Source organism: Serratia sp. JSRIV006, from assembly GCF_019968685.1.
In the GTDB taxonomy this organism is placed as follows: Bacteria; Pseudomonadota; Gammaproteobacteria; order Enterobacterales; family Enterobacteriaceae; genus Chania; species Chania fonticola_B.
This window is the reverse complement of sequence record NZ_CP074137.1, coordinates 5,631,711-5,740,499: the sequence shown is the minus strand read 5'-3', so window position 1 is coordinate 5,740,499 and position 108,789 is coordinate 5,631,711. Positions and strand designations below refer to the sequence as shown.

Below are 108,789 nucleotides of genomic sequence, written 5' to 3'. Positions count from 1 at the left end.
GGCGGACTCCACTCGAACAAGATCAATAAAAAGAAAAGAATCAGGCTACTTTTTTATAACTCATGATTTTTGACACACGCCCGGTATTGGCTGAAAAACCTGTAGGGTATGCGAACCGCCTTTCACGGTTTATGCCCTTAACGATCCTGTTTTGGGATCGCGATCGGAATGACGGATCATAGCGCAATCTGCGCAAGAGATCCTCCCCTTCATCACAGATTAGATCCATTTTATCCACAGCCCTTGAAGAGTGGCCAGTTTTTAATCAACGCAGGATCGACACCGATGAGATCTGAACCTGTGGGGCCGGGTTTTAGCACCTTTCACAGGTTATACCTGGTTATCCACGCGGATCCTTGCAGAAAACACGCAGGATCGTACGGAGATCCTTGTGATTTACCCCCGAGTCCGTATAATCTTCGCCCACGTGTGATACCTGGTTCCTTAATGGTGAGTCATTTAGCCAAGACAGGATTCTGCGGTGACCACGGGCCAACACCGGATTTTACTCCGAATTGGCAGACAACCAGGTAGGCTAGCGCGATGTGAATTGACTCAGGACTGTACAATTATTACAATCCCGCCTCTTTATGTATTGCGATTGAGGCGTCGGTCATCTTCACGCCGAGTAGCCAAACGCATTTGACTTATCAGTATTTCATTTAAGTTTAGGTAGAAATCGCTATGAAACGCACTTTCCAACCGTCCGTACTGAAGCGTAACCGTAGCCACGGTTTCCGTGCTCGTATGGCAACCAAGAATGGTCGTCAAGTTCTGGCCCGCCGTCGTGCGAAAGGCCGTACTCGTCTGACTGTTTCTAAGTAATAAAAGCTAACCCGCTGAGTGGTTAAGCTCGCTTTTCCTAGGGAGTTACGTTTGTTAACTCCCACTCATTTCACTTTCGTCTTCCAGCAGCCACAACGGGCTGGCACGCCGCAAATCACCATCCTCGGCCGCCTGAACCAGCTGGGGCATCCCCGCATCGGTCTTACCGTCGCCAAAAAACACGTCAAACGCGCGCATGAACGCAACCGGATCAAACGCCTAACCCGCGAAAGCTTCCGTTTACGTCAGCACGAGCTACCGGCGATGGATTTTGTGGTGGTGGCCAAAAAAGGGATAGCGGATTTGGATAATCGTGCACTGACGGAAGCTTTGGAAAAATTATGGCGTCGCCACTGTCGCCAGGCTCCCGCATCCTGATCGGGCTGGTTCGGGCGTATCAGCTCGTGCTCAGCCCGCTGCTTGGGCCACGTTGTCGCTTCCAGCCGACATGTTCTCATTACGCAATTGAGGCATTACGCAGGTTTGGCATGTTAAAAGGCAGTTGGTTGACATTGAAACGCGTATTAAAATGCCACCCTTTGAACCCAGGTGGCGATGATCCCGTGCCGCCGAAAACCGACGATAACAGAGAACACTAACGATGGATTCGCAACGCAATCTTCTCCTCATCGCTCTGCTGTTCGTGTCTTTCATGATCTGGCAGGCCTGGCAAGTGGACAACGCTCCGCAACCAGTAGCCACCCAGACCACGCAACAGACTGCGAACCCAGCAACCGGTGATGCCGCAAGTTCAGCTGTACCAGGCAGTGGCCAGGGTAAACTGATCACCGTTAACACTGACGTGCTGTCGCTGACCATCAATACCCGTGGTGGCGATATCGAGCAGGCTAAACTGTTGGCCTACCCGGAAACCCTGGGTTCATCGACTCCATTTACGCTGCTGGAATCCACCCCGTCATTCGTCTACCAGGCACAAAGCGGCCTGACGGGCCGAGACGGCCCGGATAACCCGGCAAACGGCGAGCGTCCTCTGTTTGAGGCGGCGCAGGATACCTTCACGCTGGCTGATGGCCAGGATGAACTGCGTATTCCGCTGACCTTTACCGGCAAAGACGGTTCGGTCTTCACCAAGACCTTTGTGCTCAAGCGTAACCATTATGCCGTTGGCGTGGACTACTCCATCGTCAACAAAAGCGCGACTCCGCTGGAACTGACCCTGTTTGGCCAGTTGAAGCAGACCACCGACTTGCCTAAGCATCGTGACACCGGCAGCAACAACTTTGCACTGCACACCTTCCGTGGTGCGGCTTACTCATCCAGCGAAGACAAATACCAAAAGTATGCGTTCGACAAGGATGAGAATCTGAACGTCACCACCCAGGGCGGCTGGATTGCGATGTTGCAACAGTACTTCGCCACCGCGTGGGTGCCGCAGACTCAGGGCGTCAACACGTTCTATACCTCTAAGCCAGGTACCAACCTGTCTGCCATCGGCTTTAAAGCTGAGCCAGTGATTGTGCAACCAGGCGCTGAGAAACAGCTGAATGCTACCCTGTGGGTTGGCCCAGAGCTGCAAGATCAGATGGCCCAACTGGCACCGCATCTGGATCTGACCGTCGATTACGGCTGGCTGTGGTTCATCTCCCAACCGCTGTTCAAACTGCTGAAGTTCATTCACAGTTTCATCGGCAACTGGGGCTTCTCGATCATCATCATCACCTTCATCGTGCGCGGCATCATGTACCCGCTGACCAAAGCGCAGTACACCTCGATGGCCAAAATGCGCATGCTGCAGCCAAAACTGCAGGCGATGCGTGAACGTATCGGTGATGACAAGCAGCGTATGAGCCAGGAAATGATGGCGCTGTACAAAGCTGAGAAGGTGAACCCGTTAGGGGGTTGCTTGCCACTGGTTATCCAGATGCCAATCTTCCTGGCCTTGTACTACATGCTGATGGGCTCGGTTGAGCTGCGTCATGCGCCGTTCATCTGGTGGATCCATGACCTGTCGGCGCAAGACCCGTACTACATCCTGCCAGTGCTGATGGGTGTGACCATGTACTTCATCCAGAAGATGTCACCCACCACCGTGACTGACCCGATGCAGCAGAAAATCATGACCTTTATGCCGGTGATCTTCACAGTGTTCTTCCTGTGGTTCCCGTCTGGTCTGGTGCTGTACTATATCGTCAGTAACCTGGTGACCATCGTCCAGCAGCAGCTGATTTACCGCGGGCTGGAAAAACGTGGTCTGCACAGCCGCGACAAGAAGAAAGTCTAGTATTGAGTTAGGCAACACCCGTAGGGGCTTATGCCCCTACGACACCAGTCACGTTGCCAGTAGAGGCGGTCATTAGACCGCCTTTTTGCATATTGTCAGAGAGATAAACCGCTATGAACACCACCGATACCATCGCTGCTCTTGCTACCCCGCCCGGACGCGGCGGTGTCGGCATCCTGCGCATTTCTGGCCGCGGAGCCAAGGACGTTGCCCTGGCGGTACTCGGTAAACTGCCTAAGCCGCGTTATGCCGATTATCTGCCGTTCCGTGACGCTGAAGGCAGTACGCTGGATCAGGGGATCGCACTGTGGTTCCCCGGCCCCAATTCCTTTACCGGTGAGGACGTGCTGGAACTGCAGGGCCACGGTGGGCCGGTGATCCTCGATCTGTTGCTCAAACGCGTGTTGGCGCTACCAGGCGTGCGGATTGCCCGCCCAGGTGAGTTCTCGGAGCGCGCTTTCCTCAATGACAAGCTGGATCTGGCCCAGGCCGAAGCCATTGCCGATCTGATCGATGCCAGTTCTGAACAGGCAGCCCGTTCAGCCATGAACTCGCTGCAAGGTGCTTTTTCCCTCCGTATCCATCAGCTTGTGGAAGCGCTCACTCACCTGCGCATCTACGTAGAAGCGGCCATCGACTTCCCGGATGAGGAAATCGACTTCCTTTCGGATGGCAAAATTGAAGCCCAATTGAACGGTGTGATGGCCGATCTGGATGGCGTGCGGGCCGAGGCGCGACAAGGCAGCCTGCTGCGTGAAGGGATGAAGGTGGTGATCGCCGGGCGGCCCAACGCCGGAAAATCCAGCCTGCTCAATGAGCTTGCAGGGCGTGAAGCAGCCATCGTCACCGACATTGCAGGCACCACGCGCGATGTGTTGCGCGAACATATTCATATCGATGGCATGCCACTGCACATTATCGATACCGCCGGGCTGCGGGAAGCCAGCGACGAAGTTGAGCGTATCGGCATCGAACGTGCCTGGAACGAGATCGAACAGGCGGATCGCGTGCTGTTTATGGTGGATGGCACCACCACCTCCGCCACCGAGCCCGCCGAGATTTGGCCAGAGTTTATGGCACGTCTGCCCAGCACCTTGCCGATCACCGTCGTGCGCAACAAGGCCGACATTACCGGCGAGGCATTGGGCCTAAGCGAAGTAAATGGTCACTCACTAATTCGCCTGTCGGCACGTACCGGTGAGGGGATCGACCTACTGCGTGACCATCTGAAACAGAGCATGGGCTTCACCAGCAATATGGAAGGCGGCTTCTTGGCCCGCCGCCGTCACTTGCAGGCTCTGGAGCAAGCGGCACAGCATCTGGTGCAGGGTAAAGAAAAGTTAGTGAGCGCTTACGCAGGGGAACTGCTGGCTGAGGAACTACGGTTGGCACAGCAGGCGTTGAGCGAAATCACCGGGGAGTTTACTTCTGATGATCTGCTCGGGCGCATCTTCTCCAGCTTCTGTATTGGTAAATAACCGGCGTCCACCTTGCTCCATCGAAGCACTCTGATAGCCACCTGGTTTATGTCCAAGTAGCGATTTTAGCCCGAACCTTCCTCTACTTGGACATCCAGATGGCACTCACTGAGCCCGAAAAGCTCACTAAGTGCACTTACTACAGTCTGTGCCTCAAGAATCTCTCGACAGCAAAGGCCTCCATACCTTTCATGCAAGTCTTAGAAGTGATGGCCTGCAATATCGCCGGTCCAAACACCGGAGCAAACTTGAACCCATGTCCAGATAAGCCTGCGGCAACAAACAACCCTTCCACTCTCGGATCGGCACCAATGATTGGGTTGCCATCGGGCGTATCATCGAAGAACGAGACACGGCTACCCACAGGGCTCACCGATCCGAATCTGCCAAATCGGGTTTCGGCGCGCGTAACGAACTGTCGTATCGCAGATTCACTCATCTGTCGGTCAAGCCGATCCGGGTCTGCCAGCTCCCTATCGTGCTGCGCCAGCGAACCGATCATATACTGATTAACTGCCGAAGGGCGAAGATAGAACCCGCGTTGACGGTCACTGTAGCCTGGCAACCTCTTCCCATTTTCATCGTTCTGGAGCTGTATGATGGCCACACACTGGCGTGATGCTGATATGGGCAGCGGGGCTTGGCAACTTTCTGATAAGGCTGCGGCCCAAGGGCCGGCCGCGTTGACAATCAAAGGGCTTCGAACCAAGCCTGTATCTGTCTCTACCCCCTCAACTAGCCTCTTTCGAGACAAAATTCGGCGGACTGTACGATGCTCTTCGATAATGGCCCCATGGCATTTTGCAGCTTGCTTGCCCTATAAGGCTTGCGGGCAGGCATGGTCGCAGTGATTCAATCGACAGGGGGAGGAACCATGGGCTGCCCATGTCCTGAAACTCAGGTTGCGACCTGGCCAGTAGCTGATCGCGTTGAGGATCACCTTCACAACCCAACCTCGACCAGAGTGCCTTGCCCAACCCTGGCATGATGGGAAACGCCAGATAGGCGAGGAAAGATAGTTTACTGGTAGGATCCACCAAGCTAACCAGGTCCTTCATGAACGAAATCTGCAGCGTTAAATTCGGCAGCATCAAGCCAGGATGCCATTGGAACTCGCTTCGTTGCTCGAAGAAGGCACTGGTAATGTGTGGGTGTGGGTGCAATAGAGCGGCAAGACTCAGATTCCGGCAAGCGCTACAAGTTCGTGCTCTGAACAGGTGTGCATCTGCTACTCCCTTCGTTTCTGCGGATGCAGTTTCTTGTGCAGCAAGCAGAGAACGACGTCTCCGATTCCAGCACTTCCTTTAAACCCCTTACTCTTTCCATAGAGTTGGCAACTATGACCCCGTGGATACTTGTCCCCGTGCATGCCATGCGAGCGCCGCTATCCAGCACAGGGCTGCAAGCAGTGAAAGTCCGATAGCAATGCTGATGGCCAAGCTTATGCCTTCCTTTGCTGCCCCGACTCCCGCCAGCAGGGCGCCAAAAATTGCTACGCCAAATGCAGAGCCGGCCTGGCGGCTGGCATTCAAAACACCTGCGGCTATGCCAGCTCGTGACCGATCGATAATATTCATCAATGAAGCTGTAGCCGCAGGAGTAATAACCCCCGCGCCAAATCCCATGGCGGGAAAACATAATGCAATGCGCCAGTACGGACCGTTATCCGTCACGGCATACAGGCCGAGAAAGCCGATCGCGTACAGCAGAAACCCGCCAGCAACGAGGCGCAAGGATCCATACCGCTTGCCGAGCGCACCAGAGAGGAAACTGCCAATAGTCACAAAGACGGTCAATGGCAGGAAGGCCAAACCTGTCTGTAGGGCCCCCCAGCCGCGAATGGTCTGAAAGTACAGGCTCAGGAGGAAGAACAACCCGTAGAAGACCAAGGCCGAAATCATCGACACCAATGCCGCAGTTGAAAACACAGCGCTCTTGAAAAATCTCAAGGGCAACATCGGTTCTCTTGACTTTGCTTCCGTAACCACGAAAAGTGCCCAAGCCACCGTTGAACCCAGTACACCTGCCGCTATCCATCGGCTACTCCAGCCTAGCTCCGCGCTTTCAATAAGCACAGCCACTGACGATGCCAACGCAACGATGGCGAGCATCTGCCCTGCACCATCAAGGTGGCGCGTCGAATGAATGGCAACCTCTTCGCTTCGGATGCGCGTCGTCAACCATGCCCCCAGTAGCGCCAAAGGGACATTGACCAGGAAGATGCTGCGCCAACCCAGAAGGTGTATCAGCACGCCGCCAACAAGGGGACCCGCAGCCATTGCGATGCCTCCGAAGCCAGCCCACTTGCCGATCGCACTCGCGCGCTCATCCGTATTTGTGTATGCGCCATTGATGAGGGTCAGCGAGCAGGGAACGAGCATCGCAGCTCCGATCCCTTGAAGTACCCGTGCAATGACGAGAACCATCAATGTCGGCGCAAGACCGCATAGTGCGGAGGCCGCTGAGAAAACCAGCAGGCCGGCAAGATAGATCCTCTTCGCCCCCATGCGATCTCCAAGCGTCCCCCCCGTGAGCAGCAGGCAAGCAAATGTAAGTGTGTAAGCGTTGACCACCCACTGAAGACCGGACACGCCCGTCTGGAAACTGGCGGAGATCGGCTCTAGAGCAACGTTGACTATGGAGGTATCAAGGATGACGATGACGTAGCTGAGACTCGTCGCCAATAGCACTCGAGCTTGCTGGTCTTTCCTATCACTCATGGAAGCATCGCCTTAGTAAACTGATTAATAATTGACTATATCGGGCTTTGCTTTGAAAATTATTCGACGCGTATCGAACTATACCCGTAGCCATTACGTGGCGCTTTGACGGAAATCCTATACATGTCCACTTACAACATATCGACGATTGCTCACTTGATTGCCGAGCCAGTTCGCGCAGTCATTCTGATTACGCTGTCGGATGGCAGCGCACTATCGGCTGGCGCGCTTGCCGAGGCCGCAGGCGTCACCGCACAAACCACGAGTTCCCATCTCTCCAAGCTTCTCTATGGCGGACTGATTACGATGCAGCGTGCAGGGCGTCATCGCTACTACCGCCTCGCCGGTCCACAAGTGGTTGCCGCATTGGAGAGTTTGGCATGTGTTAGCCCTCCTGAAACCGTCTGGCGAACCACGCCGAATCGTTCTGCACGAAACCTCCAGTTCGCCCGTTGCTGCTATGATCATCTGGCGGGAGAGGTTGGTGTGGCGATCACTCAGGCCATGCTGGAGCGCCATTTGATAGCGGAGAGTGATGGTCGTACATATGTGCTTACCGAAGAGGGATATGAATGGCTTGAGCGCATCGGCCTTGACATCGGTGACCCTGCTCTTATGCAAGGTCACCACGCTCGACAATGTCTCGATTGGACGGAGAGACAGCATCATGTGGCCGGTCCGCTGGGTGCGCACCTGATGAAGGCATACATCGCCTGGAAATGGATGAAGAAGAACCCTGGGACCCGTTCGATTTCAATCACGAAGCTAGGATGGGTAGCCCTGCGAGAGCACTTCGGCATCGAGCAAGGTACGGGGGCCAACGAGCTTTCCGTAACCAGTGTCAGCAACCGAGCCACGTAGCCTCATTACCGCTGGCTAGTCCTCCCCACTTGGTACTGATTTCGCGCGCTTGCCGAACATGGCTTCGATCTCGATGATTCGATGCTCAAGTTGTAACCCGGTCTCCCGCCACGCAGGAATGGCTTTGCCGAGGCGCCGGTGCCACGCCACCAGATTGTCGAACTCGCTATATGGCGCGACCGTACCGGCTAAATCGCGCTTCTTCACTGTGCTATGCCAAGCTTCGTAGATGCGGGTAATACTCGGGTCAACGTGCTGGTTCATGTAGTTCCTCCGATGTGGATACGCGTACAGCCATGCTCAATTTACTCATTGAACGAACTATATCCACGGCCGCGAGAGTAATGTTTCGGGCCGTATCGAAGTTTTTCTTTCGGCGGTATTCAGCCCGGTGCAATAAAATTAACTTGTTGTTTTTATTGATAATATTTTCGTTGAAAGACACCACCCTCTCGAGCTCTGCAAGCCCAGCAACCACTTTAAGTATGTAGCCCTGATCCGGCACTGACGAGGTAGCCAGATGGGCCGTATGTCAGCCAAAGTCTTCCTCCGCGTCCGCAGCCCAGAATTAACCATCTGTTAATAATGTATTTATTTTCCGCCAGCTAAAAGCGCCACTACCTTGCCGCCATACCACCCCGCTGCTTTTTCATTCAACAGAAGAATAATTAAGAAAAAGATCATGCGAATTCTTAATGAAAAATCTTAACGTAATGCTTACTCTAGCACTCCAGTTTTTTTATGAGCCTCGGTCATGGAGTGAACAATGGCTTGTCATTTTATCCGATGGGATGCGGTTGCAGAGCGTTTAGATACTCATCGGCTCCCTGAAGACCTGATCGAAAGAACTGCTCGCTTTTCCGTCAAGCGCCGCCGGCGTTTTTTGCAAGGCCGGATCCTGTTGGCCGAAATGATATTTTATTTGTATGGTATCCCGGTACTTCCCCCCATTGCTACGGCACCGACCGGGCGCCCGTGCTTTGCCGATCATCATCTACCTGACTTCAGCCTCGCCTATGCTGGCAATACCGTAGGCGTGCTACTGAGCCTAGAAGGCAAGGTGGGGTTGGATATTGAGGTGATGCGCGCACGGAGCCACAACCTGCTGCATCAATACTCCAGCACCACGGAGAACGCATGGATCGCGGCGCAGAACGACCGCTTGGAAGCCGAAACCCAGCTGTGGAGCATCCGCCAATGCGTGCTGAAACTGGCCGGCCTGGGTAACAGTGGCCAGAGTTTGCTGAATTTGCACCCTTTTTCCGGCCAATTACGCTGCAACACCCTGCCTAACGTGCACGTCATGAGTGATGCAGGGGAGTATCTCAGCTGGGCCTGCGCCCATCAGCCTGGCTTGGATCGGCTGATTTGCTGGCAATATGACGATAGCCAGGGCTTACAGAAATGTGGCGAAATTTCATCGCGCAACCCGCCCCTCTCCACACACTTTTTGAAACTGACCAGCCTCGCCTCTGTTACACGTTGAAAGCACCGATTTAACGTCTGCCTTCGGGGGAATAATCAAAATAAAACTTTTCTTAACGCATGATTTACTGCTTTGAATTGTAAAAACAGATAAAGACTTAGCCTCTACCTAGGATACATCCCTTATTTGCCCTATTATCTGCTGGTTGTTCTAAGCTGAGTCTGTTCATCAGAAAAGGGAGAATCAAAATGTCAGAGCAAGCACTAAAGATCGTCACGCTACTGGGGAGCCTTCGTAAAGGCTCTTATAACGCCATCGTCGCACGCGCTTTACCTCAGTTAGCTCCTCAGGGTGTTACTATCGAAGCCCTTCCCTCCATCCGCGATATCCCACTGTACGATGCAGACCTCCAGCAAGAAGAGGGTTTCCCGGCCGCGGTAGAAGCCATTGCCGAACAAATCCGTCAGGCTGACGGCGTGATCATCGTAACGCCAGAATATAACTACTCTGTGCCAGGTGGCCTGAAAAACGCCATAGACTGGCTGTCCCGTTTGCCTAACCAACCGCTGGCTGGCAAACCGGTAGCAATCCAGACCAGCTCTATGGGGCCGATTGGCGGAGCACGTTGCCAATATCACCTACGCCAGATCCTGGTGTTTCTGGATGCCATGGTGATCAACAAACCTGAGTTTATGGGGGGAGTGATACAGAATAAGGTTGATGAGCAGGCGGGTGAACTGGTGGACCAAGGCACGCGGGATTTCCTGACCGGCCAGTTGTCCGCATTCAGCGACTATATCCGCCGTGTAAAATAAGCTGCCAGGCGGCGCACAGAGATAACACTATCGAAGGCGCCGTTTTTCATCGTTTTCTCATTAATATTATTGAAAAACAAAGTTATAAAATCATGCCTTTTTTTATTTTAGCCATCTTTTTGGCTTTTGCCACCAGTCCATTGTTTGCTGCACCCATGCTCTATCCTGAGGGAGAAGAGCCGCTAGAACTGCCTATCCATAGCCCGCTGAGTAAGCCATTACCTCGCTCAGCGTACAATCATGAGGATAAAAAAGCCGGCGCCACATCGCTATATCTGACGTTGATGCGTGAAGATGGCCGTAATATCTGGGCCCCCTTTCAACTGGCTGCCTCCTCGGCCGAACAGGGTCAGACCGAGTTAGCCGAACGTTATCTGCAACTTAGCGCCAAGCGAGGATTGTGGTATTACTACAATCTGCTGGAGGACGACTCGTTCAGCAGCATTCAGCAAAGTGACACCTACCGTTCAATTCTGGCCACCACCAAAGCGCGCTATCAGCAACACGCCGCAAAGTTTGAAGGTAAACCTCACTATGCCGTGCCGAGTGGCGAGCCCCCGGCCGGAGGCTGGCCAACCATCGTCTACCTCCATCCCTACGGGAAAGCCGCCACCATCATTCCAGAGGATAGGTTGCTGTTTGCCGAAGCCGGGGTGGCCTACATTGAGATAAACGGCACCCAGATGCTGGCGGAGGGGAGCTTTCGCTGGTCTAACTACAGCTCTACCAGCACCCAGAACGCCATTCAACGCACCCTGGAAAGCCTTGGCCCCAAGCTGAAGCTTAATCTCCAACAGGTTTACCTGACCGCCCGTGGTCAGGGGGCGCTACACGCGGCTAACCTGATGGCCAATTACCCGCAGTTTTATTCCGGAGCGCTGCTGATTGCCCCGAAGGGCCGCCTCCTCCCAGCGAAGCATTCACTGGCAGAAAACAAACGCATCATGATTGCCTATTACGATCGACAGAATTTCAACGATCGGGCGCTGGCTCTTGATTTTGCTGACTTGTTCAGAGACAAAAATCAGGTCGAGATCGCCAATTTTGCCGAGGGGGAAGATAATATCGGTGGCTGGCAGACGCGGTATAACCGGCCTTTACGCTGGGTAATGGGTAGAGAGCAGGATGCCTCACCCGGCGCTTGAGAGTAACAGGAGCTTACAACGGGGCGCAGCATGCTGCGCCCCACGTAGCGGGCATTAATGCCCGTCAACGAACGCAATTTTCAGCACGAACAGCAGCGCCACCACGATCACGCAGGGGCTGATTTCACGCCAGCGGCCGGTGCCCAGCTTCATGATGCAGTAAGAGATAAAGCCAAGGGCAATCCCTTCGGTGATCGAGAAGCTGAAAGGCATCATAGCGGCGGTCACAAAGGCCGGAACCGCTTCGGTCATATCTTCCCACTTCACCCGCGCCAGGCTGGAAGTCATCAGCACCCCCACATAAATCAGCGCGCCCGCAGCAGCATAAGTTGGCACCATTCCCGCCAGCGGTGACAGGAAAATCACCAGCAGGAAGAGAATGCCTACCACCACGGCGGTCAGGCCCGTGCGCCCACCAACGGCCACCCCAGAGGAGCTTTCAATATAGGCGGTGACCGAAGAGGTACCCGCAAAAGCACCGGCGACCGAGGTGATGCTGTCCACGTAAAGCGCCTGCTTCATACGCGGGAACTTGCCGTTTTCATCCGTCAGGCCAGCCTTGTCGGTCACTCCGATCAGCGTACCCGAGGAGTCAAACAGGTTGACCAGCATAAAGGAGAAAATCACACCTGCCAGGCCGATATTCAACGCCCCGGCGATATCCACCTGGCCGACCACGGAGGTGACGTCAGGCGGTAGGGAGAATACGCCGCCATATTTCACGTCACCCAGAGCCCAGCCGATCAGCGTAGTCACCACGATTGAGACCAGTACCGCAGCATGAATATTACGCGAAGCCAGCACCGCGATAATAAAGAAGCCCAAGGCTCCCAGCAGCACACTGTGAGAGGTCAGATTGCCTACCGCTACCAGCGTATCCGGGTTGGCGACCACGATACCGGCGTTTTTCAGCCCCATCATGGCGATAAACAGGCCGATACCGCTGGTGATGCCCACGCGCAGGCTCAGCGGGATATTGGCAATCATCCAGTAGCGGATACGGAAAATGGTCAGCAACAGGAAACCGATTGCGCCCCAGAAAATAGCGCCCATGCCGACCTGCCATGAAATACCCATCGCGCCGACCACCACAAACGCGAAGAACGCGTTGAGGCCCATCGCCGGAGCCAGCGCCACCGGCAGGTTAGCCAGCAAGCCCATCAGGATACTGCCCAACGCAGCAACCAGGCAGGTGGTGACAAACACCGCCTGAGTATCCATGCCCGCCGCGCCCAGGATCTGCGGGTTAACGAACACGATATACACCATGGTTAAAAAGGTGGTGATGCCGGCAATCGTTTCCGTACGTACCGTGGTGCCGTGCTGCTTGAGTTTAAACACGCGCTCAAGCAAGCCCTGATTGGCATCAAGGCTGAGGTCTTGTTTGCTCATTATAGAATTCCGAAGAGGGATTAGGACTGTCGCTGGCTATCCTATAACAAAAAGTCCGGGTTTTGACCTCGCTCACAGGTTTTTTTCGCCATCTTTACGGCTAAAACGGCCAACAAGTTGTATTTATTGAGATTGATTGCCAAAGAGGGACAACCCGCTGCGATCCGGTTAAAGTAACAGCAGTTATGACTTAACCGAGGGCGCTTACCCCAATGAATCAGGTTGAATGTGTTTTATTTGATTGCGATGGCACGCTGGTAGACAGCGAAGTGCTGTGCAGCAAGGCCTATGTGCATATGTTTGCCCACTATGGTATCGAGCTGGCGCTGGAAGAGGTATTTAAAAAGTACAAAGGGATCAAGCTCTACGAGATCATTGAGCGGGTTAACACCGAGCAGGGTGTCAATTTACCCGCCAGCGATCTGGAGCCGATTTTTCGCCAGGAAGTGGCCCGTCTGTTTGATGCCGAGCTCCAGCCGATTGCCGGTGCACGGGAGTTGCTGGCACAAATGACTGCCCCGATGTGCACCGTTTCTAACGGCCCGGTGAGCAAAATGCAGCATTCGCTGGGGTTAACCGACATGCTGTCCTATTTTGATGACCGGTTGTTCAGCGGCTACGATATTCAACGCTGGAAACCCGATCCGGCCATCGTATTCCATGCCGCCCAACAGATGCAGGTGCCCGTAGAGCGCTGTATTCTGGTGGATGATTCCGTTGCCGGTGCCCAGGCAGGGATCGCGGCTGGCATCCCGGTGTTCTACTTCTGCGCCGATCCTCATAATCAACCGATCGATCACCCGCTGGTGACGACGTTTGAGGATCTGGCACAACTGCCTGCGCTATGGCAACAGCGGGGTTGGCAACTTACCCGTTAAACCGCGTTGATATTCAGCGGGGAAAATACCCCGCTGAACTTTATCGATTAACGATAGGATCCCAGCGGAACTTCGGCGTCAGGCTCATGGGTAATTCTGTTACGTAAGTCCCGGCGTACTATCTCAATCACCCAAAACCAAAATATATGCCCCAATATTTCAGAAAGATACTCATCAAATGGCAGCATTGAAAGTGGGGGAGTCAAACCAAGCAGAGGGAAACTAATGCCATGCACGGCAACGGTGGCAATGATACCCGCCAACACCCCCTGCCAGAGTTTGATCTTTGGAAAAACTTCGGCAACCAAGCAGTAACCGATAGCAAAGACCAACGAAAATATGACGTGCGTAACCATAACCGGATTAATAATATGCTCAGAAAAGGTATATACCGTACCGGTTGGATCTATCCCAAGATAATCTCTTAAAAAAAGGTAGGGCGGGTTAAATTCAGCCCGGCCATCACTCAGGGTTCTTGGCGGTAGCGGAACCTCAGCCCCCCATTTGACAAAAGCAGAGAGGATCCCGCCAATAATGCCAACAAACAAGGCAACGCCATACCGCCGCCGACTTGGATCCGTTGTTATAAATAACGCACTAATTTTCATAATGATTACCATCCAATGGAAATATATAAATCAATCTTACTTATACTCTAAATAACTCAAGCTGCATTAAAAAAGTGCAATACGTTGATCTCAATCATAAATTTAACGTAATACGATAATAAATTGTAATACGTCAAGCCCCTCAATCATGACAACTAATTAGCCATGGTATAGATAGGGGCAGCCATTCCTATTGTGTCTGATTAACTAGCCGGTAGCGGCGGGCGATTACGCCACCAGCGCCAGCTGCGTTTTAGCGCTTTGGTCTGCGGGCTAAGGCGTTTATTCAGCCCGTTCGCCAGCACGTCCAGCGTCAGGCAGAAGATAAAATAGACCAGCGCCACAAACAAGAACACCTCCATCGGGTAAACCATGCTGCGGTTATTGACCTGCGTAGCCAGAAAGGTCAACTCCCCCACGCCGACGATGTACGCCAGCGAAGTGTCTTTAATCAATGAGATCCACTGGTTGATAAACGAAGGCACCATCATACGCAGCGCCTGCGGCAAGACGATCATCCGCAGTACCTGCCAGCGGTTTAAACCAAGCGATAGCCCCGCCTGCCACTGTCCGGCACCAATAGCCACGATGCCCGCTTTTACCGCATGGGCCAGATAGGCCGAGGCGATCAACGCCAGCGCGCACACCACCGTGGTAATTTCAGGGATATCGACACCAAACACGATTGGCAGCAGGAAGTAAGTCCAGAAAATCAGCATGATCACCGGGATGGCGCGGAAGAACCCGAGCACCATAGCCAATAACCCAGCCAGCACCCCACGCGACATCGCCAGCGCGACGCCCAGCAGCGTGCCCAGAATTGCCGAAGCCAGCCCGGCCATCAGGCTGATCGCCAACGTCAACGCAGCACCGCCCAAAGGCCCATCCGGGAAGGTGCCCCACAGCAGGTAGCCCAGGTTTTCCTGGATAACGGTAAAGTCCATCTTAGTGTCCCCGCAGCGGTTCGCGCTGTTGACGCCACATGCCCCAACCTTCCAACAGGGCAATAATGGCGATATACAGTACCGTTGCCACGCCAAACGCCTGGAAGGTCCGCAGGGTTTCGGTTTCCACCTGGCGCGATGCGTAAGACAGCTCAGCCAGGCCGATCGCCATGGTTAACGATGAGTTCTTAATCACGTTCATGTACTGCCCCAGCAGCGGCGGGAAAGCGATTTTCAGCGCCTGCGGCAGCACCACATAGCGCATCGATTGCCAACCGGTCAGCCCTAGCGCGTAGGCCGCATGCTTTTGCCCACTGGCGACGCCACGGATGCCAGAACGGATCTCTTCGGCAATAAACGCGGTGGAATAAAGCGTCAGACCGAAAAAGCCCGCCAGGAATTCAAACGAGGGCCAGTCGAGAAAACCTAACTGGTGGGGGGTATTCAGCCATTGCATGGCGAAGGAGGGCAAGATTTGCCCGGCGGCGAAATACCAGAAGAACAGTTGCACCAGCAGAGGAGTATTGCGAAATAGCGCGCTATAGGCCACCGCCAGCCAGCTTAAGGGGCGCAGGCTGCTGTCCCGCATCGCCGCCAGACCAAAACCCAGCAGCGTTGCCGCAAGCCCGGCACAGGCCGACAGCCATAAGGTCATCAAGAAGCCATTCCATAGCCAGCTCAGATACTGCGGCGCCAACAGCCAGTCTGAGAGTTGTTGCAGATTCATACGAGGTACTTCCCCTCACCCCAACCCTCTCCGCCACGGTACAAAATCAGGGGGAGAGGGAAAAGGGAGATTAGGCTTTAGGTTGCTGATCCAATGGGCCGATCTTGAAATCGCCACGCGGTTGGGCGGTTTTGGTTTCCGGGCCGAACCAGCGATCGTAAATCTTCACCGCATCGCCGTCTTTTTCCAGTTTGATCAAGGTATCGTTAACGGTAGCCGTGAGGCGATCTTCGCCTTTCGGGATACCAACGCCCTGATATTCTTTGGTGATGCTGAACGGAGAGATTTCAAAGTCGGCTTTTTGCGCGGCAGGCAGGTTGCCTAGCAGGCCAACCAGTTTGGCATCGTCCTGGGTGATGGCCTGCACGTTGCCGTTACGTAGGGCAACAAACGCCAGTGGGGTATCGTCGTAAGAGATCACCTTGGCCGTTGGGTAGTGCTCACGCAGGGTAATTTCCTGCACGGTGCCTTTATCCGCGCCGATGCGCAGCTTCTTGATATCTTCAGGGGTTTTCAGCACGCCCTTATGGGCAATGAATTTCTGGCCGGTAGCAAAATACGGCACGCTGAAATTCACCTCTTTGGCACGCTCGTCGGTGATAGTGAAGTTGGCCGCGATCAGATCAACCTTTTTGGACACCAGCAAAGGAATGCGGTTAGCCGGGTTGGTGGCGCGCAGTTCAACCTTGACGCCCAGCGCCTTACCGATGGCTTCGGCCACGTCCACGTCATAACCCACCAGCTTTTTGCTCTGCGGATCGACATAACCAAACGGTGGGTTGCTATCGAATACCGCAATACGCACCACGCCAGCTTTTTGAATATCATCGAGTTTATCGGCATGTGCCACACCGGTGGCAAGGCTGGTCAGGCTGGCTAACAGAGATAAGGCTAAGACGCGCTGTTTCATGAAAGGCTCCCAAGTGATTGATGTCCCGCTGGCTGATAAGCTAGCAAGCCTCACTTAGGTCAGGAAATAATATTAAACGCTATAGTTATAACCTTTTTAACTTTGCGGTTTTTAAATGGCATAAAGGCGCCATCTTCAGCGCCTTCTGGAGTAAATCACTGGTTGAATTACGCTTTTTTCTCGTCTTTACCGTCTGACAACAGTTTGTCCAGCGCATCGCCACCGATATGGCGGAAATCCTGGCCTTTGACGAAGTAGAAGATGAATTCGCAAATATTCTGGCAGCGATCGCCGATACGCTCGATAGAGCGGGCACAGAACAGCGCCGTCAGCACGCTCGGAATGGTGCGCGTATCTTCCATCATGTAGGTCATCAGCTGACGCACGATGCCTTCATATTCCTGATCGACCTTCTTGTCTTCGCGGTAAATCCGGATCGCTTCATCCAGATCCATACGCGCAAAGGCATCCAGCACGTCGTGCAGCATTTGCACGGTATGGCGGCCCAGTGACTCTAGGCTGACCAGCAACGGCTGATGCTGGTGCGAGAATTTCTCCAGGGCGGTGCGACAGATCTTGTCCGCTACGTCGCCGATGCGTTCCAGCTCGGAAATGGTCTTGATGATCGCCATTACCAGGCGCAGGTCGCTGGCGGTCGGCTGGCGTTTGGCGATGATGCGCACGCAGGCTTCATCGATCGCCACTTCCATCATATTGACCTTGGCATCGCCCTCAATCACCCGCTTGGCCAGTTCACCGTCCTGGTTATGCATCGCGGTAATGGCATCGGTCAGCTGTTGCTCCACCAGCCCGCCCATGGTCAGTACCTGGGTGCGGATGTGCTCGAGTTCAGCGTTGAACTGGCCGGAAATGTGTTTGTTTAAATTCAGGTTATCCATGATGCATCCTAATCAACCATAGCGGCCAGTAATGTAGTCTTCGGTCTGCTTTTTCTGTGGCGCGGTAAACAGAGTGTCAGTATCGCTGAACTCGATCAACTCACCCAGATACATAAATGCGGTGGAGTCGGAACAACGCGCCGCCTGCTGCATATTGTGGGTCACGATCACCACGGTGTAGTCAGACTTCAGCTCGCTGATCAGCTCTTCAATCTTGCCGGTGGAAATCGGATCCAGCGCTGAGCAAGGCTCATCCAACAACAGCACTTCCGGGCGAATGGCAATGCCGCGCGCAATGCACAGGCGTTGCTGCTGGCCACCGGACAGGCTGTAACCGCTTTGGTGCAGCTTGTCCTTGGTCTCGTTCCACAGTGCTGCCTTGGTCAGCGCCCATTGGACACGCTCGTCCATATCCGCACGGGACAGCTTCTCGAACAGGCGCACGCCAAAGGCGATATTGTCGTAAATCGACATGGGGAACGGCGTTGGCTTTTGGAACACCATGCCCACCTTGGCACGCAGCAGCGCGATGTCCTGGTTATCGGTCAGGATGTTTTGCCCGTCCAGCAGGATATCGCCTTCAGCACGTTGCTCGGGGTAAAGCTGGTACATCTTGTTGAAAGTCCGCAGCAGCGTCGATTTGCCGCAGCCGGAAGGGCCGATAAACGCGGTCACCTTGTTCTTGGCGATATCCAGCGTGATGTTTTTCAGCGCATGGAATTTGCCGTAGTAAAAGTTCAGATCGCGTACCTGAATTTTGCTGCTGGAAGTGGAGTCAACCATACTCATCAAGACTTCTCTCTTTTCACGGTGTCGCCTGAGCGGCACCTAAATTTTTATGAATGCTTTTTCTTGGCGAAAATCACACGCGCCAGGATATTCAGTAACAGTACGCACAGGGTGATCAACAGTACCCCGGCCCAGGCCAGCTGTTGCCATTCGGCAAACGGGCTCATGGCAAACTTGAAAATGGTGACCGGCAGGTTGGCGATCGGCTGCATCAGGTCGGTGCTCCAGAACTGATTCGACAGCGAGGTAAACAGCAACGGAGCGGTTTCCCCTGCTATACGCGCAATCGCCAGCAGCACGCCGGTGATAATGCCGGAAACAGATGCCTTCAGCGTAATGGCGGAAATCATGCGCCATTTCGGTGTGCCCAACGCATAGGCCGCTTCACGCAGCGTGTCTGGTACCAGCTTGAGCATGTTCTCGGTGGTGCGGATCACGATCGGGATCTGTAACAGAGCCAGCGCAATAATCCCGGCCCAACCGGAGAAGTGTTCCATCTTCGCCACCACCACGGTGTAAACGAACAGGCCCACGACGATCGACGGTGCGGATAACAGAATATCGTTGATAAAGCGGATCACTTCCGCCAGCCAGGATTTACGGCCGTATTCCGCCAGATAGATCCCCGCCATGATGCCCAGCGGAGTACCGAAAATGGTGGCCCACAGGATCAGCAAGCCACTACCGGCGATAGCGTTAGCCAGACCACCACCCGCCGTATTCGGCGGCGGCGTCATTTCGGTAAACAGCGCCAGCGACATGCCATCGATGCCCTTGGTAATGGTCGAAAACAGGATCCACACCAGCCAGAACAGGCCAAAAGCCATAGTCGCCATCGACAGGAACAGCGCCAGACGGTTTTTCTGCCGACGCCAGGCCTGCATTTTACGGCGGCTTTCCGCCAGTGCTACCGGGTTTTGCATATCCATCGTTGCCATGTTAGCGACCCTCACGCTTGGCCAGGCGCATCACCATCAACTTCGACAGCGCCAGGACGATAAAGGTGATCACAAACAGGATCAGCCCGAGCTGCATCAATGCAGAGGTATGTAGCCCGGATTCCGCTTCGGCGAATTCGTTGGCCAGCGCCGAGGTGATGCTGTTGCCCGGCATATACAGCGAGAAACTGTCGAGCTGGTAGGTGTTACCGATAATAAAGGTCACCGCCATGGTTTCCCCCAGGGCGCGCCCCAGGCCAAGCATCACGCCACCGATCACGCCGTTTTTGGTGAACGGCAGCACAATGCGCCAGATCACTTCCCAAGTGGTGCAGCCGATGCCATAGGCCGACTCTTTCATCATCACCGGGGTCTGTTCGAACACATCGCGCATCACCGCCGCAATGTAAGGAATAATCATAATGGCCAGGATCACCCCGGCAGCCAGAATACCGATACCAAATGCCGGGCCGGAGAACAGCTCGCCAACGATCGGGATACCGGACAGCACTTCCCCCACCGGGGTTTGGAAATATTTGGCGAACAGTGGAGCAAACACGAACAGGCCCCACATGCCGTAAACGATACTCGGGATCGCCGCTAACAGTTCTATCGCGATCCCCAATGGGCGCTTGAGCCAGTTAGGGGCCAACTCGGTCAGGAACAGGGCAATACCAAAACTGACCGGCACGGCGATAATCAGCGCAATCACCGAGGTGACGACCGTGCCGTAGATCGGCACCAGCGCACCAAACTGCTCGGCTGGCGCATCCCACTCTTTGGTCCACAGGAAGGCAAAACCGAACTTCTGCATGCTTGGCCAGGAGGCGATAATCAGCGAAACGATGATGCCGCCCAGCAACAATAGGGTAATCAGCGCCGCCAGTCTGACCAGCGCGCTGAAGATGATGTCACCGTTTTTGCCCGGTGCTTTAATGGTCGGCTTGTACTCAGCCATAGATTACTCTTCTGTTTAAAGCTTGGAGGGCCCGGCACGCCAGGCCCCGACAGTCAGGTTGAGGCGCGGTCTTCCGCACCCCCTGCGTTGTTAGAACAAGGCCTTACCGGAGCTGTCTTTGATGTTGGTCTTCCAGGCAGCACGGATTTGCTCGACCACTTCGGCAGGCAAGGCGGCGTAATCCAGTTCGCTAGCCTGTTTGGCACCGGTCTTGTAAGCCCAGTCAAAGAACTTCAGCACTTCAGCGCCCTGCTCAGGCTTCTTCTGCTCTTTGTGCACCAGGATGAAGGTGGTGGAGGTGATTGGCCAGACGTTGTCGCCTTTCTGGTTGGTCAGGTCCTGCGCGAAGGTTTTGCTCCAATCCGCGCCTTTGGCTGCGGCGCTGAAGCTCTCTTCGGTTGGGCTGACCGCTTTGCCATCGGCAGACACTAATTTAGTGTAGGCCAGGTTGTTCTGCTTGGCGTAAGCGTATTCAACGTAGCCGATAGAGCCAGGCAGACGCTGAACGAACGCGGCGATGCCGTCATTGCCCTTGCCACCCAGGCCGGTTGGCCAGTTTACGGTTGAGCCTGCACCAATTTTCTCTTTCCACTGCGCGTTAGCCTTGGCCAGATAGCTGGTGAAGACGAAAGAAGTCCCGGAACCATCAGCACGACGCACCACGGCGATAGCCTGATCCGGCAGCTTGACGCCCGGGTTCAGCTTAACGATCGCCGGGTCATTCCATTTTTTGATGTTGCCCAGGTAGATATCACCCAGGGTTTGACCATCCAAAGTCAGCTCACCGGATTTGATGCCCGGAATATTCACCGCCAGTACCACACCACCGATCACGGTAGGGAACTGGAACAGGCCGTCCGCAGCCAGTTTTTCATCGGACAGCGGGGCATCAGAAGCACCAAAGTCAACGGTGTTGGCGATGATTTGCTTCACACCACCAGAGGAACCGATCCCCTGATAGTTAACCTTGTTGCCGGTTTCTTTCTGATAAGAATCTGCCCACTTGGCATACACCGGAGCGGGGAATGTCGCACCTGCACCGGTCAGGCTAGCAGCAGCGAAGGCGGACACAGAGGCCAAAGAGAAAGTCGCTGCCACAATACTGGCGACGGTGGTACGCATCAGTTTCATAATCCCTCCTAATGGGATATTTCAAAAATCGACGTTGAGTCGTTTTCATCAGAGTAAGTATTGCTGCAGGAGGGAAAATAGGACAGTTTGGTGACAGTAAAATGTACGAAATATGACAGTTATATTACAGCGGAGGGTGGTTGATATTTATTTGATTAAAATCAGTGAGATGACGTCATTTTTAGGCAAAAAACAATCTGCAAAAATCTGCCTGTTGCTGCACTATCTCTCTGAATATGAGCGGTTTTCGCTCTTTTTTACACGCTTGTCATATTGCCAAAAGCGGCAAAAAAACCAGCATATCATCCTTTGATGTATACCCAACTTGGGGGTAGAATATCCCCAAGTAGCAGGGAGATATCTGGTTATGGATGCTATATTTGTTGAGTTAAGTATTTTTGAAGCGAAGCGTGCTGATTATCTTTCCGATGATGAATTCAAGACATTCCAGCAGATGCTGCTGATTAATCCATTCTGCGGTGATGTTATCCAGCACACTGGCGGGTTAAGGAAGGTCAGATTTGCGGATCACCGTCGTGGAAAAGGTAAACGAGGTGGCTTGCGGGTGATCTATTATTGGTGGCTTGAAAAGTCTCACTTTTTGCTTTTTGTCATTTACGACAAAGACAAAAAAGATGACCTTAGCCGCAACGAGCGCGAGATGCTGCGTAGGATGTTGGAAATTTTGAAACAAGGGGGCACCTTATGAGCGAACTCAGCCTTTTTGAAGAACTATCCCAGGGAATGAAAGACTGGAGTGATTACAATGAGGGTAAAATCACGCTTAAAACCCACGCCGTATCACTGAAAAAAAACATATCTATGTCACCAGACGAGTTAAAAGCAATACGTGAAAAACTGCGTCTTTCACAAGCCGTTTTTGCGGATTACTTGCATACCGGTGTCACTACTTATCAAAACTGGGAACAGGGCAGAGCCAAACCCAACAAACAGGCACTTCTTTTGATCCGTATGGTTGAAAAAGACCCCATGACGCTGGATACGTTAGCTGCCTTGTAATCAACATCAAGCAGAGGTTAATCATTACTCCGGTCCAGTCATAGTAAATCCGGTGTGCTTTTTGAACGGCACCCGGATTTTCCAAGCTTCATGCCCCTCATAACTGATAATGCCTCAGCAACGGCTGATAGACCTTGCGGGAAAGCCAGGAAATCATCGCCCAAACGCTACGCTGATAAACGTTCAGGTGCCGGACGTAAACCATGCTGTATTCAATCTCCGGTTGGCAACCGCGAACCCGCTTAAAATCTGGCGCACCAGAACTCAAATTGAGAAACAGCTTACGATCCATGGCGTAGCGTAACGCAAAGGCGATCAGCCGACGATATAGCGCCAATGATGCGGGTAATTCCGTCCGATAGCCGACGATCGGCACCGTTACCGTCTGTTCCAACTGAACCATTCCCAACACCCCCACCATCTGCTGCTGGTGGAACAAACCGTACAGTTGCAACATACCCAGTTGCGAGGCCTGAGATAAATAACCAGCGGTAAACTGCACATTCTGGCGGCTGTATTTATCCAGGTAGAGCTGGTTATAAAGGCGTTCGGCACACTGCATCAGCTCGGGAGCATCGGCAGACAGCCGTTTGAACTCCCATCCCATCTGATGCAGCAGTTTGTCATCCCGGCGCGCATTGATTTTTCCCCACCAGCGTAAAGGATCGTCCAGGCAATAAACCTGACGGCTGACGATAGGCAGCCAACCTTGCCGGGAGAGCCGCGCCAACAACTCGGGAGTCTGCTGCCCATTAAGCGAACGGATCATCAACGTATGCTGGGGATAGCGCTGCAATGCCTGTTGCCGCAACGCGTCGGTATCCAGGGATTGCCAGTGGCTGCTGGTTATATTGGTCGAAAGGCACTGATTATTCAGCACCTGGAGCCGATCGACGTGTGCCAGCAATAAGGGCCACTTAAGCAGCAGCGTCAGCCCGTTGCACAGCGCCCGCAACGCGCCGTTATCGATTTTGATAATTTCATCCCGCGCGTAATCGACGATCAGCGCCAGCGGGGAAACCACATAGCAATTACCGGGTACGTAATCATTAACCGTCGCCGGTATCCAGAAACCATCCTGTTGATACTCGGTCATCGACGTCTGGAGATTGGCGATCATGCCTGGTTGTTGTAGCAGAGCCACTTGCAGGCGCTGCCAATCATTAACCTGCTCCATGCTAACCGTCCCACTCGATATCGAAAGTGCTGGCATCGGTGAGGGGCCGCCGATAGCGTAAGCTGCGGTATCCCATCTCTAACAACGCACACCACTGCGCTCCGGCACTTATCGGCCAACGGCGATCGTTGAGCAGATTAGGCGCTTGGCGAAAGTCCCGCCATAGCGTCACCAACTGCTTATCGCGCCAAGCCTGCCAGGCAAAGAATAACAGTATGATCACGCCCACATGTCCTGCCTTGGGCTGCGCTGGCTGGTATTGCAATTGCCCATCGGCGGCGATGGACATCTGAGACCCCAACAAATGCAGGCCGCTGGTGGCCCTGGGGTTACACTCAATAACAAAAATCACCCCGTCCTGTTCGATAAAATCGAACGCCACCTGGCCATGAAAGCCGGTTTTTTCCCCAAACTGACAGACAAAATCGTCCAGCCGCCGATCCTGATAGGGGATAAAGTAGCTGCCTGCGGCCTGATTGAAACAATATTTGGGTTGATATGCCTGATGAGCGATCAGCCTGCCATGTTCGAACACGGCATAGTTGCACAAGGCCACGCCGTTTAATTTCTGCTGCTGCACCCAGGGGATATGCTCGTTGAGCTGCCGATCGTTCAATACACCCGGTTTTGGCGTACGGATCACTTGGCGACCAAAGCGTGAATAAACCGGTTTCAAAATGGTCTGGGGATCGTCTGCAATTTGCGAGCAAGAGGTCAGTAATCGGGTCGCGGGAGTCCGCACCTCGCCCAATGCCGTTAACAGGCTCAGGCTTTGATATTTATGATGCAGTTCAAATAGCAACTGCCGCTCTGGCATTAGCCACTCGGTAGGCCCGATATACGCAGCAAACGCCTGGGAGAGGTAGAAGATCTCCTCACAAGTAGGGATCAGCAACCCAATAGCATGTTGGTCGAGATAGCCTTGCAGCTGCTGTTGATAACCGGCAAGGTCCTGGCGCGGTGAGGGAAGTCGTAGATAACCTTCAATCCCTTGTAAAAAGCGGCCCAGCGGCCATTTAAGGCTGTCCGCCAACCAGACGCGGTGCCCGCTGCGCAACGCAATACGTGCCCACTCTATTGCGACCGGAGCCCGTGCTCCAGTAATCAAAATATTCATTATCTACGTATACCCTTCCCTGTAGCATCACCCGCCAATCATAGCGTTAATGGTAAAACTGGGGCGAAAAAAATACCGTGTTGAGTCACCCAACACGGTATTCATAGCAGGAAGGTTAACGATTATTCCACGGTAACCGACTTCGCCAGGTTACGTGGCTGATCCACATCGGTACCTTTGATCAGGGCGACGTAATAGGACAAAAGCTGCAATGGCACGGTGTAGAAGATCGGTGCGACGATTTCTTCCACGTGCGGCAGTGGGATGATGGTCATCCCTTCGCTGCTGACGAAGCCAGCATCCTGGTCGGCAAACACATATAGCTGGCCACCACGGGCACGCACCTCTTCGATATTGGATTTAAGCTTCTCCAACAGCTCGTTGTTAGGCGCAACCACGATCACTGGCATGTCGGCATCGATCAACGCCAGCGGGCCGTGCTTAAGCTCACCGGCGGCGTACGCCTCGGCGTGGATATAGGAGATCTCTTTAAGCTTCAGCGCCCCTTCCATCGCGATCGGGTATTGATCGCCGCGGCCAAGGAACAAGGCATGATGCTTGTCAGAGAAACCTTCCGCCAGCGCTTCGATGCTCTTGTCCAATGACAGCATCTGCTCGATACGCGCAGGCAACGCTTGCAGACCGTGCACAATGTCATGCTCTACGCTTTCCGCCATGCCTTTCAGGCGGCCCAAACGCGCCACCAGCATCAGCAATACAGCAAGCTGGGTGGTAAAGGCTTTGGTGGAAGCAACGCCGATTTCGGTACCGGCCTTGGTCATCAGCGCCAGATCGGATTCACGCACCAGCGAAGAACCCGCCACGTTGCACACCGCCAGAGAACCCAAATAGCCCAGCTCTTTGGACAGGCGCAGCGCTGCCAGCGTATCAGCCGTCTCACCGGATTGAGACAGGGTGATGATCAGGCTGCCTGGGCGTACCGCTGACTTGCGATAACGGAATTCAGAGGCGATCTCGACGTCACAAGGCACACCGGCCAGCGCCTCGAACCAGTAACGAGCCACCATCCCCGAGTGGTAAGAAGTCCCACAGGCGATGATCTGCACGTGCTGCACTTTTGACAGCAGTTCGTCAGCGTGCGAGCCAAGCTCACTCAGGTCGATCTTGCCATGGCTGAAACGCCCCTCAAGGGTGTTTTTCAGCGCCATTGGCTGCTCAAAAATCTCTTTTTGCATGTAATGACGGTACGCGCCTTTGTCACCGGCGTCGTATTGCACCTGAGATTCGATCTCCGGGCGCTCAATCGCATTACCCTGCTTGTCAAAAATGCTGACGGTGCGGCGGGTCACTTCTACCACGTCGCCTTCTTCCAGGAAGATAAAGCGGCGGGTTACCGGCAGCAGGGCAAGTTGGTCGGAGGCAATGAAGTTTTCGCCTACGCCACGGCCAATCACCAGCGGGCTACCTGAACGGGCAGCCACCAATACGCTCGGATCACGGCTATCCATCACCACGGTGCCATAAGCGCCACGCAACTGCGGGATCACACGCTGAACCACTTCCAGCAGCGTACCGCCCTGCTTCTGTTCCCAATGCACCAGGTGAGCAATCACCTCGGTATCAGTTTCAGAACTGAAGTGATAGCCACGCTCAATCAGTTGTTCGCGCAGCGGTTCGTAGTTTTCGATGATGCCGTTATGCACCACCGCGATGTAATCTGAAACATGAGGATGCGCGTTCGCTTCTGAAGGTTCACCATGCGTCGCCCAACGGGTATGGGCAATCCCGGTACCACCATGCAGATCCTGTTGCTCTGCCGCTTCAGCCAGTTTTTGTACTTTACCGACACGACGTAGACGGCTGACGTTCCCCTCGCTATCCACCACGGCCAGACCCGCTGAGTCATAGCCCCGATATTCCAGGCGGCGTAAACCTTCCAGCAGGATCTCAGCGATATCACGTTGCGCTACTGCACCTACAATTCCACACATCTGTTGTATTCCTAATTAAACGCCTTGCGGGCGCTTTCGATGTCTCGACCTGATTTTTGCCGGTTTTACCGTGCTTCCCCGAGCCTGTAGAGAATGGGGATTATTATGTTTTGCTCTGTACTCTTTAGCGAAAGTACAGAGCAAAACCCTATCACCACCCCTCTCCCAAAGGAGAGGGAGGTAAAAATATTACTTTTTCTTGGTTGGACGCTGCCAGCCTTGAATGTGCACCTGCTTGACCCGGCTCAACACCAGCTCATTATCCGCAATATCACGGGTCACCGTGGTACCTGCAGCGATCGTCACCCCTTTACCTACGGTGACCGGAGCCACCAGCTGAGTGTCCGAACCGACAAACACGCCATCGCCAATAATGGTTTTGTGCTTGTTGGCACCGTCGTAGTTGCAGGTAATGGTACCAGCACCGATATTCACATCGTCGCCAATTTCGGCGTCGCCCAGATAGCTCAGGTGGCCAGCCTTGGAGCCTTTGCCCAGGCGAGCCTTTTTGATTTCCACGAAGTTGCCAACGTGGGCACCTTCTGCCAGTTCGGCACCAGGGCGCAGACGGGCAAATGGGCCAACGGTACAGGCCGCTTCCAGCTGCGCATTTTCCAGCACGCTGTAAGGGCTGATCTCGCAGTCGTCGCCAATCACGCAGTCTCTCAGTACGCAGCCAGCACCGATCTTCACGCGGTTACCCAACTTGACCATGCCTTCGATAATCACGTTAGCATCGATGGAGATATCACGGCCATGTTCCAGTACGCCACGCAGATCGAAGCGTGCCGGATCCAACAGCATCACGCCAGCCAGCAGCAACTTCTCTGCCTGCTCAGCCTGATACACGCGTTCAAGCTGGGACAGTTGCAGGCGGTTATTCACGCCTTCAACTTCGCTCAGGCGCGCCGGGTGTACCGCCTCAATCTTGTTACCCTCGGCATGCGCCAAGGCAATGATGTCGGTAATATAGAATTCACCCTGCGCGTTATTATTATTCAACTTGCCCAGCCAGCGCTTCAGATCGCGGCCATTGGCCACCAGAATGCCGGTGTTGATCTCATTAATCTGGCGCTGCTCATCGTTGGCATCTTTATGTTCGACAATACCCACCACGGTGCCGTTTTCGCGTACGATGCGGCCATAACCGCTCGGGTCTTGCAGCTTCACTGTCAGCAGGCCGATCCCCCCCTGAGGTTTGGCTGCCAGCAGACGCGTCAGCGTTTCGACGGCGATCAGTGGCACATCGCCATACAGCATCAGCACGTCTTCATCATCGGCAAAATGCGGTGCCGCCTGCTGCATAGCATGGCCAGTTCCCAACTGCTCAGCCTGCAACACCCAGTTTAGTGCATCATTGCGCAGGGTGCTTTTCAGCAGCTCGCCGCCGTGGCCGTAAACCAGATGGACGTTTTTGGCGCCCAGCTTCATGGCGGCATCAATGACGTGCTGCACCATTGGCTTACCCGCCAGCGGATGTAACACCTTGGGAAGGTCGGAATACATGCGTGTTCCCTTGCCCGCGGCGAGGATAACCACGCTCATTGCGCTGTTAGACATAAGCAACCTGATAACTCCATTTTGATGGACGAAAGTAAAACCGTTTGATGGCGGAATTACTACATATTTCTCTACACGAATCCGGCGCAGGCCGCATGGCTCCTAGCCTGCCGCCAATGGCTGTAATCCAACCGTACGGTGAAAAAACTGTCGGCGATCGGCGACGCTTAATTCAACTGAAAGCGCTAATACAGCACAATGCCTAGCCGGATGAAACGCTTATTTTAAAACAAAAAAAAAGCGACCCACAGGGGCCGCTTTCTTATTTCCACACGCTGCAGGCAACGCGGGAATTTACATCGCTTTTCTGGTGAGCTCGATAACGCGCAGTTTCGCGATCGCTTTCGCCAGTTCAGCAGATGCCTGAGCATAGTCGACATCGCCATGAGAGCTACGGATGTGCTCTTCAGCTTTACGCTTAGCTTCCAGCGCTCTCGCTTCGTCGAGGTCCGTTCCACGGATGGCAGTGTCCGCCAGCACGGTTACCACGCTCGGTTGTACCTCAAGGATACCGCCGGACAGGTAGATGAACTCTTCTTCACCGTGCTGTTTAACAATACGCACCATGCCAGGCTTGATGGCAGTCAGCAGCGGCGCATGGCCAGGGAAGATCCCCAGTTCGCCTTCGCTGCCTGTCACCTGGATCTTCTGCACCAGGCCGGAAAACATCTGTTTTTCCGCGCTGACGACATCCAGATGGTAAGTCATAGCCATATCACCCTCCTCTCAAGGCGTTACAGTTTCTTGGCTTTTTCCACTGCTTCTTCAATGGTGCCAACCATGTAGAACGCCTGCTCCGGCAGGTGGTCATAGTCGCCGTCCATAATGCCTTTGAAACCACGGATGGTGTCTTTCAGCGATACGAACTTGCCCGGAGAACCGGTAAAGACTTCTGCCACGAAGAACGGCTGAGACAGGAAACGTTGGATTTTACGCGCACGGGATACAACCAGCTTGTCGTCTTCTGACAGCTCGTCCATACCCAGGATGGCGATGATATCTTTCAGTTCCTGGTAGCGTTGCAGAATAGACTGCACGCCACGCGCTACGTCGTAGTGCTCCTGGCCAACTACCAGCGGATCCAGCTGACGGCTGGTGGAATCCAGCGGGTCAACGGCCGGGTAGATACCCAGAGAAGCGATGTTACGGCTCAGTACCACGGTTGCATCCAAGTGAGCAAAGGTGGTGGCTGGTGATGGGTCAGTCAAGTCATCCGCAGGAACGTAAACGGCCTGCACAGAGGTGATTGAACCGGTCTTGGTAGAGGTGATACGTTCTTGCAGAACACCCATCTCTTCCGCCAGCGTTGGCTGATAACCTACCGCCGATGGCATACGGCCCAGAAGTGCGGACACTTCGGTACCGGCCAGGGTATAACGGTAGATGTTATCGACGAACAGCAGTACGTCACGACCTTCGTCACGGAACTTCTCAGCCATGGTCAAACCGGTCAGCGCAACGCGCAGACGGTTACCTGGTGGCTCGTTCATCTGGCCGTAAACCAGGGAAACTTTGTCCAGTACGTTGGAGTCGGTCATTTCGTGGTAGAAGTCGTTACCCTCACGAGTACGTTCACCCACGCCCGCAAACACAGAATAACCGGAGTGCTCGATCGCGATGTTACGGATCAGCTCCATCATGTTTACGGTTTTACCTACACCAGCACCACCGAACAGGCCGACTTTACCACCCTTGGCGAACGGGCAGATCAGGTCCATTACCTTGATACCGGTTTCCAGCAGATCCTGGGAGTTGGACAGCTCTTCGTAGCTTGGCGCCGGGCGGTGAATAGCCCAACGTTCTTCTTCGCCGATGTCGCCCTTCATGTCGATTGGTTGACCCAATACGTTCATGATACGGCCCAGGGTAGCTTTACCTACCGGTACTTCAATTGGGTGCTGCAGGTCGGTTACGGCCAGACCACGACGCAGACCGTCTGAGGTCCCCATTGCGATACAGCGAACCACGCCGCCACCCAGCTGTTGCTGAACTTCCAGCACCAATTTCTCGGAGCCGTTTGCGACCTCAAGAGCGTCGTACACTTTTGGTACGGCATCCTGAGGGAACTCGACGTCCACCACGGCGCCGATTACCTGGATAATCTTTCCAGTAGCCATCTTGAATCCTCTACGTAATTCGTAAACCTAGCTTAAACCGCGGAGGCTCCCGAAACGATCTCGGTGAGTTCCTGAGTGATGCTGGCCTGACGCGCCTTGTTGTATACCAACTGCAGCTCTTTGATCAGGCTACCGCCGTTATCGGTTGCGGCTTTCATCGCGACCATTCGTGCGGCCTGCTCGCTGGCCAGGTTTTCCACGACGCCCTGATAAACTTGCGATTCCACATAACGGCGCAGCAAGGTATCAAGCAGCACTTTTGGATCGGGTTCATACAGGTAATCCCAGGATTTTTTCTTCAGTTCACTGTCATCAGAAGGTGGCAATGGCAGAAGTTGCAGTAACTGCGGTTCCTGGGACATCGTATTAACAAATTTGTTGCTGACAACGTACAGCTTGTCTAAACGACCTTCGTCGTAGGCTTGCAGCATCACTTTCACTGGACCGATCAGATCCGACAGGGAAGGGTTATCCCCCATGCCGGTCACCTGGGCAACCACGTTGCCGCCCACGGAACCAAAGAAAGAGGCCGCTTTTGAGCCAATCAGCGCTAAATCAGCTTCAACGCCTTTTTCAGACCAGCGTTTCATCTCTGCCAACAGCTTCTTGAACAGGTTGATGTTCAAGCCGCCACAGAGACCACGGTCAGTAGACACTACCAGATACCCGACGCGCTTAACGTCACGCTCATCCAGGTACGGGTGCTTATATTCCAGATTCCCTAAAGCCAGGTGACCAATCACCTCGCGCATGGTCTCTGCATAAGGACGGCTGGCCGCCATGCGTTCCTGCGATTTACGCATTTTGGAGGCGGCGACCATTTCCATCGCTTTAGTGATCTTCTGCGTGTTTTGCACGCTGGCGATCTTACTACGTATCTCTTTTGCGCCGGCCATCTCTGCTTCTCCTCATTGCCAGCGGCCTGCCGTCTTGCAACGTCAGGCCGCTATGCGTTACCAGGACTGGGTTGCCTTGAAGGTATCGAGGATGCCTTTCAGCTTGCCTTCGATCTCATCGTTATAAGCACCAGTTTGGTTGATGTGGTTCAGCAGTTCGGCATGCTCGCGGTCCGCAAAAGCAACCAGAGCGGCTTCGAAGCTGACAACTTTCGCCACTTCTACGTCGTTCAGGTAGCCACGCTCGGCGGCAAACAACACCAGAGACTGTTGTGCGACGGACATCGGCGCATACTGTTTCTGTTTCAGCAGCTCGGTCACTTTCTGACCGTGGCTCAGCTGTTTACGCGTTGCATCGTCCAGATCGGAAGCGAACTGAGAGAACGCAGCCAGTTCACGATACTGTGCCAGAGCGGTACGAATACCACCGGACAGTTTTTTCATGATCTTGGTCTGTGCTGCACCACCCACACGGGATACGGAAATACCCGGGTTAACCGCCGGACGAATACCGGAGTTAAACAGGTTGGATTCCAGGAAGATCTGACCATCGGTAATCGAGATTACGTTGGTCGGAACGAACGCGGAAACGTCACCCGCCTGGGTTTCAATGATCGGCAGAGCGGTCAGTGAACCGGTTTGGCCTTTGACTTCACCTTTGGTGAAGGCTTCAACGTAGTCGGCGTTAACACGCGCAGCACGCTCCAGCAAACGGGAGTGGAGGTAGAATACGTCGCCTGGGTAAGCTTCACGACCTGGTGGACGGCGAAGCAGCAGGGAGATCTGACGGTAAGCAACGGCCTGTTTGGACAGGTCATCGTATACGATCAGCGCATCTTCACCACGGTCACGGAAGTATTCACCCATTGCACAACCGGCATATGGTGCCAGGTATTGCAGTGCAGCGGATTCTGACGCGGTAGCCACAACCACGATGGTGTTGGCAAGCGCGCCGTGCTCTTCCAGCTTGCGCACCACGTTAGCGATGGTGGACGCTTTCTGGCCGATAGCCACGTAAACGCATTTGATACCGGAATCGCGCTGGTTGATGATCGCATCGATCGCCAGGGCGGTTTTACCGGTTTGACGGTCGCCGATCACCAGCTCACGCTGGCCACGACCGATTGGGATCATGGCGTCGACCGATTTGTAGCCGGTCTGTACAGGCTGATCAACAGACTGACGTTCGATAACGCCAGGTGCGATAGTTTCAACCGGAGAGAAACCGTCGTTGTCAACCGGGCCTTTACCGTCGATAGGTGCGCCCAGGGTGTTGACTACGCGGCCCAGCAGGCCGCGGCCAACCGGAACTTCCAGAATACGGCCGGTACATTTTACCTTCATGCCTTCGGCCAGATCCGAATACGGACCCATTACCACGGCACCTACAGAGTCACGCTCCAGGTTCAATGCAATTGCGTAACGGTTGCCTGGCAGTGCGATCATTTCGCCCTGCATAACCTCGGCCAAACCGTGTACGCGGATGATCCCGTCGCTGACGGAAACGATGGTACCTTCATTGTGAGCTTCGCTCACTACATTGAACTGAGCAATGCGCTGCTTGATCAGTTCGCTGATTTCGGTGGAATTCAGTTGCATGCTCCAGTCCCCTTAAGACTGCAAGACGTCTGCCAGGCGCTCGAGACGGCCACGTACGCTGCCATCGATCACCAGATCACCAGCACGGATAATGACACCGGCCAGTACAGACTTGTCAATTTTGCAATTCAGCTTAACTTTGCGTGACAGACGTTTTTCCATCGCAGCGATAATCTTGGCTTGCTGTGTGTCGTTCAGTGCGCTCGATGAGAGCACCTCGACTTCGACGGTGGATTCCAACGCGGCGCGCAGTTCGATGAACTGTTGCAGCACCGCAGGAAGGACCAGTAAACGCCCATTTTCGGCCATTACACGGATAAAGTTCTGGCCATGTTCGTCGAGCTCATCGCCACAAACCGCAATAAACGTGTTGGACAAGGTTTCTGGTGCTACCGCACCGGAAAGCAGTTCCGCCATCTGTTCATTACGCGTGACAACAGCAGTAAACGCCAGCATTTGCTGCCAGCGTTCTACGCTTTGGTTCTCAACGGCAAAGTCAAAAGCTGCTTTGGCGTAGGGGCGAGCTACGGTGATAAATTCAGACATCAGCCCCTCCCTCCTTACAGTTCAGCGACCAGTTTATCAACGATGTCGCTGTTAGCAGCTTCATCCACGGAACGTTCGATGATCTTCTCGGCACCGGCAATTGCCAGCATCGCGACTTGCTTACGCAACTCTTCACGAGCGCGCTTACGTTCGGCTTCGATCTCAGCCTGAGCCTGCGCCACGATTTTGTTACGTTCCTGCTCGGCTTCTGCTTTCGCTTCGTCCACGATCTGAGCTTTGCGTTTGTTTGCTTGCTCAATAATCGCCTGGGCTTCCGCTTTGGCAGTTTTCAGCTGGTCGGTCGCATGGGCTTGCGCTAAGTCCAAATCTTTTTTGCCACGTTCTGCGGAAGCGAGGCCATCAGCAATTTCTTTCTGACGCTTCTCGATGGCAGCCATAATTGGCGGCCATACATACTTCATGCAGAACCAGACAAACAGGATGAACGCGATAGCCTGGCCGAGGATTGTTGCGTTAAGATTCACAGCACAATGCCTCTTTAAAAGTTAATAATGTGGTTTCTTTGTAGAGTGTGAACCCTACTTACGCGACAGCAAACATCACGTACAAACCCAGACCAACAGCGATCATCGGGATGGCGTCAACCAGGCCCATAACGATAAAGAACTGTGTACGCAACAGCGGGATCAGATCAGGTTGACGTGCAGCGCCTTCCAAGAATTTACCACCCAGGATGCCGATACCGATCGCAGCACCGATTGCCGCTAACCCCATCATAATAGCGGCAGCCATGTACAGCAGATCCATATTCAGGTTTTCCATGACAGTCTCCAGTTTGTTTCAGTTTAATAGTGCAAGTGTTTTAAGAAAATCAGTGCTCTTCAGACGCCATCGACAGATAGACAATCGTCAGAACCATGAAAATAAAGGCTTGAAGCGTAATGATCAGGATGTGGAAGATTGCCCAAGGCAAACTCAGCATCCACTGTGACCACCACGGCAACAGACCAGCAATCAGGATGAAGATCAACTCACCCGCATACATGTTGCCGAACAGTCGCAGACCCAGTGAAACAGGTTTGGACAGCAGGCTGACACCTTCAAGGATCAGGTTAATGGGAATAAATACCGGGTGGTTGAACGGCTGCATGGTTAACTCTTTGACGAACCCACCAATGCCTTTCATTTTAATGCTATAGAACAGGATCAGGACAAATACGGCCAACGCCATCGACAGCGTGATGTTCACGTCGGCGGTAGGGACGACACGCAGTGCCGGCAGACCAAGCTGGGTTCCGATATAAGGCAGGAAGTCAACCGGGATGAGGTCCATCAGGTTCATCAGGAACACCCAGACGAACACCGTCAGCGCCAACGGAGCAATCACCTTGCTCTTGCCGTGATACATATCCTTGACGCTGTTATCGACAAAGCCAACGATCAGCTCAACGGCGGTTTGCAGCTTGCCGGGAACGCCACTGGTGGCGTTTTTGGCTACCTTGCGGAAAATAGCCAGAAAAACCACCCCGAGGACGACGGAGAAAAACATCGAGTCGAGGTTAATCGACCAAAAACCAGTCCCGACCTGAAGCTGCGTCAGGTGGTGACCGATATACTCCTGTGGACTGTTGAATCCCTCTGCAGACATGATGCCTCTACCCTTATTTAGTTAATTTCGGTAACTGTTAATCACGGCGGGTGCCACTATCTGCACCACTAACACCGCTAAATAGGTCAGGCCAAGCGGTACAAACGCCACTTTGAACACCCCAAGCGCCACGATCAGCAAAACGATGGTGATCACGACCTTTAGCCCTTCACCAATGGCGAACGACCAGGCAACCCGTCCGGGTGCCGGCGTCTGTGCCTGGTGACGCAAGGCAAACAGCATAAACATGGCATTGGGTAACCAGGCAGCCAGGCCACCTGCCAGTGCCGAACCGCTCCACTCCAGACTTTTCAGGCCGAAGGCAGCGCTGATCAAAACAAAAGTCATTAACTGCAGCAACAGCAACTTACGTGCAACTTTTCCGCTGTACAGGGACACAGACATGACGTTTGTTCTCTCCGTACCCCTGAGGGGGTATGCCGACGTATAAAACTGCCTTTGCGGTTCTGAGTCAAGCAGCAAAAAACGTGCAAATTATACGGGCCACTCCAACGAATTCAATCGATAAGTAGCGAAAAGGTGAACAATTATTTAAATTTCCCCTTTTCGGGCTCTTTTCACAAGAAAATGGCCGGAATAATCGCTCGCATTTATTTGTCTGACTATTCCACGGTTGCGGTAAGAAACGTGCAACCGATCACAATACTGACTATTAATGAGTTATAGCCCAGGTTCACGACCGAGGTCTTTAGCTTTTTGGGCGATCAAAAAATATTATAAATCAAATCATTACAACGTAACCGTTCAAAAACAATCCTTATACCCCGTAAAAACCTTTTATTGACATTCACAGGAATAATAAAGCAACACTCAATTAACACTGACAGCAAATCGGAATCTTTCACACATTGTTGCTAACGTGACTATCACCCACTGGAATGATGCATTTTTGACACAACAATGTTAATCAAAGGTAAATAAGCTAAGGGGAGAACCTATATGATTAGCCTGCTTGCTATTTATCTTCTATACCCTACACCAATCGCTGATTATTTGATGCTAAACAATTCTGATTTGGCTTTAGTGAGCTTTCAGGACGATCAAATGGCGCTCGCCCTCCAGCTCCGGCACCTGCAAACGCACCACCGACTCCAAAGCAATCCCTTCTGGCAACTGAGCCAACTCGTCTTGCGGGCAAACCCCTTTCAGCGCATAAAAACGCCCCTGCCCTTTGGCTGGCAGATGGTGACACCATGCCAACATGTCTTGCAGTGAAGCAAAAGCACGGCTGATCACGCCATCAAACGGCGGTTCTGCCACAAACTCTTCTACACGGCTCTGTACCGGCTCGATATTGTTCAACCCCAGCTCATGCTGAACCTGCCGCAGGAAGCGTACGCGCTTGCCCAAACTGTCTAACAGGGTGAAATGCGCATCGGGCCGCACTATTGCCAACGGAATGCCAGGCAAACCAGGACCGGTGCCAACGTCGATAAAGCGTGAACCTGTCAGATGGGCATTCACCACGATGCTGTCCATGATATGACGCACCAGCATTTGCTGCGGATCGCGAACGGAAGTGAGGTTGTAAGCCTTGTTCCACTTGTCGAGCATAGCGACATAGCCCAACAATTGCTGTTTTTGTTGATCGGGAAGCGAAATTCCAGCCGCCGAAAGCAACGAATCCAATTTTTTTTGCACAACAGAGTCCTCTGACAGGCGTGGAACAGCAGGCCAATCTGCAACTGCTCTCTTAGGCAGTCTATGATAATTCAGGCTTGAGGTGATGTCAGCGGCCGTTTGCTCAGCAGATAGGCAAACGGCCACTCGGTGAGCGTATTTATGCGCTGCGGCGCAGTAAGCCCTGCTTTTTCAGCCAGATCAGCAAAATGGAGATCGCTGCTGGGGTGATACCGGAAATGCGCGAAGCCTGGCCGATCGAGTTAGGTTTGTGATCGTTCAATTTGGCGATCACCTCATTGGACAATCCGGAGACCTGACGATAATCGAGATCAAGCGGCAGCACGGTGTTCTCGTTGCGCTGCTGCTTGTCGATCTCATCTTGCTGGCGAGCGATGTAGCCTTCGTATTTCACCTGAATTTCCACTTGCTCAGCGGCTTCGGTGTCTGCCAGTGCAGGAGCAAAAGCAGCTACTGCGGTCAGTTGGCCATAATCCATTTCCGGGCGGCGCAGCAATTCTTCGCCGTTGGCTTCGCGTGACAAAGGCGCTTTCAGCAGGACGTTAACCTGTTCGACGTTCTCTGAATGCGGGTGCACCCAGATATCACGCAGACGCTGGCGTTCCTGTTCGATGTGCTCAAGCTTTTCGCAGTAGCGCTGCCAGCGTTCATCGTCAACCAGCCCCAGCTCTCGGCCTTTTTCCGTCAGGCGCAGATCGGCGTTGTCTTCACGCAACATCAGACGGTATTCGGCACGTGAGGTAAACATGCGGTACGGCTCTTTGGTGCCCAGAGTACTGAGATCGTCTACCAGTACCCCCAGGTAAGCCTGATCGCGGCGTGGTGACCAGCCTTCGTCTTCAACGGCATAACGCCCGGCGTTCAACCCGGCCAACAGGCCTTGTGCAGCAGCTTCTTCGTAACCGGTGGTGCCGTTGATCTGGCCTGCGAAGAACAGCCCTTGAATAAATTTGCTTTCCAACGTCGGCTTCAGATCGCGTGGATCGAAGAAATCGTACTCGATGGCATAACCAGGGCGAACGATGCGGGCATTTTGCATCCCTTCCATCGAACGTACGATTTGCATCTGAACGTCAAACGGCAAACTGGTGGAAATCCCATTCGGGTAGATCTCGTTGCTGGTTAACCCTTCAGGTTCCAGGAAGATCTGGTGCGCATTACGATCGGCAAAGCGCATCACTTTGTCTTCGATCGATGGGCAGTAGCGTGGGCCGATCCCTTCGATGATCCCGGCATACATCGGGCTACGATCGAGGTTATTGCGGATCACGTCATGCGTTTTTTCATTGGTGTGCGTGATGTAGCACGGCACCTGTTGCGGATGCTGGCTGGCGTTGCCCAGGAAAGAAAACACTGGGATTGGCGTATCGCCATGCTGCTCAGCCAGAACGCTGAAGTCTATGGTGCGTGCATCGATACGGGGAGGTGTACCCGTTTTCAGGCGATTGACACGCAGAGGCAGTTCACGCAGACGCTGTGACAAAGAGATCGACGGAGGATCCCCGGCACGGCCACCGCTGTAGTTTTCCAGGCCGATGTGGATCTTGCCATCCAGGAAGGTGCCCACGGTCAGTACTACCGCTTTGGCACGGAATTTCAGCCCCATCTGGGTCACCGCACCCACCACGCGATCGTTCTCGACGATCAGATCCTCAACCGGTTGTTGGAAGATCATCAGGTTTGGCTGGTTCTCCAATGCGGTACGAACGGCTTGGCGATACAGGACGCGATCTGCCTGAGCTCGAGTGGCTCGCACTGCCGGGCCTTTGCTGGCGTTTAGTATCCTAAACTGAATGCCTGCATGGTCGATCGCCTTGGCCATCAGCCCGCCGAGTGCGTCGATTTCCTTGACCAGATGCCCTTTCCCGATACCACCGATCGCCGGATTACAGGACATTTGTCCCAGCGTGTCGATATTGTGGGTCAGTAATAAAGTCTGACGTCCCATACGTGCCGCAGCCATGGCGGCTTCGGTTCCGGCATGGCCACCACCGATGATAATGACGTCAAATTGCTCTGGATAAAACATGGAACAGCACCTCGGAGTACTTGCGAACGATCGTTGTTTGCCCTGGGGGGAGGATTCTACTCAAGTTTAGTCGATCGACCAAGCGGTCAGGATCTTAGGTAATTAAAAGAAGATCTTTTTTATTTAAAGATCTCTTTATTAGATCTCTTATTAGGATCGCGATCCTCTGTGGATAAGTGATTATTCCACATAAAGATCAGCCGATTAAGCAGGATCGTTTGCTGTGAATGATCGGTGATCCTGGCCAGTATAAGCTGGGATCTAAATGGCATGTTATCCACAGGACAGAAAGCGTACGACGGTTGTTATTGGGATAACTACCGGTTATACCCTGCTTTCAAGCCTAGTTATACACAATCGTTCGCGCGATCTTTAACCGAATTAGAGTAAAATAATCCAATTCTTCAGCCATTCTTCGGCAGGATCCTCGGGAATTTCATGTTGGGTCACGTCGATCTCGAGACGATCGCCGATCCTTTTCGCTCCACGAGCCTGGAAAAGATCGTCGATCTGTTTGATCGCACCACAGAAGGTATCGTACTCAGAACTGCCCAAACCGACGGCACCAAACTGCACCTGAGATAAATCAGGCTGCTGCTCTGCCAGTTGTTCCAGCAGCGGCTGCAAGTTATCTGGTAAATCACCGGCACCGTGAGTGGAGGAAACCACCAGCCAGCGGCCTGACAGCGTCAATTCATCCAATTCAGGGCCATGCAGCATTTCTGTTGAGAAACCTGCTTCTTCGAGTTTCTCGGCCAAATGTTCAGCCACGTATTCTGCGCTGCCAAGCGTGCTGCCACTGATCAGAGTGATGTCTGCCATGAATGAATGATCCCAACCTTAAACTCAAGAGGCCGTATTGTACTCTGTGAATCAGCTGGGATCTACCTGTGGATAATATGGGTATAACGATCGAGGGAATCTGGATCCACCCACAACATCTACGGTTCATCAGACACAATTATGGTGCTATTTTTTCATAATTGATTGATTTAACTAGCTAGAAATTCTGTTGGCGGGGGCTGAAGCCATCTTGCCAACCTTGCCGTGGTGGTTGCTATGTGAGGATAAGTTTTATTTTTCAGCTGGTGGATAAGACAGAGGGGGGCGCGAAAGCCCTGTGCATGAGCGCAGAAGCAGGCTGGCAGTATGATGACATGATCAGCCGCGGCTATGGTTAACCCTGTCACCCATTCCTTCATCAAACCCTAAGGTCTTCAAATCGCAGCTTTGCTCCCCTAGCTTCTCCCGGGCTAGGGGGCAAAAGATCGGTTATAGCGTGATGCGCCCCATCATTAGCAACCAGATGACGATGGCATCAAGCAGCAACAGGATAGCCAGATAAAAAATTTCTTTATTCTGGAACAGCGGCTGATTGTCACCCTTCTCTTTACGAGACCATATGAACACCGGTAGCCCGCAGGTAAGCAGAATGGGGACCAGTGCTACATATTGGATTTGGCTGGCATAAAGGATAAACAGGCAGAATATGACGCCAAGAATGCCGCTGACAAGGGCAAATTTACGCCCCTTTTTGGCATACTGATCATACTCTCGATTGAGGCAAATTTTCGCCATATACAAGGTCGTAGTGATATATGCAGGTACCACCATCAATGCACTAATGTTGTACATCGTGTTCCAGGCGTCATTAGAAAAATAGACTAATAACATCGCGGCCTGCATCACAAAACTGCTGACCCAAAGGGAAACATTGGCGGCCTGTTTGCTATTGGTGCGCGCAAAAGCCCGTGGGAAAGCGCCTTTTTGCCCGGCAACCATGGGAATTTCGGCGCAGAGCATCGTCCAGGCTAGCCAGCCTGCCAGTACGGAAATAATCAATCCTACGTTCATTAGCCAACCACCCCAGTGACCGACTACTTTCGCCAGGACGCCTGCGGTTGATGGATTACTGACTTGAGAAAGTTCAGCCTGGGGCATAACGCCAAACGGCAATATTGACATCAGTATGTAGATGATAAGCGCCAACAAAAAACCCAGTAGCGTGGCCTTACCGACATCTTTCTTGTTTTTGGCGCGTCCTGAAAGAACGACGGCGCCCTCTACGCCAATAAATGCCCATAGTGTTACCGTCATTGGGGCCAGAATTTGCGACATCAGTGATACGGGTTTAGCGTGGTTGCCGACCCCTTCAACGATTTGTGGTGCAGTTCCCCAAAAGTTGCTAAACAGCTGAGAATAGTTGATTAAGAAGCCCAGTATGACAACAAACAGCACCAGTGGTACAAGTTTGGCGATAGTACCGAGAGTGTTCACAAAACCTGCAACTTTTGTCCCGGACAAGACCAGGAAGTTGTAACCCCAAATCAAAACCGAACCGCAGATAATTGAATTGAGGTTATTCCCATCGGTGAATACACCGGGGAAAAACTGGTTTAACGCATCCATCAAGATTACGGCGAAGGCGACGTTGCCAAAGGCAGTCATCAGCCAGTATCCCCAGGCGACGTTGAAAGCAATAAATGAGCCGAAGCCCTCCTGGGCGTACATATAGACACCCGCCTGTAGGTCTGGGCGCAGGTCGGACAACAGGCGAAACGAGTTAGCGATAAAGTAGATACCAATACCTGCGATAAGCCACGCGATAATGATCGGCCCTACTGCCGAGGTAGCTGCTGTGTTTTGGGGAAGGCTAAATACCCCACCGCCCAACATAGAGCCTACAACAATGGCGATTAATGCAATTAGCCCGAGCTTGTGCTCGCTGTCCGTCTTTGCTGCGTCAGTAGCACTTGTTGCTGATGTTGAAGATTGATTTGACATAAATAAAACCCTTGCATCGGAATAGACATCACCCCGGCCCTGGCGGGTCGGAGTGATGAGATAACCAGCTGATTATTGACGACCTTTTTTAATTGTTGGAGACACCCGGCGTTTGAAACGGAGCTGTTCCGGCCGCTTTACGGCTTCGCGTTCATCTTCAATGATGGCTCTTACCCAAAAATCACCATTTTCATCAACGTTGATACCCTGGATCTCATGTTCAAAACCTGGGAAGTGCTTATCAAACTCCTGTAAAGCACGCAGATAGCCCATAATGCCTTTGTCGCCCACTGGCAGACGTTCACCTGGCATTAATACTGGAATACCTGGCGGATAAGGGACCAACATGCTGGCGGCAATACGGCCAGAAAAGTCATCCAGGCGGATGTGTTCCGCCTTATAGCGCAACACTTTCTGATAGGCCGCAGACGGAGTCATCACCGGTTCAGGGTCTGTATTAACCGCCTCATTAATGTGGTTCATCAGATCCAGCTCGCGCATTTTTTCATGCATCTGCTGGCAGAGTTGTTTCAGGGTCAAGTTATCGTAATGCGGTGATAGACCTTTCAAAGATGTAATAGCATCAACGGCAAGCGCATCGGAGTCATAGAGTTTTTTAAAGGTCAGCAGGCTTTCAATTAACGTGCCCCATTTTCCTTTGGTGATACCTACAGAAAACAGAATGAGGATCGTGTAATCGCCGGTGCGGGCAATTTCAATCCTTTTGTCATCGAGGAATTTGGTAATCAAATAGCCAGGGATCCCCTGTTCTTGATAACTACCGTCCAGATTAATGCCTGGGCAGGTAATGGTGACTTTTACCGGATCAAGCATGCTATTGGTATCAACCAGATCTTCATCGTGAAAGCCGTGCCAGCTATCGCCCGCACACAATTCCCAACATTCAGGGCCCTGGTTGAGTAGCTCAAGCGGAGCCTCTTCAAAGCTGTACTGTTTACCCGTTGCCTTATCATGAACCTCCGTCGGTTGTAGAACGTCAAAAAACCAGGCTGATTCGCCCTCTTGCTCACGAATCTGGCGTTTAACGGAAACGACGGCTTTACGGAACGCGATGGCTTCATCGATCGACTCCTGTACCAAGGAACGACCGGAGTCTCCCTGCATCATACTTACCGCTACATCAATTGAAGCAATGATCGGATAAAAGGGAGATGTGGTGCCGTGCATCATGAAGGAATCGTTAAAATCATCAAAATCCAGCGGCGCGCGGTGGCTTTTTTTCACATGGATCATTGAGGCCATTGATAGAGAAGGCAGCATTTTATGGGTCGACTGCACGGCAAAAATGGTCGGACGATCGGGAGTGTCTTCAACGTCCATGGCGAAACGGTTCTTATACATCGGATGGAAACGGGCATATGCATACCAGGCTTCGTCAAAATGAATACGTGGTACGCTGGCTCCCAGATATTTCACCACGTCATTAACGTTGTAACAGAAACCATCATAGGTACAGTTAGTGACAACCGCATAAGTAGGCGAGGTGTCTACCGCATCTGAAGTCAGCGGGCTTTTGGCGATCAACTCATCAATACTTTCTTTTTTCAGGCGTTGAGTCGGTATTGGGCCAATCAGCCCATAGGCATTACGCGTGGGCTTAAGATAAACTGGACGTGCCTGGGAAAGGGTAAGACCATGATTTAGCGATTTATGGCAGTTACGGTCGACAATGGCAATTTCATCCGCTGCGACCGCACCTTGAGCCACGATACGATTGGAGCCGGATGAGCCGGAAACGCCATAGAACGTCCAATCAGCGCCAAAAAGCTCTGCGGCGATGTCTTCTGATTTTTTGGACGGCCCAGCATGAATGAGGTAATCCCCCATTTCAGCTGTAGCGACTCCGATATCGGCCCGCATCATGTTTTCGCCGAAGAAGTTGATAAATTCAGTACCGACAGGATGCTTTAAATAGGCCATGCCGCCCATGTGTCCTGGACAGTCCCAGTAATAGTCGCCGTCTTCGGTAAAGTTTTTTAGCGTTTTAAAGTAAGGCGGCAGCAGGTTTTCAGCATATCGGTGAATAAGCGTATAAATACGGTTGGCAGTGAAGGTCGGGGTTTCAGAAAATAAATAAATATACTCATTTACTTCTTTGAGTATAGCAAGGGGTACCCTGTCAGTGACATTGTATTCAGATAATAAGAAAAGAGGCGCAGTGGCATTTCGCTTACGGAAAACATCAATGAACTCCTGACATTCAATACCTGTTTCAGGATTGCTTGAGTCCCAGCAGATCCCTACCGCACTGTATTTTTGGCTTTCATTAACAACCTTCACTGCATCGCTAATTTGATCCACAATGAAGGTGGTAAACCCTCTGGCTTTAACCGCCGCGTTGAGCTCTTCGAGAGCTTGTATCGCGGGATTATTTTGTTTTAATCCTCGAGAGGATACAAACAAAATATTGTGATTAAACTTCATGATTAATTACCTTTTTTGAATGAATAAATGAGTGGCCACCGATTAATAGGCGACAAAACATGACGTCTGAACAACAAAAATTGGGTTATAGCTTTATCGTACCATTCATAAAGAGAAATCCTGTAAATGCATCAAGAGCGATTAATGATAAGAAAATTTTCATTTCATTACCCTTAAATATTTTTTTTATTCCTCCATCATGGATACGTGCCCAAAAGAATAACGGTAATCCCAGAGTTAAAAGCATTGGCACCATGGCAAGATATTTCGGCTCGCTGGCGTAAAACATAAACAAGCAAAATAACAGCCCTATGACACCACTGATTAGTGCACTGATACGGCCATTACGAACATAATTATTATATTCACCATTGATACATAATTTGCATAAGTAAGCGGTGGACAGCAGATAGACGGGTAAAACTGTCAAGGCTGAAATCGAGAGCATGGCTATCCAGGCGTTACTTGAAAAGTAAACCATCAAAACCACAAGCTGCATTAAAGCGCTGCTGACCCATAGTGAAACCGATGCCGCTCCTTGATGGTTTCGTCTGGCAAATTTTTCTGGGAAAGCTGCATTTTGGGCCGCAACCATAGGGATTTCTGCACAAATCATTGTCCAGGCTAACCAACTGGTTAACACCGAGATCAGCACACCAATATTAATCAGTCTTTCGCCCCACTCGCCGACAACAATCTTCAGGATCCCTGCCGTTGATGGCGTGGCGATCACGCTCAGTTGTTTTTGAGTCAAGACCCCGAAAGGCAGGATAGAAATCAAGATACATATGATAAGTGAAATGATAAAACCAATTAAGGTTGCCCTGCCGACATCTTTTTTGTTTTTTACTCTTCCAGACAACGCAACGGCACCTTCAACACCAATAAAACACCATAGAGCAACATCAAGTGGCGACTTTATCTGGGAGAATACCGAGCCTAGATACTCCTTAGGAAATAAAGGATTGTTTGCCCAGATGTTACTGGTGAGTTCGTTAACGTTAAGGAAATAAACCAGAACGAATACAAATATCACTAGAGGTATTAATTTCGCTAACGTCCCTATAATATTTACCGCACCAGCCAGTCTTGTGCCAGACAACACTAAAAAATTGAATCCCCAGATGAGAATTGATATGCCAATAATTGAAGGAATATTATTCCCGCCGCTAAAACCTCCCGGGATAAAATAATTCAGCGTATCCATCACCATGATACCAAAGGCGACGTTGCTGAAAATAGTCATCAGCCAATAGCCCCATACGACAATAAATGCACAGAAGGTACCAAAGCCTTCCTGAGCATACATGTAGATGCCAGCCTGTAGGTCTGGCCGAATATCCGAAAGAATAATAAATGTACGAGAAATGAAAAACATTCCGAAACCGCAGATTAGCCAGGCTATAGTCACAGAACCTACTGCTGAACTGGCGGACATATTCTGTGGTAGCCCATCAACGCCGCTGCCAATCATCGAACTGACGACGATAGCAACTAATGCCAAAAGACCTAATTTTTGATTGCTATCTTTTCCTGCTATGCCTGTAGGCATAATTTATCTTCCTCTTATAAAAAATAACGGTGTAGATTGTTATTTTTTTTAGCGTAAATCCTTTTTCCTTTTAAGGTAGAATTCCCGAAATTAATGCTGAGAGTACTAACTAATTTTGAAGGGTATTAGTGTGGAGTTAATTTTTTATACAGATAAAGTCAGTTATCGTAGATAGCTGACTTTATCTGATAGACATTATTTAATGTCGTTAATCCACTGCTTAAATTCTTCCAGCTTGCTTTCAGGTTTTTGCTTGCAGGCTTTGATGACCAGTGGAACGTAGGTGGTTTCTACTTCATTCCAGTCAACATAATCACCTTGCTGAAAAACATTATCTTTATTGACCACCCAGAATGCTACGGGGGTCATTGCCTTAGGATTCAGATCGATAAATTCTTTGCAAGTCATATCCTGCGGGGTTGTTTTAACCGTGGTTTCTGCGTTGGCAACATTAATGCCAGCTACAACCAAAGCGGAAGCGATAAGGATATTTTTGGTAAGTTTAGTCATGATAATTATCTCCTGTTAATAATGAAAATATTGAAAAATGTGTCGAAATTATGCGCCGGAGTAACTGTCCTTATGATGGTTTAAACCATAGTTAAGCATGAAGAAAAACCATGAAGTTAACACCATTTCAAGACCGATTAACATTACGGTTAATAGATATGATGTGTTTTCACCAGCACTCAGCCACAGGAATGCAATAGCAAAATCCAGGATCCCGATAAAAATACACCAGTAACGCCCAATCATTTCACTATTGTTAAATGCTGTGGTCAGACGACTCAATCCCCCTAACAAAAATAGAATGCAAATGAGCATTGAAAGAATATTCATTCCTATCATGGGGCTTGATAAAAAACTCACTCCCAGAAAAGCATAGATAATACCGAACAGAAGCAATGAAAAAAAACTCGAAGTGTTTTTTATGAAAGCGAATGCGCTGACGAAGGAGTATACCCCTGAAATAACAAATAAGCTTCCTATAAGGTAGCTCAAAGCAATGCCAGAATAGACAGGGATCAGTAAACATAAAGTGCCGCACAGTAAAAACAATACGGCTAAAAACAAAACTGTTTTTTTATATTTGCTCAATATCCGGAGACTGAGTTTGTTAATGGTATCACTGTCAATATAAACCATGATCTCTCCCTTGCTTGCCACGCCTGTTATCAGCGCATGATCAAAGTGTAGTTCTATAAAGTGAGAGAATAATATTTTAAACGACTCATTAGGTATATAAGAGCATATAACGACAGATGTCGTATGATTCCTACATATGTAAGACTTACATTTATAATTATTAATAGATTACTGATATTTACGTGCATAACCAAATTAATCAACAATTGATCAACATGCTTCAGAAACACCCTATTGATGCAAACGTGCCCTCCGTAAACTCGATTTTCAATCTTTTTTTGATTTTACTCAAATCATGTTTGGGCTGTTTTACACAGCACCACGGGCCTATCATAGAGGCTTGTGGGCTGTGAAAAATCGCTTATTAAGGCGTAATGGTACGCATGATAGGATTCTGCAGGGAGATCAGCGTCTCCGTTGACTGAATCTCATCGATGGTCTGGATCTTGTTGATCAGAACCTGTTGCAACGCATCGATCGAACGGCACATCACCTTGATAAACACGCTGTAGTGGCCGGTGGTGTAATAGGCTTCCACTACTTCCTCCAGGCTTTCGAGCTTTTTCAGCGCCGAAGGGTAGTCCTTGGCACTCTTCAATATGATGCCGATAAAACAGCAGACGTCGTAACCCAGCTGCTTTGGGTTCACATCAACCCGCGTTCCGGTGATGATCCCGGCCTGTTTCATCTTCTCCACGCGCACATGAATGGTGCCGGGGCTGACGGCAAAATTCTTCGCCAGTTCGGCGTAAGGCATGCGGGCATTCTCCATTAACGCGTTGAGGATGCCGCGATCGAGATTATCGATCTGATAAATTTCTGCCATTAAATGCCCCTTTAATTGCCGTTTGTTGAATTATCACCGCTTAAAAATGACTGATTAAAAGCGAAAAGGCAATATTGATTGATGGATATTGAATTTAGATGCCATTCTGTTGCTTAATCATTGGCAACTAGACAGGTTATTCAAGAGATACGGCAATGAAAAAGCAGTTTATCCAAAAACAACAACAAATCAGCTTCGTGAAATCCTTCTTCTCCCGCCAGTTGGAACAGCAGCTTGGCCTGATTGAAGTGCAGGCTCCGATCCTCAGCCGACTGGGTGACGGTACTCAAGATAACCTTTCGGGCAGTGAAAAAGCCGTTCAGGTGAAGGTCAAAAGCCTACCGGACTCGACGTTTGAAGTGGTGCACTCGCTGGCTAAATGGAAGCGTAAAACCCTGGGCGAGCACGATTTCAGCGCGGGTGAAGGTGTGTATACCCATATGAAAGCGCTGCGCCCGGATGAAGATCGCCTGACGCCGATCCACTCGGTGTATGTCGATCAGTGGGATTGGGAACGTGTAATGGGAGATGGCGAACGTAGCCCGGCTTACCTGCAAGATACCGTTAAGCGTATCTATGCCTCTATAAAAGAAACGGAAGCCGCGGTGAGCCGTGAATTTGGTCTGGCACCGTTCCTGCCAGAACAGATCCACTTTGTTCACAGCGAAACGCTGCTGCAACGTTACCCTGAGCTGGATGCCAAAGGCCGTGAACGTGCGATCGCCAAAGAATTGGGAGCAGTATTCCTGATTGGTATTGGTGGCAAACTCTCACATGGCAAATCCCATGACGTACGTGCACCGGATTATGATGACTGGACCACGCCAGGTATCGAAGGGCTGAAAGGGTTGAACGGTGACATCGTGGTGTGGAACCCGGTGCTGCAGGATGCGTTTGAACTCTCTTCAATGGGCATCCGCGTTGATGCGGCGGCGCTGCAACATCAGCTGACGTTAACCGACGATCTGGATCGCCTGAAGCTGGAATGGCACCAGTCCCTGCTGCGTGGTGAAATGCCTCAGACGATTGGTGGCGGTATTGGCCAATCACGCCTGGTGATGCTGCTGCTGCAACTGTCGCATATTGGGCAGGTTCAGTGTGGCGTGTGGGGACCAGAAGTACGCGAGAGCGTTGCTGGGCTGCTGTAACAGCTAGCGACTCCAACGCCGCAGTAAACGGCTTTTTAACCCGGTATCAAAGCGCCAGATATGATCGAAGATGCGCATGATGCCGGGTTTGCCATAGGCTGACATAGCCACCGCATGAAAGCGTTGCTGGTGGCTGTGCTGCTGTGACTTCACCTTCTTGATCACCTCTTCCGGCAACCGCTGGGCAATAAAATCGGAAATAATCACCGCATCGGCGTCAAACCAGTCGCTTTCCGCCATTTTGCCGACAGTGGCGTTCAGGCAGGCGGCCAAATCCGTCCCGCCACGAAAATGCTGGCCCAGGAACCGCACTGCCTGTTCGATACCGCTGGCGGCCGTCAGTTCATAGTGCACAATCTGGCTGGCAAACAGCATGATGTAGCAGCGGCGGTTATCTGCCAGAGCAATGCGCAGCAGTGCCAGGCAAAAGGCCTTGGCGCATTGTTCATTAAAGCCGCCCATTGAGCCGGAAGTATCTACGCAGACAATAAATGGCCCGCGTGGCTGCCGGTCCTGCTGCTGATGAGTGACCTGGCGCATCATGATCTGTTCCTGCCAGGCATCCCCTTGCAGGCGATAGGTCAGCAACCGTTTTTCCAGCAGCCGCCGGTAAAACTCAAACTCCAACTCTTCAATGCCCAGCGCCGCCAGTTCGGGTGGCAGTAGCCGCAGGATGTCGTCACTTTGGTGTATACCGCTGACCTCTTCCGGCTGAATGGCGGGTACCTGCACCATTACCCGGTACGGTTCAGGTTGCGCATCTTGTTGCTGCACAGCTTTGGCTTCATAGCTGCGGCCCAGTTGCTGTGCCAGCTTTTGTAGCTCTGGCTGCTGTTGCAGGAAGTCACCGTACTCCACCAGCCGTTGGTAGTCACCGCGTTGTAACTGGCCTTTGCTCATATCCCACAATCTGCCTGCGGCCGTGTCGTTCTCTGCCAGCACAGGTTCCAGTGCGCCGCTCAGTGCCAGCCGCTCTTGCAGCTCGGCCATCAGTTGTTCACGCTCCTGCTCCAGTAACTTATGGTGCAGCATCGTGGCCTGCAGCGTCAGGCTAATGCGCCAGCGTTGCAGAAACAGGGTCTGGAAGCTGCCATCGAGCGGATGAGCGGGGAGGTCGGCGGCGTCCACCATGCTCCGTGCCTGGGCGTAAAACGGCGATGCGCATTGGCGTAGCAGATCGAGCGTGTCGTTAAGGTTTTGCGAGAACTGGCCGTGGCTTTCCAACTGGCACTGCTGATAGCGGTAAAACTCTTGCGCCAGCACCGGCGGCACCACGGCTTGCTGAATGCGATCCTTCAGTTGCAGCTTCCATTGAGGCAGATCGCGGTTGATCGCCCGACGTATTGCCGGGAATTTATTGAAAAACACCGCCAATTGCGGCGTTGCCAACATGCCAATGATCAGTTCTTCGATCAGCTCGCCTTCGGAGATCGACAACAGCATATCGAGCGTTTCGAGGCTCAGCATGGTTACTGTCCGCGCATTTGCTGGGACAGCTGTTTGATCTGCTCGGCCACCTGCAACAGGCTGGCTTCAATTTTCGCCAACCCGGCGGCAGGGGTGAACAGGCAAGGCTGATGCTGGCTGAATAACCGCCGCTGCTCTGCCTGGCGCTGGCTTAGCGTTTCTATTTCGTCCAGGAATTCTGGCGGGGTTCCCCCGGTCGGTTTACCCGGCAGGGCCAGCAGGGAGGGCTGGCGGCTGACGTCCAGCACGGTCAGATGCAGTTGCTCATCGACTTCCAGATCGATCTGCTGGGCAAAACCAATGCCGTTAAGCTTGGCGCGTACCTCGCCCCCTTTTTGCAGCCAGTTTTCCAGCATACTGCTTTCGATACTCAGGTGGTTAACCTGGATGTCGTGCAGTTGTAACGGTTTTTGCAGCAGCAGCGTCAAAGTGGTGCCAGTGAGCGGATGCTCCAGCACGTATTGTGGCTTGCGGCTGAACATGCCGCCTTTTTTCACCAGTTGGATTGCCTGACGATGGCTCTGCTGCTGTTGATGCTGCATCCAGCGGGTGTGGATCTGCTGTAGCTGGATCAACAAGGTTTGCTGCTGATAGGCCTGTTCGGTCAGCAACTGATCGATTTGTTGCTGTAACAACTTTAATGATGTCCGATCGTGCCACAGGCAATCCTTCAACAGCATTAAATCCAACGGTACAATGGTGTCGCGGCCGCTGAAAAAGGCGCAGGCTTGCAGTAAGCGCAGGGATTTCTTCCAACGCCGGTCGGAAACATAAGGCGCCTGTTCCAAGGCGTCTAACCGTTGGCGCAGCAGAAAGATCAGTTCAAAGCAGTTTTCCGGCAGTTTGACCTTATCGATCAGCGGTTGCCATTGGTGGAACTCTTCATCGCTGATGCTTAGTGCCTCGGGCACCGGGTTGTCGTTTTCATTCTGCCGGGCTACCAACAGCGAGCGAAAATTCTGCTTATCCTGCACCTTATCGAGCCACAGCCGGATCAGCATACGGTCATACAACGCTTCAAGGCTGCTATCGGCCTCGGGTAATTCATTGGAGGCGGTGACCAGCAGGCGCAGGGGAATGGGCTCTTCACTATTACCGTTACGGAAGCGGCGCTCGTTGATCGCGGTCAGCAGGGTATTGAGGATAGCCGGGCCAGCCTTCCAGATTTCATCAAGAAAGACAATCTCGGCTTCGGGCAGATAACCCGCAGTCAGACGCTGATAGCGGCCTTCATCTTTCAGAGCCTGGATCGACAGCGGGCCAAACACCTCTTCCGGCGTGGAAAAGCGCGTCATCAGGTATTCAAAGGAGCGAGCGCTGCGGAAGGCAAATTTCAGCCGGCGGGCGATCAGGCTCTTGGCGATCCCCGGCGGGCCCAGCAGGAACACGCTTTCGCCGCACAAGGCTGCCAGCAAGCAAAGCCTGATAGCCTCTTGCCGTTCATAAAGGCCGCTCTCCAGCGCACTGCTGAGGCGGGCGATCCGTTCTGCCAGAAGTGTTGATGACGCCATAAAATAGCTCGCGTTGTCCGGAGGTTAGAGCCTGCCACCCAGGCCGACAGCCAATCTTGCTAGAGAATCCGATGATAAACCATCATTATTTTTAGCCCTATAGCTGGTTGATTAGTAAAATTTTTCTATGCTCAACAAGGGGGGTGATTCACATTTTGTTTATTTTTGGGGTCAGATAGTAGAGTAGGCAAGTGCTATAAATGATGCATACTGTGCGCCTTTTACCGGGTGTGACGGATCTTGGAGCCCGTATCTTTAACCTGATGCTGATGCATCGGTTGACGGATGATCTAGCAAAAGAAGCAAACTATGAGCACAGAACATAAACAGTCTTTATCGGCGGTTACCCTGGCGGCTATTGGGGTCGTTTACGGTGATATCGGCACCAGCCCGCTCTATACCTTGCGAGAATGTTTTTCCGGTCATTACGGTTTTGATGTCCGTCCCGACGTGGTGTTTGGTTTTCTTTCCTTAATCTTCTGGATGTTGATCGTCATCGTTTCCTTGAAGTATCTCACCTACGTCATGCGTGCGGATAACGCCGGTGAAGGCGGGATACTGACGTTGATGTCTTTGGCTGGGCGCCATACCTCGGCACGTACGACCTCTTTGCTGGTGATCCTGGGCCTGATTGGTGGCAGCTTCTTCTATGGCGAGGTAGTGATCACCCCGGCGATCTCGGTGATGTCGGCGATCGAAGGGTTGGAGATTGCAGCCCCGTCGCTTGATCCCTACATCGTCCCGCTGTCTATTCTGGTACTGACCTTACTGTTCGCCATCCAAAAACATGGCACCGGTAGCGTGGGCAAACTGTTTGCCCCGGTGATGCTGCTGTGGTTTATCGTATTGGCGGTCCTGGGGGCGCGCAGCATTATCGCCAACCCGGAAGTGTTGCAGGCGCTGAACCCTAAATGGGCCCTCAACTTCTTTGTTGAATATAAGAAGGTGTCGTTCTTCGCGCTCGGTGCGGTGGTACTGTCGATTACCGGTGTGGAAGCGCTGTATGCCGATATGGGCCACTTTGGCAAATTCCCGATCCGCCTGGCCTGGTTCACCGTGGTGCTGCCTTCGCTGGTGCTTAACTACTTCGGCCAAGGCGCATTGCTGCTGAAAAATCCGGAAGCGATCAAGAACCCGTTCTTCCTGTTGGCCCCCGATTGGGCGCTGATCCCGCTGTTGATATTGGCTACGCTGGCCACGGTTATTGCCTCGCAGGCGGTCATTTCCGGCGTTTTCTCGTTGACCCGCCAGGCCGTTCGTCTGGGCTATCTGTCACCGATGCGCATCATTCATACCTCGGAAATGGAGTCCGGCCAGATCTATATCCCGGTGATCAACTGGACCCTGTATATCGCCGTGGTGTTGGTGATTGTGGGCTTCGAACACTCCAGTAACCTGGCCGCGGCCTATGGTATTGCGGTGACCGGCACCATGGTATTGACCAGCATCCTGATCACTTCCGTCGCCATCAAGAATTGGCATTGGAATCGCTTCCTGGTGGGAGGCATTCTGGTGATGCTGCTGATTATCGATGTGCCGATGTTCTCGGCGAACGCCTTGAAACTGTTCTCTGGCGGTTGGTTGCCACTGATGTTGGCCCTGGTGATGTTCCTGATCATGATCACCTGGAAGAGTGAACGTTTCCGCCTGCTGCGCCGGATGCATGAGCACGGTAACTCCCTTGAAGCACTGATTGCCTCACTGGAAAAATCGCCACCGGTTCGCGTGCCGGGCACTGCGGTGTTTATGTCGCGGGCGATTAACGTGATCCCGTTTGCCCTGTTGCATAACCTCAAGCACAACAAAGTGCTGCATGAGCGGGTAGTGCTGCTGACCTTGCGTACCGAAGATGCCCCTTATGTGCATAACGTCCGGCGTGTGACGATTGAGCAATTGTCACCGACCTTCTGGCGAGTGGTAGCCAGCTATGGCTGGCGTGAAACGCCGAACGTTGAGGAAGTCTTCCACCGCTGTGGGTTGGAAGGGCTGCCATGCCGGATGATGGAGACGTCGTTCTTTATGTCCCATGAATCGCTGATCCTCACCAAACGGCCGTGGTATCTGTTCCTGCGCGGCAAGCTGTTTATCGCCCTGAGCCGCAACGCATTGCGGGCTGCCGACCAGTTTGAGATCCCGCCCAACCGGGTCATCGAACTGGGAACCCAGGTCGAAATCTAAAAGAGAGGGCTCAGCATTTGCTGGGCCCTTCTTTTTTAGCTACGCTTTATCAAACGTGAGCGAAACGTTTCGATGGCGATCACATTTCCGCTATGACAGGGTTGTCTTCCTCTGCTGATTTTCTACACTGACTCAATAGCGAAACGTTTCGCTGCTGGAGTTTACTCATGAAAAAAGGCGTACTACTGAATTCTGACGTTTCTGCGGTGGTCTCTCGTCTCGGCCACACCGATCAGATCGCGATTTGCGATGCAGGCTTGCCGATCCCGGCCGTGACGCCGCGTATCGATCTGGCGCTGACCCAAGGGGTGCCGACATTCTTGCAGGTTGTAGGCGTGGTGACGCAGGAAATGCAGGTAGAGAGCGCCATCCTGGCGGAAGAGATCGTCAAGCATAACCCGTCGCTCCACGAGGCATTACTGGCTCAACTGACTCAGCTTGGCCAACACCAGGGCAATACCATCAGCATCAGCTATATCAGCCACAGCGCGTTTAAAGCGCAAACCGAACATAGCCGGGCCGTGATCCGCAGCGGAGAATGTTCGCCCTACGCGAACGTGATCCTGTGCTCCGGCGTAACTTTCTGAGGCGCCTATGCAACCTTTACTGCAACTGAAGGGGATCGATAAGGCCTTTCCCGGCGTGAAGGCGCTTTCTGGGGCCGCCCTGAGCGTTTATCCCGGCAGGGTGATGGCGCTGGTGGGGGAAAACGGTGCTGGCAAGTCCACCATGATGAAAGTGCTGACCGGTATCTATAACAAAGATGCGGGCAGCCAATATTTCCTCGGCAAGGAAGTGGCCTTCAACGGGCCGAAGGATTCGCAGGACGCGGGTATCGGCATCATCCACCAAGAACTGAACCTGATCCCGCAGCTGACCATTGCCGAGAACATCTTTCTTGGCCGCGAGTTCGTTAACCGTTTTGGCCGCATCGACTGGAAACGCATGTATGCCGAAGCGGACAAACTGCTGGCGCGTTTGAACCTGCGCTACAGCAGCCATCGGCTGGTGGGGGAATTGTCGATTGGCGATCAGCAAATGGTGGAAATCGCCAAGGTGCTGAGCTTTGAATCCAAAGTGATCATCATGGATGAGCCGACCGATGCCCTGACCGATACCGAAACCGCCTCGCTGTTTAAAGTGATCAACGAGCTGAAAGCCGAAGGCCGCGGTATTGTTTATATCTCCCACCGCCTGAAAGAGATCTTCGAAATCTGCGACGATGTGACCGTATTCCGTGACGGGCAATTTATTGCCGAGCGGCCGGTTGCCGAACTGAATGAAGATTCGCTGATTGAAATGATGGTGGGTCGCAAGCTGGAAGAGCAGTATCCACGCCTGAACCTGCCGCGCGGTGAAAAACGCCTGCAGGTGAGCCACGTTTCCGGCCCTGGCGTGCATGACGTCAGCTTTACTTTATACCGTGGTGAGATTTTGGGTGTGGCTGGCCTGATGGGGGCTGGGCGTACCGAGCTGATGAAGATCCTGTACGGAGCGGCGCCACGTAAAAGCGGCACCGTGAACCTGGACGGCCATGAGGTGGTGACTCGTACTCCTCAGGACGGACTGGCCAACGGCATTGTCTATATCTCCGAAGACCGTAAGCGCGATGGCCTGGTGTTGGGGATGTCGGTGAAGGAAAACATGTCGCTGACCGCGCTGCGCTATTTCAGCCGTGCCGGTGGTGGCCTGAAACATGCCGACGAGCAGATCGCCGTCAGCGATTTTATCCGCCTGTTCAATATCAAAACGCCGTCGATGGAGCAGCCGATTGGCCTGCTTTCCGGCGGCAATCAGCAAAAAGTGGCGATTGCCCGTGGCTTGATGACCCGGCCAAAGGTGCTGATCCTCGATGAACCGACACGCGGCGTCGACGTCGGGGCCAAAAAAGAGATCTACCAGTTAATCAACCAGTTCAAGCAGGAAGGGCTGAGCATCATATTGGTGTCTTCGGAAATGCCGGAGGTGCTGGGCATGAGCGACCGCATCCTGGTGATGCATGAAGGCCACCTCAGCGGCGAATTCCCGATTGAACAGGCCACCCAGGAAGTGCTGATGGCAGCAGCCGTTGGCAAGCAATACGGCGTAAAGCAGGAGTAATCAGATATGAGTTCACAAAGTGTTGCAGCTAAGCGCTGGTTCAGTAAAGAGTGGCTGTTGGAGCAGAAATCGCTGATTGCCCTGCTGGTGCTGATTGCTGTGGTGTCTTCGATGAGCCCGAATTTCTTCACCGTTAATAACCTGTTCAATATTCTGCAGCAAACCTCGGTGAATGCCATTATGGCGGTCGGCATGACGTTGGTGATCCTGACTTCCGGCATCGATCTGTCGGTCGGATCTCTGTTGGCGCTGACCGGGGCGGTAGCCGCTTCGATTGTCGGATTTGAAGTCAATGCGGTGGTGGCTGTGGCAGCTGCGCTGGCATTGGGGGCAGCGGTAGGGGCCTGTACCGGGATTATCGTGGCCAAAGGCAAGGTTCAGGCGTTTATCGCCACCCTGGTGATGATGCTGTTACTGCGCGGCGTGACCATGGTGTACACCAACGGTAGCCCGATCAATACCGGCTTTACCGACGTTGCCGACGCCTTCGGCTGGTTCGGGATTGGCCGCCCGTTAGGCGTTCCTACCCCGATCTGGATCATGGCCATCGTGTTTGTCGCCGCCTGGTATATGCTGCATCATACCCGTCTTGGCCGCTATATCTATGCGCTGGGCGGCAACGAAGCGGCTACCCGCCTTTCCGGTATCAGCGTTGATAGGGTTAAAATCATCGTTTATTCCCTGTGCGGCCTGCTGGCGGCACTGGCTGGGGTCATTGAAGTGGCGCGCCTGTCCTCTGCGCAACCTACTGCGGGTACCGGCTATGAGCTGGATGCCATCGCTGCGGTGGTACTGGGTGGTACCAGCCTGGCTGGGGGTAAAGGGCGCATCGTCGGTACCCTGATCGGGGCGCTGATCCTTGGCTTCCTGAACAACGGTTTGAATTTACTGGGTGTTTCTTCCTACTACCAAATGATCGTGAAAGCAGCCGTTATTCTGCTGGCGGTTCTGGTAGACAACAAAAGTAACAAGTAACCTCTCCCCTACAGGAATCACGACCATGAAAATGAAAAAACTGGCAACCTTAGTTTCGGCCATCGCGTTAACCGCCACCCTGAGTGCTAACGCCCTGGCAAAAGACACCATCGCGCTGGTGGTTTCTACGCTCAACAACCCGTTCTTTGTTTCGATGAAAGAAGGGGCGCAGTTGGAAGCCAACAAACTGGGTTACAACCTGGTGGTGCTGGATTCCCAGAACAATCCGGCGAAAGAGTTGGCCAACGTGCAGGATCTGATGGTGCAGAACCCGAAACTGCTGCTGATTAACCCAACCGATTCTGACGCGGTAGGTAACGCCATCAAGATGGCCAACCAGGCCAAGATCCCGGTCATTACGCTCGACCGTATGGCAGCGAAAGGCGAAGTAGTCAGCCATATCGCTTCCGACAACCGCGTGGGCGGTAAAATGGCCGGTGACTTTATCGCCAACAAAGTAGGGGCCGATGCCAAGGTGATCCAGCTGGAAGGCATTGCCGGGACATCTGCTGCCCGTGAACGTGGCGAAGGCTTCCAACAGTCACTGGAGCAGAACAAATTTAAACTGCTGGCCAGCCAGCCGGCGGACTTCGATCGTACCAAGGGCCTGAACGTGATGCAGAACCTGCTGACCGCGCATCCAGACGTGCAGGCGGTGTTTGCACAGAACGATGAAATGGCACTGGGCGCGCTGCGTGCGTTGCAAACCGCTGGTAAAACGGATGTCATCGTCGTTGGTTTTGACGGCACCGCAGACGGCGTGAAAGCGGTTGAAGGCGGTAAACTGGCTGCCACCGTGGCACAGCGTCCGGATCAAATCGGCGTGATTGGCGTAGAAACGGCAGATAAGATCTTGAAAGGCGAGAAAGTACCGGCGACTATCCCGGTTGATTTGAAACTGGTTACCAAGTAAGTCATCTCCAGCGCCATCGGAACGGGGCGTGACGATGGCGCGCAATTTTAGGGAACCCTGTGATGGAAACAGCAAAGCTGGTGGTTTTGGGCAGCATCAATGCCGACCATATCCTCAATATCAACCAGTTTCCCCAGCCGGGCGAAACGGTGATCGGCCAGCAGTATAAGGTCGCCTTTGGTGGCAAAGGGGCTAACCAGGCGGTGGCTGCCGGGCGCAGCGGTGCGGACATTGCTTTTATTGCCTGCGTAGGTGCAGACGATATTGGTGAACGTATTCGCCAACAGCTGGCAACCGATCGCATTGATACCCAACCGATTGAAGCTATTGCCGACAGTACTACCGGCGTAGCGCTGATTTTCGTCAATGCCGAAGGCGAAAACGTGATTGGTATCGATGCCGGTGCCAACGCGGCGGTCACTCCCGAATATCTCAACCGCTATCGGCAACGGGTTATCGATGCCGATGCGCTATTGATGCAGCTTGAGTCACCGCTGGAGACGGTGATTGCCGCCGCCAAACTGGCCAAGCAGCACCAAACCCAGGTGATCCTCAACCCGGCTCCGGCCTGTGAGCTGCCTGACGAATTGTTAGCCATGGTTGACATGATCACCCCGAACGAAACCGAAGCCCAGCGGCTGACCGGTATCGCGGTGAATAATGACGCTGACGCCGAACGTGCCGCCAGCATCCTGCATGATAAAGGTATTGGCTGCGTGATTATCACCCTCGGTAGTCGTGGCGTATGGTTGAGCGAAAACGGTAAAGGCAAACTGGTTCCGGGCTTTAAGGTCAAAGCGGTGGATACCATCGCGGCCGGTGATACGTTCAACGGTGCTCTGGTTACTGCTTTGCTCGAAGGTAAAGTGATGAGCGATGCAGTGCGTTTCGCCCATGCGGCGGCGGCCATTGCCGTTACCCGGCCGGGTGCACAGCCTTCCGTGCCATGGCGTGAAGAGATTGACGCCTTCTTGCAGCAACAGGGATAACGCTTTGGCTACCATGAAAGATGTTGCCCGCCTGGCGGGTGTTTCAACCTCGACGGTCTCGCACGTGATCAATAACAATCGCTTTGTCAGCGACAGCGTGCGTGACAAAGTCATGGTGGCCGTGGAACAGCTAAACTATGCCCCTTCCGCACTGGCGCGTAGCCTGAAACTCAATACGACGCGCACCATTGGTATGCTGGTGACCTCCAGTAATAACCCGTTTTATGCCGAAGTGGTGCGCGGCGTGGAACGCAGCTGCTACGAGCGTGGCTACAGCCTGATCCTGTGCAACACAGAGGAGGATGTGGCGCGTATGAACAGCAGCATGGAAACGCTGTTGCAAAAGCGGGTGGATGGCCTGCTGGTGATGTGTACCGAAAACCACCGCCCCTCGCAGGATGCACTGAGCCGCTACCCCTCTTTGCCGATCGTGATGATGGACTGGTCGCCGTTCGAAGGGGCCAACGATATCATTCAGGATAACTCGTTGCTGGGGGGCGAAATGGCTACCGATCATCTGATCGCTCGCGGCTATCGCCAAATCGCCTGTATCGCCGGGCCGCTGGATAAAACGACCGCGCGCCATCGCTTGGAAGGCTATCGCCGCGCCATGAAGCGTGCCGGCCTTGAAATCCTGCCGGGCTATGAGGTGTATTGCGACTTTGAGTTTGAAGGGGGCGTGCATGCCATGAAGCAGTTGCTGGCGTTAGCCGAACCTCCTCATGCGGTGTTTGCTGGCAACGATGCCGTCGCCGTCGGCGTTTATCAGGCGTTGTATCAGGCCGGGCTGGTGGTACCACAGGATATGGCCGTGATGGGTTACGACGATATCGAACTGGCCAAATATCTGGCTCCACCGCTCAGCACCATTCATCAGCCCAAAGATTCGCTAGGGGAACTGGCGATCGATGCGCTCATCAATCGCCTGCAAAACCCTGAGCGGGATGCCCAGATCCTGGTGCTGACGCCAGAGCTGGTGGAGAGAGACTCCGTCGGTTACCGTTAACTGGTAGCCTTCGCTTCTTTGCGTGATTTCTCTTTGCCGGTGATCAGGTTATTGCCGTCTTTTCTTCTTAACAGCATAAAGACGAAGGCCGAAGCAACGGTCACTATCCCCATGGTAATAAAGGTGTAGTGGAACTGATCGATCATGGTGCCGATCCCCATTGAACCATAGAAGCGCAACACGGCGGCGCTGATCGCCACGCCAAAGCTGATAGACAGCTGTTGCGTCACTGCCAATACGCTATTGCCGGAACTGGCGTTGCCATCGTTCAGGTCTGCCAGGCTGATGGTATTCATGGCGGTAAACTGCGTCGACATCGCCATCCCTAGAACAAACAGCGGCAAAATCATCAGCCACAGCGGCATACCTGGGCTTTGCAGAGAGAACTGCGCAATCAATACGCCGATAATGATAGTGATACCTACCAACGTCTTACGATAGCCGAACCAGCGCAACACCTGGGTAACGGTAGACTTGGCCATCAGAGAACCCACCGCCGTCGGGGCCATCATGCAACCGGCGACAATCGCCGAATAGCCAAAGGCCACCTGCAGCATCAACGGCATCAGGAAGGGAACGCAGCCAGTCCCTAGCCGCGAGGCCACGTTACCGGCAATGCCGACGGAAAAGGTACGGGTCTTGAACAGATCCAGCCCAATCAGTGGCTGAGCGTGGCGGCGGGCGTGAATGATATAGCCAAACAGCATCACAAAGCCGCTCAGGAACACTCCCAGAGAAATGTAATTGGCCAGTACCTGCTCGCCGAACAGCTCCAGGCCGGTGGAGATAAGTACCAGGCTAAGGCCAAACAGCATAAAACCAATGAAATCAAACGGCCGTTTCGGCGTGGTGAAGTCCGGCATGTATTTGCGGGCGTAGACGATGCCGAGTAAGCCTATCGGGATGTTAATCAGGAAGATCCAATGCCAGGTAGCGTAGGTCACCAGCCAGCCGCCAAGCAGCGGGCCTATTATTGGCCCAACCAGGCCAGGCATGGTGACAAAGTTCAGTACCGGCAACAGCTCACTACGCGGATAGGCCCGCAACAGGGCAAGGCGTGCCACCGGCATCATCATCGCGCCGCCAATCCCCTGTAAAATACGTGAGGCGACCAGGAAACTCAGCGTCGGGGACAAGGCACACAACAGCGAGCCAAAGGTAAACAGTGATACGGCGATAATAAACACTCGCCGGGTGCCGAAGCGATCGGCCAGCCAGCCGCTCACCGGGATTAGCATCGCAACCGTCAGGGTGTAACTGATCACCGCCGACTGCATTGCCAAGGGGGAACGGTCGAGGCTGTGGGCTATCGCCGGTAAGGCGGTATTGAGAATAGTGGCATCCAACGCCTGCATAAAGAACGCCATCGCGGCGATCCAAGGCAACCCTGCCATGCTGCGTGCAGATTTTGTCATCGTGATCCCATTTTCCTTCTATATATAGCTGCGGAGTTTACGCATTGCCCTGCAACAATGTTTGGCATGCAGTGAGGGCTGCGGTGCTGTCACTGGCGACTATGGCATCCACAATGGCCTGATGGTGTTGCAGTTTGATCACTTCATTACCTGTGATCGCCCGGAAATAGCTTTGATACACCGAGCTGAACAGGTTGGCGAACGAGGTGAGAAACGGATTGGCGCTGGCTTCATAGATTAGCTGGTGGTACTGGGTATCGACCTCAATCCAGCGTTCGCGGTCAAAATCCACGTGTAGCGCCTGCATTTCTGTCATCAGCGTGACCAATCGCGTTTTTTGCTCCTGGGTGGCGTTGATGGCTGCCAATGAACAGGCCTGAGGTTCCAGCGACGTGCGTAGAATAAGGAAGTGCTGCATGACCTGGTCGAAGTTCTCTCTGGTCATCCACCAGGTCAGCAGATCCTGATCGAGGAAGTTCCATTGGCTTTGCGGCATGACCCTGGTGCCGATGCGGGGGCGCGGCAACAGCATGCCTTTGGCCGCCAGCATTTTTACTGCTTCACGTACTGCAGTGCGACTGACGCCAAAGTGTTCTGCCAAATCCATCTCGCCTGGCAGGATGCTGCCGGCTTGATATTCACCGGCCAGGATCTGTTGGCCGAGCTTTTCTGCCAGCAGATAAGAAAGATTACGCTGTGCCGCCTGTTGTTGAGCATTGAATTGCATGGCTGCGGTTCCTTTAACTGCATTGTTATCTTTCATTTTACGCCAGGGAGCGCCAGCTTTTACGGCTGTTTTCGGGAAAAAGTGGCAAAAACGACGAACAAGACAGCGTTTTGCCGAAAAAAGCCGCGCTTGAAAAGTTTTTTGAATTTAGGGGTTGCGCCCTTCTGAGAACTCCCTATAATGCGCCTCCACTGACCGGGAACAACGACGAACAAGTCGCCCAGCCAGGAAGAAGCAACCCGGTGAAAACACCGCGTCTCGTAAGAGAAAAAGGTTGACTCTTCAGCGGGAAAGCGTAATATGCACCTCCCGCGTTACCGAGAAACTTCACGGTAACGAACGCTCTTTAACAATTTATCAGACAATCTGTGTGGGCACTCACAAGACGATATCCAGCTACTTCGGTAGCAAAAAAATATCAAGTCTTGAAGAGTGACCAAGCAGTCATTCATGCGAATGAATGATTACGAAAGTTAATTTTCGAGCATCGCTGCACGAGTTGCAGCAAATCAAGCTTTTAATTGAAGAGTTTGATCATGGCTCAGATTGAACGCTGGCGGCAGGCCTAACACATGCAAGTCGAGCGGTAGCACAGGGAGCTTGCTCCTGGGTGACGAGCGGCGGACGGGTGAGTAATGTCTGGGAAACTGCCCGATGGAGGGGGATAACTACTGGAAACGGTAGCTAATACCGCATAACGTCTTCGGACCAAAGTGGGGGACCTTCGGGCCTCACACCATCGGATGTGCCCAGATGGGATTAGCTAGTAGGTGAGGTAATGGCTCACCTAGGCGACGATCCCTAGCTGGTCTGAGAGGATGACCAGCCACACTGGAACTGAGACACGGTCCAGACTCCTACGGGAGGCAGCAGTGGGGAATATTGCACAATGGGCGCAAGCCTGATGCAGCCATGCCGCGTGTGTGAAGAAGGCCTTCGGGTTGTAAAGCACTTTCAGCGAGGAGGAAGGGTTCAGTGTTAATAGCACTGTTCATTGACGTTACTCGCAGAAGAAGCACCGGCTAACTCCGTGCCAGCAGCCGCGGTAATACGGAGGGTGCAAGCGTTAATCGGAATTACTGGGCGTAAAGCGCACGCAGGCGGTTTGTTAAGTCAGATGTGAAATCCCCGAGCTTAACTTGGGAACTGCATTTGAAACTGGCAAGCTAGAGTCTTGTAGAGGGGGGTAGAATTCCAGGTGTAGCGGTGAAATGCGTAGAGATCTGGAGGAATACCGGTGGCGAAGGCGGCCCCCTGGACAAAGACTGACGCTCAGGTGCGAAAGCGTGGGGAGCAAACAGGATTAGATACCCTGGTAGTCCACGCTGTAAACGATGTCGACTTGGAGGTTGTGCCCTTGAGGCGTGGCTTCCGGAGCTAACGCGTTAAGTCGACCGCCTGGGGAGTACGGCCGCAAGGTTAAAACTCAAATGAATTGACGGGGGCCCGCACAAGCGGTGGAGCATGTGGTTTAATTCGATGCAACGCGAAGAACCTTACCTACTCTTGACATCCACAGAACTTTCCAGAGATGGATTGGTGCCTTCGGGAACTGTGAGACAGGTGCTGCATGGCTGTCGTCAGCTCGTGTTGTGAAATGTTGGGTTAAGTCCCGCAACGAGCGCAACCCTTATCCTTTGTTGCCAGCGCGTCATGGCGGGAACTCAAAGGAGACTGCCGGTGATAAACCGGAGGAAGGTGGGGATGACGTCAAGTCATCATGGCCCTTACGAGTAGGGCTACACACGTGCTACAATGGCATATACAAAGAGAAGCGAACTCGCGAGAGCAAGCGGACCTCATAAAGTATGTCGTAGTCCGGATCGGAGTCTGCAACTCGACTCCGTGAAGTCGGAATCGCTAGTAATCGTAGATCAGAATGCTACGGTGAATACGTTCCCGGGCCTTGTACACACCGCCCGTCACACCATGGGAGTGGGTTGCAAAAGAAGTAGGTAGCTTAACCTTCGGGAGGGCGCTTACCACTTTGTGATTCATGACTGGGGTGAAGTCGTAACAAGGTAACCGTAGGGGAACCTGCGGTTGGATCACCTCCTTACCTAAAGATATGCAGTTGAGTGCAGTGTCCACACAGATTGTCTGATGAAAAGTAATGAGCAAAGCGCTACCTGTTGATGTAATGAGTCTTCTGGACTCATGCTGATACGAGAAACGGTTAAACCCTGGGTTTAATCGGATTTTGTGTCCCCATCGTCTAGAGGCCTAGGACACTGCCCTTTCACGGCTGTAACAGGGGTTCGAATCCCCTTGGGGACGCCATCCGATAATGAGTGAAAGACATTATCACCGGTCATTCGTGACTGATTATCTTAAAGATGACTCTTGCGAGTCGTGTTTAAGATATTGCTCTTTAACAATCTGGAACAAGCTGAAAATTGAAACATGACAGCTGAAACTTATCCCTCCGTAGAAGTATTGGGGTAAGGATTAACCTGTCATAGAGTCTCTCAAATAAACAGCACGACAGTGTTCTCTGTTTACAGAAACACCTTCGGGTTGTGAGGTTAAGTGACTAAGCGTACACGGTGGATGCCTAGGCAGTCAGAGGCGATGAAGGGCGTGCTAATCTGCGAAAAGTGTCGGTAAGGTGATATGAACCGTTATAACCGGCAATACCCGAATGGGGAAACCCAGTGTGTTTCGACACACTATCGTATGGTGAATACATAGCCATACGAGGCGAACCGGGGGAACTGAAACATCTAAGTACCCCGAGGAAAAGAAATCAACCGAGATTCCCCTAGTAGCGGCGAGCGAACGGGGAACAGCCCAGAACCTGAATCAGTTCTTGTGTTAGTGGAAGCGTCTGGAAAGTCGCGCAGCAAAGGGTGATAGCCCCGTACACTAAAATGCATTAACTGTGAGTTCGATGAGTAGGGCGGGACACGTGACATCCTGTCTGAATATGGGGGGACCATCCTCCAAGGCTAAATACTCCTGACTGACCGATAGTGAACCAGTACCGTGAGGGAAAGGCGAAAAGAACCCCGGCGAGGGGAGTGAAATAGAACCTGAAACCGTGTACGTACAAGCAGTGGGAGCACCTTCGTGGTGTGACTGCGTACCTTTTGTATAATGGGTCAGCGACTTATATTTTGTAGCAAGGTTAACCGTATAGGGGAGCCGTAGGGAAACCGAGTCTTAACTGGGCGAATAGTTGCAAGGTATAGACCCGAAACCCGGTGATCTAGCCATGGGCAGGTTGAAGGTTGGGTAACACTAACTGGAGGACCGAACCGACTAATGTTGAAAAATTAGCGGATGACTTGTGGCTGGGGGTGAAAGGCCAATCAAACCGGGAGATAGCTGGTTCTCCCCGAAAGCTATTTAGGTAGCGCCTCGTGAACTCATCTTCGGGGGTAGAGCACTGTTTCGGCTAGGGGGCCATCCCGGCTTACCAAACCGATGCAAACTCCGAATACCGAAGAATGTTATCACGGGAGACACACGGCGGGTGCTAACGTCCGTCGTGAAGAGGGAAACAACCCAGACCGCCAGCTAAGGTCCCAAAGTCATGGTTAAGTGGGAAACGATGTGGGAAGGCATAGACAGCCAGGATGTTGGCTTAGAAGCAGCCATCATTTAAAGAAAGCGTAATAGCTCACTGGTCGAGTCGGCCTGCGCGGAAGATGTAACGGGGCTAAACCATGCACCGAAGCTGCGGCAGCGACGCTCAGGCGTTGTTGGGTAGGGGAGCGTTCTGTAAGCCGTTGAAGGTGAACTGTGAGGTTTGCTGGAGGTATCAGAAGTGCGAATGCTGACATAAGTAACGATAAAGCGGGTGAAAAACCCGCTCGCCGGAAGACCAAGGGTTCCTGTCCAACGTTAATCGGGGCAGGGTGAGTCGACCCCTAAGGCGAGGCCGAAAGGCGTAGTCGATGGGAAACAGGTTAATATTCCTGTACTCGGTGTTACTGCGAAGGGGGGACGGAGAAGGCTAGGCTAGCCGGGCGACGGTTGTCCCGGTTTAAGCGTGTAGGGGGGTGTTCCTGGTAAATCCGGAACGCTACCAACCCTGAGGCGTGATGACGATGCACTACGGTGCAGAAGTAGTTGATGCCCTGCTTCCAGGAAAAGCCTCTAAGCATCAGGTAACATCAAATCGTACCCCAAACCGACACAGGTGGTCAGGTAGAGAATACCAAGGCGCTTGAGAGAACTCGGGTGAAGGAACTAGGCAAAATGGTGCCGTAACTTCGGGAGAAGGCACGCTGGCGCGTAGGTGAAGAGACTTGCTCTCGGAGCTGAAGCCAGTCGCAGATACCAGCTGGCTGCAACTGTTTAATAAAAACACAGCACTGTGCAAACACGAAAGTGGACGTATACGGTGTGACGCCTGCCCGGTGCTGGAAGGTTAATTGATGGGGTCAGCCGCAAGGCGAAGCTCTTGATCGAAGCCCCAGTAAACGGCGGCCGTAACTATAACGGTCCTAAGGTAGCGAAATTCCTTGTCGGGTAAGTTCCGACCTGCACGAATGGCGTAATGATGGCCAGGCTGTCTCCACCCGAGACTCAGTGAAATTGAACTCGCTGTGAAGATGCAGTGTACCCGCGGCAAGACGGAAAGACCCCGTGAACCTTTACTATAGCTTGACACTGAACATTGAGCCTTGATGTGTAGGATAGGTGGGAGGCTTTGAAGTGTGGACGCCAGTCTGCATGGAGCCAACCTTGAAATACCACCCTTTAATGTTTGATGTTCTAACTCGGCCCCGTAATCCGGGGTGAGGACAGTGTCTGGTGGGTAGTTTGACTGGGGCGGTCTCCTCCCAAAGAGTAACGGAGGAGCACGAAGGTTAGCTAATCACGGTCGGACATCGTGAGGTTAGTGCAAAGGCATAAGCTAGCTTGACTGCGAGAGTGACGGCTCGAGCAGGTACGAAAGTAGGTCTTAGTGATCCGGTGGTTCTGAATGGAAGGGCCATCGCTCAACGGATAAAAGGTACTCCGGGGATAACAGGCTGATACCGCCCAAGAGTTCATATCGACGGCGGTGTTTGGCACCTCGATGTCGGCTCATCACATCCTGGGGCTGAAGTAGGTCCCAAGGGTATGGCTGTTCGCCATTTAAAGTGGTACGCGAGCTGGGTTTAGAACGTCGTGAGACAGTTCGGTCCCTATCTGCCGTGGGCGTTGGAAGATTGAGAGGGGTTGCTCCTAGTACGAGAGGACCGGAGTGAACGCACCACTGGTGTTCGGGTTGTCATGCCAATGGCACTGCCCGGTAGCTAAGTGCGGAAAAGATAAGCGCTGAAAGCATCTAAGCGCGAAACTTGCCTCGAGATGAGTCTTCCCTGGGCCTTTAAGGCCCCTGAAGGAACGTTTAAGACTAAGACGTTGATAGGCTGGGTGTGTAAGTGCAGCGATGCATTGAGCTAACCAGTACTAATGATCCGTGAGGCTTAACCTTACAACACCGAAGGTGTTTTGAAGAGATTGTAGAGATTTTCAGTGAAGTTCCGAGATTGGTTCTGGTGGTTACGAAAGTAACGGCCAAGAATGAAACGAATTTGCCTGGCGGCAATAGCGCGGTGGTCCCACCTGACCCCATGCCGAACTCAGAAGTGAAACGCCGTAGCGCCGATGGTAGTGTGGGGTCTCCCCATGCGAGAGTAGGACACTGCCAGGCATCAATTAAGCCAAGAGGCCATCCGCAAGGATGGCCTTTTTGCTATGGGGCAAAAACAGAAATGCCCCTCACCCCCACCCTCTCCCAGAGTACCAGCCGAGAACAACTGAACCCCCGTGTGAGGGAGAGGGAGCCGTCCGGCGTCGTGGATGAGCCCGTACTGCTTCGGAAAGTGGGGAGAGGTTGGGTTTGCCCGTACCGCTTCAGGACGTTGGAAGTAAGTAGAAAGATGAAGTATTACACAGAGAGATCCGCGAGCTCGATCGGTTCCCTCTCCCTGTGGGAGAGGGTTAGGGTGAGGGGACTATGCCTTTGTCTGCTTCAGCCACTGAACAATAAACCCAGCGATCGTTTCAGGCTGGTTGATATCTAGTAACGGCGCAACACCTTCTATCTTCCTATCGCTGGCTACGGCAATGACGTGCTGATCCAACATATCTGCAAGCGGTTTACCGACTTCCTCGCGATAGAGAACAATTTTGCTGATCTGTTCATGCTTGAACCCTTCCACCAGGATCAAATCCACCTTGCTGCGATCGAATCTGCCAGCCAGATACTGGAGATCTAAAGGCTGTTGTTCAGGTGTTTCGGTCATTAATGCCCAGCGCCGATCGCTGGCAACCAGCGTCTGGTCTGCACCGGCCTTGCGCAGTTCATAGCTGTCCTTACCAGGCGTATCAACATCCATCTCATGGTGGGTATGCTTGATCAGGCCAACGCGCACCTGTTGCTGTTTTAATAGTGGGATCAATTGCTTAAGCAGCGTGGTTTTACCTGTGCCGCTATAGGCGGCGATAGCCAGCAAGGGTGGCAATAACTCCGTCATTGATCGCCCCCCTTTTCCTGCTGCCACTGTTGGCAATCTTCCGGGGTATTCAAATTACGGAAGGCGTCTTGCTGCCCACGGAACACCACCTGTTGTGCACCGACAGCCGCCATGAACAGCATCAATTTGCGTTCCCCCCGGGCTAGATAACGGGTGAGTTCCTCTGTCAGACTAGTATGCAGTAAAGTGAAGGTAGGATGCTCACGTTCGCCATCACAAGCATAGGCGGCCAGGGCATTGCCTTTATGCAGCCAAAGCTGTTCTACCAGGTTGAGAGGGAAATCGGGTACATCGCAGGGGGCGCAGACAATCCATGGTGTGTTGGCATAAGTGAGGCCAGCCAATATACCGGCTAAGGGGCCAGGGTAATCTGCCGTCAGATCGCCGACGACCTCTAAGCCGCTTTGCTGATAGCACTGCTGATTGCGATTGGCACTGATGATCACCTGGCTCACTTGTGGTGTTAATCGGCCCAGGACGTGCTGGTACAGCGTTTTATCCCCCACTTGCACCAATCCTTTATCTTTCCCTCCCATGCGGGTAGAGCGCCCACCGGCCAGAATAACGCCGGTTATATTTGCATGCATAGTCATCATCCAACCCCTCTCCAATGCCCTGATTGTAGCGCTAAACCTGTTCAGACATCATGATTTACCTTTATTGACACGCTGGTTCTTTCACTACGTAGTCAAGCCTGCTACTTTGTGGGTTTATCACTTCATTGGATGATATGTTGCTATGAAAACGCATCGCGTAAACGAACTGATTGAGCTTTTGCACCCGGCCTGGCAGCAGGATCCCGATCTCAACCTGATTCAGTTTCTGCAAAAGCTGGCACAGGAAGCGGGTTTTCAGGGTGAGTTAGGCGATCTGAGCGATGATATCTTGATCTATCATCTGAAAATGCGCGGCAGTGCGGGCACAGAACAGATCCCAGGCTTGAAGAAAGACTACGAAGAAGACTTTAAAACGGCGTTGCTGCGTGCCCGTGGCGTGATAAAAGATTAGCATTCATGCGGTGCGATCATCAGTGGCGGTGATTAGTGCTACTCTTTCTTATTCTTGGCACGCTGTTGTCATCTGGCGAACTGAACGGTTGTTATGAACAACTCTGCATTTAATTTTGAAACCCTTTCTCCCGATCTGATAATGGATGCGCTGGAAGGGATAGGTTTGCGTGTTGATTCAGGGCTGACGGCGCTCAACAGCTATGAAAACCGCGTATACCAGTTTATGGACGAAGATCGTCGGCGTTACGTGGTGAAATTTTATCGCCCAGAACGCTGGAGTGCAGAGCAAATCGGTGAAGAACACCGGTTCGCGCTGGATTTGTCGCACAACGAAATTCCGGCGGTCGCGCCGCTGGTATTACAGGGAAATACGCTGCACACCCATGCAGGCTTTTTCTTTACCGTATTTCCGAGCGTCGGTGGCCGACAGTACGAGATCGATAATCTGGAACAGCTGGAGTGGGTCGGGCGTTTTCTTGGCCGCATCCACCAGGTGGGTAGCGAAAGCCTGTTTACCGAGCGGCCGACCATTGGCATTGAAGAGTATCTCACAGAGCCCCGGCAGGTTCTGGCCAGCTGTGATTTAGTTCCCAAGGCCCAGCGCGAGACTTTCCTGCGGGCTACGGATACGTTGATTGACGCTATCAAACCGCACTGGCAACTGGATTGGCAACCGCTGCGTTTGCATGGCGATTGCCACCCAGGCAATATCTTGTGGCGTGATGGTCCGCTGTTCGTCGATCTTGACGATGCACGCAACGGGCCGGCAATACAGGATTTGTGGATGTTGTTACACGGCGAACGTCGCGATCGGCTGATGCAGCTGGATATCCTGCTGGAGGCCTATGGCGAATTTGCCGAATTTGATCAGCGCGAGTTGGCGTTGATCGAACCCTTGCGGGCCATGCGCATGGTGTATTACCTGGCATGGGTAGCGCGCCGTTGGCAGGATCCCGCGTTTCCAAAAAGTTTCCCGTGGATGGCGGAGTCTGATTTCTGGTTATCTCAGACTGCGGCATTTACTGAACAGGTTAAGCTGTTGCAGGAACCCCCTCTGCAGCTCATGCCAATGTATTGAAGCATTAACATAATGGAGAGTTTAGTGTTATGAAAAAAATTTGGTTGGCACTCGTTGGTATGGTGATGGCATTCAGTGCCTCCGCTGCGCAATTCAGTGACGGTACGCAATACATCACTTTGGATAAGCCGGTAACTGGCGAACCACAGGTGCTGGAGTTCTTCTCTTTCTACTGCCCGCACTGCTACCAGTTTGAAGAGACATACCATATTTCTGATGCGGTCAAAAAAGCGCTGCCTGAAGGCACCAAGATGACCAAATACCATGTGGAATTCCTGGGTCCATTGGGTAAGCAATTAACTCAGGCCTGGGCAGTTGCCATGGCTCTGGGTGTAGAAGACAAAATTACTCAGCCAATGTTTGAAGCGATTCAGAAAACTCAAACCGTGCAAACGCCTGACGATATCCGCAAGGTATTCGTCAATGCAGGCGTAGCAGGTGAAGACTATGACGCGGCTTTAAACAGCTTCGTGGTGAAATCTCTGGTGGCTCAGCAAGAGAAAGCGGCAGAAGATTTGCAACTGCGCGGCGTGCCAGCGGTATTTGTTAATGGCAAATACATGGTGAAAAACGATGGCCTGGATACCAGCAGCATGGACGTTTACGTCAAGCAATTTGCTGATGTCGTTAAGTTCCTGACCGAACAAAAGTAACCTGCAGCAAGAAATCAACGCCGGTTAATCCGGCGTTTTTTTTAACTTATTCACGCTTGAGCCTGTCTAGCAAACCATCTTTTTCCTGCCACAACGTATTCAGCCAAATCTGGAATTTACGTTTAAACAGTTTGTCATTGAAGTAATCCCCGTGCAGCGACTCATCAATCGGCAGGCATTCAATCCTGACGACAACCCGTTGCAAACGGCCACACAACATATCCATAAAGGGATGCTCACGGTTATCCGGATAGCACAAGGTGACATTCAGGATCTTATCAAATTGCTGGCCAAGCGCACTAAGCGTAAAGGCGATCCCGGCAGCTTTCGGGGCGAGCAAATTGCGGTAGGGTGAGCGGGTTTTAATTTTCTTGGCCTCGGTGAAACGAGACCCCTCAACGAAATTGACGATGGTGGTCGGGCGCAGGCGAAACTTGTCGCAGGAACGCCGCGTGGTTTCGATATCCTGCCCGCTTTTCTCTGGATGTCTGTGCAGATAGGCCCGCGAGTAGCGCTTCATAAAGGGCATATCCAACGCCCAGCAGGCCAGGCCGACGAAGGGGATCCAGGCCAGTTGCTGTTTCAGGAAGTACTTATTCATAGGTATATGGTGACGGAATAACACACACAGCACTACAATGTCCGACCAGCTTTTATGGTTGCTGATCAGCAAATACCAATTCTTTTTCTCCAGCCCGTGCAGCCCTTGAATATCCCACTGCAAGCGGGGATTAATTCGTAACAATACTGCCAGGCATTGGCACCAGCACCACATCGTCAGGTCAGCAAAGGCTGAAATGTATCGCCAAACGGCGGGCATGGGGATCAAAAGCTTAATGATACCGGCCAAAACAATGGGGATGGAGCACAGCATCGTTACGCCAATGGCAAGCAGCGCAGAAAAGATAAAAATAACAGGGGCTAGCAATTTTGGCATGGGTTTAGTGCTGACGGTTGAAGGAAACATGGTTAGATACGTCAGTACGTACCAACAAAAAAATATTTTAACAGAATCCTGGCCAAGAATACGCGGCTATAAGTAAGCGATTTTAACCTGGTAGAAATTGCCAGTTGTTAGCCGTTGGCGTGCAGATTTTCAATCTTGTGCTATGGTCATTGAGGTGCCTAAATTGATTAAACGTGCGATTAAACTTCGGCCCCAGTTATATCCACAAATTAACTGAAACACGATAAATAGCAAAACCGCCAATCCCCTCTTTCAACAGTGTGATTTGTCTAGGAATTTTATTCTCCATTATAACGATATTACCTTCGTTATAATTCAGTTGCTAAACTATGCACAAAGTTATCCACAGGCAGGATCTTGCGGATCGCTTCACAGGATCTCATCTAATTTGGCCATATTGCACGCTAAGGTTCGTCACCAGCGGCTAGCTATGGCATGCTTACCCCAGTCCTTTTCACGAAAAAGAAACGTTATGGCCCAGATTGCAGAAAACCCATTAATCCTGGTGGATGGTTCCTCTTACCTTTACCGCGCCTACCACGCCTTCCCACCGCTGACAAACTCGGTCGGTGAGCCGACGGGAGCGATGTACGGTGTGCTGAACATGCTGCGCAGCCTGCTGTTGCAGTATACCCCCAGCCATGTGGCGGTGGTGTTTGATGCCAAAGGGAAGACCTTCCGTGACGAGCTGTTTGCCGAATATAAATCACATCGGCCACCGATGCCGGACGATTTGCGAGCGCAGATCGAACCGCTGCACCAGATGGTTAAAGCCATGGGGTTACCGTTGCTGGTTACACCTGGCGTAGAGGCCGATGACGTAATCGGCACTCTGGCGCTAGAGGCTGAGAAAGCGGGTCATGCCGTGTTGATCAGCACCGGCGACAAAGATATGGCTCAGTTGGTGACGCCGAATGTTACCCTGATCAATACCATGAACAACACCATCCTCGGCCCGCAGGAGGTCTGTGATAAATACGGTATTCCTCCTGAACTGATCATCGATTTCCTGGCGCTGATGGGGGATTCGTCAGATAACATCCCTGGCGTACCTGGGGTGGGTGAGAAAACGGCCCAGGCGCTGCTGCAAGGGTTAGGGGGCCTGGATCAGCTCTATGCCAATCTGGATAGCATTGCCACGCTGAGCTTCCGCGGTGCCAAGACCATGGCGGCCAAGCTGGAGCAGAACAAAGAGGTGGCCTATCTCTCTTACAAACTGGCGACAATCAAAACCGATGTTGAACTGGATCTGAAATGCAGTGAGCTGGAAGTGAGCCCACCGGATGTCGATCAACTGCAGGCGCTGTTTAAGCGCTACGAGTTCAAACGCTGGATGGCCGATGTTGAAGCCGGGACCTGGTTAGAAAACAAAGGGTCAGGTCGTAAGGCCAGCGCGGCAGCCAAGCCAGCCTCAACGGCAGAAGCACCAAGAGCCGCCGTAGAGCCTACCCTGTCGCAGGAAGGTTACGTCACCATTCTGGATGAGGAAACCTTCGCCGATTGGATGGAGCGCCTGAAACAGGCCGAAGTTTTCGCCTTCGATACCGAAACTGACGGCCTGGATACCCTGACGGCTAACCTGATCGGTCTGTCCTTCGCCATTGAGCCTGGCGTGGCGGCGTACCTGCCGGTTGCACACGATTATCTGGATGCTCCCCCACAGCTGGATCGCAACCACGTGCTGGCCATCCTGAAGCCGCTGCTGGAAGACGAAAAGGCGTTGAAGGTGGGGCAGAACCTGAAGTTCGATAAAAGCCTGCTGGCCCGCTATGACATCGATCTACGCGGTATCGCCTACGACACCATGCTGGAGTCCTACGTACTCGACAGCGTCAGTGGCCGTCACGATATGGATAGCCTGGCCGATCGCTACCTGGGCCATAAAACCATTACCTTCGAAGAGATCGCGGGCAAAGGCAAAAAACAGTTAACCTTTAACCAGATCGCCCTTGAAGAGGCGGGCCCTTATGCGGCAGAAGATGCCGACGTTACGCTACAGCTGCATTTGGCGATGTGGCCGCAGTTGAAAGAGAGTGAAGGCCTGCTGACGGTATTCAATGAGATTGAAATGCCGCTGTTGCCGGTGCTTTCCCATATCGAACGCACCGGGGTGCTGATCGATCCTAACATTCTGGCTGCTCACTCCATTGAGTTGACCAAGCGCCTCGGCGAGCTTGAAGTGCAGGCCCATGAATTGGCAGAAGAGCCGTTCAATCTGGCCTCGACCAAGCAGTTGCAGGCCATTTTGTATGAAAAGCAAAAGCTGCCGGTGCTGAAAAAGACCCCTGGCGGTGCTCCTTCAACCAATGAGGAAGTGCTGGCCGAGTTGGCGCTGGATTATCCGCTGCCTAAAGTGATCCTGGAATACCGTGGTCTGGCGAAGCTGAAAACCACCTATACCGACAAACTGCCGTTGATGATCAACCCGGTTAGCGGGCGGGTGCATACTTCCTATCACCAAGCCGTCACCGCCACCGGTCGCCTGTCATCCAGCGATCCAAACCTGCAAAACATTCCGGTACGTAACGATGAAGGGCGCCGTATCCGTCAGGCATTTATTGCGCCTGAGGGTTACCGTATTGTCGCGGCGGACTACTCGCAGATTGAACTGCGCATCATGGCCCATTTATCGCAGGACGAAGGCTTGCTCACAGCGTTTGCTGAAGGTAAGGACATACACCGGGCAACGGCGGCAGAAGTCTTTGGTCTGGCGTTGGAGAAGGTCACCAACGAACAGCGTCGCAGTGCCAAGGCGATTAACTTTGGTCTGATTTACGGCATGAGCGCATTTGGTTTGGCTCGCCAGTTGGGGATCCCGCGCGGCGAAGCGCAGCGCTATATGGATTTGTACTTCGAGCGCTACCCTGGCGTGCTGGAGTATATGGAGCGCACCCGTCAGCAGGCCGCCGAGCAGGGCTACGTCAGCACGCTGGATGGCCGCCGGTTGTATCTGCCGGACGTTCGCTCCAGTAACGGTATGCGTCGCAAGGCGGCCGAGAGAGCGGCGATTAACGCCCCTATGCAGGGCACTGCTGCGGATATCATCAAACGTGCGATGATTGAGGTGGATGCCTGGCTGCAAGGGCCTGAGAAGCCGCTGGTGCGCATGATCATGCAGGTACACGATGAACTGGTGTTTGAAATCCACGAGTCCGCCATCGAAGAGGCCAGCCTGCGCATTCATGAGTTAATGGAAAACAGTATGCAGCTGGCTGTTCCGCTGCGGGTGGACATCGGCGTAGGTAAAAACTGGGATGAGGCTCACTGATTACCCTGGGTGATACGTTATGGCCAGTTTTCGCTAACTGGCGAAAACCTAAGCACTTTTGGTAATTGAGCAACATCCTTCGGTGATTGTTTCGACTAAATTGGCGTTGTTAGTGCCCGGATCGTGTAAGTAAACTACAAAAAATTCTTTTGCAGCGTGAAAAAATGATGTAGAGTTACAGACGTAGGGTACAGAGGTAAGATGTTCTATCTTTCAGACCTTTTACTTCACGTAATCGGATTTGGCTGAATATTTAGCCGCCCCAGTCAGTATTGACTGGGGCGTTTTTTATTGTAAAAACAAAGCAAAAGCATCGATTTTCGTTATCCCCGCCTGCTCTTCTCCTGCCGTTCCTTTGGCTGATTTATCTGCATGTATCTCCTGACAGCGCACTATCTACCATAAGTTTTTATGATGGCTTTTAGTCAAAATTGTAATTAGATAACGAAATGCGGCCTCGTGTAGGGTGATAACGGGCGTAAAAAAGCCGATGTTTTAGCATCGGCTCTGCATGCGGCCCACTACGAAATACCCGCAGCGGTTATCATTCCCCGCCGATATCGTCTTCCGGCAGCACTTCCGGTGGGATCTCGTTAAACCAGGTATTCAACTTCTGGCTCAGTTTATCGACACCGATCTTTTTCGGTGACGAGAAGGCTTCCACCTGAATATCACCCATAAATGGCAGCACGGCCTCACGCACCATATTGAGTTGTGCCTTGCGGGCACCAGAGGCCAGCTTATCGGCCTTGGTCAGCAGGACCAGCACTGGCGTGCCAACGTCGACGGCCCACTGGATCATCTGTTGGTCCAGGTCTTTGAGCGGATGACGAATATCCATCAGCACCACCAGGCCTTTCAGGCAGTTACGCATTTGCAGGTATTCACCCAGCGCCCGCTGCCATTTCTTCTTCATCTCTTCCGGCACTTCGGCATAGCCATAGCCTGGCAGGTCGACCAGGCGAATGCCTTCTTCGACCTCGAACAGGTTAATCAGCTGGGTACGCCCCGGCGTTTTACTGGTACGTGCCAGGCCTTTCTGATTGGTCAGGGTATTCAGTGCGCTGGACTTACCGGCGTTGGAACGGCCGGCGAACGCAACTTCAATACCTTCATCCCCCGGTAGGTGGCGAATATCGGGTGCACTGGTGACGAAATGGGTCACATGGTAATTGTAGTTCTTGCTGGTCAAAATTTTCGTCTCCGTGAGGATGGCTATCTGGTGGGCGATTATAACTGCATCAGCGCTAAAAGGGTGTGTTTCTCGGTTATTAAGCGTTTTAACCACTGAGCCCTTGTGGCAAAAGGTCGACCGCCGTGTGAGACATTGACCATTCGAATTGGGGGTAATGTCGCTTTATTCGAAAGCTGTAAATATTTTATTTGTTATAAAACAGGGCATTGTAATTTCGTTAAGTAAAAGATCGTCGTAAGCCACCTGTAGGTATCTTGAGCACATCCCATAAAAGCGTAAAGTAGGTTGCAAGGCAGGAGGCCAAGGAAACAGGAACATCCAGGAAGGGTGAAAAATCTCAGGGAATACACAGGCAGTGTAATGAGTACCAGGATGATGTCAGATGGAATTGAAACTATTGGTGCCGGAGCGCACGAATAGTACACGGATGATGAAGTGACTGCAATTGGGACGCCCGCGGGAAGCGCACTCAGGAAGAGTGGAAGCGAACGGATCGCAGCACGGATGATTTTTTCTTTCAGGATGAAAGACGTAGTAGCAGGGAGCGCGGTTATCGCAGATGGAAAAACCGGGATGTTGAGTGTGTGCATGGAGCGCGGAGCAGGAATATCCTTCGAGTGAAGGTGCGAAATAGGCGGCAGGTTTTAACCTGCCGCCTTTTTTCTTTGTCTGCTTTCTGCTAGATTCCGCCGCAACCGTATAGCAATTCTATACTGGATCTACATACCTAAGAGTAAAAGCCATGAACCAGCCATCAAAAGCACCTCGCGGCCCACGCAGCAGCGCGGCGACGTCAAAAAGTAAAAAGAAAAGTCGTGTGGAGCTCGATCAGGAAGCGCGCGAGCGCAAGCGCCTGAAAAAGCGCCGTGGCCTGGCTTCCGGTTCACGTACCCAGGTTGAGTCTGCCAGCCAGAAAAATAAAACTGGCGCGCAACCCAAAGATCCTCGTCTCGGCAGTAAAGTGCCGGTTGCGCTGGTGGTCGACGCTAAAGTGAAGGCGACCAAGCCACAGCCAAAACCGAAGGCAGAAAAACCGCGCCTCACGCCAGAAGAAGAACTGACCAAGCTGGAAAACGATGAACGTCTGGATGCCTTGCTGGATCGCCTGGATGAAGGCGCCACGCTGAGCGCGGAAGATCAGGCGTACGTTGATCAAACCCTGGATCGTATTGATGCGCTGATGGAACAGCTGGGCATCGAACTGGGTGATGAAGACGACGAAGAGCAGGAAGAGAAGCAGGAAGATATTCTGAAACTGCTGAAAGGCGGTAACCCGAAAGACGTATTTTAAGCGGTTATGTGGCTGATCCCGGCAATAGCCCTACTGTTGACATGTTATCTACTGTGGTTATTCGGTAAACTGTGGCGGCTGTCGAAGCGCAAAACGCGTTTTCGCAGCGCTTCCGCGGCCAGACAGCGTAGACAACTGCCCATTTCCCGGCCCGGTAGGAAAAAATATCGGAAGGAGTGAGCAAGCATGTCAGAACAGACCATTGTCTGGGATTTGGCCCTGATCCAAAAATATAACTATTCAGGCCCGCGTTATACTTCATACCCCACGGCGCTGGAGTTTAACCAGGGCTATGACGAAGCTGCGTTCCAACGCGCGGCTACGCGCTACCCTGAGCGCCCGCTGTCGCTGTATGTCCATATTCCCTTCTGTCATAAGCTCTGCTATTTCTGCGGCTGCAATAAGCTGGTCACACGCCAGACTCACAAGGCCGATGAATACCTGGCCGTGTTGGAGCGGGAAATCATCGCTCGTGCCCCTCTGTTTGCCGGCCGCAAGGTCAGCCAACTGCATTGGGGCGGCGGTACGCCAACCTATCTGGATAAGCAGCAAATCAGTCGGCTGGTCGCCATGCTACGCCAGCACTTTGATTTCCAGCCAGCAATGGAGATGTCGATCGAAGTTGACCCGCGTGAAATCGAGCTGGACGTGCTGGACCACCTGCGTGCCGAAGGCTTCAACCGCCTCAGCATGGGAGTGCAGGACTTCAATAAAGAAGTGCAGCGTCTGGTTAACCGCGAGCAGGATGAAGAGTTCATTTTTGCCCTGATCGCCCGGGCTAAAGCGCTTGGCTTCAACTCGACCAATATCGATCTGATTTACGGCCTGCCGAAGCAGACGCCAGAGAGTTTTGCCTTCACCCTGCAACGGGTGGCAGAGCTGAACCCGGATCGCCTGAGCGTATTTAACTACGCCCATATGCCGAACCTGTTTGCTGCCCAACGTAAAATCAAGGACGCCGATCTACCTAGCGCCCAGCAGAAACTCGATATTCTGCAGCAAACCATCGCTTCGCTAACGGAGTCGGGCTATCAGTTTATCGGCATGGACCATTTTGCCCGGCCGAACGATGAGCTGGCCATTGCCCAGCGCGAAGGCAAGCTGCACCGCAATTTCCAGGGTTATACCACCCAAGGGGACAGCGATCTGCTGGGCCTGGGGGTTTCCGCCATCAGCATGCTGGGTGACAGCTACGCGCAGAACCAGAAAGAGCTGAAGGTGTATTACGCTAACGTGGAAGAGCAGGGGAACGCCCTGTGGCGTGGCCTGGCGATGACGGAAGATGACTGCCTGCGCCGTGATGTGATCAAGACGCTAATCTGTAATTTCCAACTGGCCTATCAACCGATTGAGCAGCAATACGGCATTGCGTTTGCGGATTACTTTGCCGCCGATCTGGAGTTACTGGCGCCGTTCGAACGTGACGGGCTTGTGGAGCGCGATGAGCATGGCATTCGCGTCACGCCTCGTGGGCGCTTGCTGATCCGTAATATTTGCATGTGCTTCGATATCTACCTGCGTAAACAGGCCCGCGCCCAACAGTTCTCCCGGGTTATCTGACGCCAACACCAAGGTGGATGTGTAGGGGCGCAGCGTGCTGCGCCCTGTTAACTGAAGAAATTGATCAGTGCGGCGCACAACACCGTGGCAACGGCCGCCTGCGGTGAATGGCTGACGGCAGAGCCGACGTCTGCGCCTTGGGTAAGAAAGACGATGAGTGTATCCAGCATCAAAAGCCTCCTGAGTTTGCGTTTCGATCATACTGCTGTCGCATATCCGGTAAAAGCCTTAAATCGCTGGTTTTTTGTGCGCTGGATTGTATTTTTAATCATCTAGCGCCCCCTCTCTTACTCCATCCCTAATTCTTTCAGCTTACGCGTTAAGGTATTCCGGCCCCATCCCAACAGGCGGGCAGCTTCCTGCTTGTGCCCCTGGGTATGCCGTAGCGCGGTGGTGAGCAAAGTGCGCTCCATTTCCGGCTGAGCTTCGGACAACAGGTTTTGATGACCGGAACGTAACGCGCGGTCGGCCCACTGTGCCAACAACGTGGCCCAACTGTCCGGTAAGCCGTGGCTACTGGCTTGCGGCGCGGCGGTTTCAAACAGCTCTGAAGGCAGATCCTGGATCAGCACTTCTTGCCCGGCGGCCATCACGGTCAGCCAGCGGCAGGTGTTTTCCAACTGGCGTACGTTGCCTGGCCACGGCAGGCGAGTGAGGGCGGTTTCGGTTTCCGGATGCAGGTTCTTCGCCTCCACACCCAACTCTTTCGCAGCCACCTGAAGGAAATAGCGCGCCAGGCGCGGAATATCCTCACGGCGTTCACGCAGCGGCGGCAGATGTACGCGGATCACGTTCAGGCGGTGGAACAGATCCTCACGGAATTTGCCCTCCTGAACGCGCAACTCCAGGTTCTGGTGGGTGGCGGCAATGATACGCACGTCAACCTTTACCGGCGCATAGCCACCCACGCGATAGAACTGGCCATCCGCCAATACGCGCAGCAAGCGGGTTTGCACATCCAGCGGCATATCCCCGATTTCATCCAGGAACAGCGTACCACCGTCGGCCTGTTCAAAACGGCCCTGACGGATCTGATTGGCGCCGGTAAACGCCCCTTTCTCATGACCGAACAGTTCAGATTCGATCAGGTCTTTGGGGATCGCGGCCATGTTCAGGGCGATAAACGGAGATTTGACGCGTGGGCTGTGGCGATGCAACGCATGGGCGACCAGCTCTTTCCCAGTTCCCGACTCCCCGTTGATCAGCACGCTGATGGAGGAACGTGACAGGCGGCCGATAATGCGGAACACATCCTGCATTGCCGGGGCCTCACCAATAATATCGGCGACAGGATCGTTGGCAGGCTGGCTGCGAGCGGGTTGCTGCTGCTCTTGATAGTGGCTGATGGCACGCTCTACCAGAGCAACGGCCTCATCAATATCAAAGGGTTTTGGCAGGTAATCGAATGCCCCTTGTTGATAGGCGCTAACCGCCGCGTCCAGATCCGAATGTGCCGTCATTATGATGACCGGGAGCATCGGGTGACGCTGTTTGATCTGCTTGAGCAGCGCCAGGCCATCCATACCCGGCATGCGGATATCTGATAGCAGCACGTCGGGAGTTTGCGTGGCCAATGCTTCCAACACGGCATTGCCGCTGTCGAAGGTGACGCTGTTCACCCCGGCTCCGGTGAGCGCACGCTCTAGCACCCAGCGGATGGAGCTATCGTCATCGACGATCCAGACTATCCCTCGTTGCATAGCACAAACCTCACTGGCGAATAGGCAGGAAAACCGAGAATTCGGTGTGACCTGGCCAACTGTTAAATTCAATTTTTCCGCAATGCTGATCGATTAGATTACGGGCGATGGATAACCCCAGGCCGGTACCGCCTTCGCGGCCGCTGACCATTGGGTAGAACAGAGTGTCTTGCAACTGGGCCGGTACGCCCGGGCCGTCATCCTCAACATCGATCCGTGCCGCCAGCCGGTAGCGGGTGCCGTGCAGGGTGATCTGAAACGCGGTACGCGTGCGCAGCGTGATGGTGCCACCGGTTTCGCTCAGCGCCTGCAGCGCGTTGCGGGTGATATTGAGCAACACCTGCTCGATTTGATCGGGATCGTGCGCCAGCTCAGGCAGACTAGGGTCGTAATCACGCACCAGCGTGACGTTATCGGGTTTCTCCAACGACACCAATTGGAAGACTCGCTCCGCGACCTGATGGATACTCTGAGTAATATGTTGGCCGGGGCGCTGTGGCCCTAGCAGGCGATCTACCAGATTACGCAGCCGATCGGCCTGTTCGATGATCACCTTGGTGTATTCCGTCAGCGAAGGGTCTGGCAAAGCTTTGGCCAGCAACTGCGCGGCACCCCGCAAACCGCCGAGCGGATTTTTGATTTCATGCGCCAGGCCGCGCACCAGATCGCGAGCCGCAACCTGTTGGGCGTGCTGTAACTGCTCCTGGCTGAGGCGACGCTGATTGTCCATTGGGGCCAGCTCAAGCAGAATAAAGCCATCTGGCAGCGCCTGAGCGGTCAGGGAGAGGATATGGGCGCGGCTGTCGACCACCAGGGTCACTTCGTTATCGGTAAAGCCCTGGCCGGCATGCAGGCTTTCGCGCATCAGATCGATATTCAGCGAAAAATAGCCAAGTAAATCGGGCAGTGGTGTACCGAAAAGTTTACGAGAACTCTGTGCCAGCAGCTGTTGTGCCGCCGGGTTGGCGTAGTGGATCGCCAGTGTGTCATCCAACAGCAAAATGCTGTTGATGAGAGAATTGAGGATCTGCCCAGCATCGGGCAGCTTGCCGGTTGCCATACAGCAGTCTCCTGCACCTTTTTAGTGCATCCATCCTACTCCATCCGCAACCATCACGGTATGAAATAGTTTTGCAGAATATACGGTGGAGAAAAAAGCCCATCCGAAGATGGGCTAAAAGTTTCCACGGCAACAAAAAAACGGCTACTAATACTTAGGACGCGCCATCCGTAGACAGCGCGGGTATGACTTAAACGCTGTAATACAGTTCGAACTCAACTGGGTGTGGCGTCATGCGCACGCGATCCATCTCTTCTTTACGCAGTTCGATGTAGGCATCGATCGCGTCGTCGGTGAATACGCCACCGCGGGTCAGGAATTCACGGTCTTCGTTCAGTGCGGCCATTGCTTCATCCAGTGAGCCAGCCACTTTTGGAATTTCAGCTTCTTCTTCCGGCGGCAGGTCATACAGGTTTTTATCCATGGCATCGCCAGGGTGGATCTTGTTGATCACGCCGTCCAGGCCAGCCATCAGCAGTGCAGCGAAGCACAGGTATGGGTTAGCCGCTGGGTCCGGGAAACGAGCTTCTATACGGCGCGCTTTCGGGCTGGCAACCACTGGGATACGGATAGACGCAGAGCGGTTACGGGCAGAGTAAGCCAGCATAACCGGCGCTTCGTAACCTGGGACCAGACGCTTGTAGGAGTTGGTGGTCGGGTTGGCCAGGGCGTTGATCGCTTTAGCGTGTTTGATGATGCCGCCAATGTAGAACAGCGCCATTTCAGACAGGCCGCCGTACTTGTCGCCAGCGAACAGGTTGGTACCGTTCTTGGACAGTGACATGTGGCAGTGCATACCTGAGCCGTTATCGCCGAACATCGGTTTTGGCATGAAGGTCGCGGTTTTGCCAAATGCGTGAGCCACGTTGTGAACCACGTATTTGTAGATTTGGATTTCGTCGGCTTTCTTGGTCATGGTATTGAAGCGGGTAGCCACTTCGTTCTGACCTGCGGTTGCCACTTCGTGGTGGTGAGCTTCAACCACCAGGCCCATTTCTTCCATGGTCAGACACATGGTAGAACGGATGTCCTGTGAAGAGTCGACCGGTGGCACTGGGAAGTAACCGCCTTTGACCGCTGGACGGTGGCCTTTGTTGCCGCCTTCGAGTTTGGTGCTGGAGTTCCAGGCGCCTTCGATATCATCAATAGCAACCATAGAACCACGGATGCTGCTACCGAAACGAATGTCGTCAAACAGGAAGAACTCTGGTTCTGGCCCGAACAGCACGGTATCGGCGATGCCGGAAGAGCGCAGGAAGTCTTCAGCACGCTTGGAGATTGAGCGTGGGTCACGATCGTAGCCCTGCATGGTGCCTGGCTCGAGGATGTCACAACGAATGATCAGGGTAGACTCTTCGAAGAACGGATCCAGAACCGCCGTGCTGGCGTCTGGCATCAGGACCATGTCAGATTCGTTGATGCCCTTCCAACCACCGATTGAGGAGCCGTCAAACATTTTACCTTCTTCGAAGAAGTCGGCATTTACCTGATGAGCAGGGATGGTAACGTGTTGCTCTTTACCCTTGGTGTCAGTGAAACGCAGGTCTACGAATTTCACTTCATGCTCATTCAGCATCGTCAAAACGTGTTCAGCGGACATACTTAACTCTCCCGGATTTATCGTTGTCATCGTCGTGGAACGAATCTGTGTAACTGGCCTGTTTTGCCTTGTATAGACTAAAGCGAAAACTGTGCCAACTTTTAAAAAGCGAAAAAATCGCCGGTTTGTGCGGGTTTTGCTCATTGCCAGTATGCACCATTAGCGATGCAATGCACTATGGTGGTGCAAATAACCTGCGGTAGGGCACTGGAATGGTGCAAAACATCATCGATTGCTGCTTTTTGCACCGTGAAAGGGATCACAAACTAGCCTGTACACAGTTGTTTATAAGAGAGTGTTGTGATCTTGTTTAGTACCTCGCTTAATACGTGTACAATAGCGCGCTATTTCTAATGCCTGAGGCAAAGCTGTGATCGAAAATTTGCGTAACATCGCCATTATTGCCCACGTTGACCATGGTAAGACCACCCTGGTTGACAAGTTGCTGCAACAATCCGGTACTTTCGGAGAGCGTTCAGAAGCGACAGAACGCGTAATGGACTCCAACGATTTGGAGAAAGAGCGTGGGATTACCATCCTCGCAAAAAACACCGCCATTAATTGGAAAGACTACCGCATCAACATCGTAGACACCCCAGGACACGCCGACTTCGGCGGCGAGGTAGAGCGCGTGATGTCAATGGTCGACTCGGTGCTGCTGGTTGTGGATGCAATGGATGGCCCAATGCCGCAAACCCGTTTCGTGACCAAGAAAGCGTTTGCTAATGGTCTGAAACCGATCGTGGTAATCAACAAGGTTGACCGCCCTGGCGCGCGTCCTGACTGGGTTGTGGATCAGGTCTTCGACCTGTTCGTTAACCTGGACGCTACCGACGAACAGCTCGACTTCCCAATCATCTATGCATCCGCATTGATGGGTATCGCTGGTCTTGACCATAACGATATGGCCGAAGACATGACTCCGCTGTACCAGGCGATTGTCGATCACGTCTCTGCGCCGCAGGTTGAGCTGGAAGCACCTTTCCAGATGCAGATCTCGCAGCTGGACTACAACAACTACGTGGGCGTTATCGGCATCGGCCGTATCAAGCGTGGTAAAGTGAAGCCTAACCAGCAGATCACCCTGATCGACAGCGAAGGCAAAACCCGTAACGGTAAAATCGGTAAAGTGCTGACCCATATGGGTCTGGAACGTATCGAAGCCACCGTTGCCGAAGCGGGCGACATCGTTGCTATCACCGGCCTGGGCGAGCTGAACATCTCCGACACCATTTGTGATGTGAACGCGGTTGAAGCGTTGCCAGCACTGTCGGTTGATGAACCTACCGTAAGCATGTTCTTTAACGTCAATACCTCACCGTTCTGTGGTAAAGAAGGCAAGTTCGTGACTTCACGCCAAATCCTTGAGCGTCTGAACAAGGAACTGGTACACAACGTGGCGTTGCGCGTTGAAGAAACCGAAGATGCTGACGCATTCCGTGTTTCAGGCCGTGGTGAGCTTCACCTGTCGGTTCTGATCGAAAACATGCGTCGTGAAGGTTTTGAACTGGCGGTTTCCCGTCCGAAAGTTATCTTTCGTGAAATCGATGGCCGCAAGCAAGAGCCGTTCGAGAACGTGACGCTGGATATCGAAGAACAGCACCAGGGTTCTGTGATGCAGGCGATGGGTGAGCGTAAAGCTGACCTGAAAAACATGGATCCAGATGGCAAGGGCCGTGTGCGTCTTGACTACGTGATCCCAAGCCGTGGCCTGATCGGCTTCCGTAACGAATTCATGACCATGACTTCTGGTACCGGTCTGCTGTACTCCACCTTCAGCCACTACGACGATGTGCGTCCGGGCGAAGTGGGCCAGCGTCAGAACGGCGTGCTGATCTCTAACGGCCAGGGCAAAGCGGTAGCGTTCGCTCTGTACGGTCTGCAAGATCGCGGCAAGCTGTTCCTGGGCCACGGTGCTGAAGTGTATGAAGGCCAGATCATCGGTATCCACTCACGTTCTAACGACCTGACCGTGAACTGCCTGACCGGTAAGAAACTGACCAACATGCGCGCATCGGGTACCGATGAAGCGACTACCCTGGTTCCGGCCATCAAAATGTCTCTGGAGCAAGCTCTGGAATTCATCGATGATGACGAACTGGTAGAAGTGACGCCAATCTCGATCCGTATCCGTAAGCGTCACCTGACGGAAAACGATCGTAAGCGTGCCAACCGCGGTCCTAAAGAAGCTTAATTCGCCGATTTAATCCGCAATACTTAGGGCGTGTCACAGCGCCCTGAGTTTTTTCCTCTGTCTTTCCCCCTTTCTGCGGCGCGCCATGCGCTTTTCACACTGCTCCCTGTTCAGCCTTAACTTTTCCCGTTACAGTGAAATCTCACTGGCCCATGGGAGAGGACTATGCTGTATATCTTTGATTTAGGTAATGTGATTGTCGATATCGATTTCAAACGTGTACTGGGCGTGTGGAGCAACCTGAGCGGCACACCGCTGGCGACGTTGTCCGAACGTTTTAGCATGGGTGAGGTATTCCAACAGCACGAGCGCGGCGAGATTAGCGACGAAGACTTTGCGGCCAAACTCTGTGAAGAGATGGGGATAGCGCTCAGTTTCGAGCAGTTTGCCACCGGCTGGCAGGCGGTATTTGTCGCCCTGCGCCCTGAAGTGATCGAGATTATGCACCGTCTGCGCAACGAAGGGCATCGCGTGGTGGTGTTATCGAATACCAACCGTCTGCACTGCAATTATTGGCCTCAGCATTACCCTCAGGTCGCTGAAGCGGCCGACCACATGTATCTGTCGCAGGATCTAGGCATGCGCAAACCCGATGCCAACATCTATCAGCACGTACTGAAGGCGGAAAACACTCCGGCGGATCAGGCGGTATTCTTTGACGATGTGGCGGCGAACGTAGAAGCGGCCGCAGCGCTGGGGATTAAGGCGGTACACGTCATCGATCGCCAGGTTGTGCCGGCTTATTTTGCTCAATGATCAGCGTACGTTAAGCTTAAGGCGTCCAGACTGACATTTAGGATAAAGCTATGTCGTTTTTCCGCCGCAAAAAGCTGCCATCGTCGATCAAACCCGGAATAACCTTCGGGCGGTTGCTGATTAAACGTATTGATGAGGATGGCCTGACCATGTTGGCGGGCCATCTGGCCTATGTCTCGCTACTTTCCCTGGTGCCGCTGATCACCGTGGTGTTTGCGCTGTTTGCCGTTTTCCCGATGTTTGCGGATATCAGCGTGCAGCTAAAAAGCTTTATTTTCTCCAACTTTATGCCTGCCGCCGGTAACGTGCTGCAACGATATCTGGAGCAGTTTGTTGCCAACTCCAGCAAGATGACCGCCGTGGGGATCTGCGGCCTGATCGTCACCGCGCTGCTGCTGATCTATTCGGTGGATAGCGTGTTGAACACCATCTGGCGCAGTAAGAACCAGCGGCCGATAGTGGTTTCCTTTGCCGTTTACTGGATGGTGCTGACCCTCGGCCCGCTGTTGGTGGGGGCCAGTATGGCGATCAGCTCCTATCTGTTGTCGCTAAACTGGTTAGCGCAAAGCGGCGTTAACAGCCTGGTGGATGAGGTGCTGCGCATCTTCCCGCTGCTCCTGTCCTGGGTCTCTTTCTGGTTGTTATACAGCGTGGTGCCCACAGTACGCGTGCCTGCGAAAGATGCGTTGATCGGGGCTCTGGTGGCCGGGGTGTTGTTCGAGCTGGGTAAGAAAGCTTTTGCGCTGTATGTCACCATGTTCCCTTCCTACCAGCTGATCTACGGCGTGCTGGCGGTGATCCCGATTTTATTTTTATGGGTCTACTGGAGCTGGTGTATCGTGTTATTGGGCGCCGAAATCACCGTTACGCTGGGTGAGCACCGCCTTTACCAGCAGCAGAAAGCAGAAAAACAGCAAAAAGAGGAGCAGGAAGGATCGTTATGATTGCGTTAATTCAACGGGTATTAAACGCCAGCGTTACGGTAGAAGGTCAGACAGTAGGCAAGATTGGCCCCGGTTTGTTAGTGTTATTGGGCGTTGAGCAGGACGATAACGAGCAAAAAGCCCAACGCCTGTGTGAGCGGGTGCTGGGGTATCGCATCTTCGGCGACGAGGATGACAAGATGAATCTTAACGTTCAGCAGGCTGGTGGTAGCCTGTTGGTGGTGTCGCAGTTCACCCTGGTAGCCGATACCCAGAAAGGCATGCGGCCAAGTTTTTCGCGCGGTGCGGTGCCGCAGGAGGCCGATCGGCTATACCGCTATTTTGTTGGGCAGTGCCAGGAACGGGGTATTGAAACCCAGACCGGTGAGTTTGCCGCCGATATGCAGGTGGCATTGGTGAACGATGGCCCGGTGACGTTCTGGCTGCAGGTTTAAAGATCACAAGAGAAGGCGTCTATGTATCACCTACGAGTACCCGTTACAGAACAAGAACTGAAAGACTATTACCAGTTTCGCTGGGAGATGCTGCGCAAGCCATTACACCAGCCGGTGGGTTCGGAAAAGGATGCCTACGACGCCATGGCGCACCATCAGATGGTGGTGGATGAGAACGGCCGGATAGTGGCGATTGGCCGTCTGTATATCAATGCCGATAACGAAGCCGCTATCCGCTTTATGGCGGTCGATCCAGCTGTGCAGGACAAAGGCCTGGGAACTCTGGTGGCAATGACCCTTGAGTCGGTAGCGCGCCAGGAAGGAGTGAAGCGGGTGGTGTGTAGCGCCCGTGAGGACGCGGTGGACTTCTTTGCCAAGCTGGGCTTTATCAACCAGGGCGAAATCACTGCGCCGCATACTACGCCGATCCGCCATTACCTGATGATCAAACCCGTGGCCACGCTGGACGATATTCTGCATCGCCCCGACTGGTGCGGGCAGTTGCAACAAGCCTGGTATGAACATATCCCGCTCAGTGAAAAAATGGGCGTGCGCATCAGCCAATATACCGGCCAACGCTTTGTTACCACGATGCCGGAAGTGGGTAATCAGAATCCACACCATACGCTGTTTGCCGGTAGCCTGTTCTCCCTGGCAACGCTGACCGCCTGGGGGCTGATCTGGCTGCTGCTGCGTGAGCGTCACCTGGGCGGCACGATTATTCTGGCAGACGCCCACATCCGCTACAGCAAACCGATCACCGGCAGGCCGAGAGCCGTTGCCGATCTGAGCTCATTGAGTGGCGATCTGGCCCGTTTGGCGCGTGGCCGCCGGGCGCGCGTGCAGGCAGAGGTACATTTATTCGGTGACGATGACGAAGGTGCAGTATTTGAGGGCACCTATATGGTGCTGCCAGCCGAACCGGAAGAGCCGTTGGACAAGGGCGGTTCAGAGCCGATAGCGAGCTGAGCATCAAGCTCAGAATAGATTCTGTGACCAAACCTATCCTGGTGGGCGCGCATGCTGCGCCCATTTAACGGTAGGGCTTAATCGATGACTTAATCTGTCGTATAAATTGGGCTCGGCTGCCGATTATTTTTTTAATCAGAAAATTCCGCCTTTATTTAGCATAATTGACTGTTTAATTTGCATACATCAAATAAAGTGCAGGCATTAAAACAATTTCAGAATATTTACCCCGCCTCACTCTGAGATTTATGCCAATTCAGATGCCTCGAAGTCCCGCAGAGTCACGATCTCTTGCTTGTCTGATGCCGAATTATGTCGTTAGAATGCCGCAAAATCATTAAGGCGGTTTATCTGAATGGACTCAGTAGCTCAGCGGTTGGCAGTATCCTTATTGTTTCTTTCTCTCAGTTCGGCTGTTGGCGCCAATATGCTCAGCCCGGCGGATCGAGATACTATCCAACAGCAACAACGTGAATTGTTGCAGCAAAACCAACAGCAACGTCAGGAATTGCAACGCAGCCTGACGCCGGTGCTGCCACAAACGCCAGCAGCCACAGCCCCCGGCGGGCCGTGCTTCACCATTACGACCATTCGCCTTGAAGGTGCCAGCCATCTGCCCGCCCGTGCGCGGCAAGCCTTGACGCAACCCTATCTGCAACGCTGCCTGAATCTGGCCCAGATCAACACCCTGGTGCAGCAGGTTTCCGATTGGTATATCGAACGGGGCTATATCACCAGCCGCGCTTTTCTGACCGAGCAAGACCTGTCCCATGGGGAGTTGAAGCTGCTGGTGCTGGAAGGGCAGTTGGAAAAGATCTTGCTGGACCAACGGGATGACCGAATGTTGAAGATGGCGTTCCCTGGCCTGGTGGGCAACATCCTGAACCTGCGCGATATCGAACAGGGCATGGAGCAGATCAACCGCCTGCGCCAGCAACCGGTGCAGATTGAAATCCTGCCCGGCAGCCAACCGGGCTATTCGGTGGTCAATTTGACTGCCAAGCCCGAGTTCCCGGTGATGCTGGGGCTGGGTTTTGACAACAGCGGGCAGAAAAGTACCGGCACCGGACAGATCAACGGCTCATTGACCGGCAATAACCTGCTGGGGCTGGCGGATCAGTGGTTTGTGACCGGCGCGCGCAGCAGCGATTTCGCCAACGATCACGACGCCCGCAGCGTCCAGGCTGGTGTCAGCCTGCCTTATGGCTACTGGCTGATGGATTACAACTACTCCTACAGCGACTACCTCTCGACGATCGACAATCAGGGCTTTGACTGGCGATCCACCGGCGACAGCCAGACCCATCGCTTCAACGTTTCGCGCGTATTGTTCCGTAACAGTGACATGAAAACCGGCCTGGCGCTGGGCCTGACCCACCGTATCAACCGCAACTATCTGAATGACACCCGGCTGGACAGCAGCAGCCGTAAACTGACCAGCGTATCTCTGGGCGTGAGCCATAGCCAAAAACTGTGGGGCGGTTTTGCCACGCTCAACCCCTCCTACAGCCGTGGCGTACCTTGGTTAGGCGCGGAAGATGACAGCGGTAAAGCCAGCGAGGCTCCCAAGGCGGAGTTTAATAAATACACACTCTCCGGCAGCTATTACTTGCCGTTGGCGCAGAACTGGAACTACCTCACCAGCCTGTACGGCCAGTGGACGCCCGATCGCCTTTACGGCAGCGAGCGCCTGACCCTCGGCGGCGAAAGTTCGGTGCGTGGCTTCAAGGAACAGTATCTCTCCGGCGACAAAGGTGGCTACTGGCGTAACGAGGTCAACTGGTCGCCGTTCAGCCTGCCGTATCTGGGGGATATTTCCGTATTGGCTGCCGTAGATGGCGGTTATCTGCGCCACGACTCCGTGGACGCCTACGCTTCTGGCACGTTGTGGGGCGGCGCGGTGGGGCTGGGCAGCCGTAACCGTTATTTCAGCAGCCAATTTACCGTGGGCTGGCCGCTGGCGCATCCGAGTTGGTTAGAGCCGGATCGGGTGTCGATTTACTACCGTATTAACATCGTTCTTTAATTTACAGGGAAAGGTTTCAAGGATGACGCAAAAAGACGATCGGCCCATTCATGCCAGCCAGCGTTGGTTGAGCTATACCCTGTGCAGCTTGCTAGCTTGGCAGCCGTTGCTGCCCGCCTTGGCGAACGGTGTTAACGTCGCCGAAGGGAATACCCGGCTCGATCAGGCTGGCAATGGCGTGCCGGTGGTCAATATCGCTACGCCTAATCAGGCGGGCATTTCCCATAATAAATACAATGAATTCAACGTGGGCAAAGAGGGGCTGATCCTCAACAACGCCACCGGGCAGCTCAATCAGACCCAGCTTGGCGGCCTGATCCAGAACAACCCCAACCTGAAAGCCGGGCAGGAAGCCCAAGGCATCATTAACGAGGTTGTCGCCCCGAACCGCTCCCAACTGCAAGGTTATCTGGAAGTGGCGGGCAAGCAGGCCAACGTGATGGTTGCCAACCCTTACGGTATCACCTGCGACGGCTGCGGCTTCATCAATACCCCGAATGCGACGCTGACGACCGGTAAACCGGTGTTAGGGCCAGACGGCAAACTGCAAGCGCTGGAAGTGACGCAAGGGGCCATCAGCATTCAGGGCAAAGGGCTGGATGCCAGCCAGAGCGGGAAATTTGCCCTGATTGCCCGTGCCACTGAGATCAACGCACAGCTGTATGCCCAGGATGCCACCATTACGTTGGGTGCCAACCGTGTGGATGCGCAGGGTAATGCGACCCCGATCGCGGGCCAGGGCGAAACGCCAAAAGTGGCGGTCGATACCGGTGCGCTGGGGGGCATGTATGCCAACCGTATCCATCTGGTTTCCAGCGACAAAGGCGTCGGCGTCAACCTCGGTAACCTCAATGCCCGTGCCGGGGATATCACCCTGGATGCCAACGGTAAATTGACGCTCAATAATTCGCTGGCGCAAGGCGGTGCATTAACGGCGACAGGGCAAAGTATCAGCATGTCGGGCGACCACAAGGCCAGCCAGTCCATCACGTTAAACAGCCAGGGGGACCTCACTCAACAGGGAGGAACACTGGTTAGCGACCAGAATATCGCTCTCACCAGCGGCGGTACGTTGCAGATGAGCAGCGGCAAGCTGACCGCTGGCAACGATGTCACCCTGCGGGCTCGTGACGCGCGGGTGGACAGTTCCAGCCAGATTGATGCAGCCCGCCATGTCGACATGACATTGTTCAATAGCGGCATGACGCAGGGGCAAGTGACTGCCGGGCAAAACCTGACCCTCAGCGGTGCCAGCTTGGTCAACAGCGGCACGCTGGCGGCCAATGGGGCGATACAAAGCACCCTTTCCAACTTGGCGAATAGTGGAACAGTTCAGAGCCAGGGCAACCTGTCGTTGAGCGGTCAGTCTCTCACCAACAGTGGCAAGATACTGAGTGGAGGGGCGCTGGTCCTTACCAGCCAGACGTTGGATCAAGACGGCACCTTGAGTGCCAAAGGCAAAGCCGATCTTACCGTCAGCGATACGTTGCGAAATGGCCGCTACGGCGAGTTACTGAGTGACGACAGCCTGACGCTGTGGGCTGGAACGCTGCAGCAGAACGGCCTGCTCTCTGGCGCGACGGGGTTAACCCTCAACAGCGATACGCTGAGCACGGCGGCAGATTCCCTCACCACCAGCCAAGGCAAGATCACGGTTAACGCGGGTAACGCCACGTTAGGCGGGGAATGGAATGCGGGTGGCGATCTGGCCTGGCATGGCACGACGTTGAACACGCAGCCGGGTGCCCAGATACAAAGCGGGGGCAATCTCACCCTCCAGGCCCAACAAGCCACGCTGGCGGGAACCCAAACGGCGAAAGGGGCATTAACGGTAGAGGCTGGCTCACTGCTGCACAGTGGTAAAAGCCATGCCGCAACCCTGGCCCTGAAGGCGGACACCCTGACCAACCAGGGTACGCTGGTCGCTCCTGTCTTGAAGATCAACAGCCAGACGCTGACCAACAGCGGCTTGCTACAAGGCAGCCAGACCCTGGATCTTATCGCCCGCCTGATGGACAACCAGAAGGGCGGCACCGTGTATACGGCCAATGCCCTGTCACTGGCCATCCCGACGCTGAAAAACGCCGGACTGATCACCACCGATCGGGATTTGGTGCTCAGTGGCGATCAACTGCTCAACAGCGGTGAAATCAATGCCGTGAACCTGACGGCCAAAACCCAGCGGATCGATAACCAGCAGAGCGGTTTACTGCTGGCGAAAGATAAGCTGTCACTGAACGGTATGGCGTTGTCCAATGCCGGGCAACTGGCTGCCGATCAACTGACCCTGAACACCAACAGCATCGCCAATAGCGGCACGTTGCAGGGCGACAGCGCCCTGGCTATCAAGGCTACGGAAGTCACCAACCGTGGGCGTGTACTCACCGGCGGTTCGCTAAACCTGATTGCAGACACCTTGACCAACGCCGGGACGATGCAGGCGGCTATGATGGTCTTGTCACTGGCCAAACAGTTCAGCAACCAGCAAAACGGCTCCGTCAACGTGACTGGTTCGCTGGCGCTGGCCACCCCTCAGTTCAGTAATGACGGCCTGCTGGCCGCAACGACGCTGACCTTGGATACCACGGCCCTGTTCAATACGGGGACTCTGCAAGGCAGCCGTCAGCTCAATATCGGCACCTCCACGTTAGACAACCAGCTCGGTGGTGTTTTACTCAGTGGCGGAGCACTGACAATACGGGCAGATTCGCTGACCAATAGCGGATTGCTTCAGGGCCAGACACTGGATCTGTCCACCCAAGAGTGGCTTAACAACGGCAATGCGCTGAGTGAACAAACGGCGAGCCTGACAGTCGCCAATACGTTGACCAACCAAGGGAAGATCCTCGGCCAGAAAGGGATGACTGTCTCTGCGGGCTCAGTGGACAACGCGGGATGGCTGGCGGCCACCGTGCTCTCCGTCGTGGGCGACGTTATCAACAAGGGGCTGGTGCAGGGTAGCCAGTCCCTGCAACTTTCCGGCACTCATCTCAATAACGCAGCCACCGGCCAGATGTTATCTAGCGGGGCGTTACGCCTTGAAGGCCAGCAGTTGCTCAATCAGGGCGCTCTGCAGGGGCAACAACTGGCGGTGAAAGCCCAGACCTGGCAGAACAGTGGCAGTGCCCAGGCGCAAGATCGCCTGACGGCAGACCTGACCGGTGACATGCTCAACAGTGGCCTGTTACTGAGCCAGGATCGGTTTGACCTCACGGCGGCCCATATTCTGAACCAGGGCACCCTGGCGGCAGATAAGGTGGTATTGACCGCGCCACAGCTGACCAACAGCGGCCTGCTACAGGGCAACAGCCATCTGCAACTGGCTATCGCGAATATCAGTAACCTTGCCAGCGCGAAGCTGGTCAGCGGCGGTGCGCTGGAGCTGGCGCTCGATCAACTGGAGAACGCTGGCCTATTGCAGGTGAACGATGATTTGTCTCTCATCGGCCAGCAGTTCACCAACCAGGGCAGCATCCTGGCGAACAACCTGAACCTGAATGTGCAGGGTGCCTTGGTAAACCAGCAAGGCGGCCAACTGGTGGCCCGTGAAAATGCCACCTTCCGCAGCCAATCGGTGAACAATGCCGGGGTGTTGGCGGGTAATACGCTGGCGGTGGACAGTGGCACCGTGACTCACAGCGGCATCATGCAGGGCAATGCCGGGCTGACTCTGAACAGCACCGCGCTGAACGTGCTGGCCGGTGCACAACTGCTGAGCGGGGGGGAGCTGGCAATCAAAGGTGGCGCAGTCACCAACGCTGGATCCTGGCAGGGGAATAGCCTGACCTTTGGCGTCGATAGCCTGGATAACAGCGGATCGATAAACGCGGTTGCGGGCCTGACTGGCACCGTGGCTAACACGCTGCAAAACAGCGGGCAGATGGGCAGCCTGGGGACGCTGAACCTGAGCGGCGACTATCTGACCAACAGCGGCAAGCTGGTGGCCAACCGGTTGACGCTGGATGCCGCCACGCTGAATAACACGGGATTATGGCAAGGTAGCGAGTGGTTGAATGCCCACGGTGATGTGCTGACGCTGGGTACGTCAAGCCGTACGTTGGCTGGGGGCGCGTTGTCGCTGAATGCTGGGCAACTGACCTCAGATGGGCTGGTTCAGGGTGGACAAACCCACGTCACGGCCACTAGCTGGATGAACAGTGGCAGCCTGCTGGGGAGCGATTCTCTGACCGTCAACGTCACCGATGAACTGGTGAATGGAGGGTCACTGCTTAGCAAAGGTAACAGCGAAATACAGGCGCAGACGCTGACCAATGACGGTGCCGTCCTGAGCGACGGAAGTCTGTCTTTGGCGGGCGCTACGTTGAACAACCAAGGAGCCGTACAGGGGAACATCCTCAACCTGACGCAGAACTTGGTGAATAACGCCGGTACGCTGATCGGACTGCAGTCGCTGACGTTAGGCATTCAGGCATTCTCCGTCCCGTTGTTGACGCTGGTGAACCGCAGCCAGGGCTCACTTCTGACGCAGGGAACGCTTTCTGTTAATGGCAGTACGGTGACCAATGACGGTCGCTGGCAGGGACAACAGATCCTGCTGAATGCTCAGACGTTGAATAACAGTGGCGCAATCCAGAGTGCGGATGCGCTGCAAATGGCTCTGTCTGGGGCACTGAATTCGACGGCTGGCAGCAAAATTACCGCCAATGGTGCAACTGTATTACAGGCACAGTCGTTGACCAACGCCGGGCAGTGGCTGGCAAAAAATCTCACCCTACGCGCTGACACCCTGAATAATCAGGGCGAAATCAGCGGCGTTGACGGCCTGACGGTCGCGCTGACCGGAGATTTCACCCAGCAGCAAGATAAAACCCTGCTGACGGCGGGTGACCTGAAACTGGATGCGGCCTCGGTCACCAACCTTGGGCGTATCCAGGGGAACGGCGTATGGGTTAACAGCGGTACGCTAACCAACAGCGGGCGTGTGCAAGGTGAAACAGGTCTAACGCTGAACCTTACCGGTGGGTTGACCAATAACGCAACGGGTACCCTTCTCAGCCAGAACGCACTCACCATTACCTCGCCGTACTGGGTCAACAGCGGCCTGATGCAAAGCGGTGCTGACACCCGGTTTGAGGGGACGATATCAGGGCGTAATGACGGTAGCCTGCTTGCTGGCTCCGATCTGTCACTCCATGGCTCGCAATTTACCAACACCGGTTGGTTGCAGGCAGGCTCCCTGTTACTGAATGCGGATGCGTTGGACAACAGCGGTACCTTGCTGGCAGAACTGCAGGGAACGTTGACCGCAGGCAGCCTGAACAATCAGGGCATGATCCAGGGAAGCAACCTGGCGTTGAATACCCAGCAACTGACTAACGGTGGCACGCTGCTTGGCACCTCCGGGCTTGGCATCAATGCCAGTCAGGTGGCGCTTCAAGAGACAGGGAAAATGTTCAGCGGGGGTGATTTACTGCTGAGCAGTGGCGATTTTGACCAACGTGGCCAGGTCGTGGCGTTGGGCAACCTGACGCTGCAACTGGTGAACGCCTTTACCAACCAGAACGTGATTGCCGCAGGCCAGAGCCTGAACCTTAACAGCCAAGGGGCGTTGACCAACCAGGGCACTCTGCAGGGGCAGAGCGTCAACCTCACGGCGTACGGCATCTTGACCAACAACGGGCAAATCACCGGCGGAAGTGGGGCCAGTACTCTCAGTGGCAGCTCCATTGCCATGAACGCGGCCGGAACCCTGCAATCAGGGGGCGACGTAACCCTGAACAGCCAGAGCGATATCACCGTTGACGGGTTTACCGGCACGTTGGGCTCGATGACGCTGAATGCGGCTGGCAGCCTGATTAACACTGCCTTGCTGTATGCCGGTAACAACCTGTACTTGCTGGCCAACAGCATCAAAAACCTGCGCGGTGACATCCTAGCGGGCAATAGCCTGTGGATGCAGCGTGATATGGCGGGCAATGCTAACGCCGAGGTGGTGAACAGCTCTGGCACCATTGAGACACAAAATGGTGATCTCACCATTAACACCGCCCATTTGCTGAATCAGCGTGATGGGCTGAGTGTGGTTAGCTCTGAAAGTAGCGCACCGCAGTATTCCTGGGTGACAGATTTTGAGGCCAAAATCCCGTTAACCTTCTTCAACAAAGGCGACTACGGCTATGTCATCAAGTCTTGGGAATCCGGCGGCGGCAGCCCTGGCCACGGAGCGTCTCCGACAAGGTATTACAGTTCAACGCCAACGCCTTATCTTAATCAACGGATTAAGGAGTTTGCCTCTGGCGTTTCGATGGTCACCGTCACGGCAAACGGTGGCGCAGCCCGTATCGCGGCCGGGCGCGATCTCAGCCTTTATGCCGGCCAACTGGACAATCAGGCCAGCAATATTTTGGCCAACAACAATGCCTATCTTTCAGGGAGTAACCTGAATAACCAATCCTGGTTCTCGGGCAGTGAAACCCGCTATCAAACGTATCAGTATGGTTATGGCCTGAGCACAGTTCCGGTACCAGAAACCAGCATTTCTAAAGGGGAGATTACATCCAACTACATCGTCTACACGGCGACGGGCGAGGTACGCTATGAACGTGGAGAAGGTGAAATCTACCGCGCCGTTATTCAGGCTGGCGGTAACGTCTCGGCAAACTTTGCTAATGACATCAGTAATACCAACACCTTGGCTAACGCGGGTGGAGTAAGCAACACCCTTGCTACGCCTACTCTCAGTACCCTGAGCCAACAGACTATCGGCGGTGCCGTAGAGAAACAGGCGCTGTCAGCCGGTGATAAGGCGGCGGTCAATTCGCCTGAATGGCAAGACAGCCTGCAAAATGCCTTGCAACAGATTAACGGGGGCAGCGGCCTGGATAACGTTACGCCTGAGCTCACCGGGTTAGGAAAATACAGCGAAGGTGACCAGGGTAACGCCAATCTGGGTGATGGAGCCAAGTTACAAAACACCACCACCGATGGGAAGGACCTGATCGGCACGGATGGTAAGGCCTTAAACCAGTATCAAGGTAAAACGGTCGATACCAGTGCGTATCCTCTGCCTACGGGCGAGAACGGCTATTTTGTGGCGTCCACCGATCCGGACAGCCCGTATCTGATCACCACCAACCCGAAACTTAACGGGCTGGGGCAACTCGATCCGAGCCTGTTTGGCGATCTCTATGCATTGCTGGGGATCACCCCAGGCCAGAGCCCGCGTGAAACCAACGAACAGTTCACGGTAGAAGACAAATTTATCGGCTCTTCCTATTTCCTGGATCGCCTGAACCTCCACCCGGATTACGACTACCGTTTCCTGGGGGATGCGGCCTTTGACACCCGTTACGTCAGCAATGCCATGCTGAATCAGACGGGCAGCCGTTATCTGAACGGAATAGGTTCAGATCTGGAGCAGATGCAAACCCTGATGGACAACGCCGCCAGGGTACAACAGTCTCTGGGGCTGAAGTTTGGGGTTTCGTTGACGGCGCAGCAGATCGCCTCTTTGGATCACAGCATCTTGTGGTGGGAAGCGACCAGCATCAATGGCCAGACGGTGATGGTACCGAAGCTCTACCTGTCACCAAAAGATGTGACTATCAATAACGGCAGCGTGATTGCCGGGAAAAACGTCTCGCTCACCGCCGGTAATATCACCAACAGCGGCAGCACGCTGACCGCACAGAACGCGCTGACGCTCGATAGCCAGAACAGCATCAGCAATCTCAATGCTGGCCTGCTCAATGCGGGTGGCAACCTGCAACTGAGCGCGATTGGCGATATCAACAATATCGGCTCAATCATCAGCGGCAAAACGGTACAGTTGGAAAGCCTTGATGGCAGCATCATCAACCAGACGCTGACGAATCAGTGGAATACCCAGGGTTCTCTGGGGGGCTGGATGCCACAAAGCCTGTCGCTGTCACGCACGGAAATCGGCGATATCGGCACCATCCAGGCCTTGGACAGCTTGAGCCTGAGCGCTGGCAACAACATCGATATCCTGGGAGCCAAATTGACTTCCGGTGGTGCGATGGACTTGCTGGCAGGGGGCGATATCAACGTCCTGGCCAACACCACCTACAGCGCCGATAAATATCAGAGCTGGCGGAACGTAAGAGAGAGCGAAACTCACAGCAGCCAGGGCAGCGAAATTAGCGCTGGTGGACCGCTGACGGTCGATGCAGGCCGTGATGTCAACGTGAAGGCCAGCCAGGTTGGCAGCCAGACTGATACTACCGTGATGGCTGGGCGCGATATCAACCTGCAAACGCAGGAAGCGAGCACCCGGCAGAAAGATAACGGCACCGAACAGCGCAGTAACGATGCCACGCGCTCCACCCTCACCAGCGGCGGCGATTTAACGCTGGATGCAGGCCGGGATGTGAACTCGCAGGCCGCAGCGATGGTGGCAGACAACAACGTCAACCTGAACGCCGGGCGTGACGTGAACCTCAACACCCAGCAAACCAGCGAATACCGCGAGAGCAAGGAAGGTAAACGCCAGCAGGTAGATGAGTCCATTCGCCAGCAAGGAACGGAGATCGCCAGCGGGGGCAACACCACCATTCGCGCCGATCGAGATGCCACCTTGAATGCGGCACAGGTGCAGGCCAGCGGTGATGTGGCGGTAAGCGCCGGACGCGATCTGACGCTCAACAGCGCCACCGAAAGCGACTACTCCTTCTTCGAAGAAACCAAGACCAAGAAAGGGTTCCTGTCGAAGACCACCACCCATACGGTGCGGGAAGATTACGCCACGCAGGAAAAAGGCACGCTGCTGAGCGGCGATAACGTGTCTCTGTCTGCGGGTAACGATCTGACGGTGAAGGGGTCTTCGGTTGTTGGTGACGGCAAAGTAAACCTGCAAGCAGGTAACAACGTCGAGATCGTAGCGGCGACGGAAGAGCAGTCCAGCTACCGGTTGGATGAGAAGAAAAAGAGCGGGCTGATGGGCACCGGTGGTATCGGGGTGACGATTGGTAGCTCAAGCTCTCGCCATCAGGTGAACGAAGACGGTACCACGCAGAGCCAGAGTGTGAGCACTATCGGCTCGACCGGTGGCGATGTGAATATCGTTGCGGGCGGCAAGGCACACATTGGCGGTGCGGATCTGATTGCCGGTAAAAATCTCAGCGTTACTGGCGACAGCGTCGTTATCGAACCGGGGCATGACCTGCGTACGGTAGAAGAGCGGTTTGAGCAGAAGCAGAGTGGCCTGACGGTGGCGTTGTCCGGTGCAGCAGGTGCAGCGGCCAACTCAGCAATAGCGGCAGCGCAGAGTGCCAAAAGTGAAAGCGATGGCCGTTTGGCTGCCTTGCAGGGCACCAAAGCCGCGTTGTCTGGGGTGCAGGCAGGGCAGGCCGCGGTGTTGGATAATACCAAGGGCGATGCGGGTAATGCGATTGGTATCAGCCTTTCCCTGGGGGCCCAAAAGTCGTCATCCACGCAAAAACAGGTCTCTGATAATGTTACCGGTTCGACGTTGACGGCGGGTAATAATTTGTCGGTGACCGCAACCGGCAAAGGCAGTGGTGCCAACAGTGGCGATGTGGTGATTGCGGGTAGCCAGTTGAAGGCGGGTGGCGATACCACCATCGATGCCTCTCGCGACATCTTGCTTACCGGGGCTGCTAATTCCCAGCAGCAGACGGGGAGTAACAAGAGCAGCGGCGGTGAAATCGGTATCGGCCTGAGCCTGGGTAAAGACACGGGTATCAAGGTGTTCGCCAACGTCAACGCTGGCAAAGGCAGTGAGAAAGGCACCGGTACGCAGTGGACAGAGACAACCATCGACAGCGGTAAGACGCTGGCCATGAACAGTGGGCGCGATACCACCCTGGCCGGTGCACAGGTCAGCGGTGACAAGGTGGATGTTGACGTCGGGCGCAACCTGACGCTCTCCAGCCAGCAGGACAGCGATCTCTACGACATGAAGCAGCAGAACGCCAGTGCGGGTGGCAGCTTCACTTGGGGCTCGATGAGCGGCTCTGGCTACCTGAACCTGAGCCAGGACAAAATGCACAGCAACTACGACTCGGTGCAGGAGCAGACTGGGATCTTTGCGGGCAAGGGCGGCTTTGACGTTAAGGTCGGCGAGCATACCCAACTGGATGGCGCGGTAATCAGTTCAACGGGCACGGCGGACAAAAACAGCCTGGATACCGGGACGTTGGGCTTCAGTGACCTGCACAATAAGGCGGACTACAACGTCGAACATGTCGGGGTTGGGATAAGTGGCGGCGGCGACTTTGGTGGTAAGGAGTTCCAGGGCAACCTGGCGGGCGGGATGCTATCGGGCCTGAACGGCAGCGGCCATGCTAGCGGCACCACGCAGGCGGCGGTGAGCGAAGGTAACATCACTGTCCGTGACAAGGACAACCAGCAACAAAATGTCGCCGACCTGAGCCGGGATACGGAGAATGCCAACGGCAGCATTGCGCCAATCTTCGACAAGGAGAAAGAGCAGAACCGGTTGAAACAGGCGCAGCTGATCGGCGAGATCGGTGGGCAGGCAGCGGATATCATCCGCACGCAGGGTGAGATAAACGGTCTGAATGCGGCGAAGGCCGATCTGGCGAAAGATGGGAAACTGCCGCCGGAGCCGGGAAAAAATGCCAAGCAGGAAGAGATTGATCAGTATGTCAGCATCCTGAAAGACACCACTGCGTATAAAGAGGCCATGAAGCAGTATGGTACGGGCAGTGACTTGCAGAAAGCGGCGCAGGCGGTAACGGCTGCGTTGCAGGGCCTGGCAGGGGGAAATATCTCCCAGGCTCTTACTGGTGGTTTGAGCCCGTACGCGGCAGAGCAAATCAAGAAGTATACCGGCACGAATGAAACGGCCAACGCGCTTGCCCATGCGGTGTGGGGGGCGATAGCGGCACAAGTGAGTGGCAACTCGGCCGCCGCTGGTGCTGCGGGGGCTGCTGGTGGTGAATTGGCCGCGCGTTATCTGGCAGAGAAGTTATATGGTGCAGACACGCCGGAAAAAATTGCTAAACTGAGTGAGGAGCAGAAGCAGAGTCTCAGTGCGCTGTCGACGCTGGCAGCAGGTTTAGCTGGCGGCGTGACGGGCGATAGCACTGCGAATGCTTTGGCGGGGGCTCAGGCCGGCAAGAATGCGGTGGAGAATAACTTCCTTAGCCCACAACAAGCTGAAACGCTGAATAAGTCTATTGAGGATCAGAAAGCTGGTAAAAACCTGCTAGAGGCTTCACAGAATATCGTCAGGCTGACGAATGAAGATCGAGCCAGCAATGTGTTGCTGCAACAGTTCCAATCAGGCCAACCACTGACAGAAGGCCAGAAGCAAGAGCTAGCTGGATTGCTTAACCAGTATGGTTATGAACTTCAGTCTATGTACGGATATACCCCACAGCAAGCGGCTGACGCTATTCAGTCATTGGTTGCAGGCAAGGCGTTTGTTGCCTCAACAGGAGATACCAAAGCGTACAACGAGGCGCTGAGTTATCTGAAAGGGTATAGCGTACAATCCGGCCAGGCTGCATTAGGAACCGATGCTTTACTCGCTTTGCCTGGTGCTCCGGGGATTATTGCTCGTTCAACGCTGGCAGCCGGTGGGGGTTATCAAACCGGTACAGGGATCGGCCAGGTAGTTGATGGCAACTACGGCGAAGGTGCACTGAATATCGGCTTAGGGACAGCGGCTATCTTTGGTGGTGTTGTGGGAAATAATGTTATATCGAAAGGAGAAACTGGCATTTTTTCTCCGAATAAAGAATCAGGATGGACAAATAGTTCTCAACCACTTGATCCCAAAACACCTTCTGCAAATCCTAAAGTGACAGCAGAGTTAACTGACTCACAAACAGGTACAATCTTTACGGATACGAACCAAGGCGGTAGGCCTGACTTTTTCCTGGGTGATGCAAGTCGACCAACACTGATTAACGGGAGGATTGTTGCAAAAATTGAAAGTGAAGGTAGAACTTTCCCAAATGGAAATATGGCGACAGCTCATGCGGAAGTTGGTGTTATTCAACAAGCTTTTGAACAAGGTATCACTAAAGGTCGTGATATGACATTAACAGTATCACTAGAGCCTGTGTGTGGTTTTTGCAAAGGTGATATTGCTGCAATGGCGGATAAAGCAGGTTTGAAATCTTTGACAATAGTTGAAGAAAAAAACAACACGATCCTATATTGGCAGCCTGGTATGAAATCCATCAAGGAGAAAAACTAGAGATGTTCTTATCCCTAAAATGGACCCTCAATAGTCAGGGCGGGAAAAAAAAATCACCTACATGGGACGAGGTTGAAGGATACCTAAGTAAATTAGAAGGTAAAGCAGGAACTCTGACTCTTGATATCCTTGATGGTGCAGACATTGGGCCTGATATGCTTCAGGTAAGAGCAGAGAATGGTAATTATATGCTGACTCTTGGCGAAGAAACAGATGATGACTACAGGGTACGGTTTTACTGGGATAAATCTCTACCTAATGAGAAATTATTGATATTGGGTGATTATTGGTCTGAACGACAACTAACAAAAGACTTTGAACTTGTTGTCAGGGTTTTTAAAGAGTTTTTCGATACTGGCAATGTGTCAGCGGATATTTTGAACTGAGATAAGAACCCCGTCCAACTGGCTGGGGTTCTTATTCATTGAAAATTATCACCTTCCGCGGTTGCAACCGGACCACACCAGGTACGATGTTGTGGTTGGTTGCTCTTTAACAGCGTTGGGGAAAATGGCGTAACGGGCTGAAAAAGCGCGTCTGGGAAAAAGTTGCCTGGGCCAGAATGTACAGGGAAAAATTTGTTGTAAGATGCTGAGTTTTATAGGAAAAAATTCCGTTCTATGACGGGCTCCGCTCTGGATGAAGTTGTTGTGGAGAATAACTTCCTTAGCCCACAACAAGCTGAAACGCTGAATAAGTCTATTGAGGATCAGAAAGCTGGTAAAAACCTGCTAGAGGCTTCACAGAATATCGTCAGGCTGACGAATGAAGACCGAGCTAGCAATGTGTTGCTGCAACAGTACCAATCAGGCCAACCACTGACAGAAGGCCAGAAGCAAGAGCTAGCTGGATTGCTTAACCAGTATGGTTATGAACTTCAGTCTATGTACGGGTATACCCCACGGCAAGCGGCTGACGCTATTCAGTCACTGGTCGCAGGCAAAGCGTTTGTTGCCTCCACAGGAGATACCAAAGCGTATAACGAGGCGCTGAGTTATCTGAAAGGGTACAGCGTGCAATCCGGCCAGGCTGCATTAGGAACCGATGCTTTGCTCGCTTTACCGGGTGCTCCGGGGATTATTGCTCGTTCAACGCTGGCAGCCAGTGGGGGTTATCAAACTGGTACAGGGATCGGCCAGGTAGTTGATGGCAACTACGGCGAAGGTGCACTGAATATCGGCTTAGGGACAGCGGCAATCTTTGGTGGTGTTGCTGGAAATAATGTTATAGGTAAGACAGATAGCGCAATAGCGTCACCGGGTAACTCTAGTATATGGCAAACCGGTTCTATCGGTAATGTGATTACGAAGTCTGAGGGGGCGTTAACGGGGCCTGTCACCAAGATGGAATCAGGGATGACGAAGGAGAATATCCGCTCGCTGAACCGGGAAAATGAGAGTGCTCAAATTCTTTCACAATCAGGATTTTATGTGGAGCAGAACCCTTCTATAGCTGGAAGGAAAAATCCGGATTACCGGATTAATGGCGAGATTTTTGATAACTATGCTCCTAGTTCTAGCAGTGTTAGGAATATATGGTCTGGTGTTAAAGAAAAAATTGACTCGGGGCAAACAACAAATGTTGTTATTAATATGAGTGATACAAAAGTGTCAATTCCTGCATTGCAGCAACAACTCACTAAGTGGCCAATAATGGGACTTGAGAAGGTTATTGTTGTTGATAAATCAGGCAATACTATAAGGATTAAGTGAGGGGATTATGTCTATACATATTTCATGCTATACAACATATAACCTTGCTGAATTGCAGGGGAAATTGAATGCATTTGCAGAAAAATACCCCTGTGTATTCCCTGCTCAATATTATTTATCAAATGGAGTTATACCTCATCCAATTCAGCGAGAGGTTGCAAGTGATTTTGGATTGGTGTCCTGCTCTTACTTTGTTATCAGTGTGAATAACAAATCTCTTAAAATATCGACAGACGAAATGGCAGAGATGATCAGAAAAGAGTTAGGTTCAGACAATGTAATCGTGCTTTTAAATGGTGAAGACCTAATCTAGATCTCGTGATAAATCCCGGGCAGTTGGCCGGGATCTTTATTGCGTACGGGACATGACCGGTAAATTGAGGGAATATGTCAATAAATATAATGTGTTACGTAAAATTTTTAGTTTCTGAGCTACAACTTCAGTTGGGTCGCTTCCTGTGAAGGAGCTCTGCTAACTGGTCGGGGTAGTGTGGTTTGTTAATTATATATTATCAAGGAGTTGATATGCTTTATAAGAAAACCAGAGTAAGTGTTATATTTTTTTCATTGATGGCTACCATGTCATTAGCCAGTTGTAGTCTGTTTCCTGACCCGCCTATGTACGTTCCACCCCCAAATGATGGTACGGTTGCAAAAGTTCGACTTCTAGGAAACCCACTGACCTATTCGATTAGTCAGAAAAAATCAAATGGTGAGTCTAGTGGTGGATATGTACAAAAGCATAGGCGTTTCCTAAATATTATTCCTGATAGTACGAAGTCAATAGGTATGCCTAAGTTACCACAAGGTGACTACAGTGATACTTATACTGAGGTTACGGTAACTCCAGGAATCAAAACAACAATTTCTCATAGAATTAGTAATCCAGATGGAGGGGGATGTAGCGTCAGTTTGGATTTCACTCCTAATGAAAAAGGGTTGTATGAGTTTAAATATAACTACTCAGACAAATCTGGATATTGTGTTTTATATGGGAATGAAATCAAGTACGACAGCATCAATGAAACTTATATTGAAGAGAAAATAAAATGAAAATGAGTAAGTGTCCAGTTATTTTTATGTTTTTTTTATTAGTGGGTTGTGCTTCTAATGTTGATAGAACAAAGGTTACAGCGCTTGACCAATATACAGAAAAAACAATCAAAGAATCTTTGATTGTTGGCTCAACAACAAAAAAAGATGTCATTAAACTCCTTGGTAGACCAAATTCTCCAGAAGATTATAACGGGCTTAATGTATGGTTTTATAATTCTAAAAAGACTGATAGAAGAGTAATTTTTTTAATTCCTGTTATCAATGATAGAAACCAAGTTTTGGAGCTAACATTTAATGATGCAAAGATCCTCAAGGATATGAAATATCAGGAACTAAAACAGTAAATAGCGTCTCACTGCATTATTCAGAGAAGAAAACAGGGTTCGGCACTGCCGAACCCTGTTTAGGTCACGGCACCTGCTGCTCCAGAGTCTGCCCATCCTTACTGGTAGCCTGCAACTGGCCCTTCAAAGACGCTTTAAACGGCCCATCGCTGTTGAGTAATCCCTTCAGCTGCAACTGCAGATTACCATCACCCTCCAGCGGCACATGCTGCCAACCCCATTGCTGCAAGGTATTCACTGGCACCGAGCGTCCGTTAAGGGACAGGGTGAATGGTTTACCTGGCAGTTGGCTGACGTTGGCCTTGGCATCCAACAGGCCATCGGGCATAAAGGCGCTCAGCTCGGTAACGTTGATCTGCTGTGCATCCGCATCCAACGCCAGCGATGGGCGGCGTACGTCGATCTTGTTAAAGGTGGCACCACCGGCGTTGAGTTTCAGCGAGCCGGACCAAATCCCCCACTGATGGTCACTGGCCAACAGCAGATTGCTGCCGTTACCATCCAGCGAGGTGAGCTGGAAGGGGAAATCCGGGTTGATATCGATGATCAGGTTACGGTTGGTGCTCATCTTGGCGACGTACACCTCCGCCAGCCAGCTTGGTAGCGGCTGTAACCAGAGTTCACGCCAGTTGCTGGGCAAGGTGTACTCCAACGCAGAGACGGCCACCTCGTCGAGTTGCAGGCGCTTGTTGGCGCGCAGCCAGTTGCCGGTGGTACGCAGCAATCCACCTTCCCAGCGGGTGCTGAACTGGCCAATGGCAATGCCCGCTGGCGAGAGTTGCATATCCATAATCGGATCGATGAGATGGAAGTTACCATTGATTAGGTCGTCGGCGGTGAAATTGATCGCGCCATCCTGACTACTCCAATCCCCCTGTTGGAAGGTGATATTTTGCATCGACAAATCGAGGTCGTTCGCCGCCCAGGCGTTACCTTCCAGGCGGGCGTTAATCAGATCGAAGCGTTTCAACGTAATGGGTGGCAACGCCGTGAAGCGGTCCCAGAACTGTTCTAGCGTCATTGGTACTTGTAGGCGGACGTTGCTTAGCCGCAACCGTTCAACCAACCAACTGCCATCGGCAGCTCGGCTGGCTACCCCGGTGAGATCGCCCTGTGCCAGATCGGCACCAAAGTCGCTCAATATCAGCTGGTTTTGTTTGATTTCGCCCTGGATCAACACCTGTGAGGCCGGAATACCGTTGACCACCATCGAACCGGCGCTGAACTGGAACTGATTGTTATCTCCGAGCAAATGGCCTGCCGTTGGCTGCCACGGGTTGATCCCGGCATTGACCTTCTGCGCGTTAAGCTGCCAGCTCTCATCGTTAGATTGCAGTGCCATATTGCTCAGTTGCAGCACATCGGCCTGTATTGGCAGCGGTGCGCCCTGCAAAGGCTGAACGTTTAGGGTACCGTCGCGCAGCGTGATGCTATCGAAATAGCGTGGCTCGGTAATTTGCCGCAGGCTGAAAGCCATATCCACCTGCTTGGCCGCCAAGAGTTGCGGTTGGTTGGCACGGGCGAGGGTTACGCCCTCCAGGCTGAGCTGTCCTGGTTTGCTCCACGAATGCGTTATTTTTTCTACCGACAGCTGGTAATCACCACGATCGCTGATCCAGTGACTCAACCAGCCTGCGGCCCAGCGGGTTTGCCCCACGACGTAGAGCAGCACAATGGCCAGCACTATCAGCAGCAGCAACGTGATCAATAGTTTTCCGATAAATTTCATCGTGTGGATCCGTAGCGGACAGAAAAGATACCCTGTTTATGCCGCAAATAGCCTTCCAGCTCAAGGGCAATGGCCTGAAAGACAATAAAAAAACGGCCAGTAGCGGTTTGCCAATGGCCGTTGGTTTGCTGCGGGGAGCGCTTATTTTTCTTCTGGTGGGAACAGCAGGTTCAGCACAATGGCGGTGATCCCACCGGCAGCGATACCGGAAGAAAGCAGGGTTTTCAGCCAGTCCGGTGCAAACTGCAAGATCAGCGGCTGTTGGGAAACCCCCATACCGACGGCCAGCGACAGCGCCATAATCATGATGGCGCGGCGGTTTAGCTTCTCGCGGGAAACGATACGCACGCCGGAGGCTGCAATAGTACCGAACATCACGATGGTCGCGCCGCCCAGCACCGGTTCAGGAATATGCTGCACAAAACCGGCAACGGCCGGGAACA

General features: G+C 53.1%; 89 protein-coding genes, 1 tRNA gene and 3 rRNA genes (1 of these 93 cut by a window edge). 43 read left to right on the top strand and 50 right to left on the bottom strand.

Features of this window, described 5'->3' with window-relative positions:
• The first annotated feature begins 684 nt into the window (after positions 1 to 684).
• The 5 genes from rpmH to mnmE all read left to right on the top strand — a co-directional run bounded on the left by rpmH (position 685) and on the right by mnmE (position 4,545).
• Entirely contained in the window at positions 685 to 825 is a 141-nt protein-coding gene (gene rpmH, locus KGP16_RS26550; RefSeq protein ID WP_004093983.1) for a 50S ribosomal protein L34, read from the top strand.
• Between the two features lie 18 nt (positions 826 to 843).
• A complete protein-coding gene (gene rnpA, locus KGP16_RS26545; RefSeq protein ID WP_004950547.1) occupies positions 844 to 1,203 on the top strand; it encodes a ribonuclease P protein component in 360 nt (119 codons plus the stop codon).
• A complete protein-coding gene (gene yidD / locus KGP16_RS26540; protein WP_025120915.1) occupies positions 1,167 to 1,424 on the top strand; it encodes a membrane protein insertion efficiency factor YidD in 258 nt (85 codons plus the stop codon). The genes rnpA and yidD overlap by 37 nt, the downstream gene beginning before the upstream one ends.
• 2 nt (positions 1,425 to 1,426) lie before the next feature.
• The gene (yidC, locus tag KGP16_RS26535; protein WP_021181397.1) at positions 1,427 to 3,067 is read left to right on the top strand and encodes a membrane protein insertase YidC; all 1,641 of its coding nucleotides are present in this window, start codon (positions 1,427 to 1,429) and stop codon (positions 3,065 to 3,067) included.
• A 113-nt stretch (positions 3,068 to 3,180) separates the two neighbouring features.
• A complete protein-coding gene (mnmE, locus tag KGP16_RS26530) occupies positions 3,181 to 4,545 on the top strand; it encodes a tRNA uridine-5-carboxymethylaminomethyl(34) synthesis GTPase MnmE (RefSeq protein WP_223500572.1) in 1,365 nt (454 codons plus the stop codon).
• 139 nt (positions 4,546 to 4,684) lie between these two features.
• On the opposite strand, the gene KGP16_RS27745 is transcribed toward mnmE, so the two are convergent.
• The 3 genes from KGP16_RS27745 to KGP16_RS26515 form a co-directional block, all read right to left on the bottom strand.
• Entirely contained in the window at positions 4,685 to 5,299 is a 615-nt protein-coding gene (locus KGP16_RS27745; RefSeq protein WP_371822653.1) for an NAD(P)/FAD-dependent oxidoreductase, read from the bottom strand.
• The gene (locus KGP16_RS27740; protein ID WP_218833287.1) at positions 5,277 to 5,708 is read right to left on the bottom strand and encodes a SidA/IucD/PvdA family monooxygenase; all 432 of its coding nucleotides are present in this window, start codon (positions 5,706 to 5,708) and stop codon (positions 5,277 to 5,279) included. Before KGP16_RS27740 ends, KGP16_RS27745 begins: the two co-directional genes overlap by 23 nt.
• A gap of 174 nt (positions 5,709 to 5,882) precedes the next feature.
• The gene (locus KGP16_RS26515; protein ID WP_179248628.1) at positions 5,883 to 7,265 is read right to left on the bottom strand and encodes an MFS transporter; all 1,383 of its coding nucleotides are present in this window, start codon (positions 7,263 to 7,265) and stop codon (positions 5,883 to 5,885) included.
• Positions 7,266 to 7,388: 123 nt separating this feature from the next.
• Between KGP16_RS26515 and KGP16_RS26510 the strand changes: the two genes are divergently transcribed.
• Positions 7,389 to 8,126 carry a helix-turn-helix transcriptional regulator gene (locus KGP16_RS26510; protein WP_179248629.1) on the top strand — a complete coding sequence of 246 codons (738 nt, stop codon included), beginning with the start codon at positions 7,389 to 7,391 and terminating at the stop codon, positions 8,124 to 8,126.
• Positions 8,127 to 8,141: 15 nt separating this feature from the next.
• Here KGP16_RS26510 and KGP16_RS26505 read toward each other — a convergent pair whose 3' ends face one another.
• Positions 8,142 to 8,390 carry a hypothetical protein gene (locus KGP16_RS26505; protein ID WP_179248630.1) on the bottom strand — a complete coding sequence of 83 codons (249 nt, stop codon included), beginning with the start codon at positions 8,388 to 8,390 and terminating at the stop codon, positions 8,142 to 8,144.
• A 502-nt stretch (positions 8,391 to 8,892) separates the two neighbouring features.
• Between KGP16_RS26505 and KGP16_RS26500 the strand changes: the two genes are divergently transcribed.
• The 3 genes from KGP16_RS26500 to KGP16_RS26490 all read left to right on the top strand — a co-directional run bounded on the left by KGP16_RS26500 (position 8,893) and on the right by KGP16_RS26490 (position 11,512).
• Positions 8,893 to 9,612, top strand: a complete 720-nt coding sequence (locus KGP16_RS26500) for a 4'-phosphopantetheinyl transferase superfamily protein (RefSeq protein WP_094982465.1) — start codon at positions 8,893 to 8,895, stop codon at positions 9,610 to 9,612.
• Between the two features lie 188 nt (positions 9,613 to 9,800).
• The gene (locus KGP16_RS26495; RefSeq protein ID WP_021181402.1) at positions 9,801 to 10,367 is read left to right on the top strand and encodes an NADPH-dependent FMN reductase; all 567 of its coding nucleotides are present in this window, start codon (positions 9,801 to 9,803) and stop codon (positions 10,365 to 10,367) included.
• Between the two features lie 92 nt (positions 10,368 to 10,459).
• Complete coding sequence (locus KGP16_RS26490; RefSeq protein WP_094982464.1) at positions 10,460 to 11,512, top strand: hypothetical protein; 1,053 nt, start codon at positions 10,460 to 10,462, stop codon at positions 11,510 to 11,512.
• Positions 11,513 to 11,566: 54 nt separating this feature from the next.
• Here the strand turns inward: KGP16_RS26490 and KGP16_RS26485 are convergent, their stop codons facing one another.
• Positions 11,567 to 12,904 carry an NCS2 family permease gene (locus tag KGP16_RS26485; RefSeq protein ID WP_059199273.1) on the bottom strand — a complete coding sequence of 446 codons (1,338 nt, stop codon included), beginning with the start codon at positions 12,902 to 12,904 and terminating at the stop codon, positions 11,567 to 11,569.
• Positions 12,905 to 13,116: 212 nt separating this feature from the next.
• Between KGP16_RS26485 and yieH the strand changes: the two genes are divergently transcribed.
• Positions 13,117 to 13,782 (top strand): 6-phosphogluconate phosphatase, encoded by a 666-nt coding sequence (yieH, locus tag KGP16_RS26480; protein WP_021181405.1) that lies wholly within the window; start codon positions 13,117 to 13,119, stop codon positions 13,780 to 13,782.
• 47 nt (positions 13,783 to 13,829) lie between these two features.
• Here the strand turns inward: yieH and KGP16_RS26475 are convergent, their stop codons facing one another.
• The 9 genes from KGP16_RS26475 to pstS form a co-directional block, all read right to left on the bottom strand.
• Entirely contained in the window at positions 13,830 to 14,390 is a 561-nt protein-coding gene (locus KGP16_RS26475) for a DUF1440 domain-containing protein (RefSeq protein WP_059199275.1), read from the bottom strand.
• A gap of 203 nt (positions 14,391 to 14,593) precedes the next feature.
• A complete protein-coding gene (locus KGP16_RS26470) occupies positions 14,594 to 15,334 on the bottom strand; it encodes an amino acid ABC transporter permease (protein ID WP_024527369.1) in 741 nt (246 codons plus the stop codon).
• Between the two features lies 1 nt (position 15,335).
• Positions 15,336 to 16,061, bottom strand: coding sequence for an amino acid ABC transporter permease (locus KGP16_RS26465; RefSeq protein WP_179248633.1), 726 nt, complete (start codon positions 16,059 to 16,061; stop codon positions 15,336 to 15,338).
• 70 nt (positions 16,062 to 16,131) lie between these two features.
• Positions 16,132 to 16,971 (bottom strand): ABC transporter substrate-binding protein, encoded by an 840-nt coding sequence (locus KGP16_RS26460; RefSeq protein WP_024484697.1) that lies wholly within the window; start codon positions 16,969 to 16,971, stop codon positions 16,132 to 16,134.
• A 167-nt stretch (positions 16,972 to 17,138) separates the two neighbouring features.
• The gene (gene phoU, locus KGP16_RS26455; protein ID WP_024484696.1) at positions 17,139 to 17,870 is read right to left on the bottom strand and encodes a phosphate signaling complex protein PhoU; all 732 of its coding nucleotides are present in this window, start codon (positions 17,868 to 17,870) and stop codon (positions 17,139 to 17,141) included.
• A 12-nt stretch (positions 17,871 to 17,882) separates the two neighbouring features.
• Positions 17,883 to 18,653: a phosphate ABC transporter ATP-binding protein PstB gene (pstB, locus tag KGP16_RS26450; protein ID WP_370454353.1), complete on the bottom strand. Its 771-nt coding sequence runs from the start codon at positions 18,651 to 18,653 to the stop codon at positions 17,883 to 17,885.
• Positions 18,654 to 18,706: 53 nt separating this feature from the next.
• Positions 18,707 to 19,597 carry a phosphate ABC transporter permease PstA gene (gene pstA, locus KGP16_RS26445; RefSeq protein ID WP_059199278.1) on the bottom strand — a complete coding sequence of 297 codons (891 nt, stop codon included), beginning with the start codon at positions 19,595 to 19,597 and terminating at the stop codon, positions 18,707 to 18,709.
• Between the two features lies 1 nt (position 19,598).
• Positions 19,599 to 20,555 carry a phosphate ABC transporter permease PstC gene (gene pstC, locus KGP16_RS26440; RefSeq protein ID WP_024527373.1) on the bottom strand — a complete coding sequence of 319 codons (957 nt, stop codon included), beginning with the start codon at positions 20,553 to 20,555 and terminating at the stop codon, positions 19,599 to 19,601.
• Between the two features lie 90 nt (positions 20,556 to 20,645).
• Entirely contained in the window at positions 20,646 to 21,686 is a 1,041-nt protein-coding gene (pstS, locus tag KGP16_RS26435) for a phosphate ABC transporter substrate-binding protein PstS (protein WP_021181417.1), read from the bottom strand.
• A 367-nt stretch (positions 21,687 to 22,053) separates the two neighbouring features.
• Between pstS and KGP16_RS26430 the strand changes: the two genes are divergently transcribed.
• Positions 22,054 to 22,395, top strand: a complete 342-nt coding sequence (locus KGP16_RS26430) for a hypothetical protein (protein WP_021181419.1) — start codon at positions 22,054 to 22,056, stop codon at positions 22,393 to 22,395.
• The gene (locus KGP16_RS26425) at positions 22,392 to 22,706 is read left to right on the top strand and encodes a DNA-binding transcriptional regulator (RefSeq protein ID WP_021181420.1); all 315 of its coding nucleotides are present in this window, start codon (positions 22,392 to 22,394) and stop codon (positions 22,704 to 22,706) included. Before KGP16_RS26430 ends, KGP16_RS26425 begins: the two co-directional genes overlap by 4 nt.
• 97 nt (positions 22,707 to 22,803) lie before the next feature.
• On the opposite strand, the gene KGP16_RS26420 is transcribed toward KGP16_RS26425, so the two are convergent.
• From KGP16_RS26420 to asnC, 22 genes are all read right to left on the bottom strand, one after another.
• Positions 22,804 to 23,883 carry a GNAT family N-acetyltransferase gene (locus tag KGP16_RS26420; RefSeq protein ID WP_223500571.1) on the bottom strand — a complete coding sequence of 360 codons (1,080 nt, stop codon included), beginning with the start codon at positions 23,881 to 23,883 and terminating at the stop codon, positions 22,804 to 22,806.
• Position 23,884: 1 nt separating this feature from the next.
• Complete coding sequence (locus tag KGP16_RS26415; RefSeq protein WP_223500570.1) at positions 23,885 to 25,000, bottom strand: hypothetical protein; 1,116 nt, start codon at positions 24,998 to 25,000, stop codon at positions 23,885 to 23,887.
• Between the two features lie 122 nt (positions 25,001 to 25,122).
• Positions 25,123 to 26,952 (bottom strand): glutamine--fructose-6-phosphate transaminase (isomerizing), encoded by a 1,830-nt coding sequence (gene glmS / locus KGP16_RS26410; RefSeq protein WP_115160432.1) that lies wholly within the window; start codon positions 26,950 to 26,952, stop codon positions 25,123 to 25,125.
• Between the two features lie 189 nt (positions 26,953 to 27,141).
• Positions 27,142 to 28,512, bottom strand: a complete 1,371-nt coding sequence (gene glmU / locus KGP16_RS26405; RefSeq protein WP_115160431.1) for a bifunctional UDP-N-acetylglucosamine diphosphorylase/glucosamine-1-phosphate N-acetyltransferase GlmU — start codon at positions 28,510 to 28,512, stop codon at positions 27,142 to 27,144.
• A 294-nt stretch (positions 28,513 to 28,806) separates the two neighbouring features.
• The gene (locus tag KGP16_RS26400) at positions 28,807 to 29,226 is read right to left on the bottom strand and encodes a F0F1 ATP synthase subunit epsilon (protein ID WP_004933814.1); all 420 of its coding nucleotides are present in this window, start codon (positions 29,224 to 29,226) and stop codon (positions 28,807 to 28,809) included.
• Between the two features lie 20 nt (positions 29,227 to 29,246).
• The gene (gene atpD / locus KGP16_RS26395; RefSeq protein WP_021181425.1) at positions 29,247 to 30,629 is read right to left on the bottom strand and encodes a F0F1 ATP synthase subunit beta; all 1,383 of its coding nucleotides are present in this window, start codon (positions 30,627 to 30,629) and stop codon (positions 29,247 to 29,249) included.
• A gap of 32 nt (positions 30,630 to 30,661) precedes the next feature.
• Entirely contained in the window at positions 30,662 to 31,525 is an 864-nt protein-coding gene (gene atpG, locus KGP16_RS26390) for a F0F1 ATP synthase subunit gamma (protein WP_059199283.1), read from the bottom strand.
• A gap of 57 nt (positions 31,526 to 31,582) precedes the next feature.
• Positions 31,583 to 33,124 (bottom strand): F0F1 ATP synthase subunit alpha, encoded by a 1,542-nt coding sequence (gene atpA, locus KGP16_RS26385; RefSeq protein ID WP_021181427.1) that lies wholly within the window; start codon positions 33,122 to 33,124, stop codon positions 31,583 to 31,585.
• A gap of 12 nt (positions 33,125 to 33,136) precedes the next feature.
• Positions 33,137 to 33,670 (bottom strand): F0F1 ATP synthase subunit delta, encoded by a 534-nt coding sequence (gene atpH, locus KGP16_RS26380; RefSeq protein WP_024527380.1) that lies wholly within the window; start codon positions 33,668 to 33,670, stop codon positions 33,137 to 33,139.
• A 14-nt stretch (positions 33,671 to 33,684) separates the two neighbouring features.
• Positions 33,685 to 34,155 (bottom strand): F0F1 ATP synthase subunit B, encoded by a 471-nt coding sequence (gene atpF / locus KGP16_RS26375; RefSeq protein ID WP_021181429.1) that lies wholly within the window; start codon positions 34,153 to 34,155, stop codon positions 33,685 to 33,687.
• Positions 34,156 to 34,213: 58 nt separating this feature from the next.
• Positions 34,214 to 34,453, bottom strand: a complete 240-nt coding sequence (gene atpE / locus KGP16_RS26370) for a F0F1 ATP synthase subunit C (protein ID WP_004393045.1) — start codon at positions 34,451 to 34,453, stop codon at positions 34,214 to 34,216.
• Positions 34,454 to 34,502: 49 nt separating this feature from the next.
• On the bottom strand, positions 34,503 to 35,279 hold the full coding sequence (gene atpB, locus KGP16_RS26365; RefSeq protein ID WP_021181430.1) for a F0F1 ATP synthase subunit A: 777 nt from the start codon (positions 35,277 to 35,279) through the stop codon (positions 34,503 to 34,505).
• A 21-nt stretch (positions 35,280 to 35,300) separates the two neighbouring features.
• Positions 35,301 to 35,684: a F0F1 ATP synthase subunit I gene (gene atpI / locus KGP16_RS26360; RefSeq protein WP_021181431.1), complete on the bottom strand. Its 384-nt coding sequence runs from the start codon at positions 35,682 to 35,684 to the stop codon at positions 35,301 to 35,303.
• A gap of 636 nt (positions 35,685 to 36,320) precedes the next feature.
• The gene (rsmG, locus tag KGP16_RS26355; protein ID WP_071682660.1) at positions 36,321 to 36,941 is read right to left on the bottom strand and encodes a 16S rRNA (guanine(527)-N(7))-methyltransferase RsmG; all 621 of its coding nucleotides are present in this window, start codon (positions 36,939 to 36,941) and stop codon (positions 36,321 to 36,323) included.
• 139 nt (positions 36,942 to 37,080) lie between these two features.
• On the bottom strand, positions 37,081 to 38,970 hold the full coding sequence (mnmG, locus tag KGP16_RS26350) for a tRNA uridine-5-carboxymethylaminomethyl(34) synthesis enzyme MnmG (protein ID WP_021181433.1): 1,890 nt from the start codon (positions 38,968 to 38,970) through the stop codon (positions 37,081 to 37,083).
• Positions 38,971 to 39,351: 381 nt separating this feature from the next.
• Positions 39,352 to 39,792, bottom strand: a complete 441-nt coding sequence (gene mioC, locus KGP16_RS26345; protein ID WP_024484681.1) for an FMN-binding protein MioC — start codon at positions 39,790 to 39,792, stop codon at positions 39,352 to 39,354.
• Positions 39,793 to 40,242: 450 nt separating this feature from the next.
• Positions 40,243 to 41,754: a basic amino acid/polyamine antiporter gene (locus KGP16_RS26340; protein ID WP_223500569.1), complete on the bottom strand. Its 1,512-nt coding sequence runs from the start codon at positions 41,752 to 41,754 to the stop codon at positions 40,243 to 40,245.
• A gap of 72 nt (positions 41,755 to 41,826) precedes the next feature.
• Positions 41,827 to 44,199: an Orn/Lys/Arg decarboxylase N-terminal domain-containing protein gene (locus tag KGP16_RS26335; RefSeq protein WP_223500567.1), complete on the bottom strand. Its 2,373-nt coding sequence runs from the start codon at positions 44,197 to 44,199 to the stop codon at positions 41,827 to 41,829.
• An 85-nt stretch (positions 44,200 to 44,284) separates the two neighbouring features.
• Positions 44,285 to 45,751, bottom strand: coding sequence for a basic amino acid/polyamine antiporter (locus KGP16_RS26330; protein WP_059199287.1), 1,467 nt, complete (start codon positions 45,749 to 45,751; stop codon positions 44,285 to 44,287).
• A gap of 195 nt (positions 45,752 to 45,946) precedes the next feature.
• A complete protein-coding gene (hdeB, locus tag KGP16_RS26325; RefSeq protein WP_223500565.1) occupies positions 45,947 to 46,261 on the bottom strand; it encodes an acid-activated periplasmic chaperone HdeB in 315 nt (104 codons plus the stop codon).
• Between the two features lie 48 nt (positions 46,262 to 46,309).
• Entirely contained in the window at positions 46,310 to 46,897 is a 588-nt protein-coding gene (locus KGP16_RS26320) for a DUF308 domain-containing protein (RefSeq protein WP_223500564.1), read from the bottom strand.
• A 364-nt stretch (positions 46,898 to 47,261) separates the two neighbouring features.
• Entirely contained in the window at positions 47,262 to 47,723 is a 462-nt protein-coding gene (gene asnC / locus KGP16_RS26315) for a transcriptional regulator AsnC (RefSeq protein WP_021181440.1), read from the bottom strand.
• Between the two features lie 155 nt (positions 47,724 to 47,878).
• Here asnC and asnA point away from each other — a divergent pair, with 155 nt between their 5' ends.
• A complete protein-coding gene (gene asnA / locus KGP16_RS26310; protein WP_021181441.1) occupies positions 47,879 to 48,871 on the top strand; it encodes an aspartate--ammonia ligase in 993 nt (330 codons plus the stop codon).
• A gap of 3 nt (positions 48,872 to 48,874) precedes the next feature.
• Here the strand turns inward: asnA and viaA are convergent, their stop codons facing one another.
• Complete coding sequence (viaA, locus tag KGP16_RS26305; RefSeq protein ID WP_223500562.1) at positions 48,875 to 50,338, bottom strand: ATPase RavA stimulator ViaA; 1,464 nt, start codon at positions 50,336 to 50,338, stop codon at positions 48,875 to 48,877.
• A gap of 2 nt (positions 50,339 to 50,340) precedes the next feature.
• Positions 50,341 to 51,849, bottom strand: a complete 1,509-nt coding sequence (ravA, locus tag KGP16_RS26300; RefSeq protein ID WP_115160455.1) for an ATPase RavA — start codon at positions 51,847 to 51,849, stop codon at positions 50,341 to 50,343.
• Positions 51,850 to 52,158: 309 nt separating this feature from the next.
• On the opposite strand from ravA, the gene kup reads away from it, so the two are divergent.
• The 7 genes from kup to rbsR all read left to right on the top strand — a co-directional run bounded on the left by kup (position 52,159) and on the right by rbsR (position 60,010).
• Positions 52,159 to 54,027, top strand: coding sequence for a low affinity potassium transporter Kup (gene kup / locus KGP16_RS26295; RefSeq protein WP_059199291.1), 1,869 nt, complete (start codon positions 52,159 to 52,161; stop codon positions 54,025 to 54,027).
• Between the two features lie 167 nt (positions 54,028 to 54,194).
• Positions 54,195 to 54,614, top strand: coding sequence for a D-ribose pyranase (gene rbsD / locus KGP16_RS26290; protein WP_021181445.1), 420 nt, complete (start codon positions 54,195 to 54,197; stop codon positions 54,612 to 54,614).
• 7 nt (positions 54,615 to 54,621) lie between these two features.
• Positions 54,622 to 56,127: a ribose ABC transporter ATP-binding protein RbsA gene (rbsA, locus tag KGP16_RS26285; protein ID WP_094982448.1), complete on the top strand. Its 1,506-nt coding sequence runs from the start codon at positions 54,622 to 54,624 to the stop codon at positions 56,125 to 56,127.
• 6 nt (positions 56,128 to 56,133) lie between these two features.
• Positions 56,134 to 57,102: a ribose ABC transporter permease gene (rbsC, locus tag KGP16_RS26280; RefSeq protein ID WP_059199292.1), complete on the top strand. Its 969-nt coding sequence runs from the start codon at positions 56,134 to 56,136 to the stop codon at positions 57,100 to 57,102.
• 25 nt (positions 57,103 to 57,127) lie between these two features.
• Positions 57,128 to 58,015: a ribose ABC transporter substrate-binding protein RbsB gene (gene rbsB, locus KGP16_RS26275; protein ID WP_021181448.1), complete on the top strand. Its 888-nt coding sequence runs from the start codon at positions 57,128 to 57,130 to the stop codon at positions 58,013 to 58,015.
• A gap of 62 nt (positions 58,016 to 58,077) precedes the next feature.
• On the top strand, positions 58,078 to 59,004 hold the full coding sequence (rbsK, locus tag KGP16_RS26270) for a ribokinase (protein WP_059199294.1): 927 nt from the start codon (positions 58,078 to 58,080) through the stop codon (positions 59,002 to 59,004).
• 4 nt (positions 59,005 to 59,008) lie between these two features.
• Complete coding sequence (gene rbsR, locus KGP16_RS26265; RefSeq protein WP_021181450.1) at positions 59,009 to 60,010, top strand: ribose operon transcriptional repressor RbsR; 1,002 nt, start codon at positions 59,009 to 59,011, stop codon at positions 60,008 to 60,010.
• Here the strand turns inward: rbsR and mdtD are convergent.
• Both mdtD and KGP16_RS26255 read right to left on the bottom strand, forming a co-directional pair.
• Positions 60,007 to 61,425, bottom strand: coding sequence for a multidrug transporter subunit MdtD (gene mdtD, locus KGP16_RS26260; RefSeq protein WP_115160460.1), 1,419 nt, complete (start codon positions 61,423 to 61,425; stop codon positions 60,007 to 60,009). The two genes, rbsR and mdtD, sit on opposite strands and share 4 nt — an antisense overlap.
• A 37-nt stretch (positions 61,426 to 61,462) precedes the next feature.
• Positions 61,463 to 62,152: a FadR/GntR family transcriptional regulator gene (locus tag KGP16_RS26255; protein WP_223500561.1), complete on the bottom strand. Its 690-nt coding sequence runs from the start codon at positions 62,150 to 62,152 to the stop codon at positions 61,463 to 61,465.
• A 518-nt stretch (positions 62,153 to 62,670) separates the two neighbouring features.
• Between KGP16_RS26255 and KGP16_RS26250 the strand changes: the two genes are divergently transcribed.
• The 4 genes from KGP16_RS26250 to rrf all read left to right on the top strand — a co-directional run bounded on the left by KGP16_RS26250 (position 62,671) and on the right by rrf (position 67,802).
• Positions 62,671 to 64,211 (top strand): 16S ribosomal RNA (locus KGP16_RS26250).
• A gap of 145 nt (positions 64,212 to 64,356) precedes the next feature.
• Positions 64,357 to 64,432 (top strand) — tRNA-Glu (locus tag KGP16_RS26245).
• A 243-nt stretch (positions 64,433 to 64,675) separates the two neighbouring features.
• Positions 64,676 to 67,583: ribosomal RNA gene (locus KGP16_RS26240) — 23S ribosomal RNA — on the top strand.
• Positions 67,584 to 67,686: 103 nt separating this feature from the next.
• A 5S ribosomal RNA gene (gene rrf, locus KGP16_RS26235) occupies positions 67,687 to 67,802 on the top strand.
• Together the 16S, 23S and 5S rRNA genes with 1 tRNA gene alongside form the textbook arrangement of a ribosomal RNA operon.
• 304 nt (positions 67,803 to 68,106) lie before the next feature.
• Here rrf and mobB read toward each other — a convergent pair.
• Both mobB and mobA read right to left on the bottom strand, forming a co-directional pair.
• Positions 68,107 to 68,628: a molybdopterin-guanine dinucleotide biosynthesis protein MobB gene (mobB, locus tag KGP16_RS26230; RefSeq protein WP_223500560.1), complete on the bottom strand. Its 522-nt coding sequence runs from the start codon at positions 68,626 to 68,628 to the stop codon at positions 68,107 to 68,109.
• Positions 68,625 to 69,215: a molybdenum cofactor guanylyltransferase MobA gene (mobA, locus tag KGP16_RS26225; protein ID WP_115159618.1), complete on the bottom strand. Its 591-nt coding sequence runs from the start codon at positions 69,213 to 69,215 to the stop codon at positions 68,625 to 68,627. The genes mobB and mobA overlap by 4 nt, the downstream gene beginning before the upstream one ends.
• A 151-nt stretch (positions 69,216 to 69,366) precedes the next feature.
• On the opposite strand from mobA, the gene KGP16_RS26220 reads away from it, so the two are divergent.
• From KGP16_RS26220 to dsbA, 3 genes are all read left to right on the top strand, one after another.
• Positions 69,367 to 69,636, top strand: a complete 270-nt coding sequence (locus tag KGP16_RS26220) for a YihD family protein (RefSeq protein ID WP_059199298.1) — start codon at positions 69,367 to 69,369, stop codon at positions 69,634 to 69,636.
• Between the two features lie 93 nt (positions 69,637 to 69,729).
• On the top strand, positions 69,730 to 70,716 hold the full coding sequence (locus KGP16_RS26215) for a serine/threonine protein kinase (RefSeq protein ID WP_071683787.1): 987 nt from the start codon (positions 69,730 to 69,732) through the stop codon (positions 70,714 to 70,716).
• A 29-nt stretch (positions 70,717 to 70,745) separates the two neighbouring features.
• Positions 70,746 to 71,369 (top strand): thiol:disulfide interchange protein DsbA, encoded by a 624-nt coding sequence (gene dsbA / locus KGP16_RS26210; protein ID WP_024482970.1) that lies wholly within the window; start codon positions 70,746 to 70,748, stop codon positions 71,367 to 71,369.
• 46 nt (positions 71,370 to 71,415) lie between these two features.
• Here dsbA and KGP16_RS26205 read toward each other — a convergent pair whose 3' ends face one another.
• Entirely contained in the window at positions 71,416 to 72,255 is an 840-nt protein-coding gene (locus tag KGP16_RS26205; protein WP_245398330.1) for an acyltransferase, read from the bottom strand.
• Between KGP16_RS26205 and KGP16_RS26200 the strand changes: the two genes are divergently transcribed.
• Entirely contained in the window at positions 72,167 to 72,412 is a 246-nt protein-coding gene (locus tag KGP16_RS26200; RefSeq protein ID WP_223501588.1) for a hypothetical protein, read from the top strand. The genes KGP16_RS26205 and KGP16_RS26200 overlap by 89 nt on opposite strands.
• Before the next feature lie 396 nt (positions 72,413 to 72,808).
• Positions 72,809 to 75,604 (top strand): DNA polymerase I, encoded by a 2,796-nt coding sequence (polA, locus tag KGP16_RS26195; protein ID WP_209523660.1) that lies wholly within the window; start codon positions 72,809 to 72,811, stop codon positions 75,602 to 75,604.
• Between the two features lie 544 nt (positions 75,605 to 76,148).
• Here the strand turns inward: polA and yihA are convergent.
• Positions 76,149 to 76,796, bottom strand: a complete 648-nt coding sequence (gene yihA / locus KGP16_RS26190; protein ID WP_024482967.1) for a ribosome biogenesis GTP-binding protein YihA/YsxC — start codon at positions 76,794 to 76,796, stop codon at positions 76,149 to 76,151.
• A gap of 745 nt (positions 76,797 to 77,541) precedes the next feature.
• Here yihA and yihI point away from each other — a divergent pair.
• Both yihI and hemN read left to right on the top strand, forming a co-directional pair.
• Complete coding sequence (gene yihI / locus KGP16_RS26185; RefSeq protein WP_223498636.1) at positions 77,542 to 78,090, top strand: Der GTPase-activating protein YihI; 549 nt, start codon at positions 77,542 to 77,544, stop codon at positions 78,088 to 78,090.
• Positions 78,091 to 78,276: 186 nt separating this feature from the next.
• Positions 78,277 to 79,650: an oxygen-independent coproporphyrinogen III oxidase gene (gene hemN / locus KGP16_RS26180; protein WP_094983256.1), complete on the top strand. Its 1,374-nt coding sequence runs from the start codon at positions 78,277 to 78,279 to the stop codon at positions 79,648 to 79,650.
• Positions 79,651 to 79,697: 47 nt separating this feature from the next.
• Here hemN and KGP16_RS26175 read toward each other — a convergent pair whose 3' ends face one another.
• From KGP16_RS26175 to glnA, 4 genes are all read right to left on the bottom strand, one after another.
• Positions 79,698 to 79,820 (bottom strand): YshB family small membrane protein, encoded by a 123-nt coding sequence (locus tag KGP16_RS26175; protein ID WP_137751101.1) that lies wholly within the window; start codon positions 79,818 to 79,820, stop codon positions 79,698 to 79,700.
• 117 nt (positions 79,821 to 79,937) lie between these two features.
• The gene (gene glnG / locus KGP16_RS26170) at positions 79,938 to 81,350 is read right to left on the bottom strand and encodes a nitrogen regulation protein NR(I) (RefSeq protein WP_024527821.1); all 1,413 of its coding nucleotides are present in this window, start codon (positions 81,348 to 81,350) and stop codon (positions 79,938 to 79,940) included.
• Positions 81,351 to 81,360: 10 nt separating this feature from the next.
• A complete protein-coding gene (glnL, locus tag KGP16_RS26165) occupies positions 81,361 to 82,410 on the bottom strand; it encodes a nitrogen regulation protein NR(II) (protein ID WP_065683705.1) in 1,050 nt (349 codons plus the stop codon).
• Between the two features lie 190 nt (positions 82,411 to 82,600).
• Positions 82,601 to 84,010 carry a glutamate--ammonia ligase gene (gene glnA, locus KGP16_RS26160; RefSeq protein ID WP_024482962.1) on the bottom strand — a complete coding sequence of 470 codons (1,410 nt, stop codon included), beginning with the start codon at positions 84,008 to 84,010 and terminating at the stop codon, positions 82,601 to 82,603.
• Positions 84,011 to 84,380: 370 nt separating this feature from the next.
• Between glnA and typA the strand changes: the two genes are divergently transcribed.
• The 12 genes from typA (at position 84,381) to bamE (ending at position 106,617) form a co-directional block, all read left to right on the top strand.
• On the top strand, positions 84,381 to 86,204 hold the full coding sequence (typA, locus tag KGP16_RS26155) for a ribosome-dependent GTPase TypA (RefSeq protein ID WP_059199303.1): 1,824 nt from the start codon (positions 84,381 to 84,383) through the stop codon (positions 86,202 to 86,204).
• A gap of 165 nt (positions 86,205 to 86,369) precedes the next feature.
• Positions 86,370 to 86,960, top strand: a complete 591-nt coding sequence (yihX, locus tag KGP16_RS26150; protein WP_024482960.1) for a glucose-1-phosphatase — start codon at positions 86,370 to 86,372, stop codon at positions 86,958 to 86,960.
• A 50-nt stretch (positions 86,961 to 87,010) separates the two neighbouring features.
• Positions 87,011 to 87,904, top strand: a complete 894-nt coding sequence (locus KGP16_RS26145) for a virulence factor BrkB family protein (protein ID WP_209523658.1) — start codon at positions 87,011 to 87,013, stop codon at positions 87,902 to 87,904.
• Positions 87,901 to 88,338 carry a D-aminoacyl-tRNA deacylase gene (gene dtd / locus KGP16_RS26140; RefSeq protein WP_024527827.1) on the top strand — a complete coding sequence of 146 codons (438 nt, stop codon included), beginning with the start codon at positions 87,901 to 87,903 and terminating at the stop codon, positions 88,336 to 88,338. Before KGP16_RS26145 ends, dtd begins: the two co-directional genes overlap by 4 nt.
• A gap of 21 nt (positions 88,339 to 88,359) precedes the next feature.
• The gene (gene fabY / locus KGP16_RS26135) at positions 88,360 to 89,307 is read left to right on the top strand and encodes a fatty acid biosynthesis protein FabY (RefSeq protein WP_223500559.1); all 948 of its coding nucleotides are present in this window, start codon (positions 88,360 to 88,362) and stop codon (positions 89,305 to 89,307) included.
• 355 nt (positions 89,308 to 89,662) lie between these two features.
• Complete coding sequence (locus tag KGP16_RS26130) at positions 89,663 to 91,333, top strand: ShlB/FhaC/HecB family hemolysin secretion/activation protein (RefSeq protein WP_059199306.1); 1,671 nt, start codon at positions 89,663 to 89,665, stop codon at positions 91,331 to 91,333.
• Positions 91,334 to 91,355: 22 nt separating this feature from the next.
• Complete coding sequence (locus tag KGP16_RS26125) at positions 91,356 to 103,505, top strand: hemagglutinin repeat-containing protein (RefSeq protein ID WP_223500558.1); 12,150 nt, start codon at positions 91,356 to 91,358, stop codon at positions 103,503 to 103,505.
• Between the two features lie 2 nt (positions 103,506 to 103,507).
• The gene (locus KGP16_RS26120; protein WP_223500557.1) at positions 103,508 to 103,891 is read left to right on the top strand and encodes a hypothetical protein; all 384 of its coding nucleotides are present in this window, start codon (positions 103,508 to 103,510) and stop codon (positions 103,889 to 103,891) included.
• Positions 103,892 to 104,155: 264 nt separating this feature from the next.
• A complete protein-coding gene (locus KGP16_RS26115) occupies positions 104,156 to 105,217 on the top strand; it encodes a hypothetical protein (RefSeq protein WP_223500556.1) in 1,062 nt (353 codons plus the stop codon).
• A gap of 7 nt (positions 105,218 to 105,224) precedes the next feature.
• Complete coding sequence (locus tag KGP16_RS26110; RefSeq protein ID WP_223500554.1) at positions 105,225 to 105,530, top strand: hypothetical protein; 306 nt, start codon at positions 105,225 to 105,227, stop codon at positions 105,528 to 105,530.
• Between the two features lie 212 nt (positions 105,531 to 105,742).
• Positions 105,743 to 106,270 carry a hypothetical protein gene (locus KGP16_RS26105; RefSeq protein WP_223500553.1) on the top strand — a complete coding sequence of 176 codons (528 nt, stop codon included), beginning with the start codon at positions 105,743 to 105,745 and terminating at the stop codon, positions 106,268 to 106,270.
• The gene (gene bamE / locus KGP16_RS26100; RefSeq protein WP_209523655.1) at positions 106,267 to 106,617 is read left to right on the top strand and encodes an outer membrane protein assembly factor BamE; all 351 of its coding nucleotides are present in this window, start codon (positions 106,267 to 106,269) and stop codon (positions 106,615 to 106,617) included. The genes KGP16_RS26105 and bamE overlap by 4 nt, the downstream gene beginning before the upstream one ends.
• 64 nt (positions 106,618 to 106,681) lie before the next feature.
• Here the strand turns inward: bamE and KGP16_RS26095 are convergent, their stop codons facing one another.
• Positions 106,682 to 108,346, bottom strand: coding sequence for an AsmA family protein (locus KGP16_RS26095; protein WP_209555071.1), 1,665 nt, complete (start codon positions 108,344 to 108,346; stop codon positions 106,682 to 106,684).
• Between the two features lie 141 nt (positions 108,347 to 108,487).
• Positions 108,488 to 108,789 carry the 3' portion of an NCS2 family protein gene (locus KGP16_RS26090; RefSeq protein WP_024527836.1) on the bottom strand. 1,096 nt of this gene lie beyond the right edge of the window, so only the last 302 of its 1,398 coding nucleotides appear in the window; its start codon lies off the right edge, out of view; it ends in the stop codon at positions 108,488 to 108,490.

What these genes read in the sequence shown, in the direction of transcription:
- rpmH (WP_004093983.1), top strand. Translation starts at nt 685, where the DNA reads ATGAAACGCACTTTCCAACCGTCCGTACTGAAGCGTAACCGTAGCCAC.
- yidD (WP_025120915.1), top strand. Translation starts at nt 1,167, where the DNA reads ATGGCGTCGCCACTGTCGCCAGGCTCCCGCATCCTGATCGGGCTGGTT.
- yidC (WP_021181397.1), top strand. Translation starts at nt 1,427, where the DNA reads ATGGATTCGCAACGCAATCTTCTCCTCATCGCTCTGCTGTTCGTGTCT.
- mnmE (WP_223500572.1), top strand. Translation starts at nt 3,181, where the DNA reads ATGAACACCACCGATACCATCGCTGCTCTTGCTACCCCGCCCGGACGC.
- KGP16_RS26515 (WP_179248628.1), bottom strand. Translation starts at nt 7,265, where the DNA reads ATGAGTGATAGGAAAGACCAGCAAGCTCGAGTGCTATTGGCGACGAGT.
- KGP16_RS26510 (WP_179248629.1), top strand. Translation starts at nt 7,389, where the DNA reads ATGTCCACTTACAACATATCGACGATTGCTCACTTGATTGCCGAGCCA.
- KGP16_RS26505 (WP_179248630.1), bottom strand. Translation starts at nt 8,390, where the DNA reads ATGAACCAGCACGTTGACCCGAGTATTACCCGCATCTACGAAGCTTGG.
- KGP16_RS26500 (WP_094982465.1), top strand. Translation starts at nt 8,893, where the DNA reads ATGGCTTGTCATTTTATCCGATGGGATGCGGTTGCAGAGCGTTTAGAT.
- KGP16_RS26495 (WP_021181402.1), top strand. Translation starts at nt 9,801, where the DNA reads ATGTCAGAGCAAGCACTAAAGATCGTCACGCTACTGGGGAGCCTTCGT.
- KGP16_RS26490 (WP_094982464.1), top strand. Translation starts at nt 10,460, where the DNA reads ATGCCTTTTTTTATTTTAGCCATCTTTTTGGCTTTTGCCACCAGTCCA.
- KGP16_RS26485 (WP_059199273.1), bottom strand. Translation starts at nt 12,904, where the DNA reads ATGAGCAAACAAGACCTCAGCCTTGATGCCAATCAGGGCTTGCTTGAG.
- yieH (WP_021181405.1), top strand. Translation starts at nt 13,117, where the DNA reads ATGAATCAGGTTGAATGTGTTTTATTTGATTGCGATGGCACGCTGGTA.
- KGP16_RS26475 (WP_059199275.1), bottom strand. Translation starts at nt 14,390, where the DNA reads ATGAAAATTAGTGCGTTATTTATAACAACGGATCCAAGTCGGCGGCGG.
- KGP16_RS26470 (WP_024527369.1), bottom strand. Translation starts at nt 15,334, where the DNA reads ATGGACTTTACCGTTATCCAGGAAAACCTGGGCTACCTGCTGTGGGGC.
- KGP16_RS26465 (WP_179248633.1), bottom strand. Translation starts at nt 16,061, where the DNA reads ATGAATCTGCAACAACTCTCAGACTGGCTGTTGGCGCCGCAGTATCTG.
- KGP16_RS26460 (WP_024484697.1), bottom strand. Translation starts at nt 16,971, where the DNA reads ATGAAACAGCGCGTCTTAGCCTTATCTCTGTTAGCCAGCCTGACCAGC.
- phoU (WP_024484696.1), bottom strand. Translation starts at nt 17,870, where the DNA reads ATGGATAACCTGAATTTAAACAAACACATTTCCGGCCAGTTCAACGCT.
- pstB (WP_370454353.1), bottom strand. Translation starts at nt 18,653, where the DNA reads ATGGTTGACTCCACTTCCAGCAGCAAAATTCAGGTACGCGATCTGAAC.
- pstA (WP_059199278.1), bottom strand. Translation starts at nt 19,597, where the DNA reads ATGGCAACGATGGATATGCAAAACCCGGTAGCACTGGCGGAAAGCCGC.
- pstC (WP_024527373.1), bottom strand. Translation starts at nt 20,555, where the DNA reads ATGGCTGAGTACAAGCCGACCATTAAAGCACCGGGCAAAAACGGTGAC.
- pstS (WP_021181417.1), bottom strand. Translation starts at nt 21,686, where the DNA reads ATGAAACTGATGCGTACCACCGTCGCCAGTATTGTGGCAGCGACTTTC.
- KGP16_RS26430 (WP_021181419.1), top strand. Translation starts at nt 22,054, where the DNA reads ATGGATGCTATATTTGTTGAGTTAAGTATTTTTGAAGCGAAGCGTGCT.
- KGP16_RS26425 (WP_021181420.1), top strand. Translation starts at nt 22,392, where the DNA reads ATGAGCGAACTCAGCCTTTTTGAAGAACTATCCCAGGGAATGAAAGAC.
- KGP16_RS26420 (WP_223500571.1), bottom strand. Translation starts at nt 23,883, where the DNA reads ATGGAGCAGGTTAATGATTGGCAGCGCCTGCAAGTGGCTCTGCTACAA.
- KGP16_RS26415 (WP_223500570.1), bottom strand. Translation starts at nt 25,000, where the DNA reads ATGAATATTTTGATTACTGGAGCACGGGCTCCGGTCGCAATAGAGTGG.
- glmS (WP_115160432.1), bottom strand. Translation starts at nt 26,952, where the DNA reads ATGTGTGGAATTGTAGGTGCAGTAGCGCAACGTGATATCGCTGAGATC.
- glmU (WP_115160431.1), bottom strand. Translation starts at nt 28,512, where the DNA reads ATGTCTAACAGCGCAATGAGCGTGGTTATCCTCGCCGCGGGCAAGGGA.
- KGP16_RS26400 (WP_004933814.1), bottom strand. Translation starts at nt 29,226, where the DNA reads ATGGCTATGACTTACCATCTGGATGTCGTCAGCGCGGAAAAACAGATG.
- atpD (WP_021181425.1), bottom strand. Translation starts at nt 30,629, where the DNA reads ATGGCTACTGGAAAGATTATCCAGGTAATCGGCGCCGTGGTGGACGTC.
- atpG (WP_059199283.1), bottom strand. Translation starts at nt 31,525, where the DNA reads ATGGCCGGCGCAAAAGAGATACGTAGTAAGATCGCCAGCGTGCAAAAC.
- atpA (WP_021181427.1), bottom strand. Translation starts at nt 33,124, where the DNA reads ATGCAACTGAATTCCACCGAAATCAGCGAACTGATCAAGCAGCGCATT.
- atpH (WP_024527380.1), bottom strand. Translation starts at nt 33,670, where the DNA reads ATGTCTGAATTTATCACCGTAGCTCGCCCCTACGCCAAAGCAGCTTTT.
- atpE (WP_004393045.1), bottom strand. Translation starts at nt 34,453, where the DNA reads ATGGAAAACCTGAATATGGATCTGCTGTACATGGCTGCCGCTATTATG.
- atpB (WP_021181430.1), bottom strand. Translation starts at nt 35,279, where the DNA reads ATGTCTGCAGAGGGATTCAACAGTCCACAGGAGTATATCGGTCACCAC.
- atpI (WP_021181431.1), bottom strand. Translation starts at nt 35,684, where the DNA reads ATGTCTGTGTCCCTGTACAGCGGAAAAGTTGCACGTAAGTTGCTGTTG.
- mnmG (WP_021181433.1), bottom strand. Translation starts at nt 38,970, where the DNA reads ATGTTTTATCCAGAGCAATTTGACGTCATTATCATCGGTGGTGGCCAT.
- mioC (WP_024484681.1), bottom strand. Translation starts at nt 39,792, where the DNA reads ATGGCAGACATCACTCTGATCAGTGGCAGCACGCTTGGCAGCGCAGAA.
- KGP16_RS26340 (WP_223500569.1), bottom strand. Translation starts at nt 41,754, where the DNA reads ATGTCAAATCAATCTTCAACATCAGCAACAAGTGCTACTGACGCAGCA.
- KGP16_RS26335 (WP_223500567.1), bottom strand. Translation starts at nt 44,199, where the DNA reads ATGAAGTTTAATCACAATATTTTGTTTGTATCCTCTCGAGGATTAAAA.
- KGP16_RS26330 (WP_059199287.1), bottom strand. Translation starts at nt 45,751, where the DNA reads ATGCCTACAGGCATAGCAGGAAAAGATAGCAATCAAAAATTAGGTCTT.
- hdeB (WP_223500565.1), bottom strand. Translation starts at nt 46,261, where the DNA reads ATGACTAAACTTACCAAAAATATCCTTATCGCTTCCGCTTTGGTTGTA.
- KGP16_RS26320 (WP_223500564.1), bottom strand. Translation starts at nt 46,897, where the DNA reads ATGGTTTATATTGACAGTGATACCATTAACAAACTCAGTCTCCGGATA.
- asnC (WP_021181440.1), bottom strand. Translation starts at nt 47,723, where the DNA reads ATGGCAGAAATTTATCAGATCGATAATCTCGATCGCGGCATCCTCAAC.
- asnA (WP_021181441.1), top strand. Translation starts at nt 47,879, where the DNA reads ATGAAAAAGCAGTTTATCCAAAAACAACAACAAATCAGCTTCGTGAAA.
- viaA (WP_223500562.1), bottom strand. Translation starts at nt 50,338, where the DNA reads ATGCTGAGCCTCGAAACGCTCGATATGCTGTTGTCGATCTCCGAAGGC.
- ravA (WP_115160455.1), bottom strand. Translation starts at nt 51,849, where the DNA reads ATGGCGTCATCAACACTTCTGGCAGAACGGATCGCCCGCCTCAGCAGT.
- kup (WP_059199291.1), top strand. Translation starts at nt 52,159, where the DNA reads ATGAGCACAGAACATAAACAGTCTTTATCGGCGGTTACCCTGGCGGCT.
- rbsD (WP_021181445.1), top strand. Translation starts at nt 54,195, where the DNA reads ATGAAAAAAGGCGTACTACTGAATTCTGACGTTTCTGCGGTGGTCTCT.
- rbsA (WP_094982448.1), top strand. Translation starts at nt 54,622, where the DNA reads ATGCAACCTTTACTGCAACTGAAGGGGATCGATAAGGCCTTTCCCGGC.
- rbsC (WP_059199292.1), top strand. Translation starts at nt 56,134, where the DNA reads ATGAGTTCACAAAGTGTTGCAGCTAAGCGCTGGTTCAGTAAAGAGTGG.
- rbsB (WP_021181448.1), top strand. Translation starts at nt 57,128, where the DNA reads ATGAAAATGAAAAAACTGGCAACCTTAGTTTCGGCCATCGCGTTAACC.
- rbsK (WP_059199294.1), top strand. Translation starts at nt 58,078, where the DNA reads ATGGAAACAGCAAAGCTGGTGGTTTTGGGCAGCATCAATGCCGACCAT.
- mdtD (WP_115160460.1), bottom strand. Translation starts at nt 61,425, where the DNA reads ATGACAAAATCTGCACGCAGCATGGCAGGGTTGCCTTGGATCGCCGCG.
- KGP16_RS26255 (WP_223500561.1), bottom strand. Translation starts at nt 62,152, where the DNA reads ATGCAATTCAATGCTCAACAACAGGCGGCACAGCGTAATCTTTCTTAT.
- mobB (WP_223500560.1), bottom strand. Translation starts at nt 68,628, where the DNA reads ATGACGGAGTTATTGCCACCCTTGCTGGCTATCGCCGCCTATAGCGGC.
- mobA (WP_115159618.1), bottom strand. Translation starts at nt 69,215, where the DNA reads ATGCATGCAAATATAACCGGCGTTATTCTGGCCGGTGGGCGCTCTACC.
- KGP16_RS26220 (WP_059199298.1), top strand. Translation starts at nt 69,367, where the DNA reads ATGAAAACGCATCGCGTAAACGAACTGATTGAGCTTTTGCACCCGGCC.
- KGP16_RS26215 (WP_071683787.1), top strand. Translation starts at nt 69,730, where the DNA reads ATGAACAACTCTGCATTTAATTTTGAAACCCTTTCTCCCGATCTGATA.
- dsbA (WP_024482970.1), top strand. Translation starts at nt 70,746, where the DNA reads ATGAAAAAAATTTGGTTGGCACTCGTTGGTATGGTGATGGCATTCAGT.
- KGP16_RS26200 (WP_223501588.1), top strand. Translation starts at nt 72,167, where the DNA reads ATGTATCGCCAAACGGCGGGCATGGGGATCAAAAGCTTAATGATACCG.
- polA (WP_209523660.1), top strand. Translation starts at nt 72,809, where the DNA reads ATGGCCCAGATTGCAGAAAACCCATTAATCCTGGTGGATGGTTCCTCT.
- yihI (WP_223498636.1), top strand. Translation starts at nt 77,542, where the DNA reads ATGAACCAGCCATCAAAAGCACCTCGCGGCCCACGCAGCAGCGCGGCG.
- hemN (WP_094983256.1), top strand. Translation starts at nt 78,277, where the DNA reads ATGTCAGAACAGACCATTGTCTGGGATTTGGCCCTGATCCAAAAATAT.
- KGP16_RS26175 (WP_137751101.1), bottom strand. Translation starts at nt 79,820, where the DNA reads ATGCTGGATACACTCATCGTCTTTCTTACCCAAGGCGCAGACGTCGGC.
- glnG (WP_024527821.1), bottom strand. Translation starts at nt 81,350, where the DNA reads ATGCAACGAGGGATAGTCTGGATCGTCGATGACGATAGCTCCATCCGC.
- glnL (WP_065683705.1), bottom strand. Translation starts at nt 82,410, where the DNA reads ATGGCAACCGGCAAGCTGCCCGATGCTGGGCAGATCCTCAATTCTCTC.
- glnA (WP_024482962.1), bottom strand. Translation starts at nt 84,010, where the DNA reads ATGTCCGCTGAACACGTTTTGACGATGCTGAATGAGCATGAAGTGAAA.
- yihX (WP_024482960.1), top strand. Translation starts at nt 86,370, where the DNA reads ATGCTGTATATCTTTGATTTAGGTAATGTGATTGTCGATATCGATTTC.
- KGP16_RS26145 (WP_209523658.1), top strand. Translation starts at nt 87,011, where the DNA reads ATGTCGTTTTTCCGCCGCAAAAAGCTGCCATCGTCGATCAAACCCGGA.
- dtd (WP_024527827.1), top strand. Translation starts at nt 87,901, where the DNA reads ATGATTGCGTTAATTCAACGGGTATTAAACGCCAGCGTTACGGTAGAA.
- fabY (WP_223500559.1), top strand. Translation starts at nt 88,360, where the DNA reads ATGTATCACCTACGAGTACCCGTTACAGAACAAGAACTGAAAGACTAT.
- KGP16_RS26130 (WP_059199306.1), top strand. Translation starts at nt 89,663, where the DNA reads ATGGACTCAGTAGCTCAGCGGTTGGCAGTATCCTTATTGTTTCTTTCT.
- KGP16_RS26125 (WP_223500558.1), top strand. Translation starts at nt 91,356, where the DNA reads ATGACGCAAAAAGACGATCGGCCCATTCATGCCAGCCAGCGTTGGTTG.
- KGP16_RS26120 (WP_223500557.1), top strand. Translation starts at nt 103,508, where the DNA reads ATGTTCTTATCCCTAAAATGGACCCTCAATAGTCAGGGCGGGAAAAAA.
- KGP16_RS26110 (WP_223500554.1), top strand. Translation starts at nt 105,225, where the DNA reads ATGTCTATACATATTTCATGCTATACAACATATAACCTTGCTGAATTG.
- KGP16_RS26105 (WP_223500553.1), top strand. Translation starts at nt 105,743, where the DNA reads ATGCTTTATAAGAAAACCAGAGTAAGTGTTATATTTTTTTCATTGATG.
- bamE (WP_209523655.1), top strand. Translation starts at nt 106,267, where the DNA reads ATGAAAATGAGTAAGTGTCCAGTTATTTTTATGTTTTTTTTATTAGTG.
- KGP16_RS26095 (WP_209555071.1), bottom strand. Translation starts at nt 108,346, where the DNA reads ATGAAATTTATCGGAAAACTATTGATCACGTTGCTGCTGCTGATAGTG.